The sequence below is a fragment of the Paracerasibacillus soli genome, from assembly GCF_042432965.1.
In the GTDB taxonomy this organism is placed as follows: domain Bacteria; phylum Bacillota; class Bacilli; order Bacillales; family Amphibacillaceae; genus Paracerasibacillus; species Paracerasibacillus soli.
On record NZ_JBHLWL010000067.1, the window covers coordinates 245,494 to 328,343 of the forward strand.

At 37.3% G+C, this 82,850-nt stretch carries 48 protein-coding genes and 3 pseudogenes; 12 read left to right on the forward strand and 39 right to left on the reverse strand.

The window, feature by feature from the left end:
• The first annotated feature begins 430 nt into the window (after positions 1-430).
• The gene (locus ACFFIS_RS17920) at positions 431-1,465 is read left to right on the forward strand and encodes an ABC transporter permease (RefSeq protein ID WP_390188618.1); all 1,035 of its coding nucleotides are present in this window, start codon (positions 431-433) and stop codon (positions 1,463-1,465) included.
• 1 nt (position 1,466) lies between these two features.
• Positions 1,467-2,150, forward strand: coding sequence for an ABC transporter ATP-binding protein (locus ACFFIS_RS17925; RefSeq protein WP_390188620.1), 684 nt, complete (start codon positions 1,467-1,469; stop codon positions 2,148-2,150).
• Between the two features lie 65 nt (positions 2,151-2,215).
• Here the strand turns inward: ACFFIS_RS17925 and ACFFIS_RS17930 are convergent, their stop codons facing one another.
• The 3 genes from ACFFIS_RS17930 to mutM form a co-directional block, all read right to left on the reverse strand.
• The gene (locus tag ACFFIS_RS17930; RefSeq protein WP_390188622.1) at positions 2,216-4,591 is read right to left on the reverse strand and encodes a CDP-glycerol glycerophosphotransferase family protein; all 2,376 of its coding nucleotides are present in this window, start codon (positions 4,589-4,591) and stop codon (positions 2,216-2,218) included.
• A gap of 329 nt (positions 4,592-4,920) precedes the next feature.
• Entirely contained in the window at positions 4,921-5,751 is an 831-nt protein-coding gene (locus tag ACFFIS_RS17935) for a deoxyribonuclease IV (RefSeq protein WP_320380015.1), read from the reverse strand.
• A 134-nt stretch (positions 5,752-5,885) separates the two neighbouring features.
• Complete coding sequence (gene mutM / locus ACFFIS_RS17940) at positions 5,886-6,695, reverse strand: bifunctional DNA-formamidopyrimidine glycosylase/DNA-(apurinic or apyrimidinic site) lyase (RefSeq protein ID WP_390188624.1); 810 nt, start codon at positions 6,693-6,695, stop codon at positions 5,886-5,888.
• Between the two features lie 557 nt (positions 6,696-7,252).
• On the opposite strand from mutM, the gene ACFFIS_RS17945 reads away from it, so the two are divergent.
• Both ACFFIS_RS17945 and ACFFIS_RS17950 read left to right on the forward strand, forming a co-directional pair.
• Positions 7,253-10,339 (forward strand): GNAT family N-acetyltransferase, encoded by a 3,087-nt coding sequence (locus ACFFIS_RS17945; RefSeq protein ID WP_390188626.1) that lies wholly within the window; start codon positions 7,253-7,255, stop codon positions 10,337-10,339.
• A gap of 593 nt (positions 10,340-10,932) precedes the next feature.
• Entirely contained in the window at positions 10,933-12,465 is a 1,533-nt protein-coding gene (locus tag ACFFIS_RS17950) for a multicopper oxidase family protein (RefSeq protein ID WP_390188627.1), read from the forward strand.
• A gap of 154 nt (positions 12,466-12,619) precedes the next feature.
• Here ACFFIS_RS17950 and ACFFIS_RS17955 read toward each other — a convergent pair whose 3' ends face one another.
• The 5 genes from ACFFIS_RS17955 to ACFFIS_RS17975 all read right to left on the reverse strand — a co-directional run bounded on the left by ACFFIS_RS17955 (position 12,620) and on the right by ACFFIS_RS17975 (position 19,162).
• Positions 12,620-14,290 (reverse strand): glycoside hydrolase family 13 protein, encoded by a 1,671-nt coding sequence (locus tag ACFFIS_RS17955; protein ID WP_390188629.1) that lies wholly within the window; start codon positions 14,288-14,290, stop codon positions 12,620-12,622.
• A 135-nt stretch (positions 14,291-14,425) separates the two neighbouring features.
• Positions 14,426-15,472, reverse strand: coding sequence for a LacI family DNA-binding transcriptional regulator (locus ACFFIS_RS17960; protein WP_390188631.1), 1,047 nt, complete (start codon positions 15,470-15,472; stop codon positions 14,426-14,428).
• Positions 15,473-15,581: 109 nt separating this feature from the next.
• Complete coding sequence (locus ACFFIS_RS17965) at positions 15,582-16,424, reverse strand: sugar ABC transporter permease (protein ID WP_320380021.1); 843 nt, start codon at positions 16,422-16,424, stop codon at positions 15,582-15,584.
• Positions 16,424-17,719 (reverse strand): sugar ABC transporter permease, encoded by a 1,296-nt coding sequence (locus ACFFIS_RS17970; RefSeq protein WP_320380022.1) that lies wholly within the window; start codon positions 17,717-17,719, stop codon positions 16,424-16,426. Before ACFFIS_RS17970 ends, ACFFIS_RS17965 begins: the two co-directional genes overlap by 1 nt.
• A 165-nt stretch (positions 17,720-17,884) precedes the next feature.
• On the reverse strand, positions 17,885-19,162 hold the full coding sequence (locus ACFFIS_RS17975; RefSeq protein ID WP_320380023.1) for a sugar ABC transporter substrate-binding protein: 1,278 nt from the start codon (positions 19,160-19,162) through the stop codon (positions 17,885-17,887).
• 287 nt (positions 19,163-19,449) lie between these two features.
• Between ACFFIS_RS17975 and ACFFIS_RS17980 the strand changes: the two genes are divergently transcribed.
• The 3 genes and pseudogenes from ACFFIS_RS17980 (at position 19,450) to ACFFIS_RS17990 (ending at position 28,433) form a co-directional block, all read left to right on the forward strand.
• Positions 19,450-21,222, forward strand: a complete 1,773-nt coding sequence (locus ACFFIS_RS17980; RefSeq protein ID WP_390188633.1) for a glycoside hydrolase family 13 protein — start codon at positions 19,450-19,452, stop codon at positions 21,220-21,222.
• Between the two features lie 32 nt (positions 21,223-21,254).
• A pseudogene (locus ACFFIS_RS17985) lies at positions 21,255-21,464 on the forward strand (alpha-amylase family glycosyl hydrolase); the annotation flags it as partial.
• Between the two features lie 318 nt (positions 21,465-21,782).
• Complete coding sequence (locus ACFFIS_RS17990) at positions 21,783-28,433, forward strand: pullulanase (RefSeq protein ID WP_390188635.1); 6,651 nt, start codon at positions 21,783-21,785, stop codon at positions 28,431-28,433.
• A gap of 633 nt (positions 28,434-29,066) precedes the next feature.
• On the opposite strand, the gene ACFFIS_RS17995 is transcribed toward ACFFIS_RS17990, so the two are convergent.
• The 12 genes and pseudogenes from ACFFIS_RS17995 to ACFFIS_RS18050 all read right to left on the reverse strand — a co-directional run bounded on the left by ACFFIS_RS17995 (position 29,067) and on the right by ACFFIS_RS18050 (position 43,123).
• Positions 29,067-29,924, reverse strand: coding sequence for a PP2C family serine/threonine-protein phosphatase (locus tag ACFFIS_RS17995; RefSeq protein ID WP_320380029.1), 858 nt, complete (start codon positions 29,922-29,924; stop codon positions 29,067-29,069).
• Positions 29,925-30,133: 209 nt separating this feature from the next.
• Positions 30,134-31,414, reverse strand: coding sequence for a Gfo/Idh/MocA family protein (locus tag ACFFIS_RS18000; RefSeq protein WP_320380030.1), 1,281 nt, complete (start codon positions 31,412-31,414; stop codon positions 30,134-30,136).
• 42 nt (positions 31,415-31,456) lie between these two features.
• A pseudogene (locus ACFFIS_RS18005) lies at positions 31,457-32,293 on the reverse strand (formylglycine-generating enzyme family protein); the annotation flags it as partial.
• Between the two features lie 351 nt (positions 32,294-32,644).
• Positions 32,645-33,469, reverse strand: coding sequence for a sulfite exporter TauE/SafE family protein (locus ACFFIS_RS18010; protein ID WP_390188638.1), 825 nt, complete (start codon positions 33,467-33,469; stop codon positions 32,645-32,647).
• A gap of 183 nt (positions 33,470-33,652) precedes the next feature.
• A complete protein-coding gene (locus tag ACFFIS_RS18015) occupies positions 33,653-35,110 on the reverse strand; it encodes an arylsulfatase (RefSeq protein WP_320380033.1) in 1,458 nt (485 codons plus the stop codon).
• Between the two features lie 35 nt (positions 35,111-35,145).
• Positions 35,146-36,267, reverse strand: a complete 1,122-nt coding sequence (locus ACFFIS_RS18020; protein WP_390188640.1) for an anaerobic sulfatase maturase — start codon at positions 36,265-36,267, stop codon at positions 35,146-35,148.
• A gap of 187 nt (positions 36,268-36,454) precedes the next feature.
• Positions 36,455-38,617, reverse strand: coding sequence for a 1,3-beta-galactosyl-N-acetylhexosamine phosphorylase (gene gnpA, locus ACFFIS_RS18025; protein WP_446686917.1), 2,163 nt, complete (start codon positions 38,615-38,617; stop codon positions 36,455-36,457).
• Positions 38,618-38,687: 70 nt separating this feature from the next.
• Positions 38,688-39,596: an ROK family protein gene (locus ACFFIS_RS18030; RefSeq protein ID WP_320380040.1), complete on the reverse strand. Its 909-nt coding sequence runs from the start codon at positions 39,594-39,596 to the stop codon at positions 38,688-38,690.
• A gap of 83 nt (positions 39,597-39,679) precedes the next feature.
• Positions 39,680-39,847: a DUF6903 family protein gene (locus tag ACFFIS_RS18035; protein WP_320380041.1), complete on the reverse strand. Its 168-nt coding sequence runs from the start codon at positions 39,845-39,847 to the stop codon at positions 39,680-39,682.
• A 49-nt stretch (positions 39,848-39,896) separates the two neighbouring features.
• Positions 39,897-40,778 carry a carbohydrate ABC transporter permease gene (locus tag ACFFIS_RS18040; RefSeq protein WP_320380042.1) on the reverse strand — a complete coding sequence of 294 codons (882 nt, stop codon included), beginning with the start codon at positions 40,776-40,778 and terminating at the stop codon, positions 39,897-39,899.
• A gap of 14 nt (positions 40,779-40,792) precedes the next feature.
• Positions 40,793-41,608, reverse strand: coding sequence for a carbohydrate ABC transporter permease (locus ACFFIS_RS18045; RefSeq protein ID WP_390188677.1), 816 nt, complete (start codon positions 41,606-41,608; stop codon positions 40,793-40,795).
• Between the two features lie 159 nt (positions 41,609-41,767).
• The gene (locus tag ACFFIS_RS18050) at positions 41,768-43,123 is read right to left on the reverse strand and encodes a carbohydrate ABC transporter substrate-binding protein (protein ID WP_390188643.1); all 1,356 of its coding nucleotides are present in this window, start codon (positions 43,121-43,123) and stop codon (positions 41,768-41,770) included.
• Positions 43,124-43,282: 159 nt separating this feature from the next.
• Here ACFFIS_RS18050 and ACFFIS_RS18055 point away from each other — a divergent pair, with 159 nt between their 5' ends.
• Positions 43,283-44,119, forward strand: a complete 837-nt coding sequence (locus ACFFIS_RS18055) for an AraC family transcriptional regulator (protein WP_320380047.1) — start codon at positions 43,283-43,285, stop codon at positions 44,117-44,119.
• Positions 44,120-44,322: 203 nt separating this feature from the next.
• Here the strand turns inward: ACFFIS_RS18055 and ACFFIS_RS18210 are convergent, their stop codons facing one another.
• The 7 genes and pseudogenes from ACFFIS_RS18210 to ACFFIS_RS18085 form a co-directional block, all read right to left on the reverse strand.
• The gene (locus ACFFIS_RS18210; protein WP_512700601.1) at positions 44,323-45,234 is read right to left on the reverse strand and encodes an LPxTATN C-terminal sorting signal domain; all 912 of its coding nucleotides are present in this window, start codon (positions 45,232-45,234) and stop codon (positions 44,323-44,325) included.
• Between the two features lie 222 nt (positions 45,235-45,456).
• A pseudogene (locus tag ACFFIS_RS18060) lies at positions 45,457-49,857 on the reverse strand (endo-alpha-N-acetylgalactosaminidase family protein); the annotation flags it as partial.
• 455 nt (positions 49,858-50,312) lie between these two features.
• Positions 50,313-55,310 carry an endo-alpha-N-acetylgalactosaminidase family protein gene (locus tag ACFFIS_RS18065; protein ID WP_390188645.1) on the reverse strand — a complete coding sequence of 1,666 codons (4,998 nt, stop codon included), beginning with the start codon at positions 55,308-55,310 and terminating at the stop codon, positions 50,313-50,315.
• Positions 55,311-55,600: 290 nt separating this feature from the next.
• A complete protein-coding gene (locus ACFFIS_RS18070; protein ID WP_390188646.1) occupies positions 55,601-56,533 on the reverse strand; it encodes a hexose kinase in 933 nt (310 codons plus the stop codon).
• Between the two features lie 500 nt (positions 56,534-57,033).
• A complete protein-coding gene (locus ACFFIS_RS18075; RefSeq protein ID WP_320380054.1) occupies positions 57,034-57,891 on the reverse strand; it encodes a tagatose-bisphosphate aldolase subunit GatY in 858 nt (285 codons plus the stop codon).
• Positions 57,892-57,939: 48 nt separating this feature from the next.
• Entirely contained in the window at positions 57,940-59,112 is a 1,173-nt protein-coding gene (locus ACFFIS_RS18080; RefSeq protein WP_390188648.1) for an SIS domain-containing protein, read from the reverse strand.
• Positions 59,113-59,464: 352 nt separating this feature from the next.
• A complete protein-coding gene (locus ACFFIS_RS18085; protein WP_320380058.1) occupies positions 59,465-60,181 on the reverse strand; it encodes a GntR family transcriptional regulator in 717 nt (238 codons plus the stop codon).
• Between the two features lie 362 nt (positions 60,182-60,543).
• On the opposite strand from ACFFIS_RS18085, the gene ACFFIS_RS18090 reads away from it, so the two are divergent.
• Positions 60,544-61,653 carry a YibE/F family protein gene (locus ACFFIS_RS18090; RefSeq protein ID WP_320380618.1) on the forward strand — a complete coding sequence of 370 codons (1,110 nt, stop codon included), beginning with the start codon at positions 60,544-60,546 and terminating at the stop codon, positions 61,651-61,653.
• Positions 61,650-62,408: a YibE/F family protein gene (locus tag ACFFIS_RS18095; protein ID WP_390188649.1), complete on the forward strand. Its 759-nt coding sequence runs from the start codon at positions 61,650-61,652 to the stop codon at positions 62,406-62,408. Before ACFFIS_RS18090 ends, ACFFIS_RS18095 begins: the two co-directional genes overlap by 4 nt.
• A 109-nt stretch (positions 62,409-62,517) precedes the next feature.
• Here the strand turns inward: ACFFIS_RS18095 and mmsB are convergent, their stop codons facing one another.
• The 12 genes from mmsB to ACFFIS_RS18155 all read right to left on the reverse strand — a co-directional run bounded on the left by mmsB (position 62,518) and on the right by ACFFIS_RS18155 (position 78,389).
• Entirely contained in the window at positions 62,518-63,678 is a 1,161-nt protein-coding gene (gene mmsB, locus ACFFIS_RS18100) for a multiple monosaccharide ABC transporter permease (RefSeq protein ID WP_390188650.1), read from the reverse strand.
• Positions 63,679-63,683: 5 nt separating this feature from the next.
• Positions 63,684-65,216 (reverse strand): multiple monosaccharide ABC transporter ATP-binding protein, encoded by a 1,533-nt coding sequence (mmsA, locus tag ACFFIS_RS18105; protein ID WP_390188652.1) that lies wholly within the window; start codon positions 65,214-65,216, stop codon positions 63,684-63,686.
• 84 nt (positions 65,217-65,300) lie between these two features.
• Complete coding sequence (gene chvE / locus ACFFIS_RS18110) at positions 65,301-66,386, reverse strand: multiple monosaccharide ABC transporter substrate-binding protein (RefSeq protein ID WP_390188680.1); 1,086 nt, start codon at positions 66,384-66,386, stop codon at positions 65,301-65,303.
• Between the two features lie 256 nt (positions 66,387-66,642).
• Positions 66,643-67,767: a GntR family transcriptional regulator gene (locus tag ACFFIS_RS18115; RefSeq protein WP_390188654.1), complete on the reverse strand. Its 1,125-nt coding sequence runs from the start codon at positions 67,765-67,767 to the stop codon at positions 66,643-66,645.
• A 375-nt stretch (positions 67,768-68,142) separates the two neighbouring features.
• Entirely contained in the window at positions 68,143-69,732 is a 1,590-nt protein-coding gene (locus ACFFIS_RS18120; RefSeq protein WP_390188655.1) for a xylulokinase, read from the reverse strand.
• Positions 69,733-69,852: 120 nt separating this feature from the next.
• The gene (gene araA, locus ACFFIS_RS18125) at positions 69,853-71,277 is read right to left on the reverse strand and encodes an L-arabinose isomerase (protein WP_320380060.1); all 1,425 of its coding nucleotides are present in this window, start codon (positions 71,275-71,277) and stop codon (positions 69,853-69,855) included.
• 26 nt (positions 71,278-71,303) lie between these two features.
• A complete protein-coding gene (locus ACFFIS_RS18130) occupies positions 71,304-71,999 on the reverse strand; it encodes an L-ribulose-5-phosphate 4-epimerase (RefSeq protein ID WP_320380061.1) in 696 nt (231 codons plus the stop codon).
• Positions 72,000-72,690: 691 nt separating this feature from the next.
• Positions 72,691-73,515 (reverse strand): carbohydrate ABC transporter permease, encoded by an 825-nt coding sequence (locus ACFFIS_RS18135; protein ID WP_390188656.1) that lies wholly within the window; start codon positions 73,513-73,515, stop codon positions 72,691-72,693.
• Positions 73,516-73,525: 10 nt separating this feature from the next.
• Positions 73,526-74,443, reverse strand: a complete 918-nt coding sequence (locus ACFFIS_RS18140) for a carbohydrate ABC transporter permease (RefSeq protein WP_390188658.1) — start codon at positions 74,441-74,443, stop codon at positions 73,526-73,528.
• Positions 74,436-75,026: a hypothetical protein gene (locus ACFFIS_RS18145; protein ID WP_390188660.1), complete on the reverse strand. Its 591-nt coding sequence runs from the start codon at positions 75,024-75,026 to the stop codon at positions 74,436-74,438. The genes ACFFIS_RS18140 and ACFFIS_RS18145 overlap by 8 nt, the downstream gene beginning before the upstream one ends.
• 33 nt (positions 75,027-75,059) lie before the next feature.
• Positions 75,060-76,346 (reverse strand): extracellular solute-binding protein, encoded by a 1,287-nt coding sequence (locus ACFFIS_RS18150; protein WP_390188662.1) that lies wholly within the window; start codon positions 76,344-76,346, stop codon positions 75,060-75,062.
• Between the two features lie 756 nt (positions 76,347-77,102).
• Positions 77,103-78,389, reverse strand: a complete 1,287-nt coding sequence (locus tag ACFFIS_RS18155) for a family 4 glycosyl hydrolase (RefSeq protein WP_390188664.1) — start codon at positions 78,387-78,389, stop codon at positions 77,103-77,105.
• 1,358 nt (positions 78,390-79,747) lie between these two features.
• Here ACFFIS_RS18155 and ACFFIS_RS18160 point away from each other — a divergent pair.
• Positions 79,748-81,451 (forward strand): methyl-accepting chemotaxis protein, encoded by a 1,704-nt coding sequence (locus ACFFIS_RS18160; RefSeq protein WP_390188666.1) that lies wholly within the window; start codon positions 79,748-79,750, stop codon positions 81,449-81,451.
• A gap of 343 nt (positions 81,452-81,794) precedes the next feature.
• Positions 81,795-82,745, forward strand: coding sequence for a nucleoside hydrolase (locus ACFFIS_RS18165; RefSeq protein WP_390188668.1), 951 nt, complete (start codon positions 81,795-81,797; stop codon positions 82,743-82,745).
• The last annotated feature ends 105 nt before the right edge of the window (positions 82,746-82,850 follow it).

Genomic DNA, 82,850 nt, shown 5'->3' on the forward strand with positions numbered 1-82,850 from the left:
CTAGATTCGATTTCCAAAAGTATCTACTAAATTTACATAAAAAGGTAATTTATCACGTCACGTCAGAAATGATGCGAACATATATATGAAGTTCTTCAATTATGCTTAGAAGTGCTTGCTTTAGAAAATGTAAATCCCATCAAGTAATAGAAAAACTAGCTCACTAAGGTCTAACCCCTAGATTACCTTCTTGATACGCTTTTACTACCTTTAACTTCAAACTATCCCTATATTTTTGAGCAAAATAAACACCCCAAAAGTTTATTTATTTTCACTCTAACTATTGAAGTGCACTACAGAACCGTCATGATTCATGATTAATGCAGCATTCACGAGTGAAACATGAAACACGAGAACCGTCCCCATGATTCACATTGCGTTCATATGGTGGGAATATACTATTTTCATCAACAAGTTGGAGGTAATAATGATGAAGATGGCATGGAAAGAAATTATTAAAAACAAATCACGTTTTATTATATTAGGTTCGATAGTTTTTCTTGTGAGTCTATTAACATTCATTATATCTGGATTAGCTAATGGCCTGTCTCAAGATAACGCAGCGTTAATTAAAGATATGCCTGAAGGTACATTTTATATGGATGAAAATGCAGATGAAACTTATAATCTTTCAAAAATAGATAAAAGTATTGCGGAGCAGATTATCAAAGAGACTGAAGATGCAACAGCATTATCGATTCAAATGGGTTTTCTAAATAATGCAGATGACAAGCAACTAGGTGTTGCCTTTGTTACAGCTACAAATCCAGGCCTTTTTCCAGAAGTTGCAGATGGAGAAGTATTGCTTGATGAATCACTAAAAGATAAAGGTGTTAAAGTTGGCGACAAATTGACAAGCAATCAACTTAGCAAAGATCTTCTTGTGAAAGGCTTTGTTGAACAGAAGAAATTCAGCCATTCGCCTGTCGCTTTTATTAATCCTATCAATTATCAGGAAATGTATCGTGTGGAAGAAATGCAAATGATGTTTGTCCCTGGAAAGGACGAAACAACGTCTATCAATGGTCTTCAAGACTTTTCAAACAAAAGTTTCCTAAACACTATCCCAAGTTACAGCGCTGAACAACTTTCATTAAATATGATTGTTTGGTTTCTAGTCGTAATCAGTGGTATGTTATTTGGTATTTTCTTCTACATGATGAACGTACAAAAGATTGGACTGTATGGTATTTTAAAAGCTATCGGCGTGAAAACAAGTGCGTTATTTCAAATGATGTGGACGCAAATGTTACTCATCACAACTATCGCCCTTGCTTTATCTATCGCTTTGAGTCAGTTATTCTCGACCATTGCACCTGAGGGAATGCCGTTTCATTTAACTTTGGCAACAACTACTCAATTAGCAATTGTTTTTCTCATCATCGGGTTTATAGGTGCAACTTTATCTGGTATTCAAATTAGAAAGATACAACCGCTTCAAGCTATTCAACAAGGAGAGATGTAAAATGGATTTATTTAAAATTGATAATCTCACTAAAAACTTCCAAAATGGTGAAGTAGAAGAACAAGTATTAAGAGGAATTGATCTTACGTTGAAACAAGGTGAGGTCACAGCATTGGTCGGTGCTTCTGGTTCAGGAAAAAGTACACTACTAACTATTGCAGCAGGTCTACAACCAGCAACCGATGGTGAAATCATATTTAATGGACAAAATTTAGCTTCACTGAAACAAGATCAAGTACGTAAAATCCGCGCAGAACAGTTCGGATTTATCTTCCAGGCATCCCACTTAGTTCCTTTTTTAAGTGTTGAAGAACAACTGATGTTAATGCTTGATGTTTCAGGGTCAAAAATGAAAAAGCAGGAGAAGAAATTAGAAGTCAAACGCATGCTAAAACTTGTGGGGATGGATCACCGAAAAGATGCCTACCCTTCGTCATTATCAGGTGGTGAAAAACAACGGGTTGCCATTGCACGAGCAATTATTCATAAACCAACCATGCTATTTGCAGATGAGCCAACAGCCAGTCTTGATTCAAAAAGATCAATAGAAGTCATGAAACTAATACAAGATTTAACAAAATCGTTGCATATAACAACATTACTCGTCACACATGAAGAGGAAATGCTTCAATATACAGATAGAGTCATCACCATGAAAGACGGCCTCATTCAGAAAAGTGCATAAGCGAAACACCGGGACGGTTCTCCTGTTTCATCACTCAAGTGATGCAGGAGAACCGTCCCTGCGTTTCAAAGTATGTGTTCCTTCTGTAGGATACTGATAATTCGTTCCGTATTTTTATTATCGTGGAACTCATTAATTTTTTTATATTTTTCCCTATATTCTTCTTCGAGCTGACAGTCTCTATCTAATGCATTTTTTACTAATCGCAACAAATCATCTCTCGACTTTGCAATCGGTCCGGGTGCATTTGATTCATTAACAGGCGGGATAGCTCGGTAGCTTTCAATTAAATACGACTTTTCTTCCCAATAAAAAATTGGGTACGCTCCTCTGTATATCGCATCATAAATAGCTGAAGAATAATCTGTTATAAATACAATTGCTTTCTTTAATGCTTCCGATGGATTGGGTGCAATAACATCCTTATACTCACTCATATTCTCAAAAATATATTCAGAGAATTTATTATGTGGTATCACCATCAAACGATCCAATAACTGATTCTCCTCAAACAAACGAATCACTTTCATAATTGACTTATAATACGTTGTTTGCTCGATCTTCCCGGAATAAATTAATTGTTCCTCCCAAAACCGGTAAGTTGGCATATACGCAATCTTATTTGCATCATTATCTAATTTCGCATAATCCAAAGTTGCTAAACCTGTCTTCATTAATTCCTCATGCGAATACCCCATTTTGTAAAATTGCTCCGCTTCTAAATCTGAACTTATCACGTTTTTTATAATGTTATATTGATTATTTTCCTTGTGAAATCCCATCGCCATTGGATTATCTACCGGTTTTGCAAACATGATCCCATGTTGTAAAAATACCGATGGTGTGTGCATTAACTTATCCCGTAAATCATCTATATAGAGCCGATCATTAAATAGATGGTTTGGTAATTCAGATGAAATAAAATGAGACGATGCGAACGTATAAATATAATGTTTCATACTATATTTAGTTATAAGGCTACTATTATATTTCTTTTTTAACCCAGAATAGTCTGTACTGTTTTTATCGAGTACAAAAACGTTTGTAGATGTTATATCGGATCGTTTTTTCACCTTTTCAAATACACGAAAAGATGATTCATCCGCTTTCATACTTTTCTTTTCAAAGAATAAGTTAATTGTTTTATGTTTAAGGAAGCTCCCAATAAATTTCCCGAGCCCCTTTTTTATTCGAGAAGCAAACGTATACTCCTGACTAAATGGGATCTTTGTCAATGTAATATTTCCATGTAAATTTGTTCTCATGATTAACATATCATTTTCATATCTCTTTATTTTCAACGTTTTTACAGGTATATCGTGATACTTTAATTTCACATTATGCAATATATGTTGATCATCACCACACATTAAATTGACATGAACCCTTTCTTGACCCTGAACAACATAATATGGTATAAGAATAAATCCGAACTGATTCAACAACTTTATTTTTTTAAAGGGCCTAATAAACTTTCCTAGCTTTTTCTTCTCATTCTGCAAATAAATTTGGTCATATCGAAATTGAGAATTATACGCGTTATGTTTGAATCTACCATAAAGTAAAAAACCTTTAGGTAACCTACTTGCAAAAAGCCTAACTGCTAATCGTGAAACACGATAAGGATTCGATCTTACAAAAAAGATACCATTTTTTTGGTTGTATACATAATATCTTCGTTTATTAATGCTAACTAGAAGTAAAATGTGTTCATCGCTAAAATCATTTAAGTAATCTGCCTCAAACCATTTCTTTGCTTTCCTATTCGCTTTTCTTATATCAATTATCCGTTCGTCTTCTTCACTACCATTTTTAAGGGCAACTCGTAATTGATTTCGGTTAACGATTTCTATTTTAAAACTCGGATGATATTTAATCTTTTTAACAAGTATTTTAAATACATTAATTTCTGCCTTTTCAATGTCATATGTAATTACCAAATGGTGGAATTCACTATTCACAAGAGCAACTACAATAAAACGACTTTCTTCCTGAGACGTGTTCAGTTCGACAGACAATGTTTCATTCATCTCATCTGTTGTAAAGAAATTATCAAACTCAAAAATAACGCTATTTCCCTTCATGATTTGAACAAAATAACCATTTGTAATCTTTACGCTAACACCAATATCGTAATTATGTTCAATTACCGTATTGAACAGAGGATTTCCATTATCTCGCCTGATCCATAACCCTTCATTTTCCAAAACAAGAAGATAGTGAGTTGTTTCAATATTAATGACTGCAACGAGCTTATCGATAGATACAATATGCTCTAATTTAATTGGGTTTAAATCAATGTCGTTAACTTGTACTTGATATTCCTTATTATCATATAATACATGGATTGTCTGATTAACAAACGTTAAGGCAAATCTTGTATCAAATACTTGTATATGAGATTTATTTTGATTATCACTTTCTTCTAATTTCTCTTTCACAATTAAACCTCCTACTGTTAAAATTATACAACTCTCTCATCGACTAATTTCTTCAATAATAGTGTTTATAATAAACTTTGAATTATTATAATTATATGAGGGTTGTCGAATCTAAAGATATTCGTGAAGATAATTAAAGAAAACATTATAATATTATGATTCCAAAAAGAAATAAAATCATTATGTAAATGTCCAAAGTAAACACACCATATTAGAGAAATTATATCACAAAAGAAATCATAAATTACAGAAAGAAGGATGACATTGAAACACCGGGACGGTTCTCCTGTTTCATCACTCAAGTGATGCAGGAGAACCGTCCCTGCGTTTCACCATTTTTCTTGTAACATGGCGATTTCTTTTTCATGTGGTACTTCTTCTTTCGGGGTTTCCAAAATAAATGGGATGTCGCGAAGTTGGGGAGTTGTCAATATATCATTAAATTGTGTTTCTAAAATGTATCCTTGATTAAAAATTGGCGCATGGCGATCTTTTCCCGTCCCAGTAGCATACTTAGAATTATTTAAATGAATAACTTCCAAATGATCAAAATATGCCAATTCATTACCACGTTCCATCACTTCTTGCCAATTATCCCCGTCCCACAAACTACTTGCAAAAGCATGACATGTATCAAAACAAAACCCTATCTTTTCTTGTTCCTGACAAAGATTCCGCACCTGGGCTAACTCGTCCAATGTTGTGCCAATCGTACCTGGTAATCCACCCGTGTTTTCTAATAATATTTTTGCTTGCCCATCCCATCCGACTAACACTTCATTTAGTATTTCAATCATCAACTGATAACTTTGGAGAGGTTTCTCAGGCTCTAACTGTTTTCCAAAATGAACAACAACCCCAATTGAGCCACAAGCATCCGCAATTACAAGATCATTATGCAGCGATGCTAACACTGCTTCTCGCTTTTTATTCGTTTTAGGTGTGAGTGTTGTTGGATATGGTGAGTGAATAACTGATAATATATCTTTCTCCTCACAAAATTGTTTACATAAAGTCGCATCTTCTAATTGAAACTCTTTCACACCAAGGCTGCGTGGGTTTTTAGAAAAATATTGAAACGCACCAGCGCCCATTTCATACGCTTGTTTAGCCGCTCCCAAAAACCCATTTTTAATTGATAAATGGCATCCAAATCGCATGAATATCCCCCTTTTTTCCTTCGCTTTGCTAATTCGGTAAATGTAATAGTGCTGCGAATAAATTCGGACTTCTAACTTTTGACACAGAAACAGTCCTAACTGAAATCCCCCCATTTACTTTACAAATACTCTTATTAAACCTGACATTCCCCACAATAAAATGTCGCATGTGATGACATTTCAGTTTTCGTGATGGGGTGCCCGCACCGCTTGCATGGTTCACCTTCTCGATCATGAACATACATCATTTTCGCATAGCCACCAGTATGTGAATCCCCGATAAATAGTCGATTCTCCATATATCCACCTGACGCAATTGCTTGGCGCAAAATATCTTGAATTGATGAAAATAGCTGTCTGATTTCAGTTTCTGCTAAAGTGCTAGCCTTTTTATGAGGCAAAAGTTTTGCCTGCCATAGAATTTCATCCGAATAGCGATTACCAATGCCAACAATTACATCCTGTTTTAATAACGTTGTTTTTAACGCACCTTTATGCTTGGCAATAATTTGCATAAATATATCAACCGTAAAAGTTTTATCTAAAGGCTCCGGCCCTAGGCTCATCAATTCTTTATGCAAAGTTTCCCTTGTATGTACATGCAGATATCCTAGTCTTAAACCTATAAAATAAAGGTTGTTTTCCCCAAATGAAAGCTGAACCTGTACCGTCCGTTTTGGCTTTTCAGATTCCTTTCCGTAAAACATCCATCCCCCAAGCATGAGATGTAGAAGTAATTGATAACCATTTTCCAAGTGAAAAATTAGATATTTTGCCCGCCGCTCGACATTCACAATTTTATGTTGCCGGGTAATCCGTGCAAATTCATCCGGTTTCATATTAATCGATTTTTCCCTTCCAATTATCACGTCCGAAATTTCATGACCAACAATTCTTTCATCCAGCAACGCTCTATAATTCTCCATCTCCGGTAACTCCGGCATAGTCATCCCCACCTTCCACTAATTAATATACCCATCATTACACCATTCATGAAACATGGGGACGGTTCTGATGTTTCATCGCTCTAACAACGAAGTGTGGGAAAATCTCCACGTTTCACTGCACCAAGTGACACGTGAGAACCGTCCCCATGTTTCACCCCTTTACAAACTCCTAAATTTTCTGTATAATGATAAAATAAAAATCTTTAAAACTAATAGGAGGGGTGTTCGACATGATCTTGGTTAGAGAAAATCTAGAAAATCTTTATATCGTAAAACTTCATAACATGTTGTACACAACCTATTGTTCTAGCTGATTTTTAAGTTACTGTATACAGGACCATAGGGTATTATGCACACTATGGTTTTTTTAATTCCATATTTCAGATAATTTTGTATGTTTACTTACATTATCTAGGAGAATTTGAAGGACTATTCAGGGGTGGAATAGTCCTTTTTTGTATCAGTAAATTGCACAAGCAAAAATTGGGGGGGCAAAACGAGATAAATCATTCTTGCCTAATATGATGTCCCACACCAAAGAGGAGATGAATACATTGCAAATTGAGATTGTAAAATATGATGAACGATACGCTGCCAAAGTTGCAGATATGTGGAATAACAGTCGTGATGGCTGGGGTGGTGCGAATACGGTTGATACGGAAGAATCTATATTACATCGCGAAGCCAGCTCAACCAATATCCATACCTATTTAGCTCTTGAAGGAGATTTAGTTGTTGGTTATTGTGGTTTAAGTGAATACCGAGAAGATGAAGGAGCGCTATATATACCTCTCCTTAACGTCCGAGATGACTATCACGGTAAAAAGATTGGCAAGAAATTGCTTTTAACGGCCTTACAGGAAGCGATTCAATTAAAGTGGCCAAGACTTGATTTGTACACGTGGCCTGGGAACACGAAGGCTGTACCACTTTATAAAAAGTGCGGATTTTTTTGGGAAGATCGTGATGACACGACACACTTAATGAATTTTATGCCGACGGTACTGCATACAGCGGCTATTCAAGACTTTTTTAATGGTGCAAACTGGTACGATATGAGTACGCGTGAAATCGAGGTGAAGCCTGATGGCCAGGTAGAAAATGACTTTCATTATTATGAATATGCTTGGAAAAGGGAAGATGAGGCGCTTCGAATCGAATTTGAGCGTACTGGAAGAGGTATCCGATTAATCGAAACAAATGATTATTCTATTTCAGCTACAGTAGAAAATCGTCAATTAGTCTTTGGAAAGCCTTACACGATCCTGTACAACATTCATAATAAATCCGGAAAGCCACTCCATATAGATTTAGCCGGAATAAGTGACAAAAACATTCAGTTTCATTTACAAAAGGAAATCGAAGTAACGGATACTACACAAATAACAGGAACGTTTTTTGTAGATGCCATTCAAGAAGAACAAGATACGTTTAAAACACACCCTACTGTACAAACCACTGTGGGAATTAATGGAAAGCAGGCCATGTTTAAAGTTGGAATTTTACCAAAATATCCTGCACAAATAAAGGCAATTTTACCAGATGATGTAACATTTGTCGGAAAAAGAAGCATATTTTATATGGATATCACGAACAATTTTAGAGAGCGAGCCTGTTTCGAGTTGCGCTTTCCTACATCGCCTTTACTAGAGCTAAGTGAACAAACATTACAAGTGGCAATCGAACCAAAGGAAAAAGTCTCCATACCGGTTCCGTTCCTAACAAAGTCTCACGGCTATTATCATGCACCATTAGATATAAAAGCCGTAAAAGATAATGGCGAAGAAATTCATTTTACAAAAGAAGTTGGGATTCCATTGAGAGGGATTGGCGCTACATTTCACGGCGAGGACGAAGATTATATCCAACTATACAGTGGCCAATATTTCGCCACATTAGATAAAAGTGATCATACCGTGCTTACTGGAAAAAAGAAAAAGGAAAGTCGTTTAACCATTTTAACGCCTATGCTTGGGAAGCCTTATTCGGAGGAATTAGCAAAAACAAAACCAACTGCAATTCAATACGTAGATGGTGCGGGCTTTAGCATGGCAAAAGTGACCTTTGAACTAGCTGCTTTTCCTGCCATCAAATTGCATATGTTTCTAAAGCTTTTCAGTGATGGACTGTTAGAAAATTACTATGAAGTTGAAAATATGCAAGATGTGAGAACAAGCGAATCCATATGGCTTAACCAACCCATTTATTTCGACCTTGATAGAGCAACGATTCCATATGACGGCAAAATGGTGGAAATGAATGACTCCGTCGGTAATTCCTATGAAGAGTGGGATGAAAACCTTATCTCAGAAAATTGGTTGTTTGTAAATGATCATCAAAATCCTCTTGGCATGTGTTGGCATCCGGAAGACAACATCCATTTTGATTCATGGTCTAATTATTTCGAGTATCAGTTTGGAAAAATTGCAGGAAAAAGTACCGTCAAAACAAATGCTATTTATTTTTCCATCGGTGCATTTCATGATGTCGATACGTTTCGCTCGTTTGCTAATCAATCTGCTAGCACAACGAATATACAAACTGTTCAACACTTACACGTTTCATTGGATAACAACAATCCGTTTGTGATAGGAGAAAAAGCTATTTGCAAGGTAAAAGATTATAAATCAAACTATTTGCATGGAGAATTGTCACTATCCCTGTCTCCAACACAAGCGAAATTGGTAGAAGAACAGTTCCATCGTGAGGAACAAAAAACAGAATGGCTAGCAGAACTTCCATTGGAAAACATACCAGCCATTACTACTATAAATCTAAAGGCGACACTAGATGCAGTCATTCACGAAAGAGAAACATTAATCGTAAAACAAAAGCATACAGATATGAAAGCAGAAGTAGTTACTGACAAAGGGTTGGAAACGTGGACAATTGATAATGGAATCATACAATTTAAAGCAACACCAACATTTTTCCCTTCGTTACATTGTTTCGCATACAAGGGAGAAGAATGGTTGGATACATCATTTCCAAAACTAAAACCAAAATTGTGGTGGAATCCATGGTCAGGTGGCTTATGGAGCGGATTATCCGCAATTCGACCATATTCTCTTTCAAAAGAACAGAGTACAGCGGCCTTTGCAAGTTTAATAGATAATAAAGGTAATAAGTGGAAGGGAATCAAGCTTACAACGTCTATTCGGGAAAATGAAGCATATAAGGGGCTCACCTATCACCAATATTTCTTGACCTTGCCTGGTGTTCCTATCCTATGTCATGTTTCCGAAATTAATCAAGGAACGGGCACATACTTTGATCAAAAAAATTGGCATACAGGTGGTTTTTTCAATCCTGGAGAACATATGGCACATAATTGGGCGCGTACGCAGGATAAAAATGGGGATTGGATTAAAATAATTGCTGGTAAGGGAGAATTGGAAAGTATAATTGAACGTGATTTAATCATAGGATGCAGCGACAAGAAAGAGCATATCCAAATTATTACCAATTCCAAAGACATGCAATATACGTATATCAATAAGGAAGTACTCGCTAATGGTATTTCAGAACGCATGTCAATACCAACAGGCAATACCCAATTCACAACACCAATATTTTATGTATTTCACGACAGAACCATACCACCACAAGCACAACAAGACTTAAAAAACATAAAATTTTGAAACATGGGGACGGTTCTCTTGTTTCATCAGATTTTGGGGGGCGGAAGAACGATTTTTCCGCTTCATCCCCCGTTCTTTGCAGTCCTCCACCCCAAGATTGTGTTTTTAATGTCAATCTATTGTATGTACAACCTATCCCGTATCACTCCACTTATATTTCCACCCCCTCATATTCCCAATGTATCTGGGAAAGTGTCTTTTCAGTTTCCATATCAACAGTTACCCTAAAGGTTGAATATTCCATCAACACAAGAAGGCTTGTTCTCACTTTTGCATGTAGCCTCTCCTTAATCTCTTATTTCCACTGTCCAGTCGTTTTATATATATTACACTTTTTGTCACATGTTATTATGTCAGCATTTTATAACATCCTCACCCAATCACCATAATTAAGTTCTAAATCCTTATTTATACAGACATTTTCCTTTTGTAATTAAACAGATAAGTTTGTTCATTATAAGAAACGCCCAACACTTCCCCATTACAATATAAAAATAATGAAACACGAGAACCGTCCCCATGTTGCGAGCACCTTTGCGCGTTGTGAAACATCTAATATAGTATGGATAAAAAATCAGTAGGAGTTGGGAATATTGAGTCCAAGACTTAGAAAATTTGTGGATCGTCTGCCCATCATGGCAGTCGTTAAACCGGATCGTCGTAATAAAAAAGACGATTATTATCATATTGAAATGAGAGAATTTCGTCAGAAGCTACATGCTGACTTACCGCCAACAACTTTATGGGGATATAACGGTCAATTTCCTGGTCCGCTCTTTGATGTGAAACAGGGTAGGCCTATCCAGGTCAAATGGGCGAATAAACTTCCATCAAGGCATATTCTACCTGTAGACAAATCATTTCATCATTTAGATACGATGCCTGAAGTACGTACTGTCACCCACTTACATGGTGGTGAGACCCTACCTGATAGCGATGGCTACCCCGAAGCATGGTATACACGTGATTTTAGAGAGGTAGGTTCTTATTTCGAAAGAGAAGTTTACCATTACGCCAATGATCAACGTCCATTAACAATGTGGTACCATGACCATGCGATGGGTATTACGCGGCTCAATGTTTATGCAGGACTTGCTGGCATGTATATTCTTCGCGGTGAAGAGGAAGAGAAGTTACCATTACCAAAGGGCGAATATGAAATACCATTAATGCTTCTGGACCGGTCATTTAATCGGAATGGATCGCTAGCATATCCGCGTCAGCCTCAACAGGATCCAGATAGTCCAAAATTGCCTGACCCATCCATCCAGCCCTTTTTCCTTGGAGATACGAATTTGGTGAATGGAAAAGTATGGCCTTATTTAGAGGTAGAACCAAGAAAGTATCGTTTCCGAATCTTAAATGCAGCTAACACCCGTGCATATCAACTTTATCTTGATAACGGGGGTACTTTTTATCAAATCGGTTCAGATGGTGGCTTATTGCGAAAAACTGTTCCACTTGTGCAATTAGCTTTATCACCAGCAGAGCGTGCAGATGTCATTATTGATTTTTCTAATTACCCCGGAGAAACAATCCATTTAAAAAACGACCTTGGCCCTGATGCCGATCCAGAAGATCAAACAGATGACGTGATGCAATTCAAAGTCGGGAAATCTCTCTCAACTGAAGATGAAAGTAAAATCCCTGTGAATTTATCCTATATTCCATCACTGAAAAACAATAAGATCACAACCATTCGAAACTTAAAACTATCCAGTGTCCCAGATAAATATGAGAGGCCTGTATTTTTGCTCAATGATAAAAAATGGGTTGATCCTGTCACCGAAAAGCCGAAATTGGGCGAAACTGAAATATGGTCGTTCGTAAACATCACGGACTTTCCCCACCCCATTCACATTCATCTTATTCAGTTTCAGGTTCTTAATCGCCAACCCTTTGACTTAGATATATATAATGAAACAAAACAAATCATATTCACTGGTGCACCCACTCCACCACTTCCAAATGAACACGGTTGGAAAGATACAGTTTCCGCACCACCAGGACAATATACACGTGTCATTGTGAAATTCACCCCGTATACCGGTCGCTACGTATGGCACTGCCATATATTAGAACATGAAGATTATGATATGATGCGTCCTTATGATGTGGAGGAATGAATGTTAAATATAAAGATGTTTCAAGGTAACGTTGTAATTGCATATTAAAACAATGGGACCCATTATGTTATACACAATGGCGTCCCACTTCATTCTTTATTTGCTTGCTCAACCTTGGCTATCAAAAATGAAACACAAGAACCGTCCCCATGATTCAAACTCTATAAACGCGTGCTTCATATGGGCGGAATCTTAGATTATCCAGTGTTTTATATCCGTTTTCTACTTCATAATTGCTCAACTTTAATTCTGCTTGTTCTCCAGCCAACTCATTGGGGAACTCAACAGTAACTTCTTTGGCAAATAAGTTTGCTAGCACTAGGTATGTTTCATTACCATATACTCGCTTATAAGCAAAAATATCTTCATGATCCATCATAGTAAGTTCATAACTTCCATAAATTAATACATCATTTTCTTCACGAAGACGAATCATCTTTTTATAATAATTGAGTATGGAATCCAAATTCTGCAATTCCATCTCAACGTTAATCTCTTTATAATTTGGATTTACTTTCAGCCATGGTGTCCCTGTTGTAAATCCAGCATTTTCTTCCGTATTCCATTGCATTGGAGTCCGAGAATTATCACGTCCATTTTTCCAAATAATCTTCATAACTTCCTCATGGGTTTTTCCAGCTTCACGCTCACTCTTATAAAGATTTTTAATAGCCACATCATTATAATCATCAATTGAATTAAATTTCACATTAGTCATACCTATTTCCTGACCTTGATAAATAAATGGTGTTCCTTGCATAAAAAAGTACATCGTCGCAAAACTTTTCGCTGCTTCTTTTCTTAAAGTCGTATCATTTGCCCAAGTTGAAACAGATCGCGGTTGATCATGATTTTCAAGAAATAGAGCATTCCAACCAATACCATCAAGGCCATTTTGCCATTTACTGAGTGTTTTTTTCAGCCCGTGAATATCTAAACCACCTGTTGGACTTTTACCCCATAAGTCCAAATGTTCAAACTGAAAGATCATATTAAATTTGCCATTTTCCTCGCCGACCCATTCATCTGCCTGCTCAACAGTAACACCATTTGCTTCACCAACTGTCATAATATCATACTTGCCAAATGTCTCATTCTTTAACTCTTCCAAGTAAGTTTGAATACCAGGTCGATTCATGTGTCCATCATATGACGCAACATACTTTTTATTATTAGGATTTGGCATATCTGGAAAGCCAGGTGTTTTTTTAATATGTGAGATCGCATCAACCCGGAATCCATCGATACCTTTATCTAGCCACCAGTTCACCATTTTATATAAATCATGGCGCACATCTGGATTTTCCCAATTTAAATCGGGCTGCTTTCGTGAAAATACATGCATATAGTATTCGGCCGTTTCTTCATCATAATGCCAAGCTGATCCGCCAAAAATAGACTCCCAGTTATTCGGTTCCTGTCCATCTTCTTTACCGGAATGCCATATATAATAATCACGATATGGATTATCTTTTGATGAACGAGATTCAATGAACCACTCATGCTCGTCTGAAGTGTGATTAATGACGAGATCCATAATCAACTTCATACCTCGAGCATGTACCTCATCTAGCAATTCATCAAAGTCCTTCATCGTGCCAAACTCTGGTGAAATCGCTTGATAATCACTAATATCATAGCCATTATCGTCGTTCGGTGATTGATAGATTGGCGATATCCAAATCACGTCTATCCCTAGGCCCTTTAAGTAATCAAGTTTCGATATAATACCTTGAATATCACCAATCCCATCCCCGTTAGAATCCATAAAACTTCGCGGATAAATTTGATAGGCTACCGCTTCCTTCCACCATTTCCTAGTCATGATGTTTCCTCCTTAGTGAATCATTAACCAATAACTCGAAACTAATATTTTTATATCTCAAAAATATTCACACGTTACTTTTTATTAAAATATCCAAAAAAAGTTATATAGTATTGATTCGTCTAAACACCTTGTCTAAGCAAGTTCTGAATTAGCTGATGAAGCAGTTATTGCCTGACAAGACTCTCGCTTTTTGATTATCGTTGGTATAATAATACTCTTTTTGTAATCAGCAGGATCGTTAATCTCCTCAACCAGACTCTTGGCTGCCTCATGCCCCAGCTGAAACACTTGTGTATCGACTGAGGTCAAAGCCGGACTCGATACCTGCGCAATCATCGCATTATTAAAACTAATAATGCTAAGGTCATTAGGTACTTTTATCCCTTCTTTATGACAAACTTGCAACACCTTCATAGCAACAAGGTCATCAGTTACAACGAAAGCTGTCGGTGGATGACTTAAATTCATAAAATCAAGTACAATCTCGTACATATCTACATCACCCGCAGGATTTACCGCATATTCATTCCGAAAAGGAAGCTGCTTCTTCATTAATGCATCCTGATATCCTCTAAAACGAGCAATGGACACTTCATAATTTAAATCGCCACCGATATAACCAATTTGCTTATGTCCAAGCTGAATCAAGTAATCTGTCGCATCCTCTGCTGCCCTGATGTTGTCATTGTCAATATAAATGATTTTATCTAACATCTCATCTGGACTACCAACTAGCACAAACGGAATATTACTTTCAATTAAATATGGAACTACTTCATCATCACGCTTGGAATATGTCACAATCATGCCATCTACACGCTTTCCACGCACCATATCCACAACATCTTTAAAAATCTCTTCTTCAGATTCGCCTGTCGTTAAGGTAATACTATAATCTTGTTTATTGCAATATGCACTTATTCCCCTTAATACTTCTGGGAAAAAGGGATCGTGAAGGGAGTCACTTGCTGATTTTTTCATTACAATTCCAATAGTTCTGGTCTTTTGTTGAGCAAGAACACGTGCATTATAGTTTAGATGGTACCCCAATTCTTCCATCACGCGACGCACATTTCGTTTCGTTTGTTCACTAATCCTTGGACTATCCGAGATTACCCGTGATACAGTTGACGGTGATACATTTGCTTTTTTTGCAACATCTTTTATTGTAACGGCCATCCTTGCACCTCCTTGTTTGCTTGCAATCTATTATTGAATCTATTTTACCATGAAGGATGGCTATTTCTCGCCTTTTATCAAAGTAATATTCACTGGCTCCAATTAAATCCTATCCCTTTGTTCCACCTGCAGTTAAGCCTGATATTAAGTAGCGTTGTAAAAACAAAAATACTAAAGCAATTGGTACTGCAATCAAAATTGCTCCTGCAGCAAATCGTGTAAAGTTCGTTGAAAATTTGTCGTTAATAAAATTGAAAAGGCCAAGTGCTAATGTAAAGTTTTTCGGACTTGTTAAAACAATTCTTGGCAATAAGAAGTCCATGAACGGTGCCATAAAGTTAAATAAAGCTACAACGGCTAAAATAGGCTTAGCTAGTGGAAGCATAATGGACCAAAATACTCTTAAATGCCCTGCCCCATCAATCTTGGCTGCTTCATCCAACTCTTTCGGTATCGTATCAAAATAACCTTTAACTAGCCAAGCATTAAATGGTATCTGTCCACCTAAATAAATAAGTAACAAACCAAATAATGAATCTGTTAAACCAATTGTGTTCAACAAAATATAAAGCGCTACCATCCCCATTAATGCAGGAAACATTTGTAAAAGTAAAAACATATATAATCCATACTTACGCCCGAAAAAGTTGTATCGAGAAAAAGCATACGCAATTAAAGACGTAATAATAACTGAACCAATCGCATTTGCAATTGCTACAAACAGACTATTTTTATACCAAATTAAGTAATCACTTTTTGGACTTGTAAACAACCATTTATAATGCTCTATCGTTGGATTTTTCGGGATTAAGTCTGTGACAAGCATATTCGTGCCCGGGTTTAAACTCATCATCACCGCCCAAAATAACGGATAAGCAATAATCACAAACATAATGAGGAAAAACAAATAAATGAACGCCACTTCAATTTTTGATTTTGTTTTTTGTTTCATTAGTAACGCCCCTCCTCTTTAAAGGCTGCCGTTTTTCTAAATTGGAAAAAGGCAAATATTGAAATGATGAGTCCCATAATAATCGTTATAGCTGCTGCCATATTATAGTTGTTCGTTTCAAATGTTAATTTATAAACCCAAGAAATCAAGATATCTGTCCCTCCAGCATTTTGGCCACGGACGGCTGGATTTCCTTCATTAAATAGATAGATAATATTAAAATTATTAAAGTTACCCGCATATTGCATAATTAATAACGGTGCTGTCGCATATAACACATGCGGAACGGTAATATGCTTTAACTTTTGCCATCTCGTTCCACCATCGACATCGGCAGCTTCATACATATCAGCGGGAACACTTTGTAGTACCCCTGTGAATAGGGCAAAAACAAATGGGAAGCCAAGCCATGTTTGAATCATAATTAACGCCACTTTAGCCCAAAATGGATCAGACAACCAAGGTATCATGATATTAAATTGACTTAATAGATCACGGTTAATTGCCCCAAATGTTGGATTAAATAATGCAGCAAAAATTAAAATCGATACAAACGCTGGTACAGCCCATGGTAAAATAAGAAAAGTTCGAATGGTACGTTTAAACTTAATCCGTTTATCATTTACCATTAATGCTAAGAAAAAGCCGAGAAGAATTTGTAAAGTAGTAGCTACAACAGTCCAAACAATTGTCCAAGTAAACACACTGAAAAATGTATCTTTCCAAATTCCTACATTCATCAAATCTTTAAAGTTATTAAAACCTACCCAGCTTAGTAGATTGCGAGGTGGTGCATTATATTGATTATAGTCTGTAAATGCCAAAGCTAACATGAATAAAAGTGGTAAAACAACAATAAACACGAGCATGATAAGTCCAGGTAAAATCATAAAATACGGAAATCCACGATCGTAAAAACTTGATATTCCTCTTATAACGGATGGCTTTTTAAAACCATCTTCACGAAGCTTTGCATCATTTCTAGCATCTTTAATATTAAATATGTAAATGGCGATTGCAAAAGATAAAACAATTAAAGCAATAAGACCCTGTAATAGCAGTTGAATAGAGTGATGTTCACGCGGTATCGTTCCAAGTGTAAATAAACCCCAAATACCAATATCAATATAATTCCATGTGGTGATTAAAAATGAAATGGTAACTATAAATAAAACAAATCCTTTGATAAAACGACGATTGTATAGTTGCCCTAATCCAGGGAAAATGACCGATAGTAATGTAGCAATATTTCGAGGTTGACTGAGATCGCCTTTCCTCTTTTTTTCGTTCGCCATATCTTCTCCTCCTACATAACGACCTTTTAAAAGGTGATATGGGAGCGAAAAAGCCCCCATATCTTTTGTTTGAAGCTAGGATGTAGTAAGTTCCTCCATGCCTAACTCTCGCAAGTTCAACTAACGTCACTTCTATTTTGTTAAACTACATGAGCGTACTATTACTTATTTTGCTCCTGATGCTTCAATTTGGTCATGAATCGACTCTACTGCTTCTTTCAATACTTCATCTACCGGTTCACCTTTAGAAATAAAGTTTAGGGCATCATTAATTGGGTCCCAAACTTGTTGCATAGCAGGTACACTTGGCATTGGTTCACCATATTGTGTTTGCTCAGCAAATGCGGAATAAATTGGGTCGTCCGCAATAATTGGATCTTCCATCGCATCATCACGAGCAGGAATTTCACCCGCAACTTCGTAATATGTCATCGAGTTCTCATAGTTTGTAATAAACGCCATTAAGTCTTCAGCCCACTCTTTATTATCTGAGTAGTATGAGAGCATGTAAGATTTAACCCCTACGAAGGACTTAGGATGTTCACCATTATCGAGTAATGGAAGTGGTACAACACCAAGGTCATCTCCAATGCCATCAGTATATTCACGTACCATCCAAGGACCGTTCAATACAGTCGATACCTTTCCTTCTCTAAATAAACCGTTCATAATATCTGGTGTTAAATCTTGCGGAATATACCCTTCGTCAAACCACTCTTTAACGAGTTCTCCACCTTTTATCGCACCTTCATTTGCAAGCCCAATATCATCAATATCATAGTTACCGTTTTCATTTGCAAATACGTAAGCACCGTACCCGGAGAAGAATGGGTATGTAAAGTAGAAATTAGCTGCTTCCATTAAGAAACCGTACTTATCTTTACTTGCATCCGTATCTCTTTTAGCAACTGCCATAATATCTTCCATTGTTTCTGGTGCTTTATCTACTAAACTCTTGTTGTAATACATCGCATATGTTTCGATAACAGCTGGATAGCCCCAATAATCGCCATCAAACTGAACTGCTTCTAATGCCGTATCCGTGTATTCTGATTCGTGGTCTCCAAAATGAACTGGTTCCACCAATCCACGTAATACAAGATCACCAATTCTGTCATGTGGTTGAAATATAATATCTGGTCCATTTCCAGCCGGACCTTCAACGTCTAATTTTTCTACTTGTTCAAGCATGTCGACAGGAACCATTTCAACTTCAATACCTGTTTCCTCTGTATATTTTTCTGTAATTTCTTTCACAGCATCTTCTTGTTTCTCTTCTGCATTCACCCAGAGTTTTAGCTTTTGTGGCTTCGCTGGCATTTCAGTTGTTGTATCTTTTCCTTTGTCAGACTTTCCTTTTTCCTTTGCATCATCTGGTCCACAAGCGCTAAGTACTCCTACAACCAACATAAGCGCAAATAATCCAACTATCCATTTTTTCATTTATTGACCCTCCCCAAGGAATTTTCTATAAGTTTTGTGCATAACTATGAAAACGGTTGCACTAAACTTTACTACAGTATACATTCTCGTTTTTTAAAAATCAACATAAAAAGTGATTTTTAATTAAATTCTCAAAACTAAACATAACAATATAGATAACGCTTACATAAAAATTATATTTTTGTTATACTACTATTTAAATTAGTAAAAAAACAATTGTTTGGAATTTTTCGTGTAGCAAATACACCATAAATCATGCAATCGATTGTATAAAAGGAGGTTGAAGTTTGTTAATAGAAGCAATCCATCATCGACCAAAAGACAATTTTGCTTATGCCTTTGATAAAGATACGTTACATATTGCTTTGCAGACTAAAAAAGGTGATTTACAGTCCGTCTCTCTGATTTATGGAGATCCCTATCAATGGGAAGATGGCAAATGGATCACCGATACTTTACCAATGCATAAGTCAGGTTCAACAGACCTTTATGATTACTGGCGTACTGAAGTAAAGCCAGAATTTCGCAGAACAAGATATGGATTTAAATGTTCAGCTGAAAAAGAAACAATTTATTATACGGAAAAAGGATTTTACCCGACTGCACCAACTGATACATCCTTTTATTTCTGTTTTCCTTATTTGAACAAAGCGGATATTTTTAATGCTCCTGATTGGGTAAAAGATACAATTTGGTATCAAATTTTTCCAGATCGCTTTGCTAATGGAGATGCTAATTTAAATCCAATTGGTACGTTACCATGGGGAGAAGGTAAACCGACGCCAACGAACTTCTTCGGCGGTGACTTTCAAGGTGTCATCGACCACCTCGATTATTTAGTAGATTTAGGTATTAATGGCATTTACTTTACACCAATTTTCAAGGCGTATTCAAACCATAAATACGATACGATTGACTATATGGAAATTGATCCACAATTTGGTGATAAAGAGACATTTCGTAAACTCGTAAAAAAATGTCATAAGCGTGGTATTCGTGTCATGCTAGATGCTGTATTTAATCATAGTGGTTATTACTTCCCACCATTTCAAGATGTTTTAAAAAATCAGGAAGAGTCCACATATGCGAATTGGTTCCATATATGGGATTTTCCTGTTATAACAGCGCCAAAACCAAATTATGACACCTTTTCTTTTGGGGCGTCCATGCCAAAGCTAAACACGGAAAACCCAAATGTAAAAAAGTATTTATTTGACGTCGCGCGTTATTGGATACAGGAATTCGACATTGATGGTTGGCGCCTTGATGTTGCCAATGAGGTTGACCATGCCTTCTGGAGAGACTTTCGTAAAGCTGTTAAGGATATCAAGCCAGATGCATATATCTTAGGAGAAATTTGGCACGATGCCATGCCTTGGTTGCAAGGGGATCAGTTTGATGCAGTGATGAACTACCCATTTACAGAAAGCGCCATTGCGTTTTTTGCCAAACAAAACATAAGTGCCAACAATTTCGCTAATATTTTGACTGAAGTAATCCACATGTATCCAGACTCAGTGAATGAAGTCGCATTTAATTTACTCAGTAGTCATGACACACCACGGATTCTCACTTTAGCAAATGGACAAATCGAACGGGTAAAACTTTTATACTTATTTCAGTTAACATTTATTGGAACACCATGCATTTATTATGGTGACGAAATTGGCATGAGCGGTGGCCAGGATCCTGGATGCCGCGCTTGCATGATTTGGGAGGATGAAAAACAAAATCACGACCTCCTTCATTATATCCAAGCACTTATTCAGCTTCGTAAATCAGATAAAGTTTTTTCAAATCAAGCCCATTTTAGATTTCTAAAAGCTGACGATAAAACAAACACCCTTATTTTCGAAAAATATCATGCACATAAACGGGTCATTATCATTGTAAATAATAGCAATCATGTTGTAGAGATTGAACTAGATTGGCAACCTGACATGCAGGAATATAAGCAAAAAGAAAATATGTTTGTTAAGGTTCCCGTCACCATTACATCATCGATTAAAGTAAAACCGTATCTATTTAAAATTTTTGAAATGCAAAATGTTAAAGCATAAGCAAAGGCACAGATGAAGAAAGGATGAATAAAATGACAAAACAGTGGTGGAAAGAGAGTGTTGTCTACCAAATTTATCCACGGAGTTTTAATGATAGTAATGGAGATGGGATTGGCGACATAAATGGAATTACTGAAAAACTAGATTACTTAAAAGAACTCGGAGTAGACATTATCTGGCTTTCGCCTGTTTATGATTCCCCAAACGATGATAATGGGTACGACATACGTAACTATAAGGAAAATTTTTAATACTTGGATTTTGACTATTACAGGAACTTTTTCACTTAAAGAAGATTGAATTTTTGAAACCCAACTCGTATAAAAGTTGGATAACGTAATTTTTAAAAAGCGCATTCGTTTGTAATGATCCCAGTTTTTACATTCAATATAAATGCAGGCGCTTTCTATACATACCTAATCTTGAAAGGAGCTGAGGCCTTATCCACGCTTTTTATATAAAGGACAAGCAACATCAAGCTGACAAGCCTTAGTAAGTGTGTAACAGAGGCAATCGTTATCTAACCGGCACCTTCAAATAAAAGAAAAGGAGATTCATAGATGCATATAAAAAGACATCAAAAAGGCATATCGATTTTTTTAATATGGCTCATGTTATTCAGTCTTTTCACAAGTGTATCACCAGCATTTGCTGCTAACAGTAATAAAGATGAAATCAAAAGTCCAATTGTCGACAAAACAGGCAATGTCACTTTCCAAGCAGTACATGATGGAGACCAGCTTTATGTAGTTGGCAGTATGAATGATTGGGATGTTGGAAATGGGATAAAGATGGAAAGAAAAAATGATATTTTCACAACAACATCCCACCTACATCCTGGAACATATGAATATAAACTTGTCAAAGGAAATTCTTGGGCCAACGGAGAATTTTTAGACCCGCCCAACCCACTACAAAAAAATGGTAACTCCATCGTTCACGTACCTGGCGTCATGGTAGACAATATACCGACAACACTAGAAAAGGGCACGGAGACTACACTTGATAAGACCTTCATAAATAGTAAGGGAGAAAGGTATGAAGTAAGCCCAACGTGGACATTACTCCAAGCCCCTAATGGTGTAGAGTTAAACAAAAATACGCTTATTATTACAGATAACGCGAAAACAGATAAGACTTTTACATTACAAGCCGAATATGACGGGTATCTTTCTCAAAAGGAAATTACAATTGTTGACAACATGAACAAATATACAATCAATTATTACCGTCATGATGGACAAGCCTCAAATTGGCAAGCATGGATTTTTGGGGATGCTTTAAATGGAGCCGCCTATGACTTTGATGCAAATAATGGTGATTTTGTTCAACTCACACAGCACTTTGTTCAAGATGAAATTAAAGTCATTACCCGGCTTGGAGAATGGGAACGTCAGGAAATGGATAGGGTCATTCAAATTCCTCAAGGTGAAAGTCAAGTTGAAGTATGGCTCGTTGAAGGAGATGAAGAAGTCTATTACAATGAACCAAAAATAGAAACGTATACACCCCCTACTGTCCGTTTCATATACGACCGCAAAAACAAAGATTACGATGACTGGAATTTGTGGGTTTGGAACACAGGAGCAAAAGACGATCAAATAGACTTTGATGAAATTGGCGATGTGGCAATAGCGAATATTGAAGTTGGCCCAAGTATAAAAAGATTCGGCTTTAAGCTACGTAAAGGGCAAAATTGGGACCAAGTTGATGTTGATAAAGATCGAGAAATTAATGTCAGTCCTACCGAAAAGTTAACGAAAGTATTTGTGAAAGAAGGAAAATTTGAATTTCAAACGATTCCATTTGCTAGCGCTCCTTCTGTTAAGGAAGGTGACATAACATTTTTCTATCGTGATGCTAACCTTTATGCAAAGGATGCAATGGATACGATTGATTCCGTCCAAGTTAAAATTGACGGTAAAACGCATAACATGACCTATGAAACTGAAAATGAAAGATTCACAACTACAGTAAGTAGTTTGGAAGAAAAGACATATGAATACACATACCTCGTAACAATCGACGGAAAAACAACGGAGGTATCTGACCCGTATAATCTCAATGAAGACGGAAAATCGATGATTGATATCGCTTCTTTAGATGTGGATGTTTCGGCTAAGCTATCAGCAGATTCTATTAACTATAATGAAAATACCGTACTAACAGTAAATTTATTACAGCATGATGGTAAAAAACTAGATGATTCGCTCATTCAAAACATCACCGTTGACCTATCAAGTTTAGGCGGTAAAAAGAAAACAAAAATAGATACACAATTAAAAGCCTTAACACTCGCTGTTACCGACACAATTGAAACAGGGAAAAAGACACTTCCCATAACAGTAACAGACATATATGGTGGCACACACGAAACGGAAATCACACTTCTTATTGAGCCAAGAGTGATAAAAGATGAAAATGATTTTGATTGGGATGAAGCACGGATTTACTTTATGCTCACCGACCGTTTTGCTGATGGAAATAAAGCAAATAATGACCAAATTGGCTACGACCCATCACAACCTGGTGCATACCAAGGTGGCGATTTTAAAGGAATTACAAAGAACCTCGACTACATTAAAGATTTAGGAATCAATACCATTTGGATTACACCAATTGTCGAAAACGTCTATCATAATGTTGCTTATAACGAGGAAACAAGTACACCTTATTATGCGTATCACGGTTACTGGGCATTAGATTTTGAAAAATTAAATCCTCATTTAGGCACAATGAAAGACTTTCATGAGTTGATTGATGCTGCAAGTGAACGCGGAATAAAGCTAATGGTTGATGTTGTATTAAACCACTCAGGTTATGGTTTAAAAGTGGAAGACGAATCTATCCCCAATCCACCAGAAGGTTATCCATCTGATAAAGACCGTGAAAGATTTGCCGACATGCTGCGCCAAGACGGTGGCGATGCTGGTGATGAGGTGACAGGTGAACTTGCTGGTTTACCAGATTTTATTACAGAGAATCCAGACGTTCGCAATCAACTTGTAGAGTGGCAAACAAATTGGTTGAAAAAGGCAACAACTGAAAAAGGCAATTCAATCGATTATTACCGTGTAGATACAGTAAAACACGTTGATGATGCAACATGGATGCATTTCAAAAATGAATTAACACGTGCTGATTCTGAATTTAAATTAATCGGTGAAGCATTTGGTGCTGCGCCTAATAACGAATATGCAAACCGTTATTTGCATACAGGAACAATGGATTCGTTACTAGATTTCGACTTTAAGAACATTGCTCGTCAACTAGTAAATGGTGAAATAGATTCTGTTAGCAAGGCAATTCAAGAAAGAACAGATAGTATCGATTCTGCAGGAACGTTCGGTCAATTCTTAGGTAGCCATGATGAACCAGGATTCTTACACTTTATAGGTGACAAGGATCCGAGCAAATTAAAAATCGCTGCAACATTACAAATAACATCAAAAGGACAACCAGTTATTTATTATGGTGAGGAATTAGGCTTATCTGGTGAGGAAAATTGGCCAGAGTATGATAATCGTTATGTATTCCCCTGGGATAAAGTGGAAGGAAATAGCGTACATGACCATTACCAGAAGCTATTAAATATTCGTGCTGAATACTCAAAGCTCTTTTCTAAAGGTAGTTATGAGTTGCTAGCAGGTAGCGATGACATGGGTTATCTCGTATTTGAAAGAAAATATGATGGAAAATCAGCTATTGTCGGGATTAACACAACAGACAAAGCACAAGACATAACCTTTACAGTCCCTTTCCAAGGAAATACGAAAATACAAGATAAGTATAATGACACAACCGTTGAAGTTAGCAAGAACAAAAAAGTAACCGTCAATTTACCTAGCAAAAAAGACGGGGGAACTTTTATACTTATTACAGATGAAGTAAATAAGGATGAATTTACTCCGATTCCAGATAACACATTGCGCGTTCATTATAAACGGGCAGATAATCAATTTACTGATTTAGGATTATGGCTTTGGGAAGATGTTGCAGCTCCGTCTGAAAACTGGCCAGCTGGTAGCACCGCCTTTAAAGATACACAACGAACCGAATATGGCGCATATGTAGATATTCCTTTAGCAAAAGATGCCCAAAAAGTAGGTTTTTTAGTCGTTCATACAAAAACAGGTGAAAAAGATGGCAACGATAAGTTTGTTGAATTATTTTCCAAAGATATAAATGAAGTCTGGATTGAGGAGGGCTCCGACGACGTAGCAATCGTAGAACCTATTGTTCTTCCGGAAAGTACAATTCGCATCCATTATAAAAAGGCAGATAAAACTTATGGGCCAATCGGCATTTGGACATGGGATGACGTTTTGAACCCTTCCAACGAATGGCCAAACGATGCCATGAATTACACAGAAATTGGACCTTACGGGGCTTATTATGATGTCACATTAGCAGACAACCCGGAAAAACTAAGCTTTCTCTTTGTAAATAAGGAAAACGAAGAACAAACCGTAGATTATACGTATTCCAATTTTAAATATAACCAATTATTTATTACAGACGGGGACGAAAATATCTATACAAATCCGTATGGCTCCATTGCAACCATGCTTTTATCGGGTGAAATTTTATCAGATAAGAAAATCCAACTTAAGTTTTCTAAAACAGACGAATTAACAGCGGAACTTTTGAAGGAAAATATAAATCTTGTCGATAAAAATGGACAAAAGATAGATATTGACATCATTTCGATTATCGACAATACGATGGTTGAACTTTATGGTGACTTTGATTTAAATGCCTCCCCATTTACAGTCTCATATGGAGAGCAAACATTTATAATACAAGGTGGTTGGCGAATGATAGATGAAATGTATGCTTACGACGGTGAATTAGGTGCGAAATTACACAAAGATGGAACGGCAACATTAAAATTATGGTCACCTAAAGCTGATCAAGTATCTGTCGTGTTATATGACACAAACAATCAAGATAAAGTTATTCTAGAAAATTTACCAATGACAAAAAATGAACAAGGTGTTTGGGAAGTAAAGTTAAATAATAAAAATACTGGATTAGATAGCCTACGCGGATACTATTATCACTATAAAGTTACCCATGGTGATGAAACAAAATTAGCACTCGATCCGTATGCAAAATCTATGGCGGGTTGGGCAAATGAAGAAAGTGGCGGAAAATACGCTATAGGAAAAGCGTCCATCGTTGAACCGTCTACTATCGGGCCAAAACTTAACTATGCCGAAATAGATGGATTTGAAAAACGCGAAGATGCAATTATTTATGAAGTTCATGTAAGAGATTTTACATCTGATCCTAGTATTGCCGATGACTTAACGGCACAATTTGGCACATTTGCATCCTTTATTGAAAAGCTTGATTATATTGAAGACTTAGGTGTTACACATATTCAATTACTTCCCGTCATGAGTTACTATTTCGGTAACGAGTGGAAAAGTGACGAACGCTTATTAGATTGGTCATCATCCGGAAATAATTATAATTGGGGCTATGATCCACATAGTTATTTCTCACTTACCGGTATGTATTCGAAAAATCCAGATAACCCGGAACAAAGGATTGAAGAGTTTAAACGACTAGTCGAAGAAATTCACAAACGAGGAATGGGTGTTATCCTAGATGTCGTATACAATCATACAGCAAAGGTAGATATCTTTGAAGACTTGGTACCGAATTACTATCACTTTATGGACGCGGATGGCACACCAAGAACAAGCTTCGGTGGTGGCCGTTTAGGAACAACGCATAAAATGTCACGTAAATTATTAGTTGATTCAATTACGTATTGGGTTGATGAATTTAAAATTGATGGATTCCGTTTTGATATGATGGGTGACCATGATGCAGAAACCATTCAACTTGCATATGATGAAGCGAAACAACTGAATCCAAACATCATCATGATTGGCGAGGGGTGGATTACGTATGCAGGAGATGAAGGAGATTCGGTTATGCCAGCTGATCAAAACTGGATGCAACATACAGAAAGCGTCGGCGTTTTCTCAGATGAATTTAGAAATGAGTTAAAGTCTGGCTTCGGAAGTGAAGGTCAACCACGCTTTCTAACAGGTGGACCACGTTCCACACAGCAGATTTTTGATAATATATCAGCTCAACCACGTAATTTCTTAGCGACAAATCCGGGTGATGTCGTACAATATATTGCAGCACATGATAATTTAACATTACATGATGTCATCGCCCAGTCGATAAAAAGGGATCCTGAATACCATCAAGAGGAAATTCATAAACGGATCCGGCTTGGGAATGCAATGGTCTTAACGTCGCAAGGAACAGCCTTTCTTCATGCTGGGCAAGAATTCGGACGCACAAAACAATTTAGAAGCAAATCGGATGAACAACCCTATAAATCAACTTATATGACAGATGAAAATGGCGATCCATTTGTATACCCATATTTCATCCATGATTCCTACGATTCCACAGATGCCATTAATAAAATAGATTGGGAAATGGCGACAAATGCAGAAAAGTATCCGATTCACAATAAAACACGCGACTACACAACTGGCTTAATAAAGTTACGCCGTTCAACAGATGCCTTTTCATTAGGTACAATGGAAGAAATTGATAAGCAGGTTACATTCATTAATGCTCCAGAAATAAAAGCAGAGGATTTAATCATTGGCTATCAAGCAGTTTCTTCTGACCAATCTGAAGCATTTGCTGTATTTATTAATGCAGACGATAAGGAACGTACCCTAACACTATCTGACTTAGATTTAACGAAAGGAGATGTAATCGTTGACGGTCAGCTGGCAGGGGTAGTTAAAATAGACAATCCAAAAGGTGTTCAAATTACGAAAGATGATATTACAATCGATCCTTTAACAACAGTTATAGTTAAATTAGTTCAAGAAGTAATCGAAGATCCTAAAGAGCCAAGCTATCCGGATGAGCCCGAGAATCCTGAAATTCCAAGTAATCCAGAGGAACCAGATGTTCCAGCTATACCGGATAATTCAGATAAAAATGATGAGCATGTGATAGGTGGAGAAAATAATCATCACAATGATACTGGGACTGTAAATGAAACTGATAACACTGGCCAGCAAGCGTCAAACAAGGACCCAGATGGCAAAAAATTACCGAAAACAGCTACAACGCTTTATAATCTGCTTTTAATTGGTTTGACCTTCTTTGCAGCAGGCTTGATACTTCTCTATGGTCGTAAGCGAGTTAAAAAAGAATAATAATAGATTATTATTTGGATTAAAAATAATAGAAACAGCCCTTGTGTGGAAATTTACATAGGGGTTGTTTTCCATCTTCAAAAATGGGTGCTGTTCCCACCACGAGGATGCAATTCTTATAAGAATCGCTACCAATCTAATAGCAAAGATAGTGTCGATTAGGTATATAAACATTATTTTATACATCAATCGGGGAAGGTCGATGCATATAATGTCCGTGTTCCCAGGGACGTTACGTCTTTATTGTTAGTTTTTCGATTGTAAAGTAAAAGTCGGAATCATGGTCGTAGATGCTTGCACATCAAGTGAACTTCAATCAGTGGAAGGTTCATACTTACCCTTGATTATTAGCACTTTTATCCTTAAAAGCAAAGCATTAATAAGGTAAAGAACTTATCCTAATCACTAATAGTAGCTAATTAAATTGACATATCGTTATTTCCCCACACATTCGTTTCCACTATGAACACCGTATTATATGCGGAGACTGAATATAATATGAGAATCTTCTTCTCATGGTTCACAAAAAAGTACCGCAGTGGATTTGTAATCCTCTACGATACTTTCCAAAGTGCAATAGAACCCTTGACAAAGAGGGGATTAAGCATGAAACACAAGAACCGTCCCCATGTTTCACCATTCAATCATGAGTCCGGTTTTGTCGTCGCTTTTTTTAAATCGTGGATAGTGTTGGCAGTTGGGATCGTTGTTTTCCAACTGTTGAATTTCTTTACATAGTGCATCTAAGCCGTTTTCAAAGGCAAATGTAGCGGTCTTTTCCCAACTAGTAGCATCTCCATATGTGACTGGCATAGACAATCCGTCACTTACGAGCAAAATCTTCTTGACTCTTTTTAATGATATTTTCCCACATTCAACATGTTGCATTGCTTCAGGACTACCGTCAATAATGCCATACCCTTCACTTGTATTTAATTTCAACCTATTGTTCAGTAAAGTTGGTTTGACTTTTTGCATTAATTCAGGGAACGGAGCGGATGCGTATGCTGCTTTTCCGCGTAAATCCATGAGCGCCTCCATCCCTATTTGGTCAAAATATTGCACGACATCGTATGTAATCGCACGTATATCTCCATTTTCATAAAGTAGAAAAATCATACAATCTCCAGCATGAACAAATTGGAATGATGTCATATCAGAGGCAAACTTGATAGCTGCCAATCCTGTTGATCCCCTTTGTTCTTTCGGAATATCCGTAAGTCTTTGTGCGTATTGATAATGTTTGGAAAAATATGCGAGGTTTTGTTCACTTAGCATTCGATTCGCAGCTTCCACAATCTGAAATAACTCGGCAGAAGGCGCTGCATGTGATAATTCTTTTTCCACAGTATGAGATGCGACATAGCCAGGAATTCCTGATATTCCTGTTGCGCCATCTAACACAGCATAAATTGCTGCATCTGCATTTATTACATAAGCATCTTCATTTATTTCCTTGTCTCCAATTTGGTGTACATACGTTAATTTCATCCATCCAACTCCTAACACTGTTGTGGCTTTTCCCTTCGCTATTTATAAACGAGATATTTTTTGAGTAACGGATTTCTTTTTTTAACCCCGAATATAACGTCTGATTTGAATGCCGAAAATAATATACATTTCTCGAATACTATCCTATACATATTTACTGGATGAGATTTACGATGCACATGCACGTTCAAACTCATGAAATATGTAAACTAGTTAACGACATTTTCACTTAAAAAAGAATGATAATATTCATCAAGTTCAATTGATTTCCCATGATGTAATCTCGATTCTTCCGCAGCAAATGCCATCAAATGACTCCAAAGCGATTCCTTCGCTGAAGATACACTTTCTCTTTTCCCCTTATGATCAATATCCGCTAGAAATGAACGCATAATTTTTTCATCGCCACCATCGTGACCACTATCAGTTTTAGCAAAATGAATGACCGTTTCTTCTTTCGTTAAAAAGTCAAAGATGGAAATACGGTTGTCCATCATATTCCCACGAATTTCTCCCTTTGTTCCCATGATTTGCACCGTTCTCGTCGTATCACGCGTAAATCCACACATACTAAATGTTGCCGTTGCACCATCTTCAAATTCCATGTTCACGACTTGATGGTCCACGACATCATTATCCAACTTAAAAACACAGCGCCCATAATTTGTCTCATTTAAAGCCGTTATAATCGCCTCATTTGTATCATCTTTGGCAAACTTTCTTGCCCAACCCCTACCTGCTTTACTTAAATAATAACGTCCCGCATGAAAGGGACAATCAAGTGCAACCGGACAACCATCCAGACAGCGATCCGCGGCATTTGGAGGTGCATTTTCTTCCTTAAAATGCATCAGTGATCCATACGAACTAACTCGCATACATTTTTTACCCATGACATAATTGATAATATCCATATCATGACAAGATTTTTGTAAAATCATAGGACTAGCCTGTTCCTTATTACGCCAATTCCCCCGTACAAAACTATGTGACATATGCATATAACCTACGTTTTCATTTAATTGGATTGATGCCACTTCACCAATCGTACCTGCTTGGATAACTTTCCGAATGGATGACCAAAAATCCGTGTACCGTAACACGTGACAAATCGTAAACTGTCGATTGTATTTTTGAGATAATCGCTCCATTTCAATACATTCTGTTGGATCTGGAGACATTGGCTTTTCTAGTAACACATGATAGCCAAGTTCTAGTGCCTTTTTAGTCGGTTCATAATGTTCCTGATCCATCGTTGTAATAATCGCGATATCAGCTATTCTTTTGTTTCGTTTAAACATGTCTTGCCATGTATAAAACGTATTTTCCTCAGGTATTTGATGAAGGGATACTAACCTATTTCTTCTCTCTTCCTTCGGTTCTACTACACCAACAATTTTTAGTTCGTTCGGATATTTTTCAGCATATGGCGCATAAGCCGATCCCCCACGGTCACCAGCTCCTATGATGATAGCCGTTTTAGTTTGCATAAATTTCTCCCCTTTTTCAGCAACTTGTTTTAAACAAAAATATTACCTATCCGCTACACAGCGAAATCCCACATTACTCGCTGAACTATCAGGTGTATTCGATGTACGAGCAGCCACACGATAACGATTGCAGTAACTATCATGGCATAAAAATGAACCACCACGCATGACTCTTCCCTCGTCATTTTGTGTGACATGACCCGTTTCTTTTCCAGCAACATATGCTGTTGTAAAAACATCATCACACCACTCCCAAACATTTCCGGCAACATTGTACAATCCATAATCGTTTGGCGGAAATGATGTGGCTGGTGCTGTACCTACATACCCGTCCTCTTTCGTATTCGTCATAGGGAAATTTCCTTGCCAAATATTACACATATGCTTTCCATTTGGATTTAATTTATCGCCCCAAGGATAGATTTTTTGTTCCAGTCCGCCTCTTGCAGCATATTCCCATTCCTTTTCTGTAGGAAGTCGTTTGCCCGCCCACTTACAATAGGCAATTGCATCATGCCATGAAACGTGAACAACAGGGTGTGCCATCCGATTCTCAATGGTTGAATCCGGTCCTTCCGGTTGTTGCCAATAAGCCCCTTCAACGACCCACCACCATGGTGTTTGTTGGGCTTTTTGCGTAACTGTTTTGGCGACTGTCTCGCTTATTAGCAAATAGAAAACAAACGACCACCCATACTGTTCGGCATCTGTTTGATAACCTGTTGCGTCAACAAATTTTTTAAACTGCGCATTTGTAACGGTGTGGGCATCGATGTAAAAAGGAGCAACAGAAACACGCCTAATTGGTCCCTCGCCATCACGTGGAAAGCCCTGCTCATCATCTGTTCCCATTAAAAAATCTCCCCCAGAAAGAAAAATCATCGCGTGTTCCAAATCTTGATGATGGTCGGATACTTTTTGTTTCAGTTTTTCTCGTGTATGTTGCCGCTTTGGTGCACAACAGCTTGAAATGTGCAGCTTCTTTCCATCCATGTATACATGCCACCTTCCCCTAAACTCCATTGCCAACTCATTTTATTACTACGATATATAAAGGATAACCTCAATTAGTAGAAGATTCACGCTCCCTCTACTCATTGTTAGTTAAACAAAACGGAATTTTCCTAGATGTTGATCCGCTGCCCCCACTATAACCTTTTAAATCTCGATGAACGCTCGAAAAAATAGGAGTCTTACAGCAAGTTCATTCGAGTAGTCATACCCGTTCCATTATAGAAGCATCTTAACACCAATCACGATTAATAATATAGATAACAGTTGCATGATCATTTTTCCAGAAATACGTTTAGAAATAAACACACCAATTTGTGCACCAATCATAGCACCGGTTCCGCCAAAAAAGGCAGCCATCCAGTCTACATTTCCATGATAAATGTGAATCACAACACCTACGACAGAATATAAACAGAGAGCAAAAATAGAAGTGGCTGTTGCTCGATGTGGCGCCACTTTAAAAATATAAATCAATACGGGTACCATTAACCAACCTCCACCTAAACCGAAAAAGGTAGATAAGGTCCCCATAAATATACCAAACAATAATAATGAAGTAACGACGCCTATACCTAGCGGTTCATCATATTGGATTTCATTTGGCAAAGACTGTCCTTTGCGGTTTTTCACTAATAAAAACAAACCTAAACCGACTAGAACTGTTGCAAACAATGCATAAAATACTGTTGATGAAACATATTGTGTTAGCTTCGCACCTATAAACGACCCCGGAAAAGCGCCTAAAGAAATGAGCCAAGCTAGTTTATAGTCAATCCGTTTTTGCCGGACGAAACCAGTCACGCCAGATAGAGAATTAACTAAAACAATTACTAATCCGGTACCAGCAGCCACATGTGGTGGCAAATGCATAATTAAAAGAAGCGCTGGCACAAAAATAAATCCACCACCTGCTCCTACTAAAATTCCATAAGCGCCAGAAATTAACCCAATTAAAAGTAATAATACACCTTCCATAGCTGTCACCACTTTTTCTCTGAAATAAAGTGAAATCTCAATCAGTAGGGCATACCGCCTTGGCACTTTTCCTCATGATTGTAAGTTGCATAAATCAAGCTTATCCTTGCTGTTGTTCACCCACTTATTATGCTTTACATCTCCTAGCATGCTTGAAATGGAGTCTTACAACAAGTAATTCTACGATACATAAACGGCAAATCCTCCTCATGCCAAACATAAGGAGGTCCCCTAATCGTGCCATATCGCTTACTTTTCTATCAAAGTTGGTCGTACTGGTCGGCCAACTATTAATCTATCACCATCGGTATATCCTTCTTCGCGACCTTTTAGTTCATGTATTAGCTGATTTCTTCTCGTTGTCATTTTCGTTCCATAATTAGCATCATCCGCTAAATTGTGTAATTCATTTGGGTCCTGTACTAAGTCAAAAAATTGTTCTTCGCCCGTTTGTGAAAACCAAATATATTTTTCTTTTCCGTCCGTAATATAATGATAGCTCTGCTCACCAAATTCATGTTCTCCATGAATATAGTCTCGCCACGGTGTGGAAGTACGCTGATCCCATAGTGGTAGCAAACTCTTTCCTTCAACTGTGTCGGGAATTTCAATATTGGCCACATCTAGTAATGTAGGCATAATATCTCTTAACTCGGTTACTTGGTCTAATTGAATATTTTTTTCCCGCTGTAAGTAATTCCCTGGATCCGCTAATATAAGCGGAACCTTTGCACTACCCTCGTATGGCAATGTTTTTCTAAATAAATGATGATCGCCTAATAATTCACCATGGTCAGAAACGAATAATATGACTGTGTTGTCATACACGCCATACTCCTGCATCGCCATGAAAAATCGGCCAATTTGATGATCAATATGCGTAATTAACGCATAATAAGCAGCTTGCGCTTGCTGTAATCGCCGTTTCGGTACCTTCCCCTTTGCCGTCACTGGATTAAAGCCGGACTTAGCATCATCATGTTGTTCTGCCCAATCCCCTACTGGCGGATCAGGTAGTTCAAGGTCTTTGTACATATCATAATATACTTGTGGAGGGTCAAAAGGAGGATGAGGTCGTACATACGACATTTTTAAAAAGAACGGCTTCGTCGGATCACGCCTTCTTAAAAAATCAATGGCTTGCGTAGTTACCCAATTTGTCGGATGCAACTCCTCCGCAAGTGCCCACGGTCTTGCAACAGTTGACGAGTTACAGTCTAAGCCTAAATCAAGCAAATCAACTTGGCTCCCCGCACGTTCTCTTAACCATGGTAAATAATCATCTGTTTGTTCAAATGAGTCTATTGCTTTTGTCTTATGCTTAAATCGGTTATAGTGCATATACCCATCATGCAAAACGACGTGATGATACCCACATAAATTTCGGGTTGGATAAACATGCATTTTCCCAATACTTTGCGTATGATAACCAGCTTTTGCGAATTCACCAGGCATCGTTACATCATAATCCCAAGGTACCTCGTCTTCATAACCGACACGTCGTGTGGATCTTTGAGACATCCCAGTTAGCACCGCTGCACGTGCAGGAACACATGATGGGGTAGCGGCATAAGCGCGATTAAACAACACGCCATCCCGCGCCAACTGATCTAAGTTAGGTGTATCCACTACTGGGTGATTTAATATGCTTAAACAGTCTGCTCGCATTTGATCAACCATTACTAATAACACATTTGGTCTTTGCATCAAAACACTTCCTCTCCCTCATGAAAAATATACAATCAGCCAATTCCTCTTCGCACTTGCTGAGCCAATTCAAACATAGCGGCAACATTTTTTTCAAAAAATGTATAATAAGACTCACAATAAACAAATTGTTTCTGACTCGTAGTTGGTGCCAATTGTTTATACCGTTTACAGCCACCACGGCAGAGTGAAACATATTTGCAAGTTTGACATGCATCACTTAACGGCTCAGACTCTTTACGAAATGCGGTTGCAACTTCTCCAGTAAACATCTCTTCATAGTCTTTCTCCATTATATTTCCCATTTTATACGTATCAAGCGCATAAAAATCACATGGAAAAACGTCTCCGTTTGCCTCAATTGTAAAATAAGTAGAACACGCACCGGCCATGCTACAATTTTCAGGTTCCTGTCCCATACACATTCCTATAAAGTTATCGAATAAACGGTCACTGATATAATTCCTCGCCAAAATATTTTCCCTATATTTTCGAAATAAAATATGTAGAGCATCAGCATATTCTTCCGCACTCATTGAATAGTTGGCTATTTCCTCACCTTCCAGTGGCTCCAAGCAAGGGATAAATTGTACATATTTAAATCCTTGTTTTTGAAAAAAATTGTATACTTTCGTAATATGACGCGCCGTATAAGAAGTAAGGACACATAAAATATTAAATGGTACAGAAAATTTCTCGAGCAAGCGAATCGTTTGCATCACCCGTTTATGAGTAGGTTTCCCCCGATTCGTTACTCGCCCATAGTCATGAATTTCCTTGGGCCCATCGAGGGAAATTCCAACTAAAAAGTGATTTTCTTTCAAGAAGGAAATCCACGCTTCATTTAGCGCATATCCATTTGTTTGTAGGGAGTAATGTACAGAAATATGATTCGTGTTGTGCTCCTCCACTTCACGAACAAATGCTTGAAAGAAGTCTAATCCTGCTAATGTCGGTTCGCCACCTTGAAAGGCAAAAGAAACAACCCTAACATGAGATGCAAAAGCCTTTCGAATGATTTCCTTTCTAACATGATCACGCATTCTACCAAAACTTTTTACATTTCTATGTTCTGCAACATCATGATAAAAACAATAATGACAACTTAAATTACAGCTTGAAGATGCTGGTTTGATTAGTATGGATAATGTTTGCATGATGAGCATCCCCTTTAACCAATCTATTTAAAAAAACTGGTGCACGCTTTAAAATGTATGGCTAGATTTGATACATGTTTTTCGAGTTCGTATTTATTTTATCATTGTGAAAAGCCACATGACATGAATAAGCTAGTCATAGGGTTAAATAACACCTACGACCAGCTTGGATTTTGTCTTTAGTAATTTAAATATCGAACCATTTATAGCCCATTGGCTGTAATGTTAATGCCTCTTTTGATCCATCCGCTTTATAAACTGTCGTTTGTTGCGTTTCATATGAATTATTAATCACAACAAACTTACCTGCTTCAGGATATGCAGCACATTCGGTTTGCACATTTGTTGTATGCCATTTTTGCATTATTGCTTCTTCAGATGCAGCCCAATAAATGGTCCGTAATAACAATCTTGTATTTTCGGGACTATACGGTAACCCAGCAATATAGACAGAGCGTCCTTCGCCAAATTCATTAACTGCTACTTTTACGTCTCCTTCTTCCATTGCAAGCACTTTTGTCTCGGCATTTGATTGATATACGTATTTCATACTTTCACCAAAATCAATTGGCTCATATTGATCAGCTAAAATAAAATGCGCCTCTTCCGACTGTTTATTATACTTATCTAAACTTAAACTATAGCCAATTTCCTTTTGTACACCTAATACATCTGCTAGTTGGAAAAATTCGCCTTGATGTTCATGTGCAGTCGGCTCGCCGACACCAATAAATCCACCACCTTGATGGACCCATTCCCGAATGGTGCTTACAACTTGTTCGTCTAACCAAGCCTTATCTCCACTCCATGATGTACCAGCATCACCGGCATTAATAATGACGCCGACATCTTCTGGAATCCCATTTTGCTTTATATCGTCAAAGCTCATAAATTCTACATCAAACGGCATGCCGCTTAAACTTTCCAAAATACCGTAATAAGAATAGCATTGTTTATACCAAATCGCATGGTGCACATGGTGACTCATCCACGTTCTTATTTTCCCCCAGCTATTTAATATTGCTACTTTAAATGGCGCTTTATATGAACTCGTTTCCTTAGAATGATCGTGAATTTCTCTAAATTCATTCGTTATTTCTTCCACACGTTTAACAAAGTCCGGAAAATCTAACGCTAAACTTAAATATCCACCATACCCCATCCGTTGAATTGGACTTCTTAAAATAGCCCTTCTCGCTTGCATCCAATTCTGGTTTGCCTCTCCTACAGGGTCGCCACCCTCTTTAAAAGTATCAGGGAAAAAGTAAGGTAAAAATCTTCCTTCCGTATATTTTACATGAGGAATATCAGAAATCATTCTAAGCGTTGTTCCATCACCAACTGATCCGACAACTGCATCTAGGCCAATATTTTTAAAATACTTGCCATAAGGTTCTGTTCCCGCCCAATGATCACCAAGGAACATCATTGCTTCCTTGCCATATTCATGGATTAAATCAACACATTCCTTCGCAAGTTCACTCACGAACTGCTGCTGAAAATCCATCCAATCTAAAAATTCTTTACTTGGAGTGCGAAACGGTGAATTATAATAGCCTTGATCAACTAAATCTTCTGGGCGCAACTTATAGCCTTTTACTTTTTCAAATTCTTGTAATGCTAAAGGACTAACTGTTGCACTATAACCGAACCAATCCACATACTTTTCCATCGCCAAGTCGTTAAAGACTAATGTAAAGTTATAGAAAAAAGTTGTAATACGAACAACATCTGTATCTGGATGGTCTTCAAGCCATGTTCGTAATTTATTTAAAATATATTCTCGGGTTTCTGGATAGTGTGGATCATATGTCATATGGTGTTCCGTATCCCAATTATTCGTAATGTGGTTATACATATGAACAGGATCCCATAGCTGCCAAGCAAGAAAACTTACTGTATAGCGATGCCATTTTTTAGCATTGTCAATCGTGACTTCTTTTGTTTCATCGTGATACGACCAATCTTCTGGGCTCACGACCTCCCCTGTAGTACGATTGATTACTTCCCACCATTCCTTTGGATCATGGTCTGTATCTGGCTTCACCTGTTGATCAAAGTATCCCTTCATAATCGGAATGACGACCTTTTCTGTATGCGCTGTGACATGCTCTGACATGAGGTAAAAGTGCTGCAATTGATCAAGGTTAGCTTTTGCCCATTCCTGGTCACCGCGAGTGAAAAATAACTTCGAATATACCTTATCTGTCATCCCCATAATTTCTTTTGTTAATTTTGTACCATCAGAATCACGAACAGCATCCGCTCCCCACTGGTCGACAAGTCGGGAAATTTCCTTTTCCAAACCCTCCTCAGCTGGTAATGTCACTCTTCCTTTTTTAAGCATAATATTTTCCTCCTGTAATCCATGTATGATGTATCACTTTTATTCGTCCATTTCTCATGCCGTTATAATATCTTTAGTCATGAAATGTATCGAAAACTCTTAATCCGGCACCAATAATTCCTTGTTCATTTCCGAGTGTGCTAATTGCCATATGATCCAAAATATGCTTTTGTTCATCAAGCAAGTATGTCGCTAATTTTTCTTTAATATGATGCAATAAAGCAGGATTACGGGTCGCCACACTACCACCCATCATGATTTGATGTGGATCAAGTAAACTATTTATCATATAAACACCATGTGCAATCGATGTCGTAACCTCATCTATTAAACTATCTGCTTTCGGATCACCTGCATAGTAGGCATCAAACACTTTTTTACTCGATATGGTTTGGTCCATGAACTGTTCTTTGCCAAACTTTTCTATTGCTGGACCACTTGCAACCTTTTCCAATCGTGCAAGCCCTTCTTCATGATGAGGTGCAAATACAGGAATAAGCCCCAATTCTCCAGCAAATCCTGCTCCTCTTATGAACTGACCGCCATTTATAATCGAGGTGGCAATCCCCGTACTAATCGTCAAATAGACAAATAGTTCGTCTTTTAATCCAGCTTCTTTCCATTCCGCAAATGCCGCCATGTAAACATCATTATCCATTACAACCCGCTCTACATGAAAAACTTCTTGAATGCGTTGAACGAAGGGGAAATTATCCCAAGGCAAATTATTTTGATAGACGGCGATACCTTTTTCCCGATCAATTTTCCCTGGTACACCAGCCCCAATACCATAAATTTGGTCAAGCGGTATACTTGAATGGGTAAGTAGCTTATTTACTGAAGTTACAACACAATCAAACATCTTTTCTTTATCTGTTGGATCACTATCAATAATCACTTTCTGAATCAAATCTCCATGATGATTCACAATGCCACTTGCGACAGTTGTGCCACCAACATCAATACCAATTGCATATTTCAAACTCGTCACGTCCTTTCTAACACAAATTTAAAGGGAGGCTTGCTATCTATATTTTTAATGTGAACTGCGAAACTGTGGAACTACTACACATATTTTCGATTGTAATTCCAAAGTAAGAACAACAATCCAGCAAGCCCGATTAATTGCGTTAGTAAATGGATTTTCCCGATTGTTCTTTGTCCATTAATGATTAAAAACAGACAAAAGAAAAAGAAGACGACTTTTAAAATTCGTAACATATTCTCTTTCATTTTTAAAATCCTCCCAGGCAAAAATTGTTCTTCATGTTTAATATCTGTTCTAACCTTTTACCCCACCAACCGTCATACCTTGTGTTAGACGCTTTTGGACAATAATGTACAAAATTAATGTTGGCAACATTACGATTACCATACCTGCATACATCGGTCCGTAATTCACGGCTGCCCTTTCTGCCGCCAATAAATTCAATAAACCAACTGGTAATGTTTTATTTGCACCTGGCATTAACGTTAAAGCCAAAATATATTCATTCCAAAATAGTAGAAAGTTAAATAGCACAACGATAATAATACTTGGTGCGGCCATTGGAAGCATGATGGAAAACATCGTTCGATAATGACCAGCTCCATCAATACTTGCTGCTTCCTCAAAATCTGATGGTAATGTTTCAAAATAACTAGATAATAGAAAAATCGTAAAAGGTAAAGCGGTAGATGCATAGATTAATGCAAGGATCATCCGATTATTTAAAAACAAGCCATCTCCAAAAATTGCTTTTACACCAGAGTCCCAACCAAGTAACATTAAGAATATCGGTACAGCTATGTAACTGACGTTAATAAATAATCCAGCCTTCACAAATGAATTCAGAAACTTTCTTCCTCTAAATTCAAACCGCGACAAAACATAAGCTGCTGGTAAAGCGGTGATAAGTAAGAAGATTAAAGCTAGTGCTGTTACAATAACAGAGTTTAATAAGTAGTCCCCCATATGTGCGTCAAAAAAGGCCTCTACAAAGTTTTGAAAGTAAAAACCGTCTGGTAACGCCCATGGACTCCCATAAAACTCCTTGTTTTCTTTGATTGATGCTAAGAACACCCAGGCTACCGGTATGATGATAGATATAGCCAATGCCAGAAGTGTTACATAAATAAATATTTTATAAAGTGTTTCTGTACGTATCCCTTTGGACTTATTCATTTTCTAAAGCCTCCTTAATACTCCAGTACATCACGCTTCGTAATGTAACTGACGATTCCAGCAAGTGCGAATGAGAATGTAAATATTACAACACCGATTGCCATTCCATAGCCATAAGTGGAGTTACCATAAGCTTGGGAATACATATATGAGAGGAATACTTCCGTGGAACCATCTGGCCCTCCACCAGTCATCGCTTTCACGAGTAAAAAGCTTAAATTAATCGTACTTATAATATAGAAGGTCAATGTCGTACGTAAGTTATTCCAAATTAATGGTAGCGTGATGCTCGTAAATTGTTTCATTTTACCTGCTCCTTCTAAGGAGGCAGCTTCATAATAACTCTTTGGAATACTTGCCATACTTGACATATACATGACCATATAGTATCCAACTGCTTGCCACACCAATGCTCCCGCAACACTATAAATGACAATATCTTGGTTTCCTAGCCACATTTGCTTGAGACTTTCTAAGCTAATCACTCCAAAAATACTATTTAGCAATCCACTAGCTGGATCATATACAGCTGAGAATATCCCCGCAATAACAACGATTGATAAAATGTTAGGGATGTAGAAAATAATACGGAAGAAGTTACTACCAAATATATTTTCTTTCGTTAAGATTGCCGCAAAGAAAACTGCGAGTACAATCGTAATTAATGCAACGAGAACAATTAATACGATTGAGTTTTGGAAGGATTGAATAAAGTTCATATCATTCCATAACACTTTAAAATTATCTAATCCGACAAATTCCTTATTTTTTGAAAATCCGCCCCAATTATAAAGTGACATTCGAAACACTTCAAAGGTCGGTAAAGCCATAAATATGGTGAATAAAATAATCGCTGGAGAAATACAGACGGCAATAAATACATTTCTTGATTTTGACTTACTCAAAGTTTTCACCTCTTTTATAAAGATAAGGCGGCATTTTTATAAGAATTTGCCGCCTTATAGTGTCAAATTACATGGTAGGGAAGCCTACTTCATAGCTGGTCTTAGCTTACCGCTCACTTCCTCAATGCTGTTTTGCCATTCTTCTACCGTAATTTTTCCACTCATCACACTATCAATCTTCTTGTACAGCTCATCACCAATGTTTGCTCCTGCTACAGGATCTGTTGATGCGAATGTTCCCATAGCTGGAAGTGCTCCTGCTTCATATACACTGTAGAACAATTGTTTTTGCTCATCTAATTTTTCTACAATCCCATCAATTGGCTGAACAGCTCCTGCTTCTAAGAAAATATCTGCTGCTTCATCTGAATACATAAATGTAAGGAAGTCTTTGGCAGCATCTTTATTTTGAGCTTCTGAAGGAATCCAAATTTGTTCAAAGAAAGTAAATGCATAACGGTCTCCACCTTTTTCAAAAGCTGGAACAGCCATCATACCCCATTCAAACCCATCAGCACGTGGAGCCTCTGCCATTTCGTCAACAACCCAACTTCCGTTTGGCATAAATAATGCTTCATTATCAAGCACTAATTGTTGGTTTTTCGTAAAATCATTTGGATTAGCGTTTGCTACTGTATTTGGATGTACATATTCACTTAGTTTTTCAATTGTTTCTAGTACTTTTGTAGCTTCTGCTGATTTCCAAATTCCTTCTTTATATGTCATTGCATCATTAAAGAAATCTGGACCACCTGATGCATATAATAAAGAACGTACTAGCGTATCAAAGTATCCTGCAATTGGATAAGTGAAAAGTGAAATACCCTCTTCTGTTGCCTTATCCCCAAGTTCCCACATGTCATCCCATGTTTCAGGAACATCCCAACCTTTTTCTTCCAGCAATGCTGCATTATAGAATAGACCAGTCGGACTATAGAACATTGGTGCTAAGTACATATCTCCATCTGCATATGGATTCGTTGCTAATGTATCTGTAAACCCGTCTAATAATTTATCTGCTACTTTTACTTCTTCACCAGATACATTCATATCAAGAATAGAAGTAAGATTTTCAATACCATTTTCTTTAATTAATGTTTCTGTTAAAGCTTCTTCACGGTCTGTTGCCAACAAGAAAACATCCGGATAATTTCCTGCCTGCATTTCTGGACGAATTACTTCTTCTATATTTTTAGCAATCGTCAAATCGACAGTGACATTTTCATGACTTGCTTCATAAGCCTTAATAATATTTTCCCATACATCGGCACCATAAGCTGATTCTAGTGCAGCTAAGTGAAGGGTTACTTGCTCGTTTCCTCCATCAGCCTTGTCACCATCTTTTTTATTTGTATTTCCGTCTTCCTCGTCACCGCCACATGCGGCTAAAGCGACAACTAATACTAGAGACAATGCTACTAACAAGTTTCTCAATTTCATAATATGTGCCCCCTAAAAACTATTTTGTATTTCCATCTTAATCTTATAATTTATAAAGCGCTTTCACAATAAACATATTGTTAGTTTTTTTATGTTTATTGCTTTTTGTTGAAGTAGTGGTTAAAATCAAAAGTAAAGTAGTAATTGGGAGGGAATGGTATGGCATACGAAGTTTATAAAATGCAAGATGTTCCTGAAGCTCCACTTTCATTCGAACTATTATACATAACCCATTCGGAATATGATAAAGGTTGGCATAGTACAGCACATACCCATCACTTCACAGAACTTTTTTATATCGTGAAGGGCAAAGGAGCTTTCGTACTTCCAAACCATGAAGTACCTGTTAAAGCAAATGATTTAGTTATCATCAATCCGAATATTGAGCACACAGAAAGATCAAATTCCCAAGATTCTCTAGAGTATATCGCATTAGGACTTGAAGGTATTTCTTTTTCCATTCCGCAAGAAAAAAAGCAAACACAAATAGGTTTATTTACTTACCAAGCTGATAAAGATAGTATTCTATTTTTCCTTAATAAACTACTAAACGAAGTGCAGCATCGGCATCTCGATTACGAAGTTATTTGTCGCAATATTATAGAAATACTAATTATTAAACTGCAGCGTGAGAAAAATATCATTGTCCAGCAAAAAAAATCTTATCGAATGAATCAATCAGTCGCATTAGTCAAACATTACATTTGTCAAAATTTCCGCGACCCCATTACGCTTGATACGCTAGCAAGTGTAGGCAATATAAACAAATACTATTTAGCACATATATTTAAAGAAGAAATCGGCATCTCCCCTATCGGGTATTTAAACCAAGTACGAATTAAAGAAGCACAAATACTATTAGAAACAACCGATTATACCATAGCAGAAATCGCCAGTTTCAACGGCTTCTCATCCCAATCATTCTTTTCACAAGCATTCAAAAGAGAAACAAAACAAACACCATCCCAATACCGAATGAAACATGGAGACGGATGAAACATGGGGACGGTTCTCGTGTTTCATTTGGCGGACGCCTGGGATTCCTTACGTTCGCCACCGGAGATAAGAGTGACACTTCAATCAGTCCGGAACCTAAAGCTCGTTAACCGCAATATAAAAAACACCCCCAAAGTTAGATTTTAGGTCTAACTTCGGGGGTGCGTATCACGGATTTTACTGAATATTAGATTATCGTTTCGTTATATGTTCTGTTTCCTTCTTCTATTAGAAACTACAAACAGCACGAATGCTAAACTAATGAAAACAAATCCTAGTGCTAGCCAATTGAATATCGTTGTTGCTGTTTTTGGTAGTTCATTATCACTATCGGCAACTGCACCATCTTGATTTGTATCATCTTTATCTACATCTTCTGGGTTACCAGGTTCCGTAGGCTCTTCTTCCGACGATTCTTCCAATCCATCAATTGCAGACTGTAACGCGGCTATCGCGGCGGCCAGATCTTCCTCGGTTTCTATCTTTTCAAGTGCCGATTCTGCAACTTTAATCGCTTCCTGCAATGCGGCAAATGAATCGGACGTGTACTTACCATCTTCATTTGAAATCGCCTTTGCTGTTTCGATTAGTTTTTCTAATTCTGATAAATCCAGCTCTGGTTCCGCAGGCTCCTCTCCTGACGATTCTTCCAATCCATCAATTGCAGACTGCAACGCGGCTATCGCGGCTGCCAGATCTTCCTCGGTTTCAATTGTTTCAAGGGATGATTCTGCAACTTTAATCGCTTCTTGCAATGCGGCAAATGAATCGGACGTATACTTACCATCTTCATTCGAAATCGCCTTCGCTGTTTCGATTAGCTTTTCTAATTCTGATAAATCCAGCTCTGGTTCCGCAGGCTCTTCTCCTGACGATTCTTCCAATCCATCAATTGCAGACTGCAATGCGGCTATTGCGGCTACTAAATCTTCTTCGGTTTCGATTGTTTCAAGGGCTGATTCCGCAACTTTAATCGCTTCTTGTAATGCGACAAATGAATCGGACGTATACTTACCATCTTCATTCGAAATTCCCTTCGCTGTTTCGATTAGTTTTTCTAATTCTGATAAATCCAGCTCTGGTTCCGTAGGCTCCTCTCCTGGCGATTCTTCCAATCCATCAAGCGCAGACTGTAACGCGGCTATTGCGGCTACTAAATCTTCCTCGGTTTCGATTGTTTCAAGGGCTGATTCTGCAACCTTAATCGCTTCTTGTAATGCGGCAAATGAATCGGACGTGTACTTACCATCCTCATTCGAAATCGCCTTCGCTGTTTCGATTAGTTTTTCTAATTCTGATAAATCTAGCTCTGGTTCTGGTTCTGTAGGAATTTGTGTTTCGATTCTAAGGTTATCTAAAATAAATATTCCATCACCAGTATGCATATTTAATTGTGTTCCATCACTAAATATCCCAATATAAGTTTGGCCATTTTCGGATCCCGTAATGGTAAACTCTGCAGTTTTTGTATCTGTTGAATCAGGTAGCAGTTCATTGACGCTTAGTCCTTCCACATCGTCAATATTTCTAGCGTCAATTTCCTGATCTCCAGAAATGAAACGATATGATCCTACTGTAGTCTGGTAGTCGAATGACACTTTATAAGTAACACCTGGTTCAAAACGGAAATGTTGTGGAATTGTACGATATAATAATCCTGCATTCCCAGTGTTTACCTTTATGGACCAGTTGCCATCTATGACGTCATCCACTAATTTAGCATCTGCCCATCCCTTTTGGGTATATGGCGCATTTTTTTCGGACAAGTGTATGCGATTATCTTCAACACCCTCTGTATTTCCAATTACAAATGGGTAAATACCTTGCACTACAGATTCAAAATCTTGTTCGAAAACAGTTGGAGATACATCGTTGTACAATGTCTTTTGAACAACACGAATGTCGTCAAACATTGTTTTTCCCTCTCCTGCTTCACGGCTAAGTGTTAACGTAGCTGTATCACTTTTAGCGGTAAAGCTCACTTGCATCCGTTGCATTTTACTGTTATCCCCATTATTAGTAGCATGAGAATCCGCCTTCACATAGTTCTTTTGTAAACTACGTAAAGTATAATTACTTACGTCTATTTCTTCACCTTTAATTTCAATAGAAGCCCTAACATCACTCTGGTTTTCGACATATACTTCCGCAACATAGTCTTTTCCAGGTTCTAAGTCGGTAATTGCTCGGGAAACAGCCGTATCTTTTGATGGGCTATCGAAATTCAAGTAGTAATCACCACTACTTAAGTTACGTGCATTTCCAGTTTGACTTGTTCTTTCAACTGTTACAGATTCATCATCACCAGTAACAGTCGTTTTATCATCTTCTATTGTACCGGAATTAAATCCTGTGTCATAAACATGAGCATTTGTGCTCCACTCATCTACTTGCACTCCTTTATCTTCACCCGCCTCTACGACATAAGGAGTTGCAGCATCGGCTTTCAAGGTAACTTCATTATTCACAACATTAACTTCTTGCATGTCCGTTCTACCTTGATCTGTTAACTTATAGACTTTCACGCTTGATAACTCTTTAAAATCTTCTGGAAGCGTCCAAGTCGTTGTACCACCCTCTAAATTCCAGTGATATAATTTTTCAGCTTTAGGCGTTGGATTTTCAAAGTCTTGTTCTACCCAAGGTAATAAATACGTATGTTCATCTAGTACTTTATTACCATTAAGCGTGATGATTCGTTCTCTTGTATTATCTTTTCTCGTCACAACGACGACGTCATCATTACTTGGATCTTTTAATTTAATTTCCTTTTCCAAGTTAGTTTTGGTATTGTCACCTTCTACTGTTGTCCAGTTCGTAACATGATATTTTTGTAAAAATTTAGTTGGTATGTTTGTGTCGAATGTTCTATTAATAAAATTGTCAAAGTTTTTATCGGATTGCCATCCTTCAAACCCACCTAATTCAAAACCACCAAGCAATGGATGGTCAGCAGTTCCACCAACTTCTGGCCAGTTCAATACGAAAGAATCTTTTTGGTGATTACTAATAAAACGTAGTACTTCTGAGTTAATGCCTTTACTTTCTGCACCACCATAATTTTTATCAGTAGCCCAATGCTGCCATGTCGAGTGATTTGGCATTGCCGTACCAAATTCAGTAGTTAATCTTAATCCCATATTATAGAATTGTTCCACAATACGATTTGATTCCCACTGGTCTTGATACCATACATCTAAATATACGAAATCAAGTCCTGGTGCAGCTTCGTGTAATTCATCTAGTCTTTCCTGGCGTGTACCTGAGGCCAAATCTTTAATTTTGTCAATTACATATCCCTGGTCAATCCAACCCCATCCTTGCGAATCTGGACCATGAATAAAATCATCATTGAAAGCTTTAGCTTCAGGATAAGTTTCTTGAGCATTGATATGTACGCCAATCTCAGCACCATATTTATGCCCTTCTTCAATTAATGTGTTCAAATCTTCCTTACCACCCATACGTTCACCTACATCACCATAATCCGGGTGCGCACTATCATGTCCCTCATTTCCATATCCTTTTAATAAAACAGCCTGTCCCAATCCATCTGTAGCAAGTGCTACTTTTTTAATATTATCTAATGTTTTTAAAAATGGTTGCTGTACTTGCGAACCAAAATTCATCGCAATACGAGTAGTGACAAGATTATTCACATTTTCGGAACCTTTAACATCATGCATAATATCACGATAAGCGATAGCCGCATCCTGCCAATCTACCTTATTATCGTCATTCAAATCCTCAGCAATAGCAACTTTAATTACTGCTTCATTAGATGATGGTTTAGACATAAAGTCTCTATGATGAAACAGCATATTTGAGCTAATTCCTAATGCTTTTGCACCATCTTCATTTTCATAACGATTCGCAACTAAGTTACCATAGCCATCCACTTCTGAACTGGACCAAACACCCGCACTTAGTTCATTATTGGACACTAATGCGACATAGTGATTAGATGATGTGCCTACTTTTTCCATACTGGAATCCACCGTTACATCGATATCGCCAGGTTTTGTAACATCAGAGCTAAGGTTAGCTAACTTGGCTTTTGCATTTTTTTCATTCGCATTCACTGAAACAAGGTTCAAATTGGCTAACTCGAATGTTTCAATGTTTGCATCTCCATTATTTTGAATATCTGTAAAGTGATAAACAACCTTATTATCATCTACTTTTAATGAAAGTGTAAATGTAGCATCTATATCTTCAAGTTCATTTTCAACAGTTAATGTGTATTTTGCTTCACTTTCGCTTACTTTTTCAAAGTTAACTTCTGGATAATAAAGCATGCCATTAACTTTTAATCCATAAACTGAAGTTTCTTGACCATTTAACACTTTGTCATTTACTTGATATTTAATAACACGTGGAAAAACTTCGTCAATTACTACTTCCATATAATCAGAGCTTAACGTCTCCTCTACAACTGGTGTAGTTGGTGGTTCGGGTTGCACATATTCTGATATTTTAACGTTAGAAAATGTAATATTCGCTGCTCCACGACTTTTCTCTATTCCTAAATATCCAGGTTGATCCACTCCTGCAAGTGTCCAGGATCCCATTTTTTCATCATCAATGTATAATGTTGCTACATCATCAATGAAAATAGCCCGTAAATGATATGTCTCACCTGCTTTTAATGGCGTACCTTTGGTCATAGCAGTCCAACTGTTTGAAGGACCAAATATTTCCCCAAAGTACTGATCATTTGTATCACCAGTTCCTACATAAGAATATGTGGATGGATCTTGTACACGATAAATAAAACCAAAACGGTTCAAGTCCTTATCTGGAGTAAAATCTACTTCAAAAACACCATCCCTTATTTTAGGTATATTATCATAGACGATTTTATTTTTTCCGTTAGAAGTAACACCAAAAGTAACGGAGCCATCGTCATGATATGTGAGTGTTCCATCTCCTTCAATAACTTTAAAGTCACCTTCTTTTAGGTCTGGATTCACAATTTCAACTGGATCTCTATCTTCCGGTTCCTCTGTGCCAGGATTATCATTTTCGTCTCCATCTTCTGGTTCTTCAGTGCCAGGGTTTTCATCTCCATCTTCTGGTTCTTCAGATGACTCACCTAATTCAATTAGTACCTGAGAGTCTTCTTCTCCATATTTACCTAATCTCAAAGCCTCCGGCGCATCTAATAGACTTTCAACTGTCTCTTTTAAATTTACTGTACCGAATAAATCTTGACCATTTAATGTTGCATTTAATGTCGTACCATGGTATTCGATTTTAATCGTATACTCATTTCCAGGCTCAGGTTTTGATACGCTAGGTCTATTTTGTAACCATTCCCCGTCACCATCAACTTTATATTCGTAGAACCAACCACCCTTGTCATAGCCTACAAAGATAAAGTTATCTGAATCCTTATAATGGGGAGTAAAGCCTAATCTAGTTGTAGCACCTTCTGTTTCTGGGATAAAGGTATATTCCATTACACCCGATTCTTTACCTTCAGCACCCTCTTCACGAAATAACGCTGGATTTTCACCATTATCATTACCTTTTCCAGTTCCGAGTCTGGCATAGTTTTTTCCATTGATCTCTAAGACTTCATTTACCTCATTTTCTCCCGTAGAAACCGTAATCCAAGGATTAGTATTTTCTTCTGCATAGGCAGTTAAATAAGAAAAACTAGTTAAGTAATATGGTATTACTAACATAAAAGCTAGAAACACTTTAAATAACTTACTAAAATAATTCGTTTTCAATTTGTAACTTCCTCCTTTAAGCATATAAACTTTTCACATAACACCACTCTTTTTTCTAAAACTACCTGGTGTAAGCGCTTTCTATTTTGTGATTAAATTTAGCAGATACGAATCCTCCTTATCTATGTTCTATACTAATTTAGTAACTACAATAAATCAGTATACTTTAACTCTACTAACACCATATTTTCAAAACAATATAAATATTGTCTAATATTTTAGTATTATTGGTTTTTAGTGAAACATGGGTGAAACATGGGGACGGTTCTCGTGTTTCATCTGGCGGACGCCTGGGATTCCTTACATTCGCCACCAGAGATAAGAGTGACACTTCAATCAGTCCGGAACCTAAAGCTCGTTAACCGCAATATAAAAAACACCCCCAAAGTTAGATTTCAGGTCTAACTTCGGGGGTGCGTATCACGGATTTTACTGAATATTAGATTGTCGTTTCGTTATATGTTCTGTTTCCCTCTTCTATTAGAAACTACAAACAGCACGAATGCTAAACTAATGAAAACAAATCCTAGTGCTAGCCAATTAAATATCGTTGTTGCTGTTTTTGGTAGTTCGTTATCACTATCGGCGACTGCACCATCTTGATTTGTATCATCTTTATCTACATCTTCTGAGTTACCAGGTTCCGTAGGCTCCTCTCCTGACGATTCTTCCAATCCATCAATTGCAGACTGTAACACGGCTATCGCGGCTGCCAGATCTTCCTCGGTTTCTATCTTTTCAAGTGCCGATTCTGCAACTTTAATCGCTTCTTGCAATGCAGCAAATGAGTCGGTCGTGTACTTACCGTCTTCATTGGAAATTCCCTTCGCTGTTTCGATTAGTTTTTCTAATTCTGATAAATCCAGCTCTGGTTCCGTAGGTTCCTCTCCTGACGATTCTTCCAATCCATCAAGTGCAGACTGTAACGCGGCTATCGCGGCTGCCAGATCTTCCTCGGTTTCGATTGTTTCAAGGGCTGATTCTGCAACCTTAATCGCTTCTTGTAATGCGACAAATGAATCGGACGTATACTTACCATCTTCATTTGAAATCGCCTTTGCTGTTTCGATTAGTTTTTCCAACTCGGATACATCTAGTTCTGGTTCCGTAGGCTCCTCTCCTGACGATTCTTCCAATCCATCAATTGCAGACTGCAATGCGGCTATCGCGGCTGCCAGATCTTCCTCGGTTTCGATTGTTTCAAGGGCTGTTTCTGCAACCTTAATCGCTTCTTGTAATGCGGCAAATGAATCGGACGTATACTTACCATCTTCATTCGAAATCGCCTTCGCTGTTTCGATTAGTTTTTCTAATTCTGATAAATCCAGCTCTGGTTCTGTAGGCTCTTCTCCTGACGATTCTTCCAATCCATCAATTGCAGACTGCAACGCGGCTATCGCGGCTACTAAATCTTCCTCGGTTTCGATTGTTTCAAGGGCTGCCTTCGCTGTCTCTATTGCAGATTGTAATGCTGCAAAAGATTCAGTCGTGTATTTACCGTCTTCATTTGAGATAGCCTCTGCATCTTCTATTAACTCGGATAGATCAGCGATTACACGGATATTGTCAACGATTAATATCCCTGAAGATTCTTTCTTTTCATCATTAAAGTTTTTAATAACTGCTAAATACGCATCTTTTGCATCTTCTGTTGAAAATGTAAATTCAACTTGTTGGTCACCCTCTTTTAATGTTTGTGAGGCCAAGTCACGAACTTCACCATCTTCATTAACTCTTACTGCAATCGTATACATATCATCTGCAACGGCATTTGTATCCATTTTGACTGTGTATGTCTTATTTTGTTCTAATCTTAATGTTTGTGGTAATGTTCTTAGCCATTCACCTGGATTACCATTTTCATTTGACTTCAATGAAAAATTACCATCTATTACAAAAGTTTTAACTTGATCTTTATCTGGATTTTTTTCTGCCAAATGAGTCCGGTTTGGGCCTGACCTAGAGTAAACAAATGGTCCCCAACCTTCATCAACATTTTCAAAGTCTTCAAACAAGACGTAGCCAGTTGAATCCGTTTTGCTTGGATTTTCCCAAATACGAACATCATCTAGTAGTACTTTTGCATCCCCCTCATCAACGTGCATGAATAAGGTTGCTGTATCTGATGTTGCATCAAAGTTAACCTTTACTCTTTGGAAATTTTGATTTAAATATTTATGTTGACGCGAACCAAATTTTAATTCTGTGTTATCCAACCAATTCGTAACTTCAGCATCACCTTGTTTCACGCCAATCGTAACTTTTCTCTTTCCATCAATATGAGCCCATACAGATGCCGAATAAGTCTTTCCTGGGGTTAAGCCGGTAATAACTTGTGCTACCGTCGCATCATTTGAACCCGTAACTTCAAGCTGTCCATCTCCATTGCTATCTCTTACCATTTGAATATGCTGCGTATCTTCATTCGTTGACGACTTTTTCCACTGTTCAAAGCTATTGCCTTCAAATCCTGGATCGTTCACCAAGCCGCCCTCTCCCCAGTTCATTTCTTCTTGTTCTTGTGGTTCTTCCAGATAGAGCACGTAACCAGTTTTGGCATCTACATCTAATTCAACTTTCCCATTATCAATTGATACTTCTTCAACAAACTCACGTCCAAGATCTGTTAGTTTGTAAAGCATCGCGGAAGAGGCATCCTTCCATGAATTCGGTACATCCCATGTTGTTTTACCACCATTAGGATTCCAGTGATACACTTTTTCTTCTGTAAGTGGATTCCAAGGTATAAACACAGTACTTTGACTGACATCTTCAGAATCAGACATGATTGCAATTAATTTATCGTCTTTATACAGATGAATTTTGCCATCGTCTTCACGCTGAACATGGACATTCTGTTCCATTTCTATACGGTCATCTTCCCACTTGACGATTGGAAAATACTGCATATATTTTGTCGGTAAATTGTGGACATAGAAAACTTCTTGTGTCTTATGAAAACTTTTATTCTCGGGGATATCTTGCCAGTATCCAACACCAGATTGCTGTAAACCCTTTAACATGGGATGACTCATGAAACCATCCATGACGTGGTTACGCATAAATCGAATAATCTTATTCTCATTACCTTGATTTGGATAGCCTGGATCAGTACCCCAATGTGTCCACGCAACTTGCTCAAATAATGGGCCTGCAAATTCAGTACCTAACATCCATCCATTATTGTTTATATACTCCGCAAGCTTTTTCGCTTTATAATCAACACCACTATACACATCAACATAAACAAATGATAAATGATCACCTGTGTCATCTTTTAACATATTTAATCGGCGTTCTAATTCGCCAGTTACAACATCTTTATATTGGTCCACGTAATAGGAAGCGTCCATCCATCCCCAACCATTTACGAGTGGTTGTCTCAGATTTTCCATTTTTGTTTCAAATGCATCTAACATATATTCCGTCGCATTTATGTGAACGCCACCAATAATATTACGCTTTTTCCCTTCACGTAATACATAATTAAAATCTTCTTCTCCACCTTGTCTTATCCCAATGTGGCCACCATAGTCAGGATGTGAATCATCGTGTCCTTCCGCTTGATAGCCTTTGTACAATACAAGTTGTCCAAAATCATCCGTTAAATTAGCAATTTTCTTCGCATTATCAAATTGACGTAAGAACGGCATTCCAGCTTGCGAGCCGATGTTAAAGCTAATATACGAAATATGATCACGAACTAGTTCATGACGGTATGGTGCTAACAAATAACCATCAGCAACGGTCGTTTCCGCAATATTACGATAGGCAATCGCTGCATCTTGCCAATCCACGACACCATCGTCATTTTGATCATCAGTAAAGACGATTTTTGACCACGGTAATGGTTCAGGATCTAAAGCATTATTTTCATGATACGTCCATGAGCCATTCCACATTGCTGCTGTATTATTTCCAGTACCATCAGCATCAATATTGACACGAACTTTATCATTTCCATCTACAACATTATTTAAAATTGTCGCTGCATATGTATCCGTGTTCAAGAAGGCAAATGTACGCCCGCCACTGACTACCTCAGCTACATCATGCAAATCATGATATTCTTCAAATAATCCATGCCATGCACCTGTTGACCATGCTGCCGCCTCTTGTGCCACTTCGTTATCTTTTGAGTTTATGGAAACGAGGCCAAGGTTAGGAATATCTAGCGTTCTGACAAGCATATTATCGCTTAACTCTTTAATGTCCGTAACATTTATATCAACACCATTGGCAGTAGCTTTAATTTGTAATAATATTTCTGCCAACTCTGGCACCGTTAGTTGATATTCAGCTACATCGTCTGACAATTTACGAAAACTAACAGTCGGGACATAACGAGTATTATTTATTCTGATGGAATTCAGACCTTTTTGATATCCGTCAATTGTATTACCATTCCACTCATAATGATCGATACGTGGAAATGAATCATCTACAACAACTTTTGTTTCATGATGCAAAATTTCAACTAAGTTTCCTGTTTCTTCTTCAGAATTGGAGTCTAAACTATAGTTCGTTATACTATCCAATTTGAATGTTTTATTATTAAACCAACTACGAATGCCTATTTTTCCCGCCTTATGTGGTACATTTGAGGCTGTAGTATTAATAATTTCTTCTCCATTAATAAATAATGTTAAATAAATTTCGTCATAAACGAGTTTCACATCATAATCTGTATCTTTTTTAAAAGTAACATCAGCTAATGCCGGAACATTTTGATTCGTTGGCTTCCCGTCCTCTTTATAATGAATCACCCAATTTCCCGCATCCTTTAATAGAGCTGCATAGTTACCTTTGTCCTGGTATCGGAAAATAAAACCAAATCTAGATGGATCATCTTCCGTAAACTGCATATTCATTTCCAACACACCATTTTCAATCTTTGGTGCTTTTGCGTCATGTACTAATGTCTGACCAATTGTACTGACATTCGCATATCCATCTTCATATTTAACTTCCATATTACCTTCTTCCGCTTTCAATTCACCATTATTCCCATTTGTAAAATCAACATAGTATGGGTTTTCAGGTGTAAAATCTAATACTTCTAAACGATGATGCTTGTCTTCTTCTGTACCTTTAGTTTGTTTCTCTTCTACCTTAGCAGAATCTATTTTTTTAGTAGATTCTTGATTTGGGGTTTCTTTGTGATCCTTTGCTTCCGATTCATTTTTCGCTGCATGATCTTTAGCCTCAGAGTCTTTTACCTCTGATTTTTCTCCTTCTTCTACTTGCACATCAGCGTTTCCGGTATCGGAAGTGTCTAAGTTTTCCTCATGAAAATCGGCTTCCTCTTGGTGCCCCATTAACTCATTTACGTCAATTGAACCAGACTCTAATGATTCCTGCGCCATAACAGTTGGCATGTATCCTAGAAAGGGTTGCATAACCAATAGCAATGCCAAAAGAATACTCACATGTCTAAATCGCCTGCTTTTCACCTAACATCCTCCTCTTATCATTAAAATTCCATGTAATCTTTTATATCACTCCTTCTCCCTCACATGTTTCAAACACTTATCATCCTCCTCATCTTACAATCCATGAATGCGCTTTCACAATACAGATATTGGTGATTTTTTTATGATGGTTGCTATAAATCATTATTTTCTAGTAACTCTTATTATTTAAATTTACCTGTCACGTTACTTTTCTAACTATGAATGCAATAAAAAAAGCAAGGATTATCCTCGCTTTTTAAAATGCTCTGATTTAGTTTTAGGTTTAAGTTTTAAATAGTTTCAACAACAATTTGCTTCATACACCAATCGAGTTTTTCCGGATTAATGTAACCGGTCCGTTCTTCTAATGCATTTAGTACACCTGTTGCCATCGCCATTTTTATTAGTTCCTCATCACCCAATTGACGAGAAAGCCCTGCAGCAAACCCAGCAATTACGGAATCGCCTGATCCAACTGGATTAACCGCTTGCATCTTCGGTATATCCGCTCGAAAAAATTTATTATCTTTCTTAATCACCGCACCTTTAGAACCCAGAGTGATGACGACCCAAGGAATTCCTTCAAACAATGGATTTGTTTGTAATGCAGCAATAATTTCAGATTCAGTAACGAGTGCCTTTCCTATCAATGCCGCTAGTTCCTCTTGATTCGGTTTAATTAAAAATGGTTTATCGGAAGATTCTAAAGCTGCTTCTAACGCTTTCCCGCTCGCATCAAGTAAAACTGGCGTGTCGTAAAGGCTAGCAATTTCCACCATCTTTTCGTAAAAATTATCTTTTAACCCTTTTGGTAAACTACCAGAAATGGTCACGATGTCTGTTTCTTTCATGATAGATTCATAATGAAATAAAAACTGGCTAGCTTCATTCTCGGAAATCTCTGGCCCACCTTCTAATATTTCTGTTTGTTTTCCATCATGAAGAATCGCGATACAATTTCTAGTTTCCCCAGTAATGTCAACAAACTGCTGACCTATTCCTATCCCGTTCAACTGCTCTTTAATAAACTTTCCCAGGCTCCCACCAATTAAGCCAGTAGCACTTACTTCTATTTCTAATTGTTTTAAAACACGGGCGACATTAATCCCTTTCCCGCCCGCTGTTTTTGAAATATGACTTACCCGATTCACTGTATCCAAATGTAATTGTTCAAGATTATAACCAATATCGACTGATGGATTCAACGTAACTGTTAATACCATTAAAACATCACCTCGTACGTAGTAGTTGGGATTTTAAACCGCTTGAGAAAGTTTCGGAAACGAGTAATTGAGTTGTTCAAGGTACGGGAAAATGAGTAAAATAGCATGAATAAAGTGAGGCTCAGCTTTTTAGGGTGGGATTACTGCTCCCTCTAATTTTTAATGGAACGATTGTATGGTTGAATGAATCGGCTTTTCTAACGATTGACTGCTATCCCCCACACATATCATGCTTTAAGTCCTTTCTAATTCTTAAAGTGGGGAGACCTACAGTTAGTCCCCCCACGGATAGATTGCAATGAATAGTAAATGCTCTAACAAAACTTATAAGAACCTTGGAACGTACGCGCCCTATCGTGAACTGGTGCGAAGCACGTTTCCTATGACTTGCACTGACATGAGGCGCGAGAACTGCTCCTATGTTTCACGCCGGTACTGAAACACGAGAACCGTCCCTGTTTCTCCGCGCCGGCATGAAACGCGAGAACCGTCCCTGTGTTTCACGCTTTGCCGTTGCTTTTGCATATAAGGATTTTTTCTTTTACTGTTTCTTTCATTTTTGCTTTTGCTGGGTTCATATATTTTCTTGGGTCGGTTTCTTCTGGATGTTCAATTAAGTAGTCGCGTAATGTGTTGGAAAATGGTATTTTCAATTCTGTTGATACATTCACCTTTGCACATCCTAACTCGATACATTTGCGGACGTCTGCTTCGGAAATTCCTGATGCACCATGTAACACAATCGGTATATCTATGAGACTACTAATCTTCTTTAAACGTTCAAAGTCTAGATTTGGCTCCGTTTCATAGACACCATGGCCTGTTCCAATTGCCACAGCTAGTGAATCGACATTTGTACGTTCAACAAATTCTACAACTGTATCAGGATCTGTATAAGCAGCATCTTTAGCTTCCACAATTAAATCATCTTCTTGACCAACAAGTTTGCCTAGCTCTGCTTCGACAGTAGCGCCAAATTTACGTGCTTCGTTAACTACTTGTTTCGTAATGTCGATATTTTCTTCAAATGTATGATGCGAACCATCGATCATCACTGACTTTGTTCCAAGTTGAAGTGATGCTTCAATCGATTCTAATGTTTCATGATGGTCCAGGTGAAGGGCAATCGGAATATCATTTTCCTTTGCTGCGATTTCTGCAATTGCTTGAATATAGGACCGACCTGCATAATTCATCGTTCCAGGAGTTGCTGCTAAAATAACGGGTGATTTTAATTCAACTGCAGCTTCTACGACAGTTTGGATTGTTTCCAAGTTATGAATATTAAATGCCGGTACTGCATATCCTTCTTTTCGAGCTTTGATCAACATTTCTTTTGTGTTTTGAATATATACCATTTCGGTACCTCCCATATGTGATATATTGACCGCATTTTTTACATTTGCTTAATTCCAAGGATAAATGGTTACACCTTGCACGACACGATTGACCCTTCCTTCAGGGCTCGGATTATCTGGTGTTATTCCAAGTTCGATTGACTTTTTCAATGCAAGTACTTGAGCAAAAATGACATATAATAAAGCGAGTGAAAAATCATTATTTAAACCTGTATCTGTTTTATTTACATCTATTGTCCAATTAGCTAAATTCTTCAATTCCTCATCTTCTTTTTCATCAACAACGATTAACTTAGAAGGTGAGCCATCTGTAGCAAGCTCGCGAACAATATCTACATCATATTTTCGGGTATATGCATCTTTTGACATAAACACAACGACTAATGTTTTTTCATTTAAAATTGTTTTAGGACCATGGCGGAAACCGAGCGATGATTCATGAACAGCCACAACTTTACCAGATGTTAGTTCTAGCATCTTTAATGCAGCTTCATGGGCTAGCTGTCCTAATAATCCGGAACCTAAAAAGACAATTCGTTCAAAATTAAGACTCACAATCTCATCTACTTGGTTTGCAACACGATCAACAAAGTTTTTTCCATTTGCAATAACATGTTCAATATCTTGCTGTAACACATCTTTTGCAGCAAATAATAAATAAGCCGAAATCATCATACTTGTGAAGCCGCTCGTCATCGCAAAGCCTTGATCGTGGGCCTGCTCTGGTGTTAAAATCAACAGACTGTTTGCATCACCTTTTACGTTTTTTGCTAATTGACCATCCTTATTACAAGTCACAATCACTTGATAAAAATGTTCAATCATATTTTCACCTAGCGAAACAGCTGCCACACTTTCAGGACTATTCCCAGAACGCGCAAAAGAAACTAATATAGTTGGCGTCTTTTTATCTAAGTATTCTTCCGGATTTGAAACAATATCTGTTGTCGCAATCGAGTCAAATACGACTTGTTCTGGTCCGAGCTTTCTAAGTATCGGAGCTAATGTATCTCCTGCAAAAGCCGATGTACCAGCACCTGTAAAAATGACCCTTACTTGCTCGTGTTTTCCATAAATTGCTTCTAGAAATTGACGGTATGATTCCTTTTGTTTGGAAAATACCCCCACAACCTCTTTCCACACCGTTGGCTGCTGGTGTACCTCTTGCGTTGTATGAATCGCCTTCAAACGCTCCATTTGTTCTGAAGTTAAATTAAACATTGTTTGATCAGACCTCCATATTTTTTGGGTTATGTTATTATACTTTACTGGTTATGTTGTCATAACCAGTTTTCTATTATAAAAACTCTATTAGTAGATGAGAGATTTTATGAAAATTTCGTGTTCAAAAGGGAAATCAAAATGACGAAGTTTGGTCAAATTCGCAACCCGCTACAACGCCGACATAAATCCTCTACATCGACGTGCTGCTAGGTAACATAATTTGTGGAGAAGCATGTATTTCACTAGATATACACGAACATCATCCACTGAATGAAGGGCGACTTTAGTAGAAGGCCTCCCCACCGGCATCATTTTATTGAACCTATTTGAACATCCGCTAATAGAGTAATTACGTTAATTCAACAGAATAACTAAACTTGTCACCACGTGCCACACTTATTGTATATTCAATCAATTGGTCCATGTAATAGGCATAACGTCTAATCAACATCGCTGGTTGATTGACGACCATTTGCAAATGTGCAGCTTGCTCTCTTCTAATTAATGTCGCTGAAAATCGCTCCACAGCTTTTGTTACGCCAATCTGATACTCATCGCGAAATAGGTCGTACATTGGCTTTTTCTCCAAGGCGACCATCGATAAACCTGGAAACATCCGTTTTGGTAGATAAGAAGTTTCGTACATGAGTGGCTCGCCATCGGCAAGTCGTAATCGTGTAACGACATAGACTTCATCTAATGGCTCCATATTCATCTTATGTGCCAATCGTTCATCGATCGCCATCTCTTCGAATGAAATGACTTTGGTTGTTGGTGTTTTTCCTATTTTTTTCATCTCTTCTGTAAAACTGTACAGCTTCACCAATTTCTGATTAAAGGACTTCGGTGCAACAAATGTCCCCTTACCATGTAGCTTATAAATATAACCTTCTTTTTCAAGCTCTTGTAACGCTTGTCGAACAGTAATTCGACTTAAATTATAAATATCACATAACTCTCTTTCGGAAGGCAGCTTGTCATGCTCAACATAATCATTACCATTTATTTTTTCGATGAGCACTTCCATCAATTGTAAATACAATGGCACCTTACTTTGCTTATCCAAAATGCCGTAGCCACCTCCTCGTTTTCATTTATAAGTGTGATACCAATTCCTGCGTACGTCATGCACCGCATATACGGGAAAACTTCCACGTAGAAACAACTGGTAATAACCACTTATCTCGATTATATTACACATCCCCGTAAAAGTAAAACCAAAGATTGGGGGTCAGACCCCAAATGAAACACAAGAACCGTCCCCATGTTTCACTTCTTGACCGCGTTTGGTTTTCTTGCTATTCTAGGTCCAGTGTTTATGCGGGGTATTGGGGTAATTTGTCTATATTATTTTTGTTAGTTCGTATTGCTTGTTTCAACTGTAATTGGAGGGGTTTTGTGGAAACAATCCTTAAATTGGCTAAAGATATGACATATAAAAGGGCAATTTTTTACTTGATTATTTTTCTTTTGTTTATTTCTTCTCTCATTTTTGTTCATCATAATTATACATTTTATAATCAGACTATCGCCAAAGTTGTTGAGACCAAGATTGAAGAAACAACTGAAGTAACCGATCAATATGAAAATAAGGATACGTTGTATACACAACATATTGTCGCCGAAATTAAAAATGGTGAACATAAAGGGAAGCAAATGATTCTTACGAATGAGTACTCCAATTCCGGTGCGTATGACTATCACTTCGCAATTGGCAATGAATTATTTGTAAAAATAGATAAAAACGCAATGCAGGATTCCGCTACAATCACTGGGGACATAATAGATGTAAAACGGGATAAATATCTTGTCATCATAGCATGGATATTTTTCTTCACATTACTCATTGTCGGGAAAAAACAAGGTCTATTCGCAAGCGTTAGTTTGGTCGTAAACATCATGCTACTTTCCTATGCACTTGATTTTTATATCAAAACAAATACAAATTTATTATGGATATGTGGTATGACCGTCATCATTTTTACCGTCATTTCTTTATTGCTTGTAAATGGAAGAAATGAAAAAACGTATGCTGCCATTATCGCCACATTGTTAGGGACCTTCTTTGCTGTCTTTGTAACATATCTTGCCATGTGGGTGACCAATGAAAATGGACTTCGTTATGAAGAAATGCAATTTTTAACACGACCATACCACCTTATTTTCCTTGCAGGATTATTTATCGGTTCGTTAGGAGCTGTCATGGATGTAGCGATTTCTATTTCTTCCGCTATTTTTGAACTCTATGAAAAAAATCACGACATACCCATACAGCAATTAAAAAAATCCGGATTTGATATTGGAAAAGATATTATGGGCACGATGACGAACATATTGTTTTTTGCCTATGTAAGTGGCTCCATCCCGATGCTTATTTTATATATTTCAAACTACTCACCGCTTGGCTTTACGTTAACAATGAATCTATCCTTGGAATTAGCGCGGGCACTTGCCGGTGGGATTGGTATCGTCATTACCATTCCAATTGGGTTATATACGACAATATTTTTCGTTAATCGAAAGAGGGCGAAACAATGAACGTATTAGTGTTACTTGCAGCAATTTTATTTATTTTAATGGTCGTAATTGGTGGAAAAAAAGGTGTAAGATCCTTCTTTTCGTTGTTTTTAAACTTTATCGTCATTTTGATAACGGTTATCTTGATGACAAGTCCAGATGCAAATCCAATTATCCTTACAATTATTGCTTGCGCTGCCATTAGCTGTATTAATCTCTTTTACATTAATAAAGTAAACAGCAAAACAATAACAGCCTTTATTTCGACCGTAGTGACGATTTCCATTTTGATTTTCGTCATTTATATCATTACAAAAAAGGCCATGATTCAAGGGTTTGGTGAAGAGGAAGTCGAAGAGCTAAGTATCTTTTCTCTCTATCTAGGAGTTGACTTTATTAAAATTAGCGCCGCCGTCATTATCATGAGTACAATTGGCGCTATTACAGATGTGGCAATTTCCATCACATCCCCCATGCGAGAAATTTATGAGTACCACCCGACCATTACGAGAAAGGAATTATTTACTTCGGGAATGAATATCGGTAAAGATATTTTAGGTTCCAATACAAACACATTATTTTTTGCATTCATCGGTGGTTATCTCGGACTGCTCATTTGGTTCAAAGACCTTTCCTATTCGTTTGGAGATATCGTAAATTCCAAAGTTTTTGGCGCAGAAATGATTACTATTTTTTGTGCAGGAATCGGTATCGCCTTTATTATTCCAATTGCCGCATGGGTTAATGCCTATTATTTAGTGCGAAAGAAAAAGTGAGCCAGGATGTAAATTTCCATGCTCACTTTTTCTTGGGGTCAGACCCCAAATTTATGATTCGCCATACTTCACTCACCATCAAATGAAACACGAGAACCGTCCCCATGTTTCATTTCTTGTTTTTATTCAGTATATCAAATGCTACGGCGCTTAATAGTACAAGTCCTTTGATTGCTTGTTGCCAGTCTATACCGATTCCCATTAGAGACATACCATTATTTAGTACACCCATAACTAGTGCCCCAATAACAGCGCCGACAACGGTTCCAACTCCACCAGTTAAAGATGCTCCACCTATAACTGCTGCTGCAATTGCATCAAGTTCAAATAAATTACCAGCTTGTGGTGTTGCTGCATTCAAACGTCCGGCAAAAATCAAACCAGATAATGCCGCTAATACACCCATGTTCACGAAAACCCAAAACTTCATTTTCTTCGTCTTAACTCCTGACAATTGTGCAGCGTTTATGTTACCACCTAGTGCATAAATATGTCTTCCGAATACTGTCTTATTCATCACAAATGAATATCCCATGATTAATACTCCCAATATAATTAATACGTAAGGAATACCCTCATATAACGCAAGAACATACGTAAACACATTTATAATTGCGACCATGATAACTAATTTTATTGTAAATAAAGGGAAGCTAATTGTTTTAAAGTCATATTTTAAGTCGGTTCTTCGCAACTTGATTTCATTTAAAATAAACAATACCGAAAGTACAATACCGATAACGATTGTAAGTAATTTAATTTCTCCTCCACCAAAGATATCTGGAATGAAAGAAGAACTGATACTTCTAAATCCATCCGGAAAAGGTGCGAGCGTTTTACCTTGTAGTACAACCAAAGTTAATCCCCTAAATATTAACATCCCTGCTAACGTTACAATAAACGCTGGTATGCGAACATAGGCTACCCAAAATCCTTGCCATGCACCAATAGCTGCACCAAGTATTAAACATAAACTAACAGCAAGCGGAACTGACAAGTCATACGTTACTAATAACACCCCAGCAACAGCACCTACAAAAGCTGCTACTGATCCTACAGATAAGTCAATTTCTCCTGTGATAATGACTAACATCATACCGATTGCTAATACAATAATATAACTATTTTGCATAATGATATTTGTTATATTTAGTGGTGTAAGTAATATACCTTCAGTTAAAATTTGAAAGAGTATTGCTATACCTACTAGTGCAATAACCATTCCAAAACGTCTTACATTATTTGAAACTAAACTTTTAAGTTCTCCCACAGTATTTACCCCCTACTTTGCGTCATGTACTTCATAAGTATTTCTTGATTTACATCACACTTTTCAATATCCCCTGTGATTTTTCCTTCGCTAAGGGTATAAATCCGATCACACATGCCGATTAATTCCGGTAATTCAGATGAAATCATCATAATACTTTTTCCTTGTTCAGCAAGTTCGTTTATTATTTTATATATTTCGAATTTTGCACCCACATCAATTCCACGTGTCGGCTCATCCAATATCAAAATATCTGGATTAGTAAAAATCCATTTTCCCAATACTACTTTTTGCTGGTTACCACCACTAAGATTAATAGTCTTTTGTTGGATATGAGGAGCCTTTATGTTTATCTTTGATTTTAATTGTTCAGCTTCTACAACTTCTTTACTTGTATTTAATATATTTTTATTGGATACTTCCTTTAAGTTTGCTAAGGAAAGGTTATTTTTAATACTATCAATCAATACTAAACCATATTCCTTTCTGTTTTCAGAAACATAGGCAACACCATGTTTAATTGCTTGATTAACATTTTTAAAAGTTACTTCTTTCCCATCTTTATAGAGCTGACCGGTTATCTTTTTCCCATATGACTTACCAAAGACACTCATCGCAAGTTCAGTTCTACCTGCTCCCATCAATCCAGCTATACCAATGATTTCCCCACGCTTTACTTTTATATTGACGTCATGCAATATTTGGCGCTCTTGATCAAGCGGATGATAGACATTCCAGTTTTTTATTTCAAAAACAACTTCATTTACAATATTAGGAGTTCGTTCTGGAAATAAATTTTTCAAATCTCGACCAACCATATCTTTAATAATTTGGTTTTCGGTTACTTGATCTGCTTTTATAGCATATGAATGTATGGTTTGACCATCGCGCAAAACAGTTATGCTATCAGAGACTTTAAATAGCTCCTTTAATTTATGAGAGATAAGGATTGAGGTAATTCCTTGTTTCTTAAACTCTAATAACAAGTTTAATAGATTCTCACTATCTTCTTCATTCAAGGCTGCCGTCGGTTCGTCCAAAATTAATAGTTTAACCCTTTTTGAAAGTGCCTTTGCAATTTCTACTAATTGCTGCTGACCTACCCCTATATTTTTAACCTTTTCTTGGGGATCTATGTTTAATCCTACCTTTTTCAGTAATTCCCTCGTTTGTACGATAGTTTCATTCCAATTTATAACTCCATTTTTCGCTTGCTCATTCCCTAAGAAAATATTTTCTGCAATTGATAATTCTGGTATGAGTGCAAGTTCTTGATGGACAATAACGATTCCTTGACTCTCACTATCATTGATATCTTTAAATTTACATGGGTTATTTTGAAAAACGATATCCCCTTCATATGTACCATGTGGATGAACACCGCTAAGCACTTTCATTAATGTCGATTTTCCAGCTCCGTTTTCTCCTATAAGTGCATGAATTTCCCCTTCTTGAACTTTTAGATTAACGTTTTCTAAAGCTTTCACACCCGGGAATGTCTTTGTGATTTGTTTCATCTCCAATATTGTTCGAACCATGATTATCACACCCTTAAAGTTAAAATAAGGAGGATGACTTAACAAGTTAACATGCTAAATCATCCTAAATTCCAACCTCTTTTCTTACTGTAATTCCTCTTCTGTAAAGTATCCCGTATCAACAAGTTTTTCTTTGTAGTCGTCAATATCAACAGATACTGGTTCAATCAAATATGATGGAACAACTCTTTCTCCATTATCATAGGTTTCAGTATCATTCACATCAGGCTCCTCACCTTTAAGTACAGAGTCTGCCATATTAACTGCCTTCTTCGCTAAATCTCTAGTATCTTTAAATATTGTCTGCGTTTGTTCTCCAGCAATAATAGATTTAATGGAAGATAATTCAGCATCTTGTCCCGTTACAATAGGCATTGGATTGTTTCCTGTTCCATATCCTACAGCTTTCAATGATGAAATTACACCACGACTAATCCCATCAAACGGTGAATATACAACATCAATTTTTTCATCTGAATAATGCGCACTTAATAAGTTATCCATCCGTTCTTGCGCTTTTGCCCCATCCCAACGAAGTGTTGCTCCTTGTTCGAAACTCATTTGGCCACTTTTCACTACTAATTTTCCTTCATCAATATATGGCTGTAGGATTGACATCGCGCCATCCCAGAAAAAGTAAGCATTATTATCATCCGGTGAACCTGCAAATAATTCAATATGAAATGGCCCATCCTCATCTTCTAAACCTAACTTTTCCTCAATATACTTACCTTGTAATACACCTACTTGGAAATTATCGAAAGTTGCATAATAACTTACATGATCACTGTTCATAATGAGGCGATCATATGCAATTACTGGTATATCCTGGTTTTTTGCTTTTTCCAATACGTCTGTAAGTGCTTCTCCATCAATTGAAGCAATTACAAGAATGTCTACACCTTTCGTTATCATATTTTCTATTTGTGAAACTTGGTTTTCTACTACATCTTCCGCATATTGTAAATCTACTTTATACCCGAGTGCTTCAAATTCTTTCTTCATATTGTCGCCATCTTTTACCCATCTTTCAGAGGATTTAGTTGGCATAGCTAATCCAACAGTTTGCGACTTGCCCCCGTCTTTTCCATCCCCACTTGTGTTGCCACTACAGCCTACCAGCGCAAATACAAGAAATACAACAGATAAAAGCCAACCTACTTTCTTCATCATCATCTTTCCCCCTATTAATTAATTATTTTTTTGTATACAGGATTATTTCCGCTATAATTTAGATAGCGCTTTCATATAATTTCAAAAAAATATGTACCCTGTATCAACGTCCACATAAATGGTTCGTACATCATTCCATGTTTACTCGATAATCTTGTACGTACAATTATTATAAATCAGTTCAGAATATAATGCAATAAGGATTTTAAAATATTTAAACAAAAAAAATCCACCTTTAAACTAGATGGATTTTTTATGTCAATGCCTCTGTCTCATTCAGCTTTTTTGTAGAAGATCTAATTTGAAGTTTAGGTTCAAATACAATGGAGCTCATACTATTCGCCTCTGCACTTTTATTATCATTCTTCAAATTGATTAGTTCAATTATTTTATTGGCTGCTGCCTCACCTAATTTACTTTTAGGATGGACTATAGAAGTGAGCTTCACCTCTGATATCTCAGCTAAAAACGAATCATCGTAGCCCACTATTGATAAATCATCGGGTATACGTATATCTTTTTTTCTTAATATATCAAGTATTTTTAAGGCTAATTCATCATTATAACAAATTAATCCAGTTGGGATCTTGGCTGTATTAGACAACAACCTATCAAGTTTTTCAAGAAAGATTTCGTCTTTTTCTTCTGTTGTGTAGGTAATAATATTCCCAGGATTAATTGGAATTCTATTTTGCCTATGTGCTTTTAAAAATCCCCTCATCCTCTTAGTTCCTTGTGCGTCATCGGTTTTAAAACATCCTATAATATCTCGATGGCCTAATTTTATCAGATGCTCCGCCTGTAAAAATCCTCCCTTTTCATCATCCATCACAACGTTTATCGGCTCTAGTTCATCATAATAAGCATTAATCATAATATAAGGAATCGATAGATGTTCCAAGTTCAAATAATAACTTATATTTGGATTTGCGTATGCACTTTTCGTTGGCTCCACAATGACCCCATCAAAAAATTGTGTTAATATTTTTTCCAAAATACGCTTTTCATTTTCATGCTGATTATTTGTGCTAAAAATGCTTACCTGGTATCCTTCTTCACTTAAACGGGCTTCTGCTCCCCGAATAATGGAAGGGAATATATAATCTGAAATATAAGTTGTTATAATGGCGATGCTCTTTTGATTCCCTTGATTCATATTTTGACTTGATCTATCAGCACAAAATGTACCTGACCCCTGTTCTCGATATAGCAACCCTTTCGTTACTAAATCACCAATTGCAAGTCGCACTGTATGTCGACTCACACCAAATTCACTCATTAATTCACTTTCTGAACTAATCTTTTGATGTGGTACGTATGTCCCATCAATTATCCTAGATTTAATTGCATTTTTTACCATGCTATACTTTGTTGTCACTTCGGCACCTTCCTCGCAAACACGCACATTTACATATTCTTTTATACAAAAGGTTTAATGATAATTTTTACACCTTATATCAATTGTTAGAACTAAACCAAAAACATATTAGTATATGTTAAGTTTAACATACATTACATCCATTAGACCGTAAATATTCACTTGATTCATTAAGGAATTTTACTGTTATTACCAAACATCTATAAACAGCTTCACAATTTCCCCTAATTTCCTCCAACTAACTAGTAGAATAGAGTAAACATGCTTGATGCCAAGACAAATTATTACACATCGTCATTTTCTACTATGTATAACAGCTGTCTCCACCACTTTGAATAGTTATGAATGATTTAGCTCTAACAAAACGGGGAAAAATCATTGCAGGGCATCAATAGCAGTACGTTCGACTTTGAGAATCGATTGGTAACGATCCATATAAGTTGAAAAACTACGTTTACCTTCCCTTGTTGGTTTTAGCATCTTCATTTTTCCCTTTGCAAATACTTCATTTGCAAGATATTCTTCCAATGTTTGATTGAATTTTTTATTTACCGCGTATGCTGCAAGGATTGCCATACCCCACGGGCCGCCTTCTCCAGCTGTATTCATTACAGCAATAGGAATCCCGACCGCATCCGCCATGAATTGTTGCCCAACTTTTTCAGTTTTAAAAAAGCCACCATGACCTAGCATGTAATCCACGTGTACCTTTTCTTCTTCAGTAAGTAAATCCATCCCAATTTTTAATGTTGCCAAAGCGGCATAAATTTGAGATCGCATGAAGTTCGGCAAAGTCAATTTACTATCTGGCATTCTTACTAGTAATGGACGTCCCTCTTCAAATCTTGTAATAGGCTCTCCAGCATAGTAATTACAACTAACTAAACCGCCTACATCCTCTTCTGCTTCTAAAGCTTTCTTAAACAGAATAGCGTATAACTCACCCATATCCACATCTGTTCCGTGTGCCTGCAAAACTTCTGCAAATAAACTAGTCCAAGCATTGATATCAGATGTAAAATTGTTGCAATGAACCATCGCTACTGGTTTCCCTGTTGGCGTCGTCACCATATCTATTTCCGTATAATAATTGGAAAGAGCTTTTTCCAAAACAATCATGGAAAAAATAGAAGTTCCAGCCGAAACATTACCTGTACGCTCCACCACGCTGTTAGTCGCCACCATACCGGTTCCAGCATCTCCCTCAGGTGGACAAATTGGAATCCCTGCTTGCAATATGCCTGTTGGGTCCAACAATTTTGCTCCCACTTCCGTTAACATACCGGCATGGTCTCCTGCAGTTAGGACTTTGGGTAAAATGTTTTCCAACTTCCATTGGTATCCATCATGCTTCGTTAAATCATTGAATTTTTCCATCATGTGACGGTTATAATCACCAGTATCACTATCAATAGGAAACATCCCAGATGCTTCTCCTACACCGAGAACTTTTTCTCCAGTCAATTTCCAATGTATATAACCAGCTAAAGTTGTTAAAAAATCAATATCATTTACATGCTCTTCCTTATCTATCATTGCTTGATAAAGATGGGCTATACTCCAGCGTTGCGGTATATTAAACTGGAATAATGATGTTAACGATTCTGCTGCCTTTTCAGTCGTAGTATTTCTCCATGTTCGAAAAGCGGTCAGTTGTTTACCTGTTGCATCAAATGGTAGATAACCATGCATCATTGCGGAAAATCCCATTGCCCCTACTTTAGATAAGGCTATACCATAATTCCTTTTCACATTATGGGACAATTGACGATACGCCGCTTGCACACCTGTCCAAACATCATCTAAATGGTACGTCCACACCCCATCCTCAAAGCGATTTTCCCAATTGGATTCACCACTTGCTATCGTTACATGGTCTGGCCCAATTAATACTGCCTTAATCCGTGTCGAACCAAGCTCAATCCCTAGGGTAGTTTTCTCCAAGTCTAACAATCTCTGGTCCATGTTTTCATCCCCTCAAATGATTTAAAAAAACTTATTATGAATCAACACCACTGTAAAAAGCCTTATAAAAAAGGAGCATTCTATAATTAATGTTACAGAAGACTCCTAATACGAATAGCTTTACTCGATGACAACATACTCAAGATCTACCATTTTAGCCCAATCCTTCATTTGTTCAACAGAAAGAGCAAGGGAAACAACAGTGTGATGGCCACCACCTGCTTCAATCCATCGCGTTATGCCTTCTTTGAAGTTTGGATAAGGTCTCCATATTACGCGTGCTACTGGTAATTTCGGAGCTTCAGAATTTGGTATTTCTGCTTCCACCTTATTAATCATGAGACGATAATGGGTACCTAAGTCAAGCATGGATACAACTACACCCTGTCCTGCCTTTCCATCAAATACTAAACGTGCAGGATCCTCCTTACCACCTATCCCTAATGGTTGTACGACAACACGAGGTTTTGTCTCCGCCATTGTTGGATCAACTTCTAACATGTGCGATTGTAAAATATATTCATTTTCCTCAACTAAATTGTACGTATAATCTTCCATGAAACCAGTTGCTACATTCTTGGACATAATTTTCATCAACCTATCCAATGCAGCAGTCTTCCAATCCCCTTCTCCTGCAAATCCATATCCTTCTGCATTCAATCTTTGAACAGCCATCCCTGGAAGTTGCTTCATCCCGTGCAAGTCTTCAAAATTAGTTGTAAAAGCTGTATATCCACCTGCCTGCAAAAATCTTCTTAATGCTATTTCAATTTTAATTTGTTCTTTTACTTGCCCCTCAAAATAGTATGTATCGTTGTCAGCATAATCAAATTCATATAATAACCGGCATTCTTCAAAAGTTATTTGAATTTCTTCGTCAGTCACTTTGGACATCTCTTCTACTAAATCACCGATACCGTAATAATCCACAGTCCAGCCAAATTGTATGGCGGCCTCCACTTTGTCGCCTTCTGTTACAGCAACATTCCGCATATTGTCTCCAAAACGAGCCACCTTAATATTTTGACTCTCCGTAAATCCAACAGCAGAAACCATCCACTCCGAAACTTCCTTTTTAGTAGTTTCATTGGACCAATGCCCGACAACAATTTTATTATTTTTCTTTAAACGGGCATTAATGAAGCCATATTCTCTGTCTCCGTGAGCACTTTGGTTCAAGTTCATAAAATCCATATCTATATTTTCCCAAGGTATTTCTTTATTGAACTGCGTTGCTAAATGAAGCAATGGTTTTTGTAGCAGTTTCGTTCCTGCTATCCACATTTTTGCTGGAGAAAAGGTATGCATCCATGTAATAACACCCGCTACTTTGTCCTGGTAATTAACTTCTTTCATTACAGCTTTAATCTCGTCTGACGTTGTAACAACTTCTTTAAAAACAAGCCGATATGGTAAATTCCCATGATTATTTAATTCATCCGCCATTATTATTGCGTGTTCACGTACTTCTCTCAAGGTTTCTTCCCCATATAAATGTTGACTCCCTACTACAAACCAAAATTCTCTCTCTCCAATTTTCAACATGCAAACACTTCCCTTCATTTATAATTTTACTTTTGACCGTAATAAGCATTTTTGCCATGTTTTCTTAAATAGTGTTTATCTAGCAAGTCTTGGCTCATCTCAATACTAGTTGGATTGATTTGCATCGTATGGTAAGTCATTTCCGCCACACGTTCTAATACAACAGCATGATAGACAGCGCTCGCAGGGGAATCGCCCCACGTAAATGGACCATGGTCATTTACTAATACACCCGGTACTTGATTTGGATTAATTTGACGCTTTTTAAAAGTTTCGATTATTACTGACCCCGTTTGCTTCTCATATTCATCTTCTATTTCCTCTTTTTTCATTTGTCTTGTGACAGGAATAGAACCATAAAAATAATCAGCTTGGGTAGTTCCCGCTGCTGGAATATCTCTCCCAGCTTGTGCAAAGGAGACTGCCCATGGGGAATGAGTATGTACAATTCCTTTTATATTTGAAAATGCTTTATACAACTCAACATGTGTCGCTGTATCACTAGATGGATTCAAGTCACCTTCAACCTTTTTTCCCTCCAAATCCACAACCACCATATTTTCTGGTGATAATTGCTCATACTCTACACCACTAGGTTTTATCACGATATATCCGTTTTCTCTATCAATCCCACTAACATTACCCCACGTAAAAGTAATTAAATTGTTCTTCGGAAGAAGCATATTAGCCTCGTACACTTCCCTTTTTAAGTCCCCAAGCATCTTTAACCACCCTTTCAACTCCATTATTATAAGTAGCTTTCAATGCAACATTACTTAGATCACCCTATAGCATCCTTCATTTGAATTTTAATTTTTGATTTTAATTTTTGATTTTCACGGTTAACAATTGCACCGACCTTCACTAACTTTATAATCATCATTATTAAAAAAGCGCTTTCAAATATATATTACACAACTTATACGTACAGGTCAATACGATTTTATCATTAAGGTACGTACATTTCGTATCCCTTTCCATTTCTTTATCATGCACAGTGGATACATCGTGCACACGCTTTTTATTTGGATTTATATAGAAATATTGAATCGATGGGGGTTTGGGGGTTTGGGGGTTTGGGGGTTTGGGGGTTTGGGGGTTTGGGGGTTTTTCCAAATTACCTGCTGATTATTAGTTGAACTAATCGGCTTTTGCAAGTTCTTACTTTCCAAGCATATTCTCAAATTCTTGAAGTGGCTTCAGATACTATGTAATGAATCCCTCATTCACTTAGGTTATACTCGGGCACCTACCAAAATCTCTCAGACACGTAACATCCACACAAGCAAAAAAAACAGACCTATATAATTAGGACTGCTTTATGATTGAGCTTTAATTGGGGTCAGACCCCAAATTTATGATTCGCCATACTTTACTCACCACCAAATGAAACACGAGAACCGTCCCCATGTTTCATTTCCCGCCTGTTAATGAGATTCCTTCTACTATGCGGGTTTGGAATATCAGAAATACAATGACCATTGGGATGACGGCTAATGTGCTCATTCCCATAATCGTATTCCACTGGATTCCACCTGCATCAGAGGTGCCGTACAATGAAATACCAACCGGTAATGTTCGCATATCACTTGTTGTGGTCACGATAACTGGCCATAAATAAGCGTTCCAATTACCTAGAAATGTTAAAATTCCTAATGCAGATAATGCTGGCTTTACTTGTGGCATCGCAATTTTCCACCAGATTTTAAATTCACCCATTCCGTCAATGCGTGCAGCATCCAACATATCGTTTGGCACGCCCGACATAAATTGTCGCATTAAAAATACGCCGAATGCCTCGATAATACCGGGGAACATAATGCCCCAATATGTATCAATCCAACTTAATTCACTGCTTAACACATACCAAGGAATAACAAGCATTTCTGTTGGAATCATCATCGTACTTAAAATGAGAATGAAAATGAGCCTCTTGGCGGGAAAGTTATACTTAGCAAATGTGAATCCGATTAATGCACAGAAAAGCAAATTCGTAATCGTAACAGTAACCGCTACAACAAAGCTATTTGCATACCATCTCACATATTCCGTTTTGTTAAATATAAATGCATATGATGAAAAATCTATCTTTTTAGGCAGAAAAGAGAACTTATAAAAATCTGGTAAACTTTTAAAGGATGAAAGGATCATCCATACAAACGGAAAAGCTACAATAATTATGCCAATCCAAAGTAACAAATGAATAAAGAGATTGGACAATTTCACACGTTTTGTCATGGATTCCCCCCTATAATTCATAGCTTTTATTTAAAACCCTCAACTGAATGAGCGTAACGATTAAAATTAATAGGAATAACACAACCGTAATGGCAGACGCGTATTCTAAATTATAATCTCTAAATCCTTGCTTATACATGTAAACCGCTATACTTGATGTACTATTCAAAGGCCCTCCTAACGAGCCAGAACTTCCGCCAGTTAAATTTACAATTTGTGTAAATATTTGCAACGTCTGTATAGCACCAATTACCGTTAAAAATACAATTGTTGGATTTAATAACGGAAACGTAATTCCCCAGAACATCCTCCATTTATTCGCACCGTCAATTTTAGCAGCCTCATAAAATTGTTTCGGAATTCCTTTTAAACCGGCTAAAAAAATCAACATAGAAAACCCTACCATTTGCCAAATTAACATTGCGCTCACACATAATAGTGCAAGCTTTGGATCCGATAACCAGTCTTGTTGTGGCAAATGCAACCATTTTAATACCTGATTTAACACACCATTATGCGGGTCATAAAGCAAGCGCCAAACCCAGCTCACCGCAACAATTGATGTCATATAAGGCAAGAAAAACATGATCCGATAAAACCAACTAAACCGGTTTACTCTATCAATCGCTAACGCAATTAACAATCCTAGCGTAAGCTGAATCGGTACAGTAACAATAAAATATAAGAACGTATTTAATAGTGATCTTTTAAACTCCGCATCTTGCAGCATGGTCATATAATTTCCTAATGACCTGCCTTCTTCTCCAATTACCGTAAATGACATCGCAAATGCATACAACGTTGGAAATATGCGAATGCCAACAAAAAACAAGAGTGGAATAATTAAAAATGCATAAGCCGTTAGCGCCTGTCTCGACCGCAACTTTATTGAAACACGGCGAAGTGATCCACCTTTATGTTTACTCACAATATCCTCCTTTCAAAAAAGCTGAGCGTTCGATTGTCACTATGAGACGCTCAGCTTGCTTAATATGAAAATATTCAAGCCAAATCTCATTCAGCAGGGATACTCGCATCTCACCTGCAGATTGATAGTTGAATTCAGCAAGGGCAGGTTTTTTCCAGCAGAAACTCCCCAATCCCATCGAACGCTTGTAGTTTGGCTTGTGGGAGCGGGCTTCTACCACGATTTCCGAAACTTCTACCATAGATGTGCAAGCTTCTACCATGATTTCAGCAACTTCTACCATAGATGTGCAAGCTTCTACCACGATTCCAGCAACTTCTACCATAGATAAGCAATCTTCTACCACGATTTCCGAAACTTCTACCATAGATGGACAATCTTCTACCACGATTTCCGAAACTTCTACCATAGATGTGCAATCTTCTACCATGATTTCAGCAACTTCTACCATAGATGTGCAAGCTTCTACCACGATTCCAGCAACTTCTACCATAGATAAGCAATCTTCTACCACGATTTCCGAAACTTCTACCATAGATGGACAATCTTCTACCGCGGCTGGGTATTCTACCCCAATTCCCATTCCACAACACCTAACTCCTTACTATCTGCCTAATCATTCTCCATAGAACTCATCCCGTACTTCTTGCAGCTCTTCTACCATTTGATTAAATGCTTCTTCGATATCGGCATTTTCCAATAATATTTTGTCTGTGGCATGGATGACGATATCTCGTTCTTTTTCTTCGTGAACAAAAGGTGTCGCGTGTGCTTTTTCTAGTCCTTCTATAAATGGCGCATAGATTGGATCACTTGAAATTTCCTCGTCGTCTGCTAAAGATGCTGCTGCTGGTAATTCACCGACGTTTTCTAACCAACCTTTTTGAGTTTCCTCAGAGATTAAAAACTCGAGGAATTTCTGACTTGCTTCTAATTTTTCACCACTTACATCTTTTGTAATTGCATTTGTCCAATAGGATCCAAAGTTCGATTCTAGACCACCTTTTTCACGGACAGGTAATGTTGTTACACCCCATTCAAAATCATTATTTTCCTTATAGGCTGCAATGTTAAATGATCCGTCAATCACCATTGCGGTTCGCCCTGAACTAAAACTTGTAACTGGTGTTTCCATAAAATCGGCATCACCTATTTTATGTTCTGTTGTCATATCCATCCAAAATTTAAAAGCTTCAACCGCTTCAGGTTTTGAATTCCATTGAACAGTACGTTGATCTTCACTGTACGGCTCAACTCCCCATTGACGTAATAATACTTGCGGAATAACGTGTTGCCCTTGCGCTGCAATATTCCAGGCAAAACCTGCCTGTTCATAGCGATCATCACCATCGCGAATTGTCATCTTCTTCCCCATATCAACAAGTTCATCCCATGTTTCTGGTGGAGCTTCTGGGTCTAAACCTGCTTCTTCAAACAATTCCTTATTCCAAAATAAAGCTAAAGAGCGCACTGCGATAGGGATTGTGTAATACTTATCTTCGTATTTAGATGTTTGAATCATGGGCACATAATAATCTTCAATTTCCGCTGTACTCATGAAATCCTCTGGAATCGGTTGAATATACCCTTGTTTGACAAAGTTAGGTATCCAACCATAATAAATATTTAAAATATCCGGCGCTTTATTCGCATGCATCGCAGCTGTAATTTTGTCATTATACTGGTCATACGGGAAATCTTGGGCAACTACTTTAATATCCGGGTTCTCTGCCTCAAACTTTTCTATGAGCCTATCAATCTCCTCTACTTTCGATGGAAATGTGTATTGCCAATACGTAATCGTTACTTGGTCTGCATTTTTCCCGTCCTTGTTGCTACTACAACCGACCAAAACCAAAACGCCGGTTAATACGAACACGAACGCAAATCTACAAATCCTCATCGTCTTTCCCCCTCTATTAAATTGTAAAAATGACTTAACCTTCTTGTCACAACTCTTATCGTGTTCTCAAACATCATATGGCGAGTTTTCTCAATAACCCCCGCAATGATATCTTCCTATTATCTCGATTCTTCTTTACACTTTCTTCTAACCCCTATACAATCATTCAATTTTGGAGAATTGTTTGCGTACGGCAGTGAACTTTTGTATTTCCTTTTCAAAATTCCTCCACAATGAGTATTTTCATTTTTACATGGACTATCTTTTATTCTTTTCTTTAAATAATTAATCAAGGATTTAATTTAGGAGTGATGGATGTGCACGTAAGGTAGTTGATTTTCGGGTTAAATATGTGGAAATATCAATTGTGAAATCAAATCCACCAACTTTCTACTTGTTCCTTCATGATTTTCATAAAGTGAATCGGTGGTCGTTGGATTTCTAGAAGTTTTCATACAGCTGAAAGAGTTGCTGAGGATAAAGCATCGTGGTCCGCATGTACATCATGATTTGGGTAAAGTGAGTCTATAATAGTCAATTTTACTACTTCAAATACTTGTTAAAATTTGTTAGCTATCATTATTTGCTCCCTATATTGCAATGTCTTATCTTGCATCTGCCATAAAGCGAAGTTTCAATTCGCAATGTTCCACTTCCCCTGGCGATTGTCATGTTTCACTTTATGTAATAGAATACTAAATTTCGCAAAAATTATATTATTGTATCCAACTTCTAATACGCTAGATAAGAGAATAGTTAATTGGGAAACTGTGGTAAGTACGGTTTGTTAATCTGCATCAATTCTTCATAAATTTGGAGGGCCGCTTTTGCACTTGGAATGTTCGGATCAGTCAATAAAGCTTGCACCACTAATTGATCATCACCGAATACCCCAGCATCCACAACGAGATGTTGAATATCGATTTGTTGTTTACATAAAGCCGCAATCCCCCGCGGAAGTGCACCCCCAGCTAACCCATGAATACCTAATCCACTTACAACTGCCGGAACTTCCACTACTGCGTCTCCAGGTAAATTTGCGATAAGGCCGTCATTTAAAATATTGACAGAAACAATGCATTCATTTGTATGATGTGTCATCCCATTTATAATCATAAAGGCATTTTCCCCAGAAGGAACAATCAATTTTTCATCAATTGGTACCTCCCCATTTATGATACCATCTAATACTTCAACTACATCTTTCCTCCTTTTCTCATACGCTACAAAATCGTAACCATCCGCGGGAATCATTTCATGCGCATACGGGAAAAATTCACCAAGATGACCATCACCAGATGTAGGAAAAAGTCCATATTGCCGAAAAATAAATCGCGACAGCTTTGCATATTCCGGATCATACGTTCTCTCCTTCTCACGAAATAAGGGATATAAATCTTCACCTGTGAGCTTATCCCTTATATCCACCATCCAAGTAAAATGATTTATTCCCCATGCTTTTACGTCAATGTGCGCTTTATCGATATTCGTAATCGTAGAAACAATTTCTATTCCTGCTTTTATTTGGTGACATAGGCCAACTACTTTCACATTCGTATATTTATTAATCGCAATGCAAAGTCGGCTTTCGGGATTCGTAAAATTAATGAGCAACGCATCTGGGCAAAGTTCCTCCATATCACGACAAATTTCTAATATGATTGGTATATTTCGCATTGTATGAAACACCGCACCAGGGCCCACATTTTCCCCAAGCACATGGTTAATCCCATATTTTTTCGGAATCGCAAAATCTTGCTTCCACATTTTAACCCGATCTATCGCAACGGATAAAATAACAAAATCTGCACCGGGTAATACTTCTTTTCGATTTGTTGTATACAAAATATTGTATTCCGCACCCAATGCATCATTCATCTTTTGTGCAGCCGAGGCCATCCTTTTTACTGCTGCTTCATTTATATCTACTAAAACGAGTTCACTCCCCCATAATGACTTTGTTGAAAATGCATCCTTTAACATGCTCAAACCAAAAATCGCACTACCCGCACCAATAATGACTATTTTTGGCAGCTTAGCCATTCACAACATCCCCCCATAAACAAATAAAAAAAGCCACATTCTGTTAGAACTATTGTATTATCACAACAGCAACGATATACCCACTAAATTAATTTGACACACCGGGACGTGACACACCGGGACGGTTCTCGTGTTTCACTTTCTCTTAGTGTGGCGTGAGGGGATTCTTGTCCCATTCATTAAATGCCACCTACTAGGGGCAATGTTCATTTAGAAAAGGGTTTTTCAAAATACGTTCAAATAAAAGTTACTATTGTAACGGTGTATGTATCAAAATGGAAGAATTAAATCCCTTTCAGACTGTATATAAATGATAGTTTAAGACTGTACTCAAACCGACGATTTGTTAATTCTAATCAAAAAGCTCCACCCATCATCCGCAACAACAAAATAAAAGTGCAACTATTGCCATAAATAACCAACCTATTTTTCTCAAAACCATGAAACACGAGAACCGTCCCCATGTTTCACCCATGTTTCACTCATCTTGCGTTTTTGATAAAGTTGGCGTATCATAATAGTGTCTTGAAAATAGGTAAAAAGTACTATCTTAATGTTCGCCAACTTGGTAGAGATGTTTGGAAGTGAAGGTCTCCTTTAAGTCACATGTGTTGATTATTTGACTTCAATTTTATTTAGTATATCCTACCATATATTTTTTAACATATAACTAAGGAGAGTCGCAAAACCCATACTGTACATAATAAATTACACCTCTTATCGCAACGGAACAATTTCATCTATTCCAAAGATATGATACTGATAACCATATCAGTAGAACATTAACTCATCATTTATTCTTTCAATCATGTATTCTTTCATTCCTATTAGTAATAAATTATAGAATTACGCAGGATACAATATTTGATGCCAGTGAATAAGTTTTTCCCGTATGTCTTAAAGAGAGAATGCCATACTTTTTTGTGTGGAATTGAACAAGATGATAACGACTTTACACAACCCTTGTGATAAAAATGATGTATAAAAATGGTGTATAAAGGGTTTTTCGAATTCCCTTTTTAAATAATCATATTATTGATTGGAACATATTCTGATACTTTCTTTAAAAGATAGATTTTGTCATGAAGACATTTTTATTATTACAGTAATCATTTTAATAATCTTTAAATCAAATCATCCATGAGGCATGATATAAGCCAAAATAAAGCTTAACAAAATATATGGTGTAAATTTCTAGGCTCTATCTATTAGTTTGAATGTGAAGATTTTCACTTAATGAACTACCACGAATAGGATAGATCTAGGCCTAGGTAAATAATGTTCAGAAGATGTAACTTTTTTACCCTAAGCACATCCAAGATAAATACTATCATTTACATACTAGAAAGAGGTCAATTATGAAGAAACTATTCAGCTTTTTAAACTTTAAAAATCTACGAACCAAAATATTATTTGGGTTCTCCATCGTGATTGTACTAGCCATACTGCTAAGTTCATATACCATCTATTCAATTAGTAATATGAACAAAGAACTGAATGAAATAATGGATAAAGAACTTACGCTATTAATAACGGACGAACAATTAACGATAGACACAGCTAATAAAACGAGCCTAGTTCGCGGTTATTTATTGTACAATGATCCACAATATAAAAAGGAATTTGAATCTAATTTAGAATTAAATAAGGAATTAGAGGGTCGCGCTTTACAACTTAGTGACGCTAAAGAACTACAAACCTTGATTGATAAAAGAGCGAAATGGAACGCTTTTGCCCAAGATGTTTTTACAGCGTATGAGAATGGATATAAAGAAAAGGCAATGGAAATCATGCAAACATCCGTACGACCTCTTAGTACGGAATTAATGGCTGATTCGTTTAAGTTATCTAGCAAAAGAGAAACGGATATTAGAAAATTAGGTGATGAAATTAAAGAAAACGGTTCTTTAACCATAACGCTTGGCATCATTATTTCCGTACTAGTCATCGTTTTAGGGATTATCGTAGCGATGTTTACAGCATCTACTATTGTCAAACCAATTCGTACGGTCATGAGCCGAATGAAATTAATTGCTACTGGTGACCTCAATCATGAACCACTCGAAACCAAATTGAGGGATGAAGTTGGACAACTTGTTACATCCACTAATGATATGGGCGAAAGTATGCGTGACATTATGGTGAAGATTAATGATGTATCTTCAACTGTGTCCACCCATAGTGAAGAACTAATGCAATCAGCCAATGAAGTTCAATCAGGGACCGAGCAAATTTCTACTACAATGGAAGAATTAGCATCCGGTTCTGAAACGCAAGCAAGTCAATCAGGTGAATTATCCCAAATGATGACAACCTATATAGCAAGAATAGAAGAAGTGAATGAAAATGTAGTGCAAGTACAAGACGAGTCCACTCAAGTATTTGAGGTCACAAATGAAGGATCTGAACTCATGAATTCCTCCATGAATCAGATGGAAAATATTCATGAAATCGTGCAAGATGCAGTACAAAAAGTACAAGGTTTAGATACACAATCACAAGAAATTTCAAAATTAGTTGTTGTCATCAAGGATATTGCAGATCAGACAAATTTATTAGCTTTGAATGCGGCAATTGAAGCTGCAAGAGCTGGTGAGCACGGAAAAGGGTTTGCTGTCGTTGCAGAAGAAGTTCGTAAACTCGCAGAACAAGTTGCACATTCAGTAACGGATATTTCAGGCATCGTCAATAACATACAAAATGAATTTAGTGTTGTTACAAATTCCTTGCAAAACGGCTATCAAGAGGTTGAAAATGGAACGACACAAATTCGATTAACAGGTGAGAAATTTACTAGTATTCGGGATTCTGTAACAGAAGTAGTGGAAAGCATTAAAAACATTACGAATAACGTAACTGAAATAGCTTCAAATAGTCATGTAATGAATCGCTCCATTCAGGAAATTGCAGCTGTTTCCGAGGAATCTGCAGCAGGCATCGAGCAAACATCAGCATCCTCTCAACAAACAAGCAGCTCAATGGAAGAAGTAGCCGGAAGCGCAAACGAACTAGCCAAACTCGCAGAAGAACTAAACGGATTAGTACGACAATTTAAGCTTTGACACATGGGGACGGTTCTCGTGTTTCATTCGAGGAAGTTGACACATAGGTGGTGCGGGCAGCAAATAATTGGAAACTTTACATGATAGAAGGCACAATGAGTGACATAATTCTCATTGTGCCTTTTTCTATTTCTATGTAACTCCCAATTTCATTTCCCATGCCTTTGCATCAATTTAAATTAACTTATTCAGCAACTTCCTTTCATTCTTCTATGGAATTTTTAAAAAACAATGTATCGGAAAATGTGCGAACAATAAAATTAGTATATAATGTAAATCGAGACAGACCTCTTCGCTCTTTAAGAAGAAACTGAACTTGCAAGACAAATTAAATGAGGTGAATATGTTACGACGAGTAATTATTGATACGGATACAGCTGGAGACGATACCATTGCCATTTTAACTGCACTTCACCATTTTAAGGTGGAGGGTGTTACCATTACTGGTGGTAATGTCGACTTCGATCAAGAAGTAGAAAACGCGCTTTATACAATCCAAGTTGCGAATCCTAAGGAATATGTACCCGTATATAAAGGGTATGAAGGGCCAATTATCGCTTCTGGAGATGAACATCATACAACGGTTGAAGAAGTTCATGGTCGTGATGGCATGGGGGATGCTTTTTTCGAAAAGGCGACCCAAAGACCGGAGACAGGACATGCCGTTGACTTCATTATTGAGAAGGTAAAAGCAAATCCTGGGGAGATATCGTTATTAGCTATTGCGCCATTAACGAATATTGCGATGGCTATAAAGAAAGATCCGACAATTGTTAAGGCGATTCCTCATATTTATATCATGGGTGGAATTAATAATTCATTGGGAAATATCACCCCAGCAGCAGAATATAACTTTTATGTTGATCCGGAAGCAGCAAGGTTGGTATTACATTCGGGTATTCCTATTACAATGGTTGGTTGGGATATGTGTACCGAATACTCCATTATGGATGACGATGATCACAAAGATATTGAACAATTATCTACAGCAGGTTCCGACTTTTTTATAAAAATAAATAAGGTAGTAAAAGATTTCAATAAAAAAGTTCACCGACTTAATGGAACGACACATCCGGACACGTTATTGGTGGCCATCGCTGCGAATGAAGAATTGATGACAGCTTCCACACATTATTATGTGGATATCGAAACAAAAGGGGAGCTAACTAGAGGACATAATATAGTTGATATCAATAACCGTAGCGGCAAAAAGCCAAATGTCCGTGTATGTGAAGCCGTTAATAGAGAAGGATTTAAGAAAGTACTTATGAACGTATTAAATTCTATTTCATAAACACGGGGGTCAGACCCATTGGTCTTGCATGCATGGATAAAAATACCATAAGTTGAAAAAATGAACATTTTTATTTACAGAAATAAAAAAAGCTCCTATTGTAGA

Bases quoted from the DNA above. Each gene is read 5' to 3' on its own strand.
- ACFFIS_RS18055 (WP_320380047.1), top strand. From the start codon at position 43,283: ATGGCATACGAAGTTTATAAAATGCAAGATGTTCCTGAAGCTCCACTT.
- ACFFIS_RS17970 (WP_320380022.1), bottom strand. From the start codon at position 17,719: ATGGCGAACGAAAAAAAGAGGAAAGGCGATCTCAGTCAACCTCGAAAT.
- ACFFIS_RS18165 (WP_390188668.1), top strand. From the start codon at position 81,795: ATGTTACGACGAGTAATTATTGATACGGATACAGCTGGAGACGATACC.
- ACFFIS_RS17955 (WP_390188629.1), bottom strand. From the start codon at position 14,290: ATGACTAGGAAATGGTGGAAGGAAGCGGTAGCCTATCAAATTTATCCG.
- ACFFIS_RS17975 (WP_320380023.1), bottom strand. From the start codon at position 19,162: ATGAAAAAATGGATAGTTGGATTATTTGCGCTTATGTTGGTTGTAGGA.
- ACFFIS_RS18070 (WP_390188646.1), bottom strand. From the start codon at position 56,533: ATGGTATTAACAGTTACGTTGAATCCATCAGTCGATATTGGTTATAAT.
- ACFFIS_RS18155 (WP_390188664.1), bottom strand. From the start codon at position 78,389: ATGGCTAAGCTGCCAAAAATAGTCATTATTGGTGCGGGTAGTGCGATT.
- mutM (WP_390188624.1), bottom strand. From the start codon at position 6,695: ATGCCGGAGTTACCGGAGATGGAGAATTATAGAGCGTTGCTGGATGAA.
- ACFFIS_RS18160 (WP_390188666.1), top strand. From the start codon at position 79,748: ATGAAGAAACTATTCAGCTTTTTAAACTTTAAAAATCTACGAACCAAA.
- ACFFIS_RS17960 (WP_390188631.1), bottom strand. From the start codon at position 15,472: ATGGCCGTTACAATAAAAGATGTTGCAAAAAAAGCAAATGTATCACCG.
- ACFFIS_RS18090 (WP_320380618.1), top strand. From the start codon at position 60,544: ATGACATATAAAAGGGCAATTTTTTACTTGATTATTTTTCTTTTGTTT.
- ACFFIS_RS18020 (WP_390188640.1), bottom strand. From the start codon at position 36,267: ATGCAAACATTATCCATACTAATCAAACCAGCATCTTCAAGCTGTAAT.
- ACFFIS_RS17965 (WP_320380021.1), bottom strand. From the start codon at position 16,424: ATGAAACAAAAAACAAAATCAAAAATTGAAGTGGCGTTCATTTATTTG.
- ACFFIS_RS18015 (WP_320380033.1), bottom strand. From the start codon at position 35,110: ATGCAAAGACCAAATGTGTTATTAGTAATGGTTGATCAAATGCGAGCA.
- ACFFIS_RS17935 (WP_320380015.1), bottom strand. From the start codon at position 5,751: ATGCGATTTGGATGCCATTTATCAATTAAAAATGGGTTTTTGGGAGCG.
- ACFFIS_RS17920 (WP_390188618.1), top strand. From the start codon at position 431: ATGAAGATGGCATGGAAAGAAATTATTAAAAACAAATCACGTTTTATT.
- ACFFIS_RS18040 (WP_320380042.1), bottom strand. From the start codon at position 40,778: ATGAATAAGTCCAAAGGGATACGTACAGAAACACTTTATAAAATATTT.
- ACFFIS_RS18095 (WP_390188649.1), top strand. From the start codon at position 61,650: ATGAACGTATTAGTGTTACTTGCAGCAATTTTATTTATTTTAATGGTC.
- ACFFIS_RS18120 (WP_390188655.1), bottom strand. From the start codon at position 69,732: ATGGACCAGAGATTGTTAGACTTGGAGAAAACTACCCTAGGGATTGAG.
- ACFFIS_RS17925 (WP_390188620.1), top strand. From the start codon at position 1,467: ATGGATTTATTTAAAATTGATAATCTCACTAAAAACTTCCAAAATGGT.
- ACFFIS_RS18045 (WP_390188677.1), bottom strand. From the start codon at position 41,608: ATGGCTTTACCGACCTTTGAAGTGTTTCGAATGTCACTTTATAATTGG.
- ACFFIS_RS18145 (WP_390188660.1), bottom strand. From the start codon at position 75,026: ATGGGAATTGGGGTAGAATACCCAGCCGCGGTAGAAGATTGTCCATCT.
- ACFFIS_RS18050 (WP_390188643.1), bottom strand. From the start codon at position 43,123: ATGAAATTGAGAAACTTGTTAGTAGCATTGTCTCTAGTATTAGTTGTC.
- ACFFIS_RS18080 (WP_390188648.1), bottom strand. From the start codon at position 59,112: ATGTTTAATTTAACTTCAGAACAAATGGAGCGTTTGAAGGCGATTCAT.
- mmsA (WP_390188652.1), bottom strand. From the start codon at position 65,216: ATGGTTCGAACAATATTGGAGATGAAACAAATCACAAAGACATTCCCG.
- chvE (WP_390188680.1), bottom strand. From the start codon at position 66,386: ATGAAGAAAGTAGGTTGGCTTTTATCTGTTGTATTTCTTGTATTTGCG.
- ACFFIS_RS18150 (WP_390188662.1), bottom strand. From the start codon at position 76,346: ATGAGGATTTGTAGATTTGCGTTCGTGTTCGTATTAACCGGCGTTTTG.
- araA (WP_320380060.1), bottom strand. From the start codon at position 71,277: ATGTTGAAAATTGGAGAGAGAGAATTTTGGTTTGTAGTAGGGAGTCAA.
- ACFFIS_RS18075 (WP_320380054.1), bottom strand. From the start codon at position 57,891: ATGGTATATATTCAAAACACAAAAGAAATGTTGATCAAAGCTCGAAAA.
- ACFFIS_RS17995 (WP_320380029.1), bottom strand. From the start codon at position 29,924: ATGAAATTAACGTATGTACACCAAATTGGAGACAAGGAAATAAATGAA.
- ACFFIS_RS18035 (WP_320380041.1), bottom strand. From the start codon at position 39,847: ATGAAAGAGAATATGTTACGAATTTTAAAAGTCGTCTTCTTTTTCTTT.
- ACFFIS_RS18135 (WP_390188656.1), bottom strand. From the start codon at position 73,515: ATGACAAAACGTGTGAAATTGTCCAATCTCTTTATTCATTTGTTACTT.
- ACFFIS_RS18000 (WP_320380030.1), bottom strand. From the start codon at position 31,414: ATGCAAACTAAAACGGCTATCATCATAGGAGCTGGTGACCGTGGGGGA.
- ACFFIS_RS18130 (WP_320380061.1), bottom strand. From the start codon at position 71,999: ATGCTTGGGGACTTAAAAAGGGAAGTGTACGAGGCTAATATGCTTCTT.
- ACFFIS_RS17990 (WP_390188635.1), top strand. From the start codon at position 21,783: ATGCATATAAAAAGACATCAAAAAGGCATATCGATTTTTTTAATATGG.